This window comes from Sinorhizobium chiapasense (genome assembly GCF_036488675.1).
GTDB classification, from domain to species: Bacteria; Pseudomonadota; Alphaproteobacteria; order Rhizobiales; family Rhizobiaceae; genus Sinorhizobium; species Sinorhizobium chiapasense.
Window position 1 is genome coordinate 2,043,017 of sequence record NZ_CP133148.1, and the last position, 110,953, is coordinate 2,153,969.

At 61.8% G+C, this 110,953-nt stretch carries 116 protein-coding genes and 8 pseudogenes (2 of these 124 cut by a window edge); 66 read left to right on the forward strand and 58 right to left on the reverse strand.

The window, feature by feature from the left end; all coding sequences use genetic code 11:
* The 7 genes and pseudogenes from RB548_RS09825 to RB548_RS09855 form a co-directional block, all read left to right on the forward strand.
* Positions 1-843 carry the 3' portion of a LacI family DNA-binding transcriptional regulator gene (locus RB548_RS09825; RefSeq protein WP_331374738.1) on the forward strand. The gene continues 159 nt to the left of window position 1, outside the view, so the window shows 843 of its 1,002 coding nt (coding positions 160-1,002); its start codon lies beyond the left edge, outside the window; its stop codon occupies positions 841-843.
* Positions 844-1,005: 162 nt separating this feature from the next.
* The gene (locus RB548_RS09830) at positions 1,006-2,040 is read left to right on the forward strand and encodes a sterol desaturase family protein (protein WP_331374739.1); all 1,035 of its coding nucleotides are present in this window, start codon (positions 1,006-1,008) and stop codon (positions 2,038-2,040) included.
* A complete protein-coding gene (locus tag RB548_RS09835; RefSeq protein ID WP_331374740.1) occupies positions 2,037-2,348 on the forward strand; it encodes a MocE family 2Fe-2S type ferredoxin in 312 nt (103 codons plus the stop codon). The genes RB548_RS09830 and RB548_RS09835 overlap by 4 nt, the downstream gene beginning before the upstream one ends.
* A 180-nt stretch (positions 2,349-2,528) precedes the next feature.
* On the forward strand, positions 2,529-3,473 hold the full coding sequence (locus tag RB548_RS09840; protein WP_331374741.1) for a substrate-binding domain-containing protein: 945 nt from the start codon (positions 2,529-2,531) through the stop codon (positions 3,471-3,473).
* Between the two features lie 160 nt (positions 3,474-3,633).
* The gene (locus RB548_RS09845; RefSeq protein ID WP_331374742.1) at positions 3,634-4,839 is read left to right on the forward strand and encodes an NAD(P)/FAD-dependent oxidoreductase; all 1,206 of its coding nucleotides are present in this window, start codon (positions 3,634-3,636) and stop codon (positions 4,837-4,839) included.
* Positions 4,839-5,555 (forward strand): annotated as a pseudogene (locus tag RB548_RS09850) (sugar phosphate isomerase/epimerase family protein); the annotation flags it as partial. The gene RB548_RS09845 and the pseudogene RB548_RS09850, both read left to right, overlap by 1 nt.
* A 103-nt stretch (positions 5,556-5,658) precedes the next feature.
* Positions 5,659-5,778: pseudogene (locus RB548_RS09855) on the forward strand (sugar phosphate isomerase/epimerase); the annotation flags it as partial.
* Between the two features lie 84 nt (positions 5,779-5,862).
* Here RB548_RS09855 and RB548_RS09860 read toward each other — a convergent pair.
* Both RB548_RS09860 and RB548_RS09865 read right to left on the reverse strand, forming a co-directional pair.
* Positions 5,863-6,693, reverse strand: coding sequence for a DUF2182 domain-containing protein (locus RB548_RS09860; protein WP_331374743.1), 831 nt, complete (start codon positions 6,691-6,693; stop codon positions 5,863-5,865).
* Positions 6,694-6,717: 24 nt separating this feature from the next.
* Complete coding sequence (locus RB548_RS09865) at positions 6,718-7,305, reverse strand: DUF1326 domain-containing protein (protein ID WP_331374744.1); 588 nt, start codon at positions 7,303-7,305, stop codon at positions 6,718-6,720.
* Between the two features lie 350 nt (positions 7,306-7,655).
* Here RB548_RS09865 and RB548_RS09870 point away from each other — a divergent pair, with 350 nt between their 5' ends.
* The 3 genes from RB548_RS09870 to corA all read left to right on the forward strand — a co-directional run bounded on the left by RB548_RS09870 (position 7,656) and on the right by corA (position 11,672).
* Positions 7,656-8,357, forward strand: coding sequence for a winged helix-turn-helix transcriptional regulator (locus RB548_RS09870; RefSeq protein ID WP_331374745.1), 702 nt, complete (start codon positions 7,656-7,658; stop codon positions 8,355-8,357).
* Between the two features lie 241 nt (positions 8,358-8,598).
* Positions 8,599-10,329, forward strand: coding sequence for a Na/Pi cotransporter family protein (locus RB548_RS09875; protein WP_331374746.1), 1,731 nt, complete (start codon positions 8,599-8,601; stop codon positions 10,327-10,329).
* 377 nt (positions 10,330-10,706) lie between these two features.
* Positions 10,707-11,672: a magnesium/cobalt transporter CorA gene (gene corA, locus RB548_RS09880; RefSeq protein ID WP_331374747.1), complete on the forward strand. Its 966-nt coding sequence runs from the start codon at positions 10,707-10,709 to the stop codon at positions 11,670-11,672.
* Between the two features lie 138 nt (positions 11,673-11,810).
* Here corA and RB548_RS09885 read toward each other — a convergent pair whose 3' ends face one another.
* From RB548_RS09885 to RB548_RS09895, 3 genes are all read right to left on the reverse strand, one after another.
* Complete coding sequence (locus RB548_RS09885) at positions 11,811-12,596, reverse strand: DUF1194 domain-containing protein (protein WP_331374748.1); 786 nt, start codon at positions 12,594-12,596, stop codon at positions 11,811-11,813.
* 238 nt (positions 12,597-12,834) lie between these two features.
* Positions 12,835-14,079, reverse strand: a complete 1,245-nt coding sequence (locus tag RB548_RS09890) for an MFS transporter (RefSeq protein ID WP_331374749.1) — start codon at positions 14,077-14,079, stop codon at positions 12,835-12,837.
* A 52-nt stretch (positions 14,080-14,131) separates the two neighbouring features.
* Complete coding sequence (locus RB548_RS09895; protein WP_331374750.1) at positions 14,132-14,791, reverse strand: ArsR/SmtB family transcription factor; 660 nt, start codon at positions 14,789-14,791, stop codon at positions 14,132-14,134.
* A 222-nt stretch (positions 14,792-15,013) separates the two neighbouring features.
* Here RB548_RS09895 and RB548_RS09900 point away from each other — a divergent pair, with 222 nt between their 5' ends.
* The 14 genes from RB548_RS09900 (at position 15,014) to RB548_RS09965 (ending at position 27,368) form a co-directional block, all read left to right on the forward strand.
* Positions 15,014-15,763 (forward strand): DUF4336 domain-containing protein, encoded by a 750-nt coding sequence (locus RB548_RS09900; protein ID WP_331374751.1) that lies wholly within the window; start codon positions 15,014-15,016, stop codon positions 15,761-15,763.
* 195 nt (positions 15,764-15,958) lie between these two features.
* A complete protein-coding gene (locus tag RB548_RS09905) occupies positions 15,959-16,369 on the forward strand; it encodes a cupin domain-containing protein (RefSeq protein ID WP_331374752.1) in 411 nt (136 codons plus the stop codon).
* A 284-nt stretch (positions 16,370-16,653) separates the two neighbouring features.
* Positions 16,654-17,247, forward strand: a complete 594-nt coding sequence (gene petA / locus RB548_RS09910; protein ID WP_331374753.1) for a ubiquinol-cytochrome c reductase iron-sulfur subunit — start codon at positions 16,654-16,656, stop codon at positions 17,245-17,247.
* A gap of 82 nt (positions 17,248-17,329) precedes the next feature.
* Entirely contained in the window at positions 17,330-17,704 is a 375-nt protein-coding gene (locus RB548_RS09915) for a hypothetical protein (RefSeq protein ID WP_331374755.1), read from the forward strand.
* 145 nt (positions 17,705-17,849) lie between these two features.
* On the forward strand, positions 17,850-18,254 hold the full coding sequence (locus RB548_RS09920) for a FixH family protein (protein WP_331374756.1): 405 nt from the start codon (positions 17,850-17,852) through the stop codon (positions 18,252-18,254).
* Complete coding sequence (locus tag RB548_RS09925) at positions 18,251-19,678, forward strand: efflux RND transporter periplasmic adaptor subunit (RefSeq protein ID WP_331374757.1); 1,428 nt, start codon at positions 18,251-18,253, stop codon at positions 19,676-19,678. The genes RB548_RS09920 and RB548_RS09925 overlap by 4 nt, the downstream gene beginning before the upstream one ends.
* Positions 19,675-22,851 carry an efflux RND transporter permease subunit gene (locus tag RB548_RS09930; protein WP_331374758.1) on the forward strand — a complete coding sequence of 1,059 codons (3,177 nt, stop codon included), beginning with the start codon at positions 19,675-19,677 and terminating at the stop codon, positions 22,849-22,851. The genes RB548_RS09925 and RB548_RS09930 overlap by 4 nt, the downstream gene beginning before the upstream one ends.
* A 232-nt stretch (positions 22,852-23,083) precedes the next feature.
* On the forward strand, positions 23,084-23,440 hold the full coding sequence (locus RB548_RS09935) for a hypothetical protein (RefSeq protein ID WP_331374759.1): 357 nt from the start codon (positions 23,084-23,086) through the stop codon (positions 23,438-23,440).
* 96 nt (positions 23,441-23,536) lie between these two features.
* The gene (locus RB548_RS09940) at positions 23,537-25,009 is read left to right on the forward strand and encodes a multicopper oxidase family protein (RefSeq protein ID WP_331374760.1); all 1,473 of its coding nucleotides are present in this window, start codon (positions 23,537-23,539) and stop codon (positions 25,007-25,009) included.
* Between the two features lie 32 nt (positions 25,010-25,041).
* A complete protein-coding gene (locus tag RB548_RS09945; protein WP_331374761.1) occupies positions 25,042-25,482 on the forward strand; it encodes a DUF411 domain-containing protein in 441 nt (146 codons plus the stop codon).
* Positions 25,479-26,111, forward strand: a complete 633-nt coding sequence (locus tag RB548_RS09950) for a TlpA family protein disulfide reductase (RefSeq protein WP_331374762.1) — start codon at positions 25,479-25,481, stop codon at positions 26,109-26,111. The genes RB548_RS09945 and RB548_RS09950 overlap by 4 nt, the downstream gene beginning before the upstream one ends.
* A gap of 5 nt (positions 26,112-26,116) precedes the next feature.
* Entirely contained in the window at positions 26,117-26,482 is a 366-nt protein-coding gene (locus RB548_RS09955) for a hypothetical protein (protein WP_331374763.1), read from the forward strand.
* Positions 26,483-26,486: 4 nt separating this feature from the next.
* A complete protein-coding gene (locus RB548_RS09960; protein ID WP_331374764.1) occupies positions 26,487-27,179 on the forward strand; it encodes an SCO family protein in 693 nt (230 codons plus the stop codon).
* A gap of 42 nt (positions 27,180-27,221) precedes the next feature.
* A complete protein-coding gene (locus tag RB548_RS09965) occupies positions 27,222-27,368 on the forward strand; it encodes a GDCCVxC domain-containing (seleno)protein (protein ID WP_331374765.1) in 147 nt (48 codons plus the stop codon).
* 45 nt (positions 27,369-27,413) lie between these two features.
* Here the strand turns inward: RB548_RS09965 and RB548_RS09970 are convergent, their stop codons facing one another.
* From RB548_RS09970 to RB548_RS09985, 4 genes are all read right to left on the reverse strand, one after another.
* Positions 27,414-27,770, reverse strand: coding sequence for a hypothetical protein (locus RB548_RS09970; RefSeq protein ID WP_331374766.1), 357 nt, complete (start codon positions 27,768-27,770; stop codon positions 27,414-27,416).
* A 139-nt stretch (positions 27,771-27,909) separates the two neighbouring features.
* Complete coding sequence (locus RB548_RS09975) at positions 27,910-28,521, reverse strand: class I SAM-dependent methyltransferase (protein WP_331374767.1); 612 nt, start codon at positions 28,519-28,521, stop codon at positions 27,910-27,912.
* A gap of 142 nt (positions 28,522-28,663) precedes the next feature.
* Complete coding sequence (locus tag RB548_RS09980) at positions 28,664-29,989, reverse strand: MFS transporter (protein ID WP_331374768.1); 1,326 nt, start codon at positions 29,987-29,989, stop codon at positions 28,664-28,666.
* Positions 29,990-30,418: 429 nt separating this feature from the next.
* Entirely contained in the window at positions 30,419-31,624 is a 1,206-nt protein-coding gene (locus RB548_RS09985; protein ID WP_331374769.1) for an MFS transporter, read from the reverse strand.
* 48 nt (positions 31,625-31,672) lie between these two features.
* Between RB548_RS09985 and RB548_RS09990 the strand changes: the two genes are divergently transcribed.
* From RB548_RS09990 to RB548_RS10015, 6 genes and pseudogenes are all read left to right on the forward strand, one after another.
* Positions 31,673-32,224, forward strand: a complete 552-nt coding sequence (locus RB548_RS09990) for an Lrp/AsnC family transcriptional regulator (RefSeq protein ID WP_331374770.1) — start codon at positions 31,673-31,675, stop codon at positions 32,222-32,224.
* 150 nt (positions 32,225-32,374) lie between these two features.
* Positions 32,375-32,845 (forward strand): cupin domain-containing protein, encoded by a 471-nt coding sequence (locus RB548_RS09995; RefSeq protein ID WP_331374771.1) that lies wholly within the window; start codon positions 32,375-32,377, stop codon positions 32,843-32,845.
* 113 nt (positions 32,846-32,958) lie between these two features.
* Positions 32,959-33,663 carry an SOS response-associated peptidase gene (locus RB548_RS10000; protein WP_331374772.1) on the forward strand — a complete coding sequence of 235 codons (705 nt, stop codon included), beginning with the start codon at positions 32,959-32,961 and terminating at the stop codon, positions 33,661-33,663.
* Between the two features lie 68 nt (positions 33,664-33,731).
* Positions 33,732-33,962, forward strand: a pseudogene (locus RB548_RS10005) (ester cyclase); the annotation flags it as partial.
* Positions 33,963-34,191: 229 nt separating this feature from the next.
* Positions 34,192-34,326, forward strand: a complete 135-nt coding sequence (locus RB548_RS10010) for an ester cyclase (protein ID WP_408642408.1) — start codon at positions 34,192-34,194, stop codon at positions 34,324-34,326.
* Between the two features lie 37 nt (positions 34,327-34,363).
* A complete protein-coding gene (locus tag RB548_RS10015; RefSeq protein ID WP_331374773.1) occupies positions 34,364-34,780 on the forward strand; it encodes a DUF1801 domain-containing protein in 417 nt (138 codons plus the stop codon).
* Between the two features lie 47 nt (positions 34,781-34,827).
* Here RB548_RS10015 and RB548_RS10020 read toward each other — a convergent pair whose 3' ends face one another.
* Positions 34,828-35,430, reverse strand: coding sequence for a TetR/AcrR family transcriptional regulator (locus tag RB548_RS10020; RefSeq protein WP_331374774.1), 603 nt, complete (start codon positions 35,428-35,430; stop codon positions 34,828-34,830).
* Between the two features lie 108 nt (positions 35,431-35,538).
* Here RB548_RS10020 and RB548_RS10025 point away from each other — a divergent pair, with 108 nt between their 5' ends.
* Positions 35,539-36,177, forward strand: coding sequence for a glutathione S-transferase family protein (locus RB548_RS10025; RefSeq protein WP_331374775.1), 639 nt, complete (start codon positions 35,539-35,541; stop codon positions 36,175-36,177).
* Between the two features lie 19 nt (positions 36,178-36,196).
* A complete protein-coding gene (locus RB548_RS10030) occupies positions 36,197-36,634 on the forward strand; it encodes a nuclear transport factor 2 family protein (protein WP_331374776.1) in 438 nt (145 codons plus the stop codon).
* A gap of 477 nt (positions 36,635-37,111) precedes the next feature.
* Here RB548_RS10030 and RB548_RS10035 read toward each other — a convergent pair whose 3' ends face one another.
* Entirely contained in the window at positions 37,112-38,152 is a 1,041-nt protein-coding gene (locus RB548_RS10035; RefSeq protein ID WP_331374777.1) for a saccharopine dehydrogenase family protein, read from the reverse strand.
* 185 nt (positions 38,153-38,337) lie between these two features.
* Between RB548_RS10035 and RB548_RS10040 the strand changes: the two genes are divergently transcribed.
* Complete coding sequence (locus tag RB548_RS10040; protein ID WP_331374778.1) at positions 38,338-38,934, forward strand: TetR/AcrR family transcriptional regulator; 597 nt, start codon at positions 38,338-38,340, stop codon at positions 38,932-38,934.
* Positions 38,935-39,211: 277 nt separating this feature from the next.
* Here the strand turns inward: RB548_RS10040 and RB548_RS10045 are convergent, their stop codons facing one another.
* The gene (locus tag RB548_RS10045; protein WP_331374779.1) at positions 39,212-40,108 is read right to left on the reverse strand and encodes a LysR family transcriptional regulator; all 897 of its coding nucleotides are present in this window, start codon (positions 40,106-40,108) and stop codon (positions 39,212-39,214) included.
* A 156-nt stretch (positions 40,109-40,264) separates the two neighbouring features.
* Here RB548_RS10045 and RB548_RS10050 point away from each other — a divergent pair, with 156 nt between their 5' ends.
* Positions 40,265-40,918 carry a hydrolase gene (locus RB548_RS10050; protein WP_331374780.1) on the forward strand — a complete coding sequence of 218 codons (654 nt, stop codon included), beginning with the start codon at positions 40,265-40,267 and terminating at the stop codon, positions 40,916-40,918.
* A 302-nt stretch (positions 40,919-41,220) separates the two neighbouring features.
* Here RB548_RS10050 and RB548_RS10055 read toward each other — a convergent pair whose 3' ends face one another.
* Complete coding sequence (locus tag RB548_RS10055) at positions 41,221-41,829, reverse strand: LysE/ArgO family amino acid transporter (RefSeq protein WP_331374781.1); 609 nt, start codon at positions 41,827-41,829, stop codon at positions 41,221-41,223.
* Positions 41,830-41,928: 99 nt separating this feature from the next.
* Here RB548_RS10055 and RB548_RS10060 point away from each other — a divergent pair, with 99 nt between their 5' ends.
* Complete coding sequence (locus RB548_RS10060; RefSeq protein WP_331374782.1) at positions 41,929-42,828, forward strand: LysR family transcriptional regulator ArgP; 900 nt, start codon at positions 41,929-41,931, stop codon at positions 42,826-42,828.
* Between the two features lie 57 nt (positions 42,829-42,885).
* On the opposite strand, the gene RB548_RS10065 is transcribed toward RB548_RS10060, so the two are convergent.
* From RB548_RS10065 to RB548_RS10075, 3 genes are read right to left on the reverse strand one after another with little or no spacing between them, the layout of a single operon-like run.
* Positions 42,886-44,091 (reverse strand): MFS transporter, encoded by a 1,206-nt coding sequence (locus RB548_RS10065; protein ID WP_331374928.1) that lies wholly within the window; start codon positions 44,089-44,091, stop codon positions 42,886-42,888.
* A 42-nt stretch (positions 44,092-44,133) separates the two neighbouring features.
* Complete coding sequence (chrA, locus tag RB548_RS10070; RefSeq protein ID WP_331374783.1) at positions 44,134-45,549, reverse strand: chromate efflux transporter; 1,416 nt, start codon at positions 45,547-45,549, stop codon at positions 44,134-44,136.
* Positions 45,542-46,363, reverse strand: coding sequence for a sulfurtransferase/chromate resistance protein (locus RB548_RS10075; RefSeq protein WP_331374784.1), 822 nt, complete (start codon positions 46,361-46,363; stop codon positions 45,542-45,544). The genes chrA and RB548_RS10075 overlap by 8 nt, the downstream gene beginning before the upstream one ends.
* On the opposite strand from RB548_RS10075, the gene RB548_RS10080 reads away from it, so the two are divergent.
* On the forward strand, positions 46,362-46,586 hold the full coding sequence (locus tag RB548_RS10080; protein ID WP_331374785.1) for a hypothetical protein: 225 nt from the start codon (positions 46,362-46,364) through the stop codon (positions 46,584-46,586). The two genes, RB548_RS10075 and RB548_RS10080, sit on opposite strands and share 2 nt — an antisense overlap.
* Positions 46,587-46,670: 84 nt before the next feature.
* A complete protein-coding gene (locus tag RB548_RS10085; RefSeq protein ID WP_331374786.1) occupies positions 46,671-47,153 on the forward strand; it encodes a GNAT family N-acetyltransferase in 483 nt (160 codons plus the stop codon).
* Position 47,154: 1 nt separating this feature from the next.
* Here the strand turns inward: RB548_RS10085 and RB548_RS10090 are convergent.
* Positions 47,155-47,472: pseudogene (locus RB548_RS10090) on the reverse strand (TSUP family transporter); the annotation flags it as partial.
* Between the two features lie 112 nt (positions 47,473-47,584).
* Here RB548_RS10090 and RB548_RS10095 point away from each other — a divergent pair.
* The 6 genes from RB548_RS10095 to RB548_RS10120 all read left to right on the forward strand — a co-directional run bounded on the left by RB548_RS10095 (position 47,585) and on the right by RB548_RS10120 (position 53,827).
* The gene (locus RB548_RS10095; RefSeq protein ID WP_331374787.1) at positions 47,585-49,168 is read left to right on the forward strand and encodes a Na+/H+ antiporter; all 1,584 of its coding nucleotides are present in this window, start codon (positions 47,585-47,587) and stop codon (positions 49,166-49,168) included.
* Positions 49,169-49,324: 156 nt separating this feature from the next.
* Positions 49,325-49,525 carry a hypothetical protein gene (locus RB548_RS10100; RefSeq protein ID WP_331374788.1) on the forward strand — a complete coding sequence of 67 codons (201 nt, stop codon included), beginning with the start codon at positions 49,325-49,327 and terminating at the stop codon, positions 49,523-49,525.
* A gap of 374 nt (positions 49,526-49,899) precedes the next feature.
* Positions 49,900-50,865 (forward strand): ABC transporter substrate-binding protein, encoded by a 966-nt coding sequence (locus RB548_RS10105; protein WP_331374789.1) that lies wholly within the window; start codon positions 49,900-49,902, stop codon positions 50,863-50,865.
* A 126-nt stretch (positions 50,866-50,991) separates the two neighbouring features.
* Positions 50,992-51,996 carry a FecCD family ABC transporter permease gene (locus tag RB548_RS10110; RefSeq protein WP_331374790.1) on the forward strand — a complete coding sequence of 335 codons (1,005 nt, stop codon included), beginning with the start codon at positions 50,992-50,994 and terminating at the stop codon, positions 51,994-51,996.
* Positions 51,993-53,027, forward strand: coding sequence for a FecCD family ABC transporter permease (locus tag RB548_RS10115; RefSeq protein ID WP_331374791.1), 1,035 nt, complete (start codon positions 51,993-51,995; stop codon positions 53,025-53,027). Before RB548_RS10110 ends, RB548_RS10115 begins: the two co-directional genes overlap by 4 nt.
* An 8-nt stretch (positions 53,028-53,035) precedes the next feature.
* Entirely contained in the window at positions 53,036-53,827 is a 792-nt protein-coding gene (locus RB548_RS10120; RefSeq protein WP_331374929.1) for an ABC transporter ATP-binding protein, read from the forward strand.
* Here RB548_RS10120 and RB548_RS10125 read toward each other — a convergent pair.
* The 4 genes from RB548_RS10125 to RB548_RS10140 form a co-directional block, all read right to left on the reverse strand.
* The gene (locus RB548_RS10125) at positions 53,805-54,497 is read right to left on the reverse strand and encodes a class I SAM-dependent methyltransferase (RefSeq protein WP_331374792.1); all 693 of its coding nucleotides are present in this window, start codon (positions 54,495-54,497) and stop codon (positions 53,805-53,807) included. The genes RB548_RS10120 and RB548_RS10125 overlap by 23 nt on opposite strands.
* 109 nt (positions 54,498-54,606) lie before the next feature.
* The gene (locus RB548_RS10130; RefSeq protein WP_331374793.1) at positions 54,607-56,370 is read right to left on the reverse strand and encodes an adenylate/guanylate cyclase domain-containing protein; all 1,764 of its coding nucleotides are present in this window, start codon (positions 56,368-56,370) and stop codon (positions 54,607-54,609) included.
* 151 nt (positions 56,371-56,521) lie between these two features.
* On the reverse strand, positions 56,522-58,201 hold the full coding sequence (locus RB548_RS10135; protein WP_331374794.1) for an arylsulfatase: 1,680 nt from the start codon (positions 58,199-58,201) through the stop codon (positions 56,522-56,524).
* 373 nt (positions 58,202-58,574) lie between these two features.
* Positions 58,575-59,303: an NIPSNAP family protein gene (locus RB548_RS10140; protein ID WP_331374795.1), complete on the reverse strand. Its 729-nt coding sequence runs from the start codon at positions 59,301-59,303 to the stop codon at positions 58,575-58,577.
* Positions 59,304-59,402: 99 nt separating this feature from the next.
* Here RB548_RS10140 and RB548_RS10145 point away from each other — a divergent pair, with 99 nt between their 5' ends.
* The gene (locus RB548_RS10145) at positions 59,403-60,020 is read left to right on the forward strand and encodes a TetR/AcrR family transcriptional regulator (RefSeq protein WP_331374796.1); all 618 of its coding nucleotides are present in this window, start codon (positions 59,403-59,405) and stop codon (positions 60,018-60,020) included.
* A gap of 164 nt (positions 60,021-60,184) precedes the next feature.
* Here RB548_RS10145 and RB548_RS10150 read toward each other — a convergent pair whose 3' ends face one another.
* The 5 genes from RB548_RS10150 to RB548_RS10170 all read right to left on the reverse strand — a co-directional run bounded on the left by RB548_RS10150 (position 60,185) and on the right by RB548_RS10170 (position 64,454).
* Complete coding sequence (locus RB548_RS10150; RefSeq protein ID WP_331374797.1) at positions 60,185-60,916, reverse strand: TylF/MycF/NovP-related O-methyltransferase; 732 nt, start codon at positions 60,914-60,916, stop codon at positions 60,185-60,187.
* Between the two features lie 313 nt (positions 60,917-61,229).
* On the reverse strand, positions 61,230-62,024 hold the full coding sequence (locus RB548_RS10155) for a glutathione S-transferase family protein (RefSeq protein ID WP_331374798.1): 795 nt from the start codon (positions 62,022-62,024) through the stop codon (positions 61,230-61,232).
* 322 nt (positions 62,025-62,346) lie between these two features.
* Positions 62,347-62,973 (reverse strand): imm11 family protein, encoded by a 627-nt coding sequence (locus RB548_RS10160; protein WP_331374799.1) that lies wholly within the window; start codon positions 62,971-62,973, stop codon positions 62,347-62,349.
* A gap of 60 nt (positions 62,974-63,033) precedes the next feature.
* A complete protein-coding gene (locus RB548_RS10165; protein ID WP_331374800.1) occupies positions 63,034-63,771 on the reverse strand; it encodes an imm11 family protein in 738 nt (245 codons plus the stop codon).
* Positions 63,772-63,776: 5 nt separating this feature from the next.
* Positions 63,777-64,454 (reverse strand): hypothetical protein, encoded by a 678-nt coding sequence (locus RB548_RS10170; RefSeq protein WP_331374801.1) that lies wholly within the window; start codon positions 64,452-64,454, stop codon positions 63,777-63,779.
* A 235-nt stretch (positions 64,455-64,689) separates the two neighbouring features.
* Between RB548_RS10170 and RB548_RS10175 the strand changes: the two genes are divergently transcribed.
* A complete protein-coding gene (locus tag RB548_RS10175; protein ID WP_331373358.1) occupies positions 64,690-66,123 on the forward strand; it encodes an IS1182 family transposase in 1,434 nt (477 codons plus the stop codon).
* A 280-nt stretch (positions 66,124-66,403) separates the two neighbouring features.
* On the opposite strand, the gene RB548_RS10180 is transcribed toward RB548_RS10175, so the two are convergent.
* Positions 66,404-66,877: a VOC family protein gene (locus tag RB548_RS10180; RefSeq protein ID WP_331374802.1), complete on the reverse strand. Its 474-nt coding sequence runs from the start codon at positions 66,875-66,877 to the stop codon at positions 66,404-66,406.
* 211 nt (positions 66,878-67,088) lie between these two features.
* On the opposite strand from RB548_RS10180, the gene RB548_RS10185 reads away from it, so the two are divergent.
* Together RB548_RS10185 and RB548_RS10190 are read left to right on the forward strand one after the other, a co-directional pair.
* Positions 67,089-67,739 (forward strand): glutathione S-transferase family protein, encoded by a 651-nt coding sequence (locus RB548_RS10185; RefSeq protein ID WP_331374803.1) that lies wholly within the window; start codon positions 67,089-67,091, stop codon positions 67,737-67,739.
* A 527-nt stretch (positions 67,740-68,266) separates the two neighbouring features.
* The gene (locus RB548_RS10190) at positions 68,267-68,533 is read left to right on the forward strand and encodes a DUF2277 domain-containing protein (RefSeq protein ID WP_331374804.1); all 267 of its coding nucleotides are present in this window, start codon (positions 68,267-68,269) and stop codon (positions 68,531-68,533) included.
* Positions 68,534-68,625: 92 nt separating this feature from the next.
* On the opposite strand, the gene RB548_RS10195 is transcribed toward RB548_RS10190, so the two are convergent.
* The 3 genes from RB548_RS10195 to RB548_RS10205 form a co-directional block, all read right to left on the reverse strand.
* The gene (locus RB548_RS10195; RefSeq protein WP_331374805.1) at positions 68,626-68,817 is read right to left on the reverse strand and encodes a DUF6494 family protein; all 192 of its coding nucleotides are present in this window, start codon (positions 68,815-68,817) and stop codon (positions 68,626-68,628) included.
* Positions 68,818-69,131: 314 nt separating this feature from the next.
* Positions 69,132-69,932 carry an isochorismatase family cysteine hydrolase gene (locus RB548_RS10200; protein WP_331374806.1) on the reverse strand — a complete coding sequence of 267 codons (801 nt, stop codon included), beginning with the start codon at positions 69,930-69,932 and terminating at the stop codon, positions 69,132-69,134.
* Positions 69,933-70,010: 78 nt separating this feature from the next.
* On the reverse strand, positions 70,011-70,847 hold the full coding sequence (locus RB548_RS10205) for an alpha/beta fold hydrolase (protein WP_331374930.1): 837 nt from the start codon (positions 70,845-70,847) through the stop codon (positions 70,011-70,013).
* Between the two features lie 236 nt (positions 70,848-71,083).
* Here RB548_RS10205 and RB548_RS10210 point away from each other — a divergent pair, with 236 nt between their 5' ends.
* Positions 71,084-72,049, forward strand: a complete 966-nt coding sequence (locus tag RB548_RS10210; protein ID WP_331374807.1) for a GlxA family transcriptional regulator — start codon at positions 71,084-71,086, stop codon at positions 72,047-72,049.
* Positions 72,050-72,380: 331 nt separating this feature from the next.
* Here the strand turns inward: RB548_RS10210 and RB548_RS10215 are convergent, their stop codons facing one another.
* From RB548_RS10215 to RB548_RS10235, 5 genes are all read right to left on the reverse strand, one after another.
* Positions 72,381-73,076, reverse strand: a complete 696-nt coding sequence (locus RB548_RS10215; protein ID WP_331374808.1) for a glutathione S-transferase N-terminal domain-containing protein — start codon at positions 73,074-73,076, stop codon at positions 72,381-72,383.
* 148 nt (positions 73,077-73,224) lie between these two features.
* Complete coding sequence (locus RB548_RS10220; RefSeq protein WP_331374931.1) at positions 73,225-73,770, reverse strand: carboxymuconolactone decarboxylase family protein; 546 nt, start codon at positions 73,768-73,770, stop codon at positions 73,225-73,227.
* Positions 73,771-73,804: 34 nt separating this feature from the next.
* Positions 73,805-74,422, reverse strand: a complete 618-nt coding sequence (locus tag RB548_RS10225; protein ID WP_331374809.1) for a nitroreductase family protein — start codon at positions 74,420-74,422, stop codon at positions 73,805-73,807.
* Between the two features lie 293 nt (positions 74,423-74,715).
* Positions 74,716-75,672 carry an AraC family transcriptional regulator gene (locus RB548_RS10230; RefSeq protein WP_331374810.1) on the reverse strand — a complete coding sequence of 319 codons (957 nt, stop codon included), beginning with the start codon at positions 75,670-75,672 and terminating at the stop codon, positions 74,716-74,718.
* Between the two features lie 580 nt (positions 75,673-76,252).
* Complete coding sequence (locus RB548_RS10235) at positions 76,253-77,023, reverse strand: pyrroline-5-carboxylate reductase (protein ID WP_331374811.1); 771 nt, start codon at positions 77,021-77,023, stop codon at positions 76,253-76,255.
* Positions 77,024-77,407: 384 nt separating this feature from the next.
* Here RB548_RS10235 and RB548_RS10240 point away from each other — a divergent pair, with 384 nt between their 5' ends.
* Positions 77,408-77,875 carry a group III truncated hemoglobin gene (locus RB548_RS10240; protein WP_331374812.1) on the forward strand — a complete coding sequence of 156 codons (468 nt, stop codon included), beginning with the start codon at positions 77,408-77,410 and terminating at the stop codon, positions 77,873-77,875.
* A gap of 296 nt (positions 77,876-78,171) precedes the next feature.
* On the opposite strand, the gene RB548_RS10245 is transcribed toward RB548_RS10240, so the two are convergent.
* Positions 78,172-79,092 (reverse strand): alpha/beta hydrolase, encoded by a 921-nt coding sequence (locus RB548_RS10245; protein ID WP_331374813.1) that lies wholly within the window; start codon positions 79,090-79,092, stop codon positions 78,172-78,174.
* Between the two features lie 76 nt (positions 79,093-79,168).
* Here RB548_RS10245 and RB548_RS10250 point away from each other — a divergent pair, with 76 nt between their 5' ends.
* Positions 79,169-80,230, forward strand: coding sequence for a LysR substrate-binding domain-containing protein (locus RB548_RS10250; RefSeq protein WP_331374814.1), 1,062 nt, complete (start codon positions 79,169-79,171; stop codon positions 80,228-80,230).
* Positions 80,231-80,405: 175 nt separating this feature from the next.
* Here the strand turns inward: RB548_RS10250 and RB548_RS10255 are convergent, their stop codons facing one another.
* Entirely contained in the window at positions 80,406-81,362 is a 957-nt protein-coding gene (locus tag RB548_RS10255; protein ID WP_331374815.1) for an NAD-dependent epimerase/dehydratase family protein, read from the reverse strand.
* 99 nt (positions 81,363-81,461) lie between these two features.
* On the opposite strand from RB548_RS10255, the pseudogene RB548_RS10260 reads away from it, so the two are divergent.
* The 3 genes and pseudogenes from RB548_RS10260 to RB548_RS10270 all read left to right on the forward strand — a co-directional run.
* A pseudogene (locus RB548_RS10260) lies at positions 81,462-81,593 on the forward strand (LysR family transcriptional regulator); the annotation flags it as partial.
* Between the two features lie 90 nt (positions 81,594-81,683).
* Positions 81,684-82,373 (forward strand): LysR substrate-binding domain-containing protein, encoded by a 690-nt coding sequence (locus RB548_RS10265; RefSeq protein ID WP_331374932.1) that lies wholly within the window; start codon positions 81,684-81,686, stop codon positions 82,371-82,373.
* 169 nt (positions 82,374-82,542) lie between these two features.
* A complete protein-coding gene (locus tag RB548_RS10270; RefSeq protein WP_331374933.1) occupies positions 82,543-83,040 on the forward strand; it encodes an autotransporter domain-containing protein in 498 nt (165 codons plus the stop codon).
* Positions 83,041-83,208: 168 nt separating this feature from the next.
* Here RB548_RS10270 and RB548_RS10275 read toward each other — a convergent pair whose 3' ends face one another.
* On the reverse strand, positions 83,209-83,946 hold the full coding sequence (locus RB548_RS10275; RefSeq protein WP_331374816.1) for a class I SAM-dependent methyltransferase: 738 nt from the start codon (positions 83,944-83,946) through the stop codon (positions 83,209-83,211).
* 143 nt (positions 83,947-84,089) lie between these two features.
* On the reverse strand, positions 84,090-84,563 hold the full coding sequence (locus RB548_RS10280; protein ID WP_331374817.1) for a BA14K family protein: 474 nt from the start codon (positions 84,561-84,563) through the stop codon (positions 84,090-84,092).
* A gap of 390 nt (positions 84,564-84,953) precedes the next feature.
* Between RB548_RS10280 and RB548_RS10285 the strand changes: the two genes are divergently transcribed.
* The gene (locus tag RB548_RS10285) at positions 84,954-85,451 is read left to right on the forward strand and encodes a hypothetical protein (protein WP_331374819.1); all 498 of its coding nucleotides are present in this window, start codon (positions 84,954-84,956) and stop codon (positions 85,449-85,451) included.
* A 128-nt stretch (positions 85,452-85,579) separates the two neighbouring features.
* Here RB548_RS10285 and RB548_RS10290 read toward each other — a convergent pair whose 3' ends face one another.
* Complete coding sequence (locus tag RB548_RS10290; RefSeq protein ID WP_331374820.1) at positions 85,580-86,110, reverse strand: BA14K family protein; 531 nt, start codon at positions 86,108-86,110, stop codon at positions 85,580-85,582.
* 415 nt (positions 86,111-86,525) lie between these two features.
* Between RB548_RS10290 and RB548_RS10295 the strand changes: the two genes are divergently transcribed.
* The gene (locus tag RB548_RS10295) at positions 86,526-87,107 is read left to right on the forward strand and encodes a L,D-transpeptidase family protein (RefSeq protein ID WP_331374821.1); all 582 of its coding nucleotides are present in this window, start codon (positions 86,526-86,528) and stop codon (positions 87,105-87,107) included.
* Between the two features lie 520 nt (positions 87,108-87,627).
* Positions 87,628-87,978 (forward strand): hypothetical protein, encoded by a 351-nt coding sequence (locus RB548_RS10300; RefSeq protein ID WP_408642409.1) that lies wholly within the window; start codon positions 87,628-87,630, stop codon positions 87,976-87,978.
* A gap of 404 nt (positions 87,979-88,382) precedes the next feature.
* On the opposite strand, the gene RB548_RS10305 is transcribed toward RB548_RS10300, so the two are convergent.
* From RB548_RS10305 to RB548_RS10330, 6 genes are all read right to left on the reverse strand, one after another.
* Positions 88,383-89,132, reverse strand: a complete 750-nt coding sequence (locus RB548_RS10305) for a DUF1194 domain-containing protein (protein ID WP_331374823.1) — start codon at positions 89,130-89,132, stop codon at positions 88,383-88,385.
* Between the two features lie 30 nt (positions 89,133-89,162).
* The gene (locus RB548_RS10310; protein WP_331374824.1) at positions 89,163-89,327 is read right to left on the reverse strand and encodes a hypothetical protein; all 165 of its coding nucleotides are present in this window, start codon (positions 89,325-89,327) and stop codon (positions 89,163-89,165) included.
* 8 nt (positions 89,328-89,335) lie between these two features.
* Positions 89,336-90,436 (reverse strand): septal ring lytic transglycosylase RlpA family protein, encoded by a 1,101-nt coding sequence (locus RB548_RS10315; RefSeq protein ID WP_331374825.1) that lies wholly within the window; start codon positions 90,434-90,436, stop codon positions 89,336-89,338.
* Between the two features lie 410 nt (positions 90,437-90,846).
* Positions 90,847-91,209, reverse strand: a complete 363-nt coding sequence (locus RB548_RS10320) for a response regulator (protein ID WP_331374826.1) — start codon at positions 91,207-91,209, stop codon at positions 90,847-90,849.
* A 16-nt stretch (positions 91,210-91,225) separates the two neighbouring features.
* Positions 91,226-92,224, reverse strand: coding sequence for an HWE histidine kinase domain-containing protein (locus RB548_RS10325; protein WP_331374827.1), 999 nt, complete (start codon positions 92,222-92,224; stop codon positions 91,226-91,228).
* 239 nt (positions 92,225-92,463) lie between these two features.
* Positions 92,464-93,414 (reverse strand): AraC family transcriptional regulator, encoded by a 951-nt coding sequence (locus RB548_RS10330; RefSeq protein ID WP_331374828.1) that lies wholly within the window; start codon positions 93,412-93,414, stop codon positions 92,464-92,466.
* 238 nt (positions 93,415-93,652) lie between these two features.
* Here RB548_RS10330 and RB548_RS10335 point away from each other — a divergent pair, with 238 nt between their 5' ends.
* Positions 93,653-94,453 carry a methyltransferase domain-containing protein gene (locus RB548_RS10335; protein WP_331374829.1) on the forward strand — a complete coding sequence of 267 codons (801 nt, stop codon included), beginning with the start codon at positions 93,653-93,655 and terminating at the stop codon, positions 94,451-94,453.
* 271 nt (positions 94,454-94,724) lie between these two features.
* On the opposite strand, the gene RB548_RS10340 is transcribed toward RB548_RS10335, so the two are convergent.
* The 5 genes from RB548_RS10340 to RB548_RS10360 all read right to left on the reverse strand — a co-directional run bounded on the left by RB548_RS10340 (position 94,725) and on the right by RB548_RS10360 (position 98,187).
* The gene (locus tag RB548_RS10340) at positions 94,725-95,339 is read right to left on the reverse strand and encodes a hypothetical protein (protein ID WP_331374830.1); all 615 of its coding nucleotides are present in this window, start codon (positions 95,337-95,339) and stop codon (positions 94,725-94,727) included.
* 408 nt (positions 95,340-95,747) lie between these two features.
* Positions 95,748-96,263, reverse strand: a complete 516-nt coding sequence (locus RB548_RS10345; RefSeq protein ID WP_331374831.1) for a helix-turn-helix domain-containing protein — start codon at positions 96,261-96,263, stop codon at positions 95,748-95,750.
* Positions 96,264-96,707: 444 nt separating this feature from the next.
* The gene (locus tag RB548_RS10350; RefSeq protein WP_331374832.1) at positions 96,708-97,166 is read right to left on the reverse strand and encodes a hypothetical protein; all 459 of its coding nucleotides are present in this window, start codon (positions 97,164-97,166) and stop codon (positions 96,708-96,710) included.
* Positions 97,135-97,989, reverse strand: a complete 855-nt coding sequence (locus RB548_RS10355; RefSeq protein WP_331374833.1) for a hypothetical protein — start codon at positions 97,987-97,989, stop codon at positions 97,135-97,137. The genes RB548_RS10350 and RB548_RS10355 overlap by 32 nt, the downstream gene beginning before the upstream one ends.
* Positions 97,990-98,004: 15 nt before the next feature.
* A complete protein-coding gene (locus RB548_RS10360; protein ID WP_331374834.1) occupies positions 98,005-98,187 on the reverse strand; it encodes a hypothetical protein in 183 nt (60 codons plus the stop codon).
* Positions 98,188-98,881: 694 nt separating this feature from the next.
* Here RB548_RS10360 and RB548_RS10365 point away from each other — a divergent pair.
* Positions 98,882-99,562, forward strand: coding sequence for a LexA family transcriptional regulator (locus RB548_RS10365; RefSeq protein WP_331374835.1), 681 nt, complete (start codon positions 98,882-98,884; stop codon positions 99,560-99,562).
* 75 nt (positions 99,563-99,637) lie between these two features.
* Here the strand turns inward: RB548_RS10365 and merBA are convergent, their stop codons facing one another.
* The 3 genes from merBA to RB548_RS10380 form a co-directional block, all read right to left on the reverse strand.
* On the reverse strand, positions 99,638-101,872 hold the full coding sequence (merBA, locus tag RB548_RS10370) for a bifunctional organomercurial lyase/mercury(II) reductase MerBA (protein ID WP_331374836.1): 2,235 nt from the start codon (positions 101,870-101,872) through the stop codon (positions 99,638-99,640).
* A gap of 138 nt (positions 101,873-102,010) precedes the next feature.
* Positions 102,011-102,316 (reverse strand): heavy-metal-associated domain-containing protein, encoded by a 306-nt coding sequence (locus RB548_RS10375; protein WP_331374837.1) that lies wholly within the window; start codon positions 102,314-102,316, stop codon positions 102,011-102,013.
* Positions 102,317-102,337: 21 nt separating this feature from the next.
* On the reverse strand, positions 102,338-102,805 hold the full coding sequence (locus RB548_RS10380) for a mercuric transporter MerT family protein (protein ID WP_331374838.1): 468 nt from the start codon (positions 102,803-102,805) through the stop codon (positions 102,338-102,340).
* A 144-nt stretch (positions 102,806-102,949) separates the two neighbouring features.
* On the opposite strand from RB548_RS10380, the gene RB548_RS10385 reads away from it, so the two are divergent.
* The 5 genes and pseudogenes from RB548_RS10385 (at position 102,950) to RB548_RS10405 (ending at position 105,713) form a co-directional block, all read left to right on the forward strand.
* Positions 102,950-103,378: a MerR family transcriptional regulator gene (locus RB548_RS10385; RefSeq protein WP_331374839.1), complete on the forward strand. Its 429-nt coding sequence runs from the start codon at positions 102,950-102,952 to the stop codon at positions 103,376-103,378.
* Between the two features lie 171 nt (positions 103,379-103,549).
* Positions 103,550-103,864: a hypothetical protein gene (locus RB548_RS10390; RefSeq protein ID WP_331374840.1), complete on the forward strand. Its 315-nt coding sequence runs from the start codon at positions 103,550-103,552 to the stop codon at positions 103,862-103,864.
* Positions 103,865-103,873: 9 nt separating this feature from the next.
* Positions 103,874-104,179: pseudogene (locus RB548_RS32145) on the forward strand (hypothetical protein); the annotation flags it as partial.
* 324 nt (positions 104,180-104,503) lie between these two features.
* Positions 104,504-104,962 (forward strand): pyridoxamine 5'-phosphate oxidase family protein, encoded by a 459-nt coding sequence (locus RB548_RS10400; protein ID WP_331374841.1) that lies wholly within the window; start codon positions 104,504-104,506, stop codon positions 104,960-104,962.
* A gap of 346 nt (positions 104,963-105,308) precedes the next feature.
* The gene (locus RB548_RS10405; protein ID WP_331374842.1) at positions 105,309-105,713 is read left to right on the forward strand and encodes a VOC family protein; all 405 of its coding nucleotides are present in this window, start codon (positions 105,309-105,311) and stop codon (positions 105,711-105,713) included.
* 192 nt (positions 105,714-105,905) lie between these two features.
* Here the strand turns inward: RB548_RS10405 and greA are convergent, their stop codons facing one another.
* The gene (greA, locus tag RB548_RS10410; protein WP_331374843.1) at positions 105,906-106,403 is read right to left on the reverse strand and encodes a transcription elongation factor GreA; all 498 of its coding nucleotides are present in this window, start codon (positions 106,401-106,403) and stop codon (positions 105,906-105,908) included.
* 419 nt (positions 106,404-106,822) lie between these two features.
* Here greA and RB548_RS10415 point away from each other — a divergent pair, with 419 nt between their 5' ends.
* The 3 genes and pseudogenes from RB548_RS10415 to RB548_RS10425 form a co-directional block, all read left to right on the forward strand.
* Positions 106,823-108,427, forward strand: a complete 1,605-nt coding sequence (locus RB548_RS10415) for a PAS domain-containing sensor histidine kinase (RefSeq protein WP_331374844.1) — start codon at positions 106,823-106,825, stop codon at positions 108,425-108,427.
* 84 nt (positions 108,428-108,511) lie between these two features.
* Positions 108,512-108,670: pseudogene (locus RB548_RS10420) on the forward strand (leucine zipper domain-containing protein); the annotation flags it as partial.
* A pseudogene (locus tag RB548_RS10425) lies at positions 108,651-109,560 on the forward strand (IS630 family transposase); the annotation flags it as partial. The pseudogenes RB548_RS10420 and RB548_RS10425, both read left to right, overlap by 20 nt.
* On the opposite strand, the gene RB548_RS10430 reads toward RB548_RS10425, so the two are convergent.
* From RB548_RS10430 to RB548_RS10440, 3 genes are all read right to left on the reverse strand, one after another.
* Positions 109,549-110,148 carry an NAD(P)H-dependent oxidoreductase gene (locus RB548_RS10430; RefSeq protein ID WP_331374845.1) on the reverse strand — a complete coding sequence of 200 codons (600 nt, stop codon included), beginning with the start codon at positions 110,146-110,148 and terminating at the stop codon, positions 109,549-109,551. The pseudogene RB548_RS10425 and the gene RB548_RS10430 sit on opposite strands and share 12 nt — an antisense overlap.
* A 131-nt stretch (positions 110,149-110,279) precedes the next feature.
* Entirely contained in the window at positions 110,280-110,405 is a 126-nt protein-coding gene (locus RB548_RS10435; RefSeq protein ID WP_331374846.1) for a hypothetical protein, read from the reverse strand.
* Positions 110,406-110,462: 57 nt separating this feature from the next.
* Positions 110,463-110,953 carry the end of an MFS transporter gene (locus tag RB548_RS10440; protein WP_331374847.1) on the reverse strand. The gene runs 706 nt beyond the window's last position, so the window shows 491 of its 1,197 coding nt (coding positions 707-1,197); the start codon falls outside the window, past its right edge — the gene reads right to left on this strand; the stop codon is at positions 110,463-110,465.

The window sequence follows — 110,953 nt, forward strand, 5'->3', positions numbered from 1 at the left end:
GCCCATCGGGGCCTGCTGCGCATAGAAGTGCTTATGGTTCGCCCCGAAACGACGTTCTATCGGCGGCTCTCCAAGGCGTTCGAGAGGATCGCCGCGACCCTCGATCCTCTGGTGATCGTCCACCGTAGCTTCACCGAAGAGATGAAGCCGGACGAGATCGCAAGGCGCATCCAATCCACCGATCTGCCGCGTGCCGGCCTGATCCTTGCGGTCCCCAACAGCCCGTTGATCAGCGCGGCGGTGGAGACGGTGGTCGAGCGAGGGGTGCCGGTCGTCCATGTCGTAACCCGGGCGTCCGAGAGCAAGGGGGAATTCGTCGGAATAGACAATTACGCCGCCGGGCGGACCGCAGCTCACTTCATGGCGCGAATGGCGCGGGCAGAAGGTCCGGTCATCGCGCTGTGTCATCCGATCTATCAGGTGCATCGCGATCGCATCCGCGGGTTCTCGGACTACTTTCATGAGCACCCCGGCCCCATTGCCTTTGAATGGCTCGGCTTCAGCCGCGACGAAGAGCACTACAGCGCGGAATCATTGTCCTTCGCGCTTGAAATGTATCCGCATCTCGTCGGGCTTTATAACGCCGGAGGCGCAAACTCCGCCCTGATCCAGGTCCTGCGCCGTCACCCTCGGGGGCGGGACCTTTTGTTCATCGGGCACGAATTGACCGACTACACCAGCGCCGCCTTGCGAGAGGGCATCATGGATGTGGTGTTGGACCAGGCCCCTGAGGCACAGGCCCAGCGAGCGCTCGATTTGATGCTGCGCCGTATCGGCCTGACTGCGATCGAGCCGGATCACGCTCCCATTCGCTTCATCACCATCACCGCCGAGGCGCTTTGATCTAATTTGATCAAAGAAGGTTTCGGCGTTCGGAAAGCCTCCTGATATTTGTCAAGTCAGGGAGGAGAGACGGAGCCAAACCGGATCACGGCGCGAAAACGCACTCTCCTTTGATCGTGAAAATTTGTGCGGGCGCGAGTTATTCCGCCCAGGGAGAGCGCAATGGACGACCTGCAATATGGAACGCGCAACAAGCGCGGCGACTGGGCGCCGAACCAGCCGGCCGAAACCGCGCCGCTGTTCGCCCTCCCGCCCCGGCTGATGGCAATTCTGAAGTGGCTGCCGCACTATTTCTTTCCCTGGAACGTGATCTTTGCGGCATCGGCGGTGGCCTACTGGGCATGGGTGATTCCGCCGAAGGAAACGATGCAGACTTTCGCCATCGGCTGGATCGCTTGGCTTTACGCTGTCAATGCAATTTGCGTGCTTTTCTTCTACGGCGCTTTCGAGCTCCATCTCTATGTCCTGAAGCGGCAGGAGAACCGCTTCAAGTACAACGGAAAGTTCCCGGCCGAGCAGAAGAGCAAGGCATTCTGGTTCGAGAGCCAGAACCTCGACAATATGCTGCGGACATTCCTGTCGGGCGTGACCGTCTGGACCGCGGTCGAGGTCGCGATGCTGTGGGCCTATGCCAACGGCTATGCACCCTGGCTGAGCTTCACGGAAAATCCGTGGACGCTTGCCGTTGTCGCGCTGGTGGTGCCGATCATTCACGAGTTCCATTTCTTCTGTATTCACCGGCTCATCCACACGCCCTTCCTCTACAAGTGGGTGCATTCGGTCCACCACAATTCGGTGAACCCCTCGCCCTGGTCGTCGCTGTCGATGCATCCGGTCGAGCACCTGCTCTATTTCGGAACGGCGTTCTATCACCTGATCCTGCCGTCCAGCCCGATCCTGATGCTCTATCAGCTCCACTATGCGGGCTTCGGAGCCATTCCCGGCCATGTCGGCTTCGACAAGGTCGAGATCGGCGAGGACAAGCTGGTCAATAGCCATGCCTATGCTCACTACCTGCACCACAAGTACTTCGAGGTGAACTACGGCGACGCCCTGATCCCGCTCGATAAGTGGTTCGGCACCTGGCACGACGGCACGCCGGAAGGCGAGGCCCGCATGCAGGAGCGCTATCGCAAGCGCAAGGAAAAACTCGCAGCCCGCAAGGCTCGCGTCGAAGTCAGGAGGGCCGCCCAATGAGCTGGATCTCAGCCTGCAAGCTTGACGACATCGAACAGGAAGGCGCCATCCGCTTCGACCATGGCGGGCGCACCTACGCGATCTACCGTGGGCCGGACGACAGTGTCTACTGCACCGCCGGCCTCTGCACACACGAGGCGATCCATCTTGCGGACGGATTGGTCATGGACTTCGAGGTGGAGTGTCCCAAGCATTCCGGCGCCTTCGACTACCGCACCGGCGAAGCGCTCAGGCTTCCCGCCTGCGAGAACCTGAAAACCTATCCGGCGGAGGTGATCGACGGAGAAGTACGCGTAGCCCTCGGCTAGAGCATCCCGCTTTCAAGCGGAGCCGCTGAAAGCGGGGAAAGTGGCCTAAAATCAAATTGTTATAGCGTCATCCTGTGCGTCCGCGTGAACGCACGGCGCTTTTAGGCTGCGCGACATTGGCTAGGTCCGGTGGACCTCCGGGAAGCAACTGGGTGGTCCGGCACCCGCAGGGAGGATGACATGAAATCGACTTTTGCGGCGGCCGTTCTGGCTGCCTTGATGGCGGGCACCGCATCGGCCGAAACGATCGGCGTTTCGATGCAGAGCTTCGACAACAACTTCCAGACATTGCTGCGCCAGGGGCTCGACGCAAGGGCGTCCGAGGTGGATGGGGTCGCTCTCCAGATCGAGGATGCGCAGACCGACATCTCCAAGCAGATCAATCAGGTGAATAACTTCATCGCTGCGGGGGTGGATGCGATCATCATGACGCTGACGGACACCTCCGCCGCCCCCGGCATCAGCGAGGCGGCTCGCAAGGCAGGAATTCCCCTCGTCTACGTCAATCTCGAGCCGGAAAACATCGATCAGTTGCCCGAAAAGCAGGCCTATGTCGGCTCGAAGGAAATCGACTCGGGAAGGCTCGGTGCCGAGGCGGCCTGTGAGCTGCTGAAGGCAAAGGGCAAGGCAAACGATGCGCAGGCCTACATATTGATGGGAGATCTGGCCCACCAGGCCTCGCGCGACCGTACGTCGTCGGTCAAGGAAACGCTCGCGGCAGGTGATTGCAAGGGCGTGACTATTGCCGACGAGCAGTCCGCTGCCTGGACGCGCACGAACGCGATGGATCTGACAACGAACTGGGTCACAGCCGGACAGCCGATCGACGTGATCTTCGCCAACAATGACGAGATGGCGATCGGCGCGACCCAGGCGCTCAAGGCCGCGGGCATGTCGATGGATGACGTGATCGTCGTCGGCATCGATGCGACGCAGGATGGCCTTGCCGCCATGGCCGCCGGTGATCTCGACGTGACGGTGTTCCAGAACGCCAAGGGACAGTCGGCAAGCGCCGTGGACGCAGCCGTGGCGCTCGCACGCGGCAAGAGCGTCGACAAGGAGGTCTGGGTGCCTTTCGAGCTCGTCACGCCCAAGAACATGGCCGAATACGCCAAACAGAACTGATCCTCCTACAGCGCCGCGCGCCTTATCAGACGCGCAAAGGTCGCTGTAGCACTTTGAATTGCTGCATGTCTTTGTCCTTGAATCGAGGTCGATTTAAGGAGACATGCAGTAGCCGGCGCTCCCTTCCGGTTGCGCCGGCCTTCTTGCGATTGGAGAGCACATGGACGGTATCGTCATCATCGGTGCCGGGGAATGCGGCACCCGAGCAGCATTCGCCCTGCGCGAAACCGGCTATTCCGGATCTGTCACGCTGGTCGGAGCCGAGCCTCACCTGCCCTATGAGCGCCCGCCGCTATCGAAGCCGATGAACGGTGCGGTTGAGATGAAGTTGATCTGCGCGACAGAAGCGCTGGAGGCCGCCGGCATCGACTATCTTCCCGGATTGTCGGCCTCGAAGCTCCATGCCGACGCCGGAACCGTGACCCTAAGCGACGGGCGGGTGCTGAGGTATGAGAAGCTGCTTCTCGCCACGGGCGCACGTCCGAGACGGCTCACCTGCCCTGGTGGAGAGCTCGCGCTCGACTTCCGTACCCATGCCGATGCCGAGGCGATTTTCTCCAATGTTGAGGCAGGCCAGAGCATTGCGATCATCGGAGGCGGTTTGATCGGGATGGAACTTGCATCGGTGCTTCGAGGAAAAGGTGTCGCGGTCACTGTGATCGAAGCCGCGCCGAAACCTCTGGGCCGCGCCGTCCCCCAGCATTTTGCCGAAAAGCTGCACGCCAGACACGTCGCCGAAGGTGTGAGCTTCCACCTGGACCGCGGCGTTGTGGCAATCGGCGACGGTGGGGTGACCCTGACCGATGGCAGCATGGTGCCCGCTGATCTCGTCGTCAGCGCCATCGGCGTCTTGCCCGAAACTGCTTTGGCGGAAGCGGCCGGACTGGCCACCGGTAACGGCATCCTGACGGATGTCTGCCTTCGCACCAGTGCGCCAAACGTTTTCGCGGCCGGCGATTGCGCGGCGGCGACGCAGCCCGGCGGCGGGCACATTCGCTATGAAAGCTGGCGGAACGCGAGGACGCAGGCCGAAACCGCGGCGCGGAACATGGCCGGTGCAGCCGAGACTTTTACCGCCATCCCGTGGTTCTGGTCCGATCAGTACGATCTTGGCCTCCAGGTAGCGGGGTTGCCGCAGCCAGCGCATCAGCGCGTCGTGCGCCCTCTCGGCGAAGGCGAGTTGGAATTTTACCTGGACGATGGACGCCTCGTGGCTGCGGCGGGTCTCGGCATCGGCAACAGTCTGGCGAAGGACATCAAATTGGCTGAGATGCTGATTGCCGCCGGCGTCAGCCCCGATCCGGCCGCTTTGACCGATCCCGGCGTGAACCTCAAGACGCTTCTGAAGAGCGCGCGGGCCGCCTGATGCAAGAGCTGCTTGTCTTCCAGTCGCTGTGGGCCATGGAGCGCCGGCACACGGACGGGCACGAACGCAGCCTCGACGACAACATCGCCATGATCCTGGAGGCGGGATTCGATGGTATCAGTGCGCACTACACCAACCGGCGGGATGTCGTTCGCCTGAACGAAACCATCCAGGGCACCGGATTGAAGGTCGAAGGCGTCTGCTTCCCCCGCAGCGTCGAGGGCTTGCGCCTGCCGCTGGAGCTTGCCGCGGAATTTCCTGTCAGCCACATCAATCTGCAACCCGATATCCGCCCGCGCCGGATCGAGGATTGCCTGCCGCTCCTCGACGGATGGATGCGGCTTGCCGAAGACGCAGGCATTCCCGTGTTCATCGAAACGCATCGCGACCGGATGACCACGGATCTTTTCTTCACGCTCGACTTGCTGGAGCGGCGGCCCGAACTGCCGCTGTTGGCCGACCTCTCGCATTTTCTGGTCGGGCGGGAATTCGCTTATCCCGTCGACGAGGAGAACCATGCACTGATCCGGCGCATTCTCCGGAATGCACAGGCGTTTCACGGCCGCGTCGCCTCGCGCGAGCAGGTGCAGGTCGAGATCTCTTTCGCGCATCACCGCCCGTGGGTCGACCTGTTTCTTGAATGGTGGGAGTACGGCTTTCGCAACTGGCGGTCCCGCGCCGCCGCTGACGCCGAACTCATCTTCACCTGCGAACTACAGCGCCGCGCGTCTTATTAGACGCGCAAAGGACGCTGTAGCACTTTGAATTGCTGCATGTTTTTGTCCTTAAATCGGGTACGATTTAAGGAAACATGCAGTAGGTCCCAAGCCCTACGCGATCACGGGGAGAGACGGCAACGACTCGACGGACAGGTGGGCGGAGGCCCTGCTGCTTCGGCAGATGGTGCGCGAGCTCTGGGATGGCACAGCCGAGGGCTGACCACGGGCGGCCGCGGCGCAACAGGCAGTGAGCGCCGCAGCAGCCGTATGCTCCTTGAGGTTCTGAAGCACCTCAAGCGCAAGCTCAAACCAACTCCAGGAAACGAAGCGACATCTCCTCCACCAGCTTGGCCGCGCCCCATACGATTAGTGCTACGCCGACAAGGTTGCCCAGCCGGGAGCCCATCGGAAGAACCTTTTCCAGCAGAACGAATGTCGTGAGACCCACCATCCAGTAAAGATTCATGACGCCGCCGAAAAACAGGAGACCCATCAGGAACCAGCAGCAGGCGACGCACGAGGCGCCCTGCTCAATTCCCATGCGGAACGCTCCAATCGTTCCCCCGCGCCAATGGGTGAGGATGAATTGCAGCGGAGAGCGACACTGGCGCAGGCAGGCTCGCTTGAGCGGGGTCAGTTGGTAAATACCCGCCAACAACAACAGCGTGCCGTCGAGCGTCGCGCTTGCACTATCCAGCATCGGCGACAGCAGCGCCGAATGCTCCAGGCCCCACTGCAAGCCGACTGCCACAATGCTGAAGCCCGCCCAGGCAATCAGGTAGGCCGAGGCAAAGAGCGAGGTTGGGACAAATGGATTGCCTTTTTCCTTTTGCCGGCGGCTCATCGCGCCGAACAGAAGCACCGCGGGTGCCGCCGAGGGAAGCATCATGGCGATCATCATCACCCACCACATGATGAACATCAGTGCGGCGTGGCTCATGTCCCAGACGGCGGGCATCATCATCGGTATGCCTGCTCTGCCCGGGGTGGCGCAGATCGTCTCGAGGCCCGACACGTTCATGCCCGCCCCGGCCAGAACATATGTCCACGCGATCACGATAACGATGGAAAGTGCAGCGAGGAAAACAATCCTGTCGCGCTTCAAGGCGCTCTCGACAGCAGCATCGATCGACATCTCTTTAAGCCCTTTGACTCGACACTATCCGAGCCATGCCGTGAGCCTTGATCTTTCCCGGACCAGGCCATCCTGGTTGAAGTGGTGAATGCAAAAATCGGCCCATGAGTCTTCGAACGCCATTTCCATGTCACCGGTGACCGAGGTTGTACCGAGCCCAAGCTCGGCGTAGGTAAACTCGAAGCTGCCGCTCGGTCGCGCCAGCGCGATGTGGAACGGCTCGCCCGTGAACTCGTTGATCTTCGGGCTGGCGCTGCTCGTCAGGACACCGGGGATCGCGACGGTCGCGGTTCGAGCGTCGAAGTCCGCCTTGAGATCGATCGGAAGGAACAAGGTCTCGCAAAAATCGGAACAGGTGCTGGCGAAGACGGCGAAGAGATTGCTCAAGGGCGCGCAGGCCGCGCCCGAGATGATCGTTTCAAGCGCGGTCCGTTGAGCTTTGTCCGCACGCTCGTCGATGATGATCTGGCGCCGGCCGTTTCCGTCCTTGATTTCACCCGGCCACTTGTACAGAGCCGCCCAGTTCAGGCCCGCGAGCGGCGTGTCGTTGAACTGGCCATCAACGATGTTGCCGATGTAGGCGGACTGGCAAAAGCCATGAGTGCTTGGCAAATTGAACTGGCATCCGCAATTCATGGCGCAATTGCAGTTATCGTAGGTTTCGCTCTTAAATACCCATTGGTCTCCCATTCCCGGATCCTCCCATCCTTGCGCCGAGGTTGGCGCGACGATTACGGAGATCGCACAAGAGAGGTCGCGCGCTCTAGTTCAGGAACTGAAGCGCCCCGGTTTAGAATCTGAACTAGCCAGGACAGACCACCTGCCGTAGCGTATGGTGAACCGACTGCTGTTTCGCTGGATCGTAGCCGATCTAACGATAAAACATGCATCAAAGCAAAGACCTAAACTGCGTCGCATGGCTCCAATCGAATGCGGCGCGCTTTGGGGGGAGGAGGTTCATCATGGCACAGGCAAGCTATGGACAATTCTGTCCGGTGGCCTTGGCTGCCGAGGTGCTGTGCACGCGCTGGACGATGCTGCTCCTGCGTGAACTGATGGCCGGCTCGACGCGCTTCAACGATCTGCGCCGAGGCGTGCCGCGCATGTCGCCGGCCCTCGTGGTCAAGCGGCTGCGCGATCTCGAGGAGGCCGGCATCGTCCGTCGCGTTGCTTCGCGGACCGAGCCGGGAATTCTTGAGTATCATCTGACGCCTGCCGGACGGGACTTGAAGCCGGTGGTCGAGACAATGGGCATATGGGGCCAACGCTGGTTCGAGGCCGATGTTTCCCTGCAACATCTCGATCCGTCGCTGTTGATGTGGGACATACACCGCAATCTCGATCCCACGACGTTGCCGCCGCGGCGCTGCGTGATTCAATTCCTCTACCCCGAACTGCCTTCCGCTCGCCGGCGGTGGTGGCTTCTCGTCGAGCCTGGCGCTGAGGTGGATCTCTGCGCGGTCGATCCCGGCTTCGATATCGACCTCTACGTCACCACCGACCTGCGTACCATGACTGCTATCTGGATGGGACTAACGACTGTCCGCCAGGCGATGGGCGATGGAAAGCTTGTGCTCACGGGCGATCGTCAGGTGGCGAGCCAGATGCAGACTTGGCTTGGCCTGAGCCCCTTCGCGGCCGAAAAGAAGCTGGTCTCCGCATAGCGGTTTACAGAGCTTATCGCTATGGCGAGTTAGGGAAATGGCGCAGTGCCGACATCGACGGCGCTTGCGCGAACTCCGGTTTGCCCCCCAACCGCCATTCGCCAATACCGCTCGGAAGATTCCCGTGCTGACGCAATCGCAAATGGACGCGCACGTCAGTGCAACGGGAGGCTATCGGCGTTGGGTCGGCTGATGCTATGACTGCGAGCTAAAGGCCCAACCGTTACGGGACGAGGCGTGCATGTCGACAGCAATTGCCATTCTCGGCGGCATCGGGCTGTTCCTGCTCGGGATGACCGTCATGACCGACGGCCTGAAGGCGTTGGCGGGATCCGCGCTGCGCACCGTTCTCGGCAAGGCGGCGGCGACGCCGCTATCGGGTGCCCTCTGGGGCGCCGTCGTCACGTTGCTGGTGCAGTCGTCGAGTGCCGTGACGATGACGACGATCGGCCTCGTCAGCGCCGGGCTTCTGACCTTTCCGCAGGGGCTCGGCCTCGTGTTCGGCGCCAATGTCGGCACGACAGGAACAGGCTGGCTCGTGGCGCTGATCGGCGTGCGCGTCTCGCTTTCCGCCTATGCGCTGCCAATGATCTTCGCTGGCGCGCTGGCGAGGTTGCTGGGCGGCGGGCGGATTGCCGCGTCGGGCGGCGCGCTCGCGGGCTTTGCCCTGGTGCTCTACGGGCTGACGACCCTCCAGCAGGGCATGGGAGGCCTTGCTGAAAGCCTGCATCCGTCTGACCTGCCCGCGGTGCTCGGCATGCCAGGGGTCGGGTGGGCCGCAGGGTCGGTTGGCCTCATGACCCTGATTATCGTCGGCCTGGCGATGACCGCAGTCATGCAGTCGTCGACGGCCGCCATCGCGGTCACAATTTCGGCTTACTATGCCGGGGCGGTGGGCCTGGAACAGGGCGCGGCGCTGATCATCGGGCAGAATATCGGGACAGCGACGAGCTCCGCATTGGCGGCTATCGGTGCCAGTGCGACGGCCAAGCGCCTCGCGCTTGCCTATGTGCTGTTCAAGGTGATAGCGGCGCTCATCGCGGTCGTCGCATTTCCGCTCACGGGGTCGCTGATGCGGGCTGCACTCGCGTCGGTCGACGGGATGACACTTCTTGCCGCCTACCACACAGCCTATAACGTCGTGGGGGTGGCGGTGCTCCTTCCGGCGACGCAATCCTTCACCCGTATCGTGGAGCGGCTCCTGCCCTCCAGGCAGACGGCGCTTCAGCGCGCGCTCGATCCTAGCGCGCTTGCCAGTCCGGTGATCGCGGTCGAGACCGCCCGCCGAGTCGTTGCGGACGTCCTCACGACAACGACCGCCTCGGTTTCTGCAGCACTTTCGGGCGAGGCGCGCCCCCCGGCGCAGGGCATTGCGGCGGCCGCCGCGGCGCTCGAGGAGGTGCGCGACTTCCTGTCCGAATTGAAGGAGCCGCCCGAGACGGAGGCCGAGCGGCACCGCATGACAAGCACGCTGCACGCGCTTGATCACGTCTCGCGCCTCGTGGAGGCGCTGGCCGACGACGGGCTCCCGGGGCAGCCGGGCCGAACCCCCCATGACTTCCGCGCCACCGAACTGTGCACAAGGGCCATGAGCGCGACACAGGTGGTTGGCGGTTCGATAACCTCGGAAAGCGCGCTCAGCGCGCAGGCCGCACCCATCGGCTGGAGCGTTTCGTCCGAGGTCGCCACGGCGCTGGCCGCAGTGGAGGACGCAGCGGGGAAACTTGACTCGCTTCAGCGGGATTATCGCGCCGCGACCCTCTCCTCCGTCGCGCCGGGAAAGTTGACCGCCGCGGAAGCCTTGACGAGGATCGACACCGCGAGACGGCTCGACGGGATTGTGAATCATGCCTGGCGTTCGGCGGCGCATCTCCTCGGCCGCGGCACGCCTGACAACGTGCAAGACAATCTGCTCCCCTCGTCCCAACCGGAAAGCGCCACGGCCGGAAGGCACGAGGACGCGGCCAGTTGAGTCAGCCGGCAACCGTTCGCTTCCCGCCTACAGCACCTCGTTCCGCCATTTGGTAGCATCGGCTTCGCCGCTTACCCGATGCAGCGGCTGGGCAGGCACGACTCAAGGGTCCGAGCGGACCTGCGAGAAGAGGGCCACAACTTGCCGTGGGCAAGAGGGGATGCAACACGGAGAACGACCGCTTGTCGGACGCGATGGTGCGCGGGTTGCAACTATGGAGCTTGAACATCGGGCCGTCATTCACGATAACGCGGCAGGCATGCTGCGTGCCTACGATCGCTGTTGCAGTCGGCCCTCGCCATCTTGCGCGGGAACCGCGCCGCATTGGCGATTGGCGGCATCCCGGCGGATCCGCGGGAATGGAAAGAAGGAAAATCATGGCTGTCGTCGCCTCATTCACCTACCGGGATGGAAAGCGCGCGGGGGAACTGCCGCTCTCCGCCACGCCGATTTCCTTCAGTGACAATGAATTCGCCTGGATCGGCCTCTCTGCCCCGACCGCCGAAGAAATGGCGACCGTCCAGAAGGCCTTCGGGCTTCATCAACTCGCGGTCGAGGACGCGCTCAGCTCGCAGCAGCTGGCGAAGGTGGACATCTACGGCGAGCAATTGTTCGTCATTGCCAAGACCGCGCACCTCGAAGGCGACAAGATCGCCTACGGCCAGACGTCGCTGTTCGTCGGGCGAAACCACATCATCTCCGTCAGGCAGGGATCGGCGCGCGCGCATACCGAGTTGCGCTCGCAACTGGAGGCCTCGCCCCAGCTCTTGCAGAAGGGGCCGGACTACGTGCTGCATGCGATCCTCGACTTCATCGTCGATGGCTATCTCCCGATCGTGCAGACGATCGAGGACAAAGTGCTCGCAATGGAAAAGCATATGCTCGTGGCGTTTCTCGAGCGCGAGGAAATCCGTCGCATCTTCCGTCTGCGTCGACAGGTGATCCTGTTTCAGCGCATTCTCGGCCCGATGTCGGAGGTGGTCGGCAAGCTGACGAACCTGGATCTGCCGTGCATCGACGATCATGCCAAGCCTTATTTCCGCGACGTGCTCGACCACGTCAGGCGCACCGAGGCCATGGTCAGCGGCCTGCGCGAGGTCATCACCTCGGTGTTCGAGGCGAGCAACCTCCTGGAGCAGCAGCGCCAGGGCACGATCACGCGCCAACTGGCCGCCTGGGCGGCGATCCTCGCCGTCCCGACGGCCATTGCAGGGATCTACGGAATGAACTTCCAGAATATGCCGGAACTGGAAACCCGCTACGGCTACTTCGCGGTCCTTGCAGTGATCGCCGCGCTGTGTTCCGTCCTTTACGTCCGCTTCAAGCGAGCGGGCTGGATCTGACGTCGGCTACCCGGGTTCACTACTGCATGTTCCTTAAATCGTAGCCGATTTAAGTATAAAAACATGCAGTAATTCAAAGTGCTACAGCGTCCTTTGCGCGTCTGACAAGACGCGCGGCGCTGTAATGCGCGCCGATCCCTATCGGTTCAGCTCGGGCGAGACAGGTTCCAGGAAGGTCGGCCTCAGGATTTCGCCGCAGTCCGTGGCAGGCTCGCTCGCAGCGAGACGAAGATGCAAGGCCGGGGCGCGACCGCTCACCTCCAGGATCAGCTTCTGGCGGATAGCGACGGCAAAGTCCTCCGCCTCGTGCACGGCAAGCACGAAGGAGCCGGGCCCGCCGATAACGCAATCTCCATAATATCGGTCGAGGGAACCGACGGTTCCCGACGGGCGGATCATGATCGCAAGCCCATTGATGACGATGCCGCGAGAGAGCGCAGCGACGCGCGCGGGCCCGACCGGCGGCCCCGTGTTGTTCGGCCCGTCGCCGGAAATATCGAGAATTCGGCGCACCCCGGAGAAAGCATTCGAGTCGATAAGCGATGTACCGAACAGGATCGCACTGGAGATGGAGGTCCCCCGCCGTGTCCCGACAGGCCGGGCCTGGAGCCTGGCGGCAAAGGCTTCGGCATCCTCGGCATCGTCGATCACCTGCCAGGCGATCACGGAGTCCTCGTTCACCAGCCCCGCCCATTCAAAATAGCCGATGGCAATGCGCCCGAGATAGCCGCCCTTCACGGCGTTGACGAAATCCGGGTGCCTCAGCGCGTCCAGATAGCCGGAGCGCTGCACCCGCGCTTCCTCCATGTCCATCGAGCCGGACATGTCGACGGCAAGCACGAGTTCGACATCGACCTCTTCTTCTGCTGCCGCCTGTGTCGGGATCCCGCTGAACGCCAGGATCAATGCCAGCACTTTGAGCATTGCGCTGCCCCCACGTCGGAGGACCTGCATACGAGCAGGTCCGGTGAACAACGCCCCTTCCCCGAAGGGTATATTAGCGGCTCCGGTCACGATCGCAAAGCGGAGTCACGCATGGCCGCTCTGGACTTAAAAATGAGGCCGTTGCCGTGTGGACTGCTGCATGTCTCCTTAAATCGCATCCGATTTAAGGATAAAAACATGCAGCAATTCAAAGTGCTACGCGCTGCCGCGCTCATTCTCAGGACGGCTCGCGCATAAGGGCGGCGGCAACGACGCCGGAGAGGAATGTGAGGGCGGCGACCGCTGCGATCGCCGCGGCAAGGCCGAAACGGTCCGCGATCAGCCCCGCCATGAGCGCCCCGATCGCGTAGCCGAGGTCGCGCCAGAACCGGTAGACGCTGAGCGCGCGGGCGCGCCAGGCGGGATGCGCGGCATCCGAGACGGCGGCGATCAGGCTCGGATAGACCATGGCGGTGCCGAGGCCGATGAGGAGGCTGGCGACCAGCCACCATTCGAACTGGCGCGTCCATGCCGTCAGCAACAGGCCGACGGCCTGCACCCACATGCCGCAGGCGATCAGCCCCTTGCGCCCCCAGCGATCGCTCAACGGGCCGGTCGCGATCTGGAGGATGCCCCAGGTCGCCGGGTAGACAGCCTTGAGAATGCCGATCCGCTCGACGCCGAGGCCGAAAGAGGCGAAGAACAGCGGGAAGATGCCCCAACTCATGCCGTCATTGAGGTTGTTGACGAGCCCGGCCTGCGAGGCAGCGAAGAGGTTGCGGTCGCGGAAGGAGGTCAGCGTGAAGACCTCGCGGAACCCGATCGGCGATGGCTGCTCTGGATGTGACGAAGCCTCGAGACGCACGTGATCGCGCGTGTCGCGAACGGCGAGGATCGAGAGCAGCGTCCCGAGGACGGCGTAGCCGATGCCGAGATAGATCGGCGCCGGCCTGAGCCCATGTTCCGACGCGAGATAGCCCGTGACGAATGCCGTCAGCCCGACGGCGAGATAGCCCGCGAACTCGTTCAGCCCCACCGCAAGCCCGCGTGACCTCGGCCCGACCAGATCGACCTTCATGATCACCGTCATCGACCAGGCGAGCCCCTGGTTGATGCCGAGCAGCGCGTTGGCGGCGATGATCCACTCCCAGCTTGGTGCCGAGATGATCATGAATGGAACCGGCAGCCCGAAAAGCCATCCAAGCACGAGCACGCGCTTGCGCCCCCAGTGGTCGGCCAACTGGCCGGAAACGAGATTGGCAAGGGCCTTCACCACGCCGAAGCTGACGATGAAGGAAACGACGAGCGTCGTCGAGGCGATGTGGAACTCTTCCGCCCCGATCAGCGGCACGACGGTGCGCTCGATCCCGACCATGCCGCCGACAAAGGCGTTGATCAGCACGAGCAGCGCGAATTGCGGCCAGTTTTCCGCAAGCCCGAGCCGGATAGCGGGCGTCGTCGGCGCGCCGCTCTTCGTAGCCATCGTCACGCTCCGCGAGCGTCACCGAGAGACGAGAGCGTCGCCCGGCCGCCCCTCACGGCGAGACCTCGACCGCATATCCCGCCGCCTTCCATTCCGGAAAGCCATCCTCGAGGCGGCGGACGCGATATCCCCTCGCCCTCAGCGCCGCCACGGCCTCGAAGGACAGGATGCAGTAGGGTCCGCGGCAATAGGCGACGATCTCCTGGTCTTTCGGCAGCGCCGACAGGTGTTGTTCGAGCTCACCGAGCGGGACGTTCAAGGCTCCGGGCAGATGGCCGAGGTTGAATTCGTCCTCGGGACGGACGTCGAGAAGCGTCACGCCGCCCTCGTCGAGGCGACCGAGCAGGTCCTCGCGGCTCACCGGTTCCAGCTGATCGAGCTTTCCGAAGTAGTCGCCGACGATTTCCCTCACCTCGGCGCTGTTCTTTTCCGCATAGCCATGCAGCGACGCCACGAGGTCGAGGATCGGCCCGTCGCCAAGGCGGTAAAGCACGCGCTTGCCGTCCCGCCGGGAGCGCACATAGCCACCGCGGCGAAGCAATTGCAGATGCTGCGAGGTATTGGCGACCGTGAGCCCCGTCAGCTCCGCAAGCCGCTCCACCGAGCGCTCGCCCTGCGCCACGTATTCGATCAGTTCCAGACGATGGGCGCTGCCCAGCACCTTCGCCAGTTCGGCGAGCTGCTCGTAAATCCGGACCTTTGGACTTGTCATGGCAAATGATCCGAGGAGGAATAATCATTCAATTAATAACTTGAATGATTGCTCCTGTAAATGCGGAGGAGATGCGCGGAAGGTCCGGGATGCATCGCCGGGTATTCTTGCTCGCAAGCGGCGAGGCGCTGTTGGTTGCCCGTTCAGCGGCCTAATCGGATCCATTGCAGACGTCACGTGATCGGACATACTTCATGCTAAAAGCTGTCCGGGAGATGACCTGTGGGTGCCTCTCTCTATGAGCCAATCAACCTGTATAAGTCGATAGGGCCAGATATCGGGATAGTCGATGGACCATTCGAGTACCTGACCGTGGGTGGCGTCAGGTTACCGCTGCCTTTCACCACCCGGATGACCGTCGTGCGCCTCTCGAATGGTGATCTGTTCCTGCACTCGCCGATCAAATTTGATGAGGCGCTTGCACGCGAGCTACAGCGGTTGGGCGCAATCCGTCACCTCGTTTCGCCCAACCAATTTCACTACGCCCATATCGGGGAGTGGTCGCGGGCCTTTCCCGATGCGATCACATGGGCCTCGCCGCGTGTGCGCCAAAGGGCGCGCGCTCGCCGCATCGAGGTCACCTTCGCGCGGGACCTCGACCTCGATCCGCCCGAGGAATGGCGGCAAGACATCGACCAGACGCTCTTTCCCGGTGGATATTTCAAGGAGTTCATCTTCTACCACAAGAGATCGAAGACGCTTGTTCTCACGGATACGATCATCAACATCGAGTTGAACAAGATGCCCGAGCCTTGGCGAACGGCGACAAAGCTCAGCGGAATGTATCATCCACGCGGGCAAATCTTCTTTGGCATGCGGCTGCCGCTACTGCTGCAGCGGCGAACGGCTGAAGCAGCGTTCGCAAAGATCCGCTCCTGGCGGCCGGAGCGCATTGTGCTCAGCCACGGCCGGTGTTTCGAGTCCCGTGGCGATGACGTCATTCGGAGGATATTTGGCGGGCCGCCTCCTTGAAATCGGCCCTCACGCAAGCCCGATCTGAAACAGGAGCAGGTACTCGCTGCCGCGGCGATGCGTTGATCGTCGTTTGCGAAAAAGGTCGCACGCCGAGGCGCCGCAAACCAACGTATACCTAGTCTCCAGCCGCCTATTCCTTGATTAGATCGCAGCAGGAGCCCCCAGGTTCCGGCCATGTAGAGGAGACACCTGATGTTCAGGCCCATTGCTGCTGCCTTTTCCTTCGCATTGATTGCGGCCGCGCCCGCCTTCGCCGACGAACCGTACAACGCCAAGGTCACAACGATATTCGACCACAAGCTGCCCCATGTTCCGGGCAAGAGCATGCGGGGCGTCCTGGTGGAATACGGACCCGGTGGACACAACCCCTCGCACACGCATGCCAAGAGCGCCTTTATCTCTGCGACGGTGATCCAGGGGCGCATCAAAAGCCAGGTCAATGGTGGCGAGGTCAAGGTCTATAATACCGGCGAGAACTGGACTGAAGTTCCTGGCGATCACCATCAGGTCAGCGCCAATGCCAGTGATACCGAAGATGCCAAGATCCTCGCAGTCTTCGTCGTAGACACGGAAGAGACCGAACTTACGATCCCCGACGATTGATCGAAAATCGGCATTCCTGCCGCCGGCTCCGGGGTGCTTCCTGTGCTGCACAGCGACCCGGAGCGGGTTTATCTAAGCCGGAAGGACGGCATCTCCCCCCAATCCTCATTCCTGTGCTTGTCACAGGGATCCAGCCAGCCTACGCATGTTTCTTGTCCTTAAATCGGAGCCGATTTAGGGATAGAATATGCATCAATGAAACTGCGACAGCGACCTTTGCGCGTCCGAAGCGACGCACGGCGCTGTGGGCACGGCCCCTCTTCTGTAAACGGGGCGGTAGTGACATGGCTGTAGATCCGGCACCCGCGAACGACACGTCGGAACCGACCCGACGGGATTTTCTCTATCTGGTGACCGCAATGGCGGGCGTGGTCGGCGTCGGCGCTGCGAGCTGGCCATTCATCGACGCTATGCAACCGGACGCATCGACACTTGCGCTGGCCTCCATCGAGGTCGACATTTCCTCGCTCACCGAGGGCATGTCGCTGACGGTCAAGTGGCGCGGCCGGCCCGTGTTCATTCGCAACCGCACCGCCAAGGAGGTCGAATCGGCGAAAGCGACCGCAATCGAGGAACTCAAGGACCCGATCGCGCGAAATGCCAATCTTGACCATGATCAGGCCGCGACCGACCTCGCCCGCTCCGCCGGAGAGGGAAAGGAGAACTGGATCGTCATGATCGGCGTCTGCACGCATCTCGGCTGCGTGCCTCTTGGACAGGCGGGCGATTTCAGCGGCTGGTTCTGCCCATGCCACGGATCGCACTATGATACCGCCGGCCGCATTCGCAAGGGTCCGGCGCCGGAAAACCTCGCCATCCCGCCATTGGCCTTCATTTCCGATACCGTGGTGCGGATCGGACAAGCCGTTGCGGCATGAGCTTGGTTGGTGCTGCGGCGGTCCGTCGCAACTTTCCGTGAGCGTCTTCCAATGGCGATCGCGCTATGCCATCCATATACACATGTCTGTCGTCGTCGCGCTCCGGCGCTTCTTCTGTCTGTTGGCGTTGCTCGGGATCGTGCTCGGTCCGGTGAGCATCAGCACAACCGCAAGTGCGATGGCGCTTTCATCCGACATGCGGATGGAAGCCATGGCGGACATGCGCGATGCCGATGACATGTCCTGCTGCCCGGAGCAGCAGCCGGTTCAGAAGAACGAGTGCGGAAGCACCTGCCCTCTGGCGCTGGTCTGCTCCTCCACCATCCTGGCTCATGAAGACAGCGTGGCGGGCTGGCGCGTCGACCGTGCCTCGCTTTACCTGTCGCACGCCTTCCTGCAGGAAAGCCAACTGCCGTCGGCCATCGTAGAGCCGCCGGCCCGACCGCCCAAAGCCTGATCTCACCCGCGATTCACGGGACTCCCTGCCCGAAGCATCCTGCCTTCAACCGGAAAGTTGATGAAAGCAGACGCGGCGGCAGGTGCGTCCGACCATCGTTGTTTTTCAAGGACGCGGCCGAGAGCCCGTCCCAGGTGAGATTTACATGACAATCAGCCTTACTTTCCCCAAGGGCATCCTTGCCTCGCTCGCCATCGCGCTGGCCTCGACAACCACATCCTTTGCCGCTGCCACGGACTATGAGTTCCAGCTCGTTCAGCCCGAGGTCGCTCAGAGCCCCGAAGCAACCGTCGCCGTTCGCCTCGTTGACAGGCGAACAGCGAAACCCGTGCCCGATGCGGTGATCTTCACCACAAGGCTGGATATGGCTCCGGAAGGCATGGAAGCGATGACCACCTCGGTCGAGGCGATGCCGTCCGCCGAACCCGGCGTCTACCGGTTCAAGACGAACCTCAGCATGGAAGGCGGCTGGCGCTTCAAGCTGGCGGCCAAGGTCCAGGGCGAGGCCGAAACCGTCGAGGGCGAACTCATCCTCAAGGCAACGCCGTGAGGACCTCCAGCTTCGTGCTCCTCCTTGGCTCCCTCGCCGTCGCCGGCGGGGGAGGCTATCTGGCCGGCACGCGTGGTCTTGCCGGCAATGTCACCGATCTTTTCTCCGGGCCGGCGCTCGGGGAAACCATGTCGCCCGCGGCCATGCCGACGGGCGAGATCATCTACTACCGCCATCCCGACGGAACCCCGGAATATTCGGCGACACCGAAGGACACCGCCGACGGCCGCGCCTTCGTTGCCGTGCGGCAAAGCGAGGACGTGTCTTTCGAGCCGGTAAAGGCGGTCTCCGAGAAACCGGCACCCGCCTCGGCCGCGGGCGAGCGGAAGGTCCTCTATTACCGCAATCCCATGGGCCTGCCGGACACCTCCAAGGTGCCGAAGAAGGACTCGATGGGGATGGATTACATCCCGGTCTACGAGGGCGACGAGGCGGAGAGCAGCGTCGTCAAGGTCTCGCTGGGCAAGCTGCAGCGGACCGGGGTGAGGACCGCCACGGCAGAGCGTACCGTGGTTGCCCGCAAGGTGCGCGTCCCCGGCACGGTCACCTTCGACGAGCGGTTGGTCCGGATCGTCTCGATGCGGGCCGACGCCTTCATCGAGGGCGTCGCCAACGTCACGACCGGCGACCGGGTGAAGAAGGGAGACAGTCTCTTCCAGTTCTACTCGAAGGAGATCGCCAAGGCGGGCGCGGAATACGCGACGGAACTGCGCGGCGGCGGCAAAGCGGGCCTCGATATCGGAGGCGCGCTGCAACTGCGCAACCTCGGCGTGCCGGAGGATGCGATCAGGGCAATCGCTAGACACCGCACCGTGCCCCGCAACATGGCCTTTCTGTCGCCGAGCGACGGCGTCGTCCTTGAACGTGGCGCCACCGCCGGCATGATGGCGAAGGCGGGCGACGTCCTCTTCCGCATCGCCGACGCATCGAGGATATGGGTGATCGCGGACGTTCCGGAGTTCGATGCCGCAACGATCCGCAAGGGCTCGCCCGCAGCCGTCAGGGTGCGAAACCTCCCGGGCAAGGTCTTCAACGGCACCGTCGACCTGATCTATCCCGAACTTCAGGCGGAGACCCGGACGGCGAAGGTTCGCATCGAGCTTCCCAACCCGGAGGGGCTGCTTCTCGCCAACACCTACGCCGAAGTCGAGATCGCTTCCGCCGAGCCTGATCCGGTCGTCGCGGTGCCCAACAGCGCCGTCATCGACACGGGCGACCGCCAGCTTGTCTTCGTCGACAAGGGCGAAGGCCGTTTCGAGCCGCGCGACGTTGCTCTCGGTATCCGCGGCGACGACCGGACCGAGATCACCAGGGGGATCGAAGCCGGCGAGAAGATCGTGGTCTCCGCCAACTTCCTGCTCGACGCCGAAAGCAATCTCAACGCGGCGATCAGCGCGCTTGCCGCGAGCGAGGTGCAGCCATGATTTCCAGCGTCATCGCCTGGTCCGCCCGCAATCTGGTGCTGATCTTCGTGGGCGCCGCACTCTCGATCGCGGCGGGCATCTATGCCCTGCGCACGCTTCCGCTCGACGCCATTCCGGACCTTTCCGACGTGCAGGTCATCGTCTACACGGATTATCCCGGCCAGGCACCGCAGGTCGTCGAGGACCAGGTCACCTATCCGCTGACGACGTCGATGCTGACGGTGCCGCGATCGAGGGTCGTGCGCGGCTTCTCCTTCTTCGGCGTGTCCTTCGTCTACGTGATCTTCGAGGACGGGACCGATCCCTACTGGGCGCGCAGCCGTGTCCTCGAATACCTGAACGCCGCCTCGAGCCGTCTTCCGGACGGCGTATCACCGAGCCTCGGGCCAGACGCGACCGGTGTCGGCTGGGTCTACCAGTACGCCCTGGTCGCCAAGGAACTGTCGCTTGCGGAACTCCGCTCGCTGCAGGACTGGGTCGTGCGCTTCGCGGCCTCGAAGTCCGAGGGTGTCGCCGAGGTCGCGAGCGTCGGCGGTTTCGTCAAGCAATATTCGGTTGTGGTCGATCCGGCACGGCTGAGAGCCCAGAACGTGACGCTGAAACAGGTCGCCGACGCGATCCGCGCCAGCAACCGCGACGTGGGCGGGCGCACGGTCGAAATTTCCGAATTCGAGTTCATGGTCCGCGGCAAGGGCTATCTGCAAAGCACCGCGGACATCGAGAACATCGTCCTTTTGACCGAGGGCGGCGCGCCGCTCCGGCTCGGCGATGTCGCCCGCGTCGAGACGGTTCCGGACGAGCGACGCGGGATCACAGAGCTCAACGGCGAAGGCGAGGTTGCCAGCGGCATCGTGTTGCAGGGCTTCGGCGCCAACGCGCTTTCGGTGATCGACAGCGCCAAGAAGAGCCTTGCCGCGATCAAGGAGAGCCTTCCCGCAGGCGCGGAAATCCTGCCCGTCTACGACCGCTCCGAGCTGATCGAGGCGGCGATCGAGACGCTGAAGGGAACGCTCGTCGAGGAGTCCATCGTCGTCGCGCTCGTGACGATCGCCTTCCTGCTCCATGTCCGCAGCGCCCTCGTCGCCATCATCATGCTGCCGATCGGCATCCTGATTGCCTTCGTCGCGATGCGCGCGCTCGGCATCGGCGCCAACATCATGAGCCTTGGCGGCATCGCGATTGCCATCGGCGCGATGATCGACGCGGCGATCGTCATGATCGAGAACGCCCACAAGCACCTGGAGCGTGCCCCGCCCGATAAACCCCGCACCGAGGTCCTGATCAAGGCCGCGAGCGAGGTTGGTCCGGCGCTGTTCTTCAGCCTGCTGATCATCACCGTCTCGTTCCTGCCGATCTTCACGCTGGAGTCGCAGGAAGGCCGACTGTTCGGACCGCTTGCCTTCACCAAGACCTTCGCGATGGCGGCGGCAGCCCTTCTGTCGGTCACGCTCGTCCCTGCCCTGATGGTCGTATTCGTCCGCGGCCGGATCGTGCCGGAGCACAAAAACCCGCTCAACCGGTTCCTGATCTGGATCTACCGGCCGCTCATCTCGGGTGTCTTGAAGGCGAAGACGCTGACGATCCTGCTGGCGATTGCGGCCCTTGCCGCAACGGTCTGGCCGGCGCGCCAGATCGGCAGCGAATTCATGCCGAGCCTCAACGAAGGCACGCTGATGTACATGCCGACGACCTTGCCCGGTCTGTCTGTCACGAAGGCGGCCGAGCTGATGCAGACGCAGGACCGCATCATCAAGTCGTTCCCCGAGGTCGAGACGGTCTTCGGCAAGGCTGGAAGGGCGCTGACCGCCACCGACCCCGCACCGACGGAGATGTTCGAGACGATCATCACGCTCAAGCCGAAGTCCGAATGGCGGCCGGGCGTCACGATCGACAGCCTCAAGCAGGAGATGGACGCGGCACTGCAATTCCCCGGCGTCTCCAATGCCTGGACCATGCCGATCCGCGCCCGCATCGACATGCTGTCGACCGGTATCCGCACGCCCGTCGGCGTCAAGGTCTTCGGGACCGACTTCAAGGAAATGGAACGGATCGCCCGCGATGTCGAGACCGTGCTGAAGACGATCCCCGGCACGTCGAGCGCCTATGCCGAGCGCGTGATCGGCGGCTACTATCTCGATATCGTGCCGGACCGGCTGGCGCTCGGACGATACGGGCTTAGCGTCGATGACGTACAAGACGTGATCGGCACGGCGCTCGGGTCCGAGGTGGTCACATCGACGGTCGAGGGCCGCGAACGCTACGGCGTCGCCGTGCGCTATCCCCGGGCCTTCCGGAGCGATCCGCAATCGATCGCCCGCGACGTCCAGGTCTCGCTTCCGGGCGGCGGCAGCGTGCCGCTCGGCGAGGTGGCCGCGGTGAAGCTTTCGCGCGGTGCGACGACGATCCGCACCGAGAACGGGCAGCTCGTCGTCTACGTCTTCGTCGATATCGCCGGTCGCGATCTCGGCGGCTACGTCGCCGAAGCCAAGGAAGCCGTCGCCAAAAGCGTGGAGACGCCCGCCGGCTATTCGGTCGCCTGGAGCGGCCAGTACGAATATCTGGAACGGGCAAAGGCGCGGCTGGCGATCGTCGTGCCGCTGACGCTGGCGCTGATCTTCCTGCTGCTCTACCTGAACTTCAAGCGGCTCACCGAAACGCTGATCGTCATGCTGTCGCTGCCCTTCGCGCTGGTCGGCGGCATCTGGCTCATGTGGTGGCTTGGCTTCAATGCCTCGGTTGCCGTGGTCGTCGGCTTCATCGCCCTTGCCGGGGTCGCGGCCGAAACCGGCGTGATCATGCTGATCTATCTCGACCAGGCATTGAGAGAGCAGCGCGAGGCATGTGCGGCCGCGGGGCGCGCCTTCACGAGAGCCGACCTGCACGAAGCGATCATGGTCGGGGCGGTCGAGCGCGTCCGGCCCAAGATGATGACCGTCGTCGCGATCATGGCCGGCCTGGTCCCGATCCTCTGGAGCACGGGAACCGGATCGGAAATCATGCAGCGGATCGCGGTGCCGATGATCGGCGGCATGATCTCGTCGACCGTGCTTACGCTCGCGGTGATCCCCGCCATCTACGGGCTCGTCAAGGGCTGGCGGCTGTCGGAAAATTCCGGCAGCCAACCGGCCGCCACCGGGCTCGAACCGGCGCCTCTGAAGGAGGCGGCCGAATGAAGGGAGAATGCCATGATGAACGATATGATGGGCAGCGGCATGATGTGGGGCATGGGGGGCATCGGCATCCTCGCGCTTCTGGTCATCGCCCTCGTTATTGCCGCCCTGATCAAGTATCTGTTTTTCCGATGATACGTCACCGCGCGCAGGATAACGCACTGTTGACGGCGCGGGCCGCCGGATGGACGCATCCAGGCTTGTATTCGCGGACGTTCGGCGCGATTCTTTCGTCATGAAGCACAGGTCGGTCCGACAGCTTGTTCTTTTGCTCCTCGCGATCTTCGTCGCCGCGGGGATGGGCCTGTCGGTCGCCCAGGCGAGCGGCATGGCCGCCAGGATGGCGACGATGTCCGACATGGCCACGCCTGATCACGGTGACTGCCAGCACTGCCCTGACCAGCCCGAAAACAGTATGAAGGCTATGGCCTGCGGCAATGTCTGTGCCGCCCCCGTCTTGGCGCCGCTTCCCCTTGCGGCAGTGGTGCCGGACGGCGAGAAACCGGCTTCCGCCGTCGCCCGCGACCTGTTTCTCGACGGCACGCCCCCGCCCCCCGATCCAGACCCACCACGAACCTCCGACATCGGCTGATCTCCGGCTGTCGCGTCAAGCAAGCCGGGGAAGGAACATCCGCGCCGGTTTTTCACCGACGTGCTCTATCATCCACGATGATCGGAAGGAACGAATGTGAATAGCATCTTCAATAGCCGTGTGTCGCGGCGGGCCTTGCTTAAGGCCGGCACGGGCCTTCTGCTTGCGAGCGCGCTGCCGCCTTTCGCGGTGCGCGCCGCCGCGTCGGGCGAATATCGGATCGTCGCGACACCGGCCCGTGCGCGGCTTACCGGCGACGGTCGCCCGCAAACGGATGTCTGGACCTATGACGGCAAAGTGCCCGGCTCGCTCGTCAGGCTTCGCCAAGGCGAACCGGCGCGCCTCGTGGTCGAAAACCGCCTCGATCAGGAAACCACGGTCCATTGGCACGGCATAAGGCTTCCCATTGCCATGGACGGGGTGCCGGGCCTGACGCAGCCACCGATCAGGCCGGGTGAAAGCTTCGTCTACGAGTTCACGCCGCCTGACGCCGGCACCTTCTGGTATCACCCGCACGCCAACAGCCTGGAGCAGCTTGGCCGCGGCCTCGCTGGAGCGCTGATCGTCGAGGAACGCGAGCCTCCCGCGGTGGATCGTGACCTTCTCTGGGTGGTTTCCGACTGGCGATTGACCGACGGCGCCCGCATTGCTGCGGGCTTCGGGAACGGCATGGAGGCGGCGATGTCCGGCCGGGTCGGCAACACCGTGACCCTCAACGGCCGCGTTTCCGAGGCGGAGCCCTTCCGCGCCGGCGAACGCGTCCGCCTGCGCCTCGTCAACACCTCGCTTGCAAGGATCATGGCGCTGCGCTTCGAGGGACACCGCCCGGTGATCGTCGCCATCGACGGCCAGCCCTCGGATCCGCACGAGCCCGAGGGAGGCCGCATCCTTCTCGGCCCGGCCATGCGCGTCGATCTGATGCTCGACATGCGGGGCGAGCCCGGAAAGCGCTACGACGTCATCGACGATTTCTATGACGGCCTGTCCTACCGGCTGACTGAGCTCGCCTATGATGAGAAGGCTCCCATGCGCGAGCATCCTCTCGACGCGCTACTCGCCCTGCCCCGCAATCCCTTGCCGGAGCCCGACCTTGCCTCCGCCGAACGCCACGCGCTGAAGCTTCAGGGCGGCATGATGAGCATGGGCGGCACGTCGGACATGGGCGGCATGATGGGGGGCGGCATGATGGGCGGCGGCATGATGGGAACGGGCCAGATGGGCATGGAGACGCGAGCGGCGTGGGCGATCAACGGCCTGTCGATGACCGGCGACGGCCACGCCGGCATGGAGCCGGCACTGACGTTCAAGCGTGGACGCAGCATCACCCTGACGCTCAGCAACGCGACCGCCTGGTGGCATCCGATGCATTTCCACGGCCACAGCATGCGGGTGCTGACCCGCAACGGCAAGCCCGTGCCGCACCGTCAATGGCAGGACACCGTGCTGATGGCACCGAAGGATGTCGTCGAGGTCGCCTTCGTCGCCGACAATCCCGGCGACTGGATGCTGCACTGCCACGTCACCGATCACCAGATGGCCGGTCTGATGACCGTGCTGCGTGTCGCCTGATGCAAACAGAACTTACCCAAAGGAGAACTGAAATGAACCGCATGATCAGCCTCATGAGCCTCACCGCTCTCGTCGCCTTCGCCACGCCGGCGCTCGCCCAGTCGCTGGAGGCGACACTCTACAAGAACCCGCAATGCGGCTGCTGCGAGGGCTATGCCGCCTATCTGCGCGACAATGGCTTCAAGGTCGACGTGAAGCCGACAAATGACCTTCTCGAGATCAGCCACAAGGCAGGCGTGCCGGAAGGGATGGAGGGCTGCCACACGATGTTCATCGACGGTTACGTGGTCGACGGACACGTGCCTGTGAACGTCGTCCGCAAGCTCCTGAAGGATCGGCCCCCGATCGCCGGCATCACCCTGCCGGGCATGCCGATGGGTTCGCCGGGAATGGCCGGGACGAAAACCGAGAAGTTCGTCATCTACACCGTGCCCAAGGACGGCAAGGCACCGGAGGTCTACGCGACCGAATGACGATGATGGCCCGCATTTTCAACCGATCCGACGCGTCCGCCCCGCGCCGCCGGCTGCTGCTTCTGCTGGTGGCCGTCGGCTTCGGCGGTCTCGCGGGCACATTCATGTTCCGCGCCGCCCCCGTCGGCCCGGCGCTTGAGGGTGTTCCAAAGGGCTTCGTGCTCAGCGATGTCCCGAGACCCGTGCCGGAGGTCCAATTCACCGACGGCGAAGGACGGCCGCACACGCTTGCGGATTTCCGCGGCAAGGTCGTGTTGCTCAACGTGTGGGCAACCTGGTGCCTGCCATGCCGCAAGGAGATGCCGACGCTCGATCGGCTGCAGGCGGCGCTGGGCGGCCAAAACTTCGAGGTCGTGGCTCTCTCGATCGACCGCCAGGGAGCGGAGGCCGTGAGGACGTTCTATTCGGAGATCGGCGTGCGGAACCTCGCCTTGCACGTCGATGCCAGCGGTCGGGCGCTGTCCGCCCTCGCGGCGTTGGGCTTGCCGACGACGATACTGATCGACGCCGAGGGACGCGAGCTTCGCCGCCTGATGGGACCCGCCGAATGGGATGCGCCGGACATGGTCGCCTTCCTCAAATCGATCGTCGAAGCGCAGCGCCTGGCCGCGCCTCGCAAAAAGGAGTAATCGCCATGGACACACCCCATTCAACAGATGCATATTCCCGCGCACCCTCACTGCCTTTCGCCGACAGGCTGCCGCCGTGGCAGCGGGGCCGCCGAGGCCTCATCATGCTGGGCGCTCTCGTGCTGGGCCTCGGTGCGGTCCTCAACTGGAGCTGGCTAACCGCCGCCGGTGCCGCGCCGCTGCTGCTGAGCATCGCTGCCTGCGTCGCCATGTGCGCGCTCGGGCTTTGCATGAACCGCATGATGGGCTCTCCGAACAGTGCGTCATCGACCGTTCCTCCGGAGAGCGACGCAACCACCGGCGCGCTCGATATGCCGAGGTCGTGCTGTTCGTCCAGACAGTGCGACGAGACGACAGCCGTTCACAGGTGACCCCATGCGCGTCTTGCAGTTCGTAACGTTCGTTTTCACGATGCTCGCCGCGATCGCACCTGCGCTGGCGCACTCGCTCGAGGAGGTCGATCAGGACCTCCGCGACAAGGAGCAGTATTTCCAGCCCGTGGACAGCGGTGCGCCCGCCTTCACCTTGCAGGACGCGGCGGGCCGCACCGTCGGCCTCGGGGACCTCCGCGGCAAGGTCGTCGTCCTCAATTTCGTCTACACCAACTGTCCGGACGTCTGCCCGCTGCACGCCGAGCGGATCGCCGAGATTCAGAAGATGATCAACCAGACGCCGATGAAGGAGATAGTGGAGTTCGTCACCATCACCACCAACCCGAAGCATGATACGGGGGCCGTGCTCCGGGACTACGGCGAGGCGCACGGCCTCGATCCCGTAAACTGGGTCTTCCTGACCTCTTCGCCTGACAAGCCCGAGGACGCGACGCGCAGGATCGCCGAGGCCTACGGCCTCAAGTTCACCGGAGGCGAGGACGGCATGCAGATGCACGGGATCGTCACCCACGTGATCGACCAGGACGGCCGCCTCCGCGCCCGTTTTCACGGGCTGAAGTTCGAACCCGTCAACCTCGTCGTCTTCGTCAACGCCCTGACAAACCGGCCCCAGAAGCCGCACCCGCACGCGCAGCCCGGCTTCTGGGACAAGCTCAAAGGATCGCTGCCATGGTAGCTGCTGACCTGTCCCCATTGCGGTTTCGGCCGGCGGGAGACCATGCCGACCGATGCCTGCCAGTTCTACTATGAGTGTACCAACTGCAGGACACTGCTGCGTCCCCGCCCCGGGGACTGCTGCGTGTTCTGTTCGTTCGGTTCGGTGAAGTGTCCCCCGGCACAACAGCAGCTTCGATGCTGCGAGTAGGTTTTGCGGGGTCACCGCTGGACCAACTCCAGAGGAGAAGCCCTGCTACACCGCAAACCGAAGGAGTCTTCTGCTTCCATAGAGCGCCCATCCAAGGCAATGGCCGAGGAAGCAGATCGTCAGGACCATATAGGTGAGCATCACCACCGTGACCATCGTGCCGGCATCAAGCCTGTCGAAGGGTGACAGCTGATGAAGCAGGTTGGCCCACCAGCCAAAATTCAGGCTCCATCGGCAGGCAGCCTCGTCACATGCGTTTGCAATGAAAGGCAGGCTCACGGCCGACCAGGCGAGGAAAATGAAGCCGGAGCTTTTCCAGTTGTAGCTGCGGCTGCGTAGCAGCCTGTGCACCTGTCGTCCCTTGGCAATAGTCAGGACAATGAAGGCCAGTATATAAAGCAATATCCACATCTCACCGCTCAATGCTTACCTTTGAAAGCTTCATTGTTAGCAGAGAGATGTTGCTGCGGGGTTCAATCGATAAGTAAATAATTTATGACAAAGCTTGTTCGCATAGGCCCGAGACCGGTACGGGTCTCCGTCATCGCGGCCGGGCGCTGCCTTCATACATGAAGGTCATCGGCTTCGGCCCTTTCATATAGCCGGTCTCGACCCGGTCGACCCGAAAGCCGCCCTCCTCTATCAGCGACCGGATCGGACGGTTGAGATTGCAGCCGCCGCTGATGCGCCGCCAGATCGGGTTGAGGCAATCCTGGCACCAGCGCACACCGCGGTCGGGCGAAAGCCCGTGCTCGACGAAGAGCAGCCTGCCCCCGGACCTGAGCACGCGGCGCATTTCCGCAAGTGCTGTCGCCGCCCCGGGGATGGTGCACAGGGTCCAGGTCGTCACCACCGTGTCGACGCTCCCGTCATCGAGCGGGATCGCCTCGGCGGACGCTTCGATGAAGTTGACCGGGATCGCGGAATGCGGCACGCGGCGCGCCATGGCCGTCAGACTAGGCGAAGGCTCGAGCGCCAGGATTTCCCGGACCGCCGGGCGGTAGTGCGGCAGGTTGAGGCCGGATCCGCTGCCGATCTCCAGGACGCGCCCCTCCGCCGCACCGATCACCCGCTCGCGATAGGGAAGCAGTCGCTCGTTGCGCATGGAACAATCGCAGAGTTTCGGCAGGATGACGTCGCTGTAGATGCCCATCGTTTCCTCCCCGGCCACGGGCCGCGCGTCTCGATAGATTGGATCATGTTGCAACGGAGATAATTTGGAAAGTGGGTGGTGCCGCCTGTTAATCCGCCGTAGCGCCGCACGTCCGCAGACGCACGGCGCCATGCGGGCGCCTTCACCCGGCCCTTGGCTCCGCCGGCTGCCATATGCTGACCTGACGCGTCTCGGGCATCAGGATCAGTGCGAGCACGAAGCATATGGCGGGAACGACGATCGGATAGATCAGCGCGTAGCCGATGCTGTTCGTCGCGGCGAAAGCCGCCGAGGTGACGAAGGGCACGAGGCCGCCGCCCCAGCCGTTGCCGATGTGATAGGGCACCGACACCGAGGTGTAGCGGATCCTGCCGGGGAAATATTCCGCCAGGAACGCCCCGACCGGCCCATAGACCATGCCGACGTAGCACACGAGGATGAAGATGATGAAGATCGCGGTCGGATAGTTGATGTTGTCCGGCTGGGTCACCGTTCCGAGCCACAGATACAGCGGGTAGTAGGTGATCGCGGCGAGCAGCATGCCTCCGAGGATCACCGGCTTGCGGCCGACGATGTCGGAGAGCCACCCGAACAGGATCAGGCTCGGCGTTGCAAGGAGCAGCGCTGCGCCGACGATGTAGGACGAGCTCAGCGCATCCACCTTGGAAACCTGCTGCAGGAAATAGAGCGCCCAGAACTGGCCGCTGTACCAGACCACCCCCTGCCCGATCAGCACGATGGTGGCGATCCCGACATACTTCATGTTGGAGCTGAGGAACGCTTCCTTCCAGGGGTTTCGGGTCGTCTGCCCCCTGGCCTTGATCTCGGCGAAGATCGGCGTCTCCCGGAGCTGGAGCCGGATGTAGATGGCGATGGCAACCAGCAGGAACGACAGCAGGAATGGTACGCGCCACGCCCACGCCTCGAAGACCTCATTGCCGAAATAGGTGCGCGTGGCGATGACCACCGCCAGCGACACGACGATCCCGAGCGTCGGAGAGGTCTGGAGCCAGCCGGTGTAGTAGCCGCGGCTTTCATCGGGCACATGCTCGGCGACATAGGTGATGGCGCCGCCATACTCGCCGCCGAGGCACAGGCCCTGGATCATCCTGAGGCCGAAGAGCAGGAATGCGGCGGTGAGGCCGATCGCCTCATAGGTCGGGATCAGGCCGATCGCGCCGGTACCGAGTCCCATCCCGCTCAACGTGATCAGGAACGTGTATTTGCGGCCGACCCTGTCACCCATCCAGCCGAAGAGAAACGCTCCCAGCGGACGGATCAGGAAGCCTGCGGTAAACAGCGCAATGGTGCTCAAGAGTGCGGCGACCGGATGCGATGGTTCGAAAAACTTGACCGACAGCACCGCGGCCAGGCTGCCGAAAATATAGAAGTCATACCATTCGATGATGTTGCCCACCGACGCGGCGACAATCACGCGGCGGAAATCCGTCGGGGCCTGGATAGCCATGTTTCTTCCTCCGTTTCAACACATGGCCCCCAAAATTGTCGGGCATCCTAACACAAACCATGGGCAAGCAAAAACCGGTCTTGCTTCCGGAAAGCGGGAGAATCCAAAGTAACGGCTTGTTTCGACTTCCTGATTTCGCCGAACACAGTACCGTTACTATGAATAATTACTTCATCGATACCGGCCGGCACCGCGGCTGCCGCCGCAATTCTGGAGCGGGATGAGGAACGGTGTCGGCGCGGTTTTCCGCCCGCATCGCGCGTCTCAACTCATTAGAGCAATTCCAGGAAAAGTGTGTAACGGTTTTCCGTCCGGAATTGCGTAATTTCAAATAGTTAGATCATTTCACTGTTTCAGAGAAACAATGAAATGATCTAGAATCCATCACGTTTATGATCTCAGGTCGATTCGACCTCAAGTCATCGCGGTCTAGCGTGGCGCCCTTGCCGCGAACAAAGCCGCCGCGAGCATCAGCCCCGCCGCCGCCAGCGGCAGCATGAAGAAGCCGCTTCCGGCATAGGCCGCGCCGAAGCCGATCGTGCCGGCGAAGAGGGCGAGATAGGTGACGCCGCTGTTGAGCCCCATGATGGCGCCCCGTCTTGCGGCATCGAGCGCGGTCAGCCGCATGATGAGCACGTTGAGCCCGAAGTGGTTGGCGAGCCCCCAGAGAAATACCACCGCCAGGATGGCAACGTAGGAGCCGCTCGCCGCCGCCATCGCGACGTAGACACCGGCGACGGCGAGGAAAATGAGCGGCAGCAACCTGCCCGCACCGAAGCGATCGATCAGCCGGTCGAGAAAGGCCGCGCCGCCGAAGCCGAAGCCGTAGGAGACCGCAACGAGGCCGTTGGCGCTGACAGGCAGGCCGAGCGCGGCATGGAGGTGATCGCCGATATAGGCGTAGACACCATAGAAGGCCGCCATGAACACCGCGCAGGCGGAAAGAAGCGGCGCGACGCCGCGAACGCCGAGCGCCGCGAGCGGCGATGTCGCCCTCACCCCACCAACCTGCCTGCCCCCTGAATCGTCCGTGACTGCATCCTCCGTGCCGGCGACGAACCGGACAGCGGCGCAGGCGACAAGGGTTGCGGTGGCGACGACGATATAAACCGTCCGCCACCCGGCGAAATCGGCGATTGCCGCCGACAGCGGCACACCGGCCACCATGCTGAGCGTCCAGCCGGTCAGCACCAGGCCGATCGTCTCGCTCTCGCGCCCGGCCGGCGCGATGATCGAGGCGAGTGTATAGATGGAGGGAAGCGCGACGCCCGCGGCGATGCCGACGATGAGCTGGAAAGCGACCAGCAGCGGCAGCGCCGGCGCGGCCGCGCTGCCGCCAAGCCCGGCGGCAAGCAGGATGAGCGCCGCCGCCAGCATGCGGCGCGGGCCATGGCGGTCGATGAGGCGACCAAGGAAGACGGCGCTCGCCGCCGTGCCGAGACCGAAGGCGCCCGAAGCGGTCATCACGGCGGGCACATCCGCGCCGAGGCTCCGCGCCACTTCCGGCGCGATCGGACCGAGCGCCAGCGAGTTGGAGCCGATGACGCCAATGCATGTGGTCAGCACGAAGGCGAAGGGCGGGATGCGCGCCCTCTCCGCGGATAGGCCTGGAATGGATTGATTGAGGTTCGTCATTGCCGCATATTTGCAGAACTGCATTCGGCAACAAGAGGCGATTTCGGAATGGACCAAAATACAGATGACATTCGGCGGAAGCGTCGCGCCGACCGTGAACTCGACGCGATGGACCGAAAGCTGTTAGGCGTTCTGGTCGAGGACGCCACCACGAGCTACGCCGAACTCGGCGAACGCGTCGGCCTTTCGCCGCCGGCCGCGCACGAGCGCGTGAAGCGCCTCAGGCGCTCGGGCGCGATCCGGCGCGTGGCGGCTCTGGTCGATCCCGAGGCGGTGGGCAAGACGCTGCTTGCCTTCGTCCATGTCGACACGACCGGCTGGGGCAAGACGCCGGCGTTGCTTGCGATCGAGCAGCATCCTGAGGTCGAGGAGATCCACTCGGTCGCGGGCGACACCTGCATGCTGCTCAAGGTTCGGACCGAAAGCACCCACGCGCTCGAAGGGCTGCTGGCGCGCCTCTACGACACGCCCGGAGTCAAGGCGACACGCAGCTATGTGGTGCTTTCGACCTATCTGGAGCGGCCGGTGCAGCCGGGCACGACGAGCGAATGGCCGACCCTGGTGAAAGGCCAAGAACAAGGCGTGGCTCATCAGGATTAACCACCTTCCCGCGATATGCTATAGAGGCTGCAACCGACTACTGCACGTTTCCTTAAATCGTGCCGGTTCGAGGACAGAAACATGCAGCAACTCAAAGTGCTACGGCGTCCCTTGCACGTCTGACTGGACGCGCGGCGCCGGGAGGTAGCCATGTCGACTTTCCGAAATGCAGTTGTCTCGTTGCCTGGCAAAGAACGCATCGCAAGAACGCCTTTCGGCGCAAGGGTCGTGATCCATGTCACGGCTGCAGAGACCGGAGGCGCGTTCGCGATGTGGGAAACCTTCACGCCGCCCGGAGGGGGGCCCCACCCTCATACACACACACGCGAGACCGAGGTCTTTCGCGTCATACGCGGTCTCTATCGTTTCCAATGCGGCGACGACGAGTTCGACGCCCCTCCGGGTGCCGTCGTCGTTCTGCCACCGCATGTGCGACACGCCTGGCGAAACATAGGCGACGAGCCGGGCCAGATGTTCGGCACCGCCACGCCGGGTGGTTTCGAGCAACTGTTTATCGACATCGAGGCTTCTCGTGCAGATACCCCCGAGAAGATCGCGGTGATTGAAGCGCGTCTGGGGATCATCAACGAGATGACGCTGGCTCTCGGACTGGGAGCATGACCGCCTTCCCTCGCTCATCGATCTCACGGAAGCCGCGGCGTGCCGGCCGGTCCGGCGGTTGACGGCAGCAACCGCCGCGCTAACCTTTTCTGAGCCGGAGGGAGAAATAGCCGATGTGCGGACGCGTCTATATCAAGAGCACGCTGGAAGGCCTGTTTCGCGCCTTCTCCTTCGCCCAGCGCGAGGCCGGCGCCGAAGCGCTGGCGAACCAGTTTCCCCGCTACAATGGCGCACCGACGCTTTTCTACCCGATCATCATCCGCGACGTGGTCCGGGATCCGGACGTTTTCGGGCCAACCTTCGTCAGTGCGCGATGGGGCCTCGTTCCCGGCTGGATGAAGCAACAGCGACCCGGCCGGCCGCCGATCAACGCGCGGCGCGAAGGCATCTCGACCAATGGCATGTTCAAGTGGGCCTATGCGAACCGCCGCTGCCTCATTCCGATCGACGGCTTCTTCGAATGGAAGGACATCTACAGCACCGGCAAGAACAAGCAGCCATACGCGATTGCCATGCGTTCCGGCGAGCCCTTCGCGCTTGCCGGCATCTGGGAGACCTGGCGCGATCCCGAAACCGACGAGGATATTCGCACCTTCTGCGTGATCACCTGCCCGCCGAACGACATGATGGCGACGATCCATGACCGGATGCCCGTTATCCTGCACCCGGAAGACTATGCGCGTTGGCTGTCGCCGGAGCCGGACCCTTACGACCTGATGACGCCGTTCCCGGCCGAACTGATGACCATGTGGCCGATCGACAGAAAGGTCGGGTCGCCCAAGAACGACTCCGCGGACATCCTGGATCCGGTCGATTGACAGGAACCATTTGGATCAAGCCAGCCAATTGCCCGGCGAGCGAATGTAAGCGGGAATGAGCAGCGGTCATGACAACAGCCGAACTTTCCGACCTCTACCGAGGCTACATTCAGTGCCTGAACGACCAGGATTGGCCGAACCTCGGAAAGTTCGTTCATGACGACGTTCATTACAACGGCGAGCGGATCGGGCTCTCGGGCTATCGCAAGATGCTCGAAGGCGATTTCGACGCGATACCCGACCTCTATTTCGACATCGAGCTGCTGGTGTGCGAGCCGCCCTACAGCGCCGCGCGTCTTATCAGACGCGCAAAGGACGCTGTAGCACTTTGAATAGCTGCATGTTTTTTTCCTTAAATCGGCTGCGATTTAAGGAAACATGCAGTGATTGCGAGCCGCCTGCGTTTCGACTGCACGCCTACAGCGCCGCGCGTCTTATCAGACGCGCAAAGGACGCTGTAGCCCTTTGAGTTGCTGCATGTTTTTATCCTTAAATCGACTACGATTTAAGGAAACATGCAGTAGAGGCATGCTGTTTGGCCTCCCCGTCAACGGCCGGAAGGTCCGGTTCGCCGAAAATGTCTTCTACGAGCTTGTGGAGGGACGGATCGAAAGGGTCTGGTCGATCATAGACAAGGGTGCGATTGAAACTCAGCTGGGGTAGTTTCCAAAGCGACGCAACCATGAAGAAGAGTGATCCGATGGACGGAAAAGCAGAAGACTCTCCCTCTCGGCTGATCGATGCCAGAATCGACGAGCTTGGCGATTGGCGGGGCGAAACGCTCGCCCGGGTTCGAGCGCTCATCCGGGAGGCCGACCCCGAAGTCATCGAAGAGTGGAAATGGCGGGGCGTTCCGGTGTGGTCGCATGCCGGCATCATCTGCACCGGCGAGACTTACAAGCAGGTGGTGAAGTTGACCTTCGCCAAGGGCGCTTCGCTGGAGGACCCCGCAAGCCTCTTCAACTCCAGCCTCGAAGGCAACACCCGGCGTGCCATCGATATCCGCGAGGGTGAAAAGATCGATGAGGAAGCGATGAAGGCACTGATCCGCGCCGCCGTGGCGCTGAACACGTCGGCCAAAGCTGCCCGTTCGCAGAAGAAACCGAAGAGCGCCTGATCTGTCTGGGCAGCGCAGCGCGCCGATTCCGGACGTTCGCGGCGCATCTACCCGCAGATCAGGTCGATTGCCGCGCCGCTGAGCTTGTCGAGCGCATCCCGCGGCTCGCCGGCTCGCGCGCGAACGGCGAGCGAATGCATGATCGCCGAGGCCACGGATGTCAGCCCGGCGGCGTCTGCTTCCGGGTCGAGCTCGCCCTCGGCAACTGCCTTGCGAATACGCCCCTCCAGAACGGCATTGAAAGCGGCGAGGCTCTCCTGCAGCACGCGACGAACGGCCGGCCGGTGCACGGCCTCGACCGACGCGGTTCCGATAAGCAGGCACCCGCGCGCCGCGTCCGTCGACGCCATGTATACGTCCGCCGATTTGCGCAAGACCTCTGCCAGTTCCGTCCTCAGCGGCAGCTTGCCGCTCAGGGTTTCTCTCAAGGCATCCACACCGGCGTCGCGGTAACGCTCTAGCGCCGCAATATACAGGGCCTCCTTGTCGCCGAATGCTCCGGCGAGGCTCGGACGTGTCATCTGTGTTGCCGCGCTGAGGTCGTCAAGCGATGTCGCGGCGAAACCAGCCGACCAGAAGAGATCGCTCACGCGCTCAAGTGCCTGTTCCCGATCGTATTGCACCGGCCGCCCGCGTTTTGCATTGGTCATTTATATTCGAACTCGCATAAAAAGATTGACGTTACCTGAATTATATGCGAACTCGTATAAATGTCGAGCAGCAGTCAGGCCCGACCTATTTCGAGATCGGAGGAACCCATGAAGCTCTATATCCAGCAGGCGGCCTGTTCCCTGTCGCCTCACATCATCGCGCGGGAACTCGAACTTGATATCGAAATCATAGAGGTCGAGCGCGGAACGCAGAGGACCAGCGACGGAGAGGACTTTCTTGCCATCAACCCGAACGGATACGTGCCGGTGCTTGTGCTGGACGACGGCGAGATCCTTACGGAAGGCCCCGCAGTCGTCCAGCACTTGGCCGACATCAAGCCGTCTGGCGACCTCGCACCGCGCGATGTCCGTGAACGCCGGCGCATCCAGTCGCTGTTGAACTTCGTGTCGAGCGAGCTCCACAAGCCGATGGTTCAGATGTTCTATCCCGATTATGCCGCGGTGAAGGATGTGCTTCGAAAGCATGTCACGGCCCGTCTCGACTGGATATCGGCCCAGTTTGCCGGAGACTTCCTGACCGGCGACCGCTTAAGCGTCGCGGATGTCTATCTCTTCGTCTGCCTCAACTGGTCTCCGTGGCTGGACATCGATCTGTCGCGCTGGCCGGGGCTCGAAGCGTTCATGCGCCGGGTCGGCGCTCGTCCTGCGGTGCGTGAAGCGCTCCGCGCCGAACGGCTCGCCCATCGCGCCAATGGCGTGTTCTTCGCGCCGCACGCAACGGCGTGAGGCGAACAGGGAGGTCATGATGACAAGCGATAGCTTCAAAGACCCGGCCAGCTTCAAGGATCCTGCCAGCTTCAAGGATCCGGCCAGCTTCAAAGACCCGGAAAGCCTCCGGACCGCCGAAATTCTGGCGCGCTTCAACCAGGTGTTCCTCGACCACGACCCTGCGGCCCTGCAGGATCTCGTTGCCGATGATTGCGTCATCGAAAACACCCAGCCGGCACCGGACGGCTCCCGTCATGAAGGCAAGGCAGCCTGCCTGGAGCTTTGGACGAAGATCGCCACGATGCCCGCTGCGCACTTCGAAACCGAAAGCATCATCGCGCGCGGCGATCGCGGCGAAATCCGCTGGCGGCTGATCTGGGGGCCGGAGCACCGCGATTCCGTGCGTGGGGTAAATCTCATGCGTGTGCTGAACGGCCGGATCGTGGAGGCCCAGGGATATGTGAAGAGCGGCTGACCTCCACATAGCCAGCAGGGCTACTGCATGATTCCTGAAATCGGGATCGTTTTAAGGACAAAATCAGGCAGCAAATCAAAGTGCTACAGCGACCTTTGCGCGTCCCATCACAGTATATGACGGCAACTTAAGTGGCATTGGCGGATGCTTCTTTCGCCCTCATCCCTGTGCTCGTCACAGGGATCCAGCAGCGCCGCGTCTGCGGCGCGGAAGAGTCATTTCAGCCCAAGGACTTGGGCTGGCTGGATTCCTGTGACAAGCACAGGAATGAGGCTCGGAAGAGAAGCCTTGCCGTACCGCAACCGACGAGGCTGAAGCGGACTATGTCGTGTACTGTGGTTTCCGATTGGACGCTCGGCGCTGGAAAGTCAGCTTCGATCCCGCCTGTCAGGAGAGAGACAGGCAGGATTGCTGTTGGCCAGCCAGAGCAGTTCCAGGAAAAGTGTCTAACGGTTTTCCGTCCGGAATTGCGTAAGTTCAATGATCCGCGACCACGAATGACAGATTATGCGGCGCCAGTGCGTCGAGATAGTCGCGGGCATCGAAAACGGCACCCGGCGCCTGCGCCCCACTGCCTCGCGCCCTGCCGTCAAGAATGCGCTGGACGGCTTCACAGATGAGCGGCGCCGAGAAGGCGTAGATGTCTCGCCCCTCAACCGCGATCCGCCGTATCTGCTCGCCCTTTCGCAAGGTCGCCTCGACCAGGAAGACCTGCGCGGATCGGCCCTCTTCGTCGGCGGGCTTGGGCGGCGGCGTCGCCGGATCCCGAACGTCGCTCAGCGCGGTGCGATTGAGATAGGTGCGCAGCTCGGATGACCGCGTATGTCGCGAAATCACGACGATCTCGGAAAACGGGAGCTCGATGACCTTCTGGCGCGCAAACGGCGCCGGGAAATCCCAGTCCATTTCGGCGGCTGGCTGAACCACCGGCGCAAGCTCACCATTGGCAACGATCATGCGCCGCGCGGTGTTCTTCACGCCCGTTATGCGCGTGCCTTGCGTCGGATGCCAGCTGTCGAGCGCGATCCCTACCCTGATCTCGTCGGCGAACTCCCAGTCGCCCATGGCTGTCGTAACGAGCAGGTCGGCAAAGCCGCCATAAAAGCCCATGGCCGGAATGAAGAGCACGCCGGCATCGCGCGCCTGCTTGTCGAATTTGTCGTAGATCGCCTGCGCGCTCGGTTGCTCGGCCGTCACGTCGAGATAGTGGATCCCCGCACGAAGCGCCCCGGAAGCGACGGCATCTGCGGTATCGAGAAAGGGCCCGGCACAATTGATGATCGCGGCCGCACCCTTGAATGCCTGATCGAGCGAGTCCGGGTCGTCTGTCGAAGCACCCCTGACCTCGATGCCGCGATCCGCGAACTCCGCCAGTTTCGCCACGTCGCGTGCGACGGCGATCGGGGTGAAGCCGCGGCGCAAGAGTTCCGAGACGACGAAACGCCCCGTATGCCCGGCAGCCCCGAATACGGCCACAGTCCGATCCTGCTTCACAGCTCCTGATGAGTGAACAGTCATTGCCTTCCTCCACGCTACAGACCTGTTTGTTCGATATCGCTACAAACAAGTCTGTAGCATGTCAAGCATGACTGTGCTACCTGCTTAAATCGGAGCCGATTTAAGGAAGCATGCAGCAATTCAGGGTGCTACAGCGTCTGAAAAAGACCCACGGCGCTGTAGCTTGCCGGCATTGGAGGTAAGCGATGACGAAAAGCGCGGCCAAAGCGAACGACCACGATGCCGTCGACGTGCGGGACCGGATCCTCGAAACGGCGTCGACACTCTTTTACACACGGGGCGTGCGGGCCGTCGGAGTTGATCTGGTGGTCGAGCAGGCCGGCGTCGCCAAGACCAGCCTCTATCGGCATTTCGGCACGAAGGACGATCTCGTCGCCGCCTTCCTCGCACGCGAGGACCAGGATTTCTGGAGTACATGGGACCGCGTGGCTGAAAAGTACAAGGATGACGCGCGAGCGGAGCTCGACGCGCATCTGGAATGGATCGGCGAGCGGGTCGGGCGGCGGAACTATCGCGGTTGCCCGCAGATCAACGTTGCCGCGGAGTTCCCGGAAGCCGACCACCCGGCGCGCAAGGTCGCGGCAGCCCACAAGCGTGAAATGCGGCGTCGGCTGAAGGGGATCGCGGAGCGGCTTGGCGTCGGCCGCCCGGACGAGCTTGCCGGTCAGCTCGCATTGCTTGTCAACGGCGCATTCGTCAGTTCGCAGGTTCTTGAAGCGGGCGAAGCCATTCCGCTCCTGCGGCGAACCGCGCACGCGCTGACTGCCGCCGCCGGGCAATAGGAAGGTCGCAGCTGCAATTCCATAGCGGATGACGTGTTGTCCTGCTGATCACACGCGCTCGACACCACGCGACTTTGGGAAGTGGTGCGCGATACGCTTGAGCTGCGTCTCGGTCAGCCGGAATTGGTCAGACATTGGTAAATCCTCCTGCCGCACTGAGTCACGAAGGCGTGGCTGATGGAAGCTGGAAGATCCGCGACGCCCGCTTTGCGCCAAGAGCGGTCACCCGGTGCGGTGACATAGGGCGAGACGTTCCAGGCTTCGCGCCGGTAGTACCCTACCAGCCTGCGCCGCCTACAGGTGCCGGAGCTTGTTCGAAACACTCGATCAGCATTTCGGTAAGGACACGTACCTTCCTTGCGGGAAACTGCCCCGGCGGGCGGATGACATATATGCCTGCCGGAGGCGGGGGATAGCGTGTCATGACCGGAACCAGCGCGCCGGACGCTACATGATCATGGGTTACGCCATCGGGGATCCAAGCTATGCCAACCCCTGCCAATGCGGCGGCGGCGAGAGCCAGAGCGTTGTCGGCCTTGAAGCGTCCCCGTGGATGAACCGTAATGATCTCGTCGCCATCCATGAATTGCCAGGCTTCCGTCCCTTGCATCAGGGCCTGGTGGGCGACGAGTTCCTCCGGCGTCTCGGGGGAACCATGCGTTCTTATATAGTCCGGGCTTGCGACCAGCCTTCCGTAAAGCGGACCGACGCGTCTTGCGATCATGTTGGAGTCCTGCAGATAGCCAACCCGGATAGCGCAATCAAAGCCTTCCGAGACGAGATCAACGAAACGGTCGCTGTAGGACGCATGGATGTGGAGCTGGGGGTGCCGTCGCGCCATGTCCGCGAGCACGGGAGCGAAGTGGGTCGGGCCAAAGGAAAGCGGCACGGCAATTCTCAAGCGGCCGCAAAGGTCACCGGCGGGTAGGATCGTTTCCCTGGCCACGTCGATCTCGGCACAGACCCTTGCCGCATGGTCCCGAAATGTGATCCCGGCCTCTGTGAGAGCCGCGCCGCGGGTCGTTCGTGCAAGAAGCTGGACGCCAAGTTCCGCTTCAAGCCGGGCGAGCCGCCGACTGACCATTGACTTGGAGACGCCGAGCCGCCGCGCGGCGGGCGAAACACCCCCGGCATCGGCCACTTCCACGAATGTCCGCAGGTCCTCGATATCCAATTCGGCGTTCCCCATTCCGCGACACAGCTTGGCACAAAGCGAGGCTACCGTATTACAAACGGGAATGACAGTGTTCGTTTCGCAGGCGGCGCGCGCTGTCAGCGCATGTCTGCCGGTAAACCGATCTCACACAAAACGGCAGCAGAGGATTTATCCATGACCTTTCGTAACGGCCTTGCTTCGCTTCTCCGTCCCGAAGATTCGGTCCTCGTTTTGATCGACCATCAGCCCTACCAGCTCGCAAACCTCAACAGCCACGATCCGCACATGGTGGTCAACAACACGACCGCGCTGGCGAAGCTAGCAAAAGCTTTCAATGTTCCGACCATTCTCACCAGCGTGATCGCGGCGCGCGGTGGACTTCTCTTTAAGCAGATCACCGACGTATTTCCGGACCAGGAAGTCATCGATCGCACCTGGGTGAACACCTGGCAGGACGAGAATGTGGTGAACGTCGTCAAGGCGACCGGCCGCAAACAACTGATCATCGCCGGCCTGTGGACCGAGGTTTGCGTCGCAATGCCTGTGATCCAGGCCCTTGGCGAAGGCTGGGACGTGACCGTGATCACCGACGCGTCGGGCGGGATTTCGAAGGAGTCTCACGAAGTTGCCATCCAGCGAATGATCGCGGCTGGCGCGAACGTGATGACCGTGATGGCGCTCGCTGGCGAATGGCAACGCGATTGGGCGCGCACCGAGCATGTCGAGGAGCTGACCGAGATTCTCATCCAGCACTTCGGCGGTAGCGGCATCGCGTTCCTGTGGGAGCAGCAACTGCTCAACACACCGGTACCGAGCAACGCAGGCTGATCTGAGCGGGGATGACGAAGACCTTGGACGAGGCGATGCGAACAGTGCATCGCTTATCCATACTCGTCATCCCCATTCGCTGGATGCGAAGGCTCGATGTCTCGTTTGGGCCGAAAGCTGTCATCCAACACTTACGCTGTCGCTCATTTATGGGTCGTGACCCTGGATCGTTTTGGTGTTCCAGTGAAACACTGAAACGATATAACTCTTTGAAATGACGCAATTCCGGGCGGAAAACCATTACACGCTTTTCCTGAAACTGCTTCAGGATCTGAGGTCAACGGAACAGCGGACGTGCGGTACTACATCCCGCTCAACAGCCTGTAGGCGATCATCCACATGACGGCGGCGATGGCGGTATCCAGCACCCGCCATGCCGACGGCCGCGAGAAAATCGGGCGCAGCCACTTGGCACCGTAGCCAAGCGCGAAAAAGAACAGGAACGAAGCCGACATGGCACCGGCGGCGAACAGCATCTCCTCGCCCGGAAAGCGGGTCGCAATGGTGCCGAGAAGGACGACCGTATCCAGATAGACATGCGGATTGAGCCAGGTGAGCGCAAGGCAGGTCGCAAAAGTCGGCCAGAACCTTGAAGAGACCTCTTCCCCGACCGTCAGGGCTCCGGAAGATCGAACGGCGGAACGGAGGCTTTTCGCACCATACCAGATGAGAAAGGCGGCTCCGCCAAACCGCATGGCGGGGTCAAGCCAGGGCAGCATGGCCGCAATTTGCCGCAGGCTGGTAACGCCCAACAGGATCAGGATGGCATCGGAGACGCCGCAAGTAAGGCACACGGCGAACACATGCTCGCGCCGCAATCCCTGGCGCAGAACGAAGGCATTCTGCGCACCGATTGCGACGATCAGGCTCAGGCCCATCATCAGGCCGGTCATATAAATCGGAAGGTTCATGCTGGCGAATGCTCCGCGAACGAGTCGGCATTTCTCTAGCGGAGACCGGGGAGTTAGGATAATTAATTCAGATAATCCCGATTAAGAAGAGCTAATGGCATGCTCGATTACCCGGCGCTTCACGCCGTCGCGACCGTCGTCCAGACCGGCAGCTTCGAAAAGGCGGCAGCCGCATTGAACGTCACCCCCTCGGCCATCTCCCAGCGCGTGAAGCAGCTTGAAGAACGCCTCGGCGTAGTTCTGATCGTCCGGGGAAACCCGTGCACGGCCACCGAGAAGGGAGCCTGGCTCTGCCGCCACATGGAGAATGTCGGCATGCTGGAAGGCGAACTGATGGAGCATCTTCCGTCGCTTGCCGATCCTGACAAGCCGCGCGAGCACGTGACGTTTCACATTGCGACCAATGCCGATAGCCTTGGAACATGGTTCCTGCCCGCCATATCGAATTTCTCCAGGCGATCCCCCTATCTCCTGAACGTTGCCATCGATGACCAAGACCATACGGCCGAATGGCTCCAACGCGGCCGCGTGCTCGCCGCTGTCACCAGCCTCGAAAAGCCGATCGCGGGCTGCCGGCGCACGTCACTCGGAGCTCTGCGCTATCATGCAACGGCAAGCCCCGAATTCATGGCGAAATATTTCGCTGATGGCGTGACAGCCGAGGCGATCGGGCGCGCGCCCGCGCTGACCTTCAACCAGAAAGACAGGCTGCAAAGCCGCTGGATTCGTCAGGCCTTCGGACAGGACCTTGCCTATCCCACCCATTGGCTGCCGTCGACGCAGAGTTTTCTCGAGGCGAGCCTCCCCGGCATGGGCTGGTGCATGAACCCTGCCCTCCTCGCAGGAGAGCACCTGGCTTCCGGGCGGCTCGTCGAACTCATCCCCCATACCCCGCTCGACGTGCCGCTCTTCTGGCAGATCAACCGCCTCGCCGCCGACCGGCTGGTGGACCTGACGCGCGAGGTGGTCGCCACAGCGAAATCGCGGCTCCTCGGGTGATCCCGCAACGTCGCTCGTTCAGGCAAGCGAGTGCCACGGTATTGACCCTCGGACGGCCTACCGTTCCTCGGGTGGTTTGAGCTGCCGAAACTGCTGTAACAACAGAAGGTCGTAGGTGATCTTCAGCGCAGCACAGATGACGAGGGGCGAAGATCGATAGGATGCCGCAAAGAGCGCTCCCGCCAGGGCGGGGCTGGCTGCCGCGGCCAGACTGCGCGGCACGGATGTGAAGCTCGCGGCCGCGGCCCGCTCCGCCTCCGTGACAACGGCCATCACATAAGAGGAGCGCGTCGGCACATCCATCTGCGACAGCGCCGCCCGGACCAGCAGCAGGGCCAGCACAAGGGGCAAGGTGGGCGCAAAAGCCGCCAGCAGGAGGGCAATGCTCGACGGGATGTGGGTGAACACCATCGTGTTGATCAGGCCCACGCGCCGTGACAGCCATGCGGCGACAGGAAACGAGAACGCCGACAGCACGCCCGACCAGAAGAAGAACACCCCGGCTTGCGCGAGCGACAGATCGAACCGCTCGAACAGCCACAGCGCGAGCAGCGACTGGACGACGAAGCCGCCGGCGAAGGCATCGAGGCTGAACAGGGCTGCGAGCTTCAGAACGATGGCGCGAGAGGGACCGAGCGCGGCGGTCTTCGCAGATTCGTGGCTAACGATACGCTTTGGTATGCGGGCATAGAGAAGGCCGCCGGCAATGCCCAGGAATGCGTAGAGCACGAACATCAGTTTGATTGCGGTCAGTCGGTCGAGCCCCATGACGGTTGAGAAATCCGGCGACGCGCTCGCGAGCGCACCCGCGGCGCTCGCGAGCGCCCCGACGAGGCTGTAGCGCGCAAACATCCTCGTTCGCTCCGCATCGCTCACTTCGCGGGTAAGCGCCGCGTGCTCCAGCGGCACGAAGACACTGACGCTGCCGGCCGAGGGGTTGATCGTGCCGGCAAATGCGACGACCAGCAGCAGCCAGTAATCGTGTACCAGGGACATGGCGACGCCCGTCGACGTCATCAGGCTCGCGGCAGCCAGAAGCATCCGGCGAAGATCGTGGCGCGCGCCGAGGAACCCGACGGCACTCGTCAGGAGCGCGGAGCCGAAGAGCGATGCCGTCGCGATGATGCCGACCTGCAGCGGCGAAAATCCGAGAGCGAGCAGATAGACCGGCAACAGGATCGCGACGAAGCCGTCGCCGAAGTCACGTAGAGCGCGCGCTCCGAAAAGATATGTCGCCGGATGGGTGCTTTGCACTGATCTCACGATTTCCATCGCCCAGCGCCCTCCTGCGCTCAGCTTTGACGTCTACGACATCAAGAGCGTCCAGATCATACCGGCGACCGCGCAGGCGAGCAGCGTCGCGATGACCGACGCGCGGAACCGGAAGATCGCAACCCCTGCGGCCACCGTCAGCCCGAGCGACGGCAGAACCAGCGAACTCAGTACAGGCACATCGAGCGAGAACCGTCCGATGTTCCACGCCACGACCTCCGCAAACAGCGTGTGCAGGCCGAACCAGACGGCAAGGTTGAGGATCACCCCGACGACGGCGGCGGTGATCGCCGACATCGCGCCGGTGAGCGCCACGTTGTTGCGCAGCCGTTCGATGAACGGCGCTCCCAGAAAGATCCACAGGAAGCAGGGAACGAAGGTCACCCACGTCGTCAGGATCGCCGCGAGCGTCGCCGCCGTCATCGGGTTCAGCGATCCGGGATCGCGGTAGGCTCCCATGAAGCCGACGAACTGTACCACCATGATCAGCGGGCCAGGCGTCGTCTCGGCCATGCCGAGACCGTCGAGCATCTCGCCGGGTTCCAGCCAGCCGTAATGCTGGACCGCCTCCTGTGCGACATAGGCAAGCACCGCATAGGCTCCGCCGAAGGTGACGACCGCCATCTTGCTGAAAAACATGCCGATCTGGGTGAAGACGTCGTCGACGCCGAGAAAGGCCGTGATGAGCGCCAGCGGCACGAACCAGAGCGCAAGGAACACCGCCGACACCCGCAGCGACCAGGCGAGGTTCGGGCGGGCATGGGCCGGGGTCTCCTCGCCGAGAACCGAGTCCTCGTCCTTGAGGATCGGACCGGTCCCCGCCTTGTGACCGCCGCCGACCCTGAAAAGCGGCGAACCGGAACGGCCGCCGACATAGCCAATGATGCCTGCGGCGAGGATGATCAGCGGAAATGGCACGCGGAAGAAGAAGATGGCGATGAAGGCCGCCGCGGCGATTCCGATCATCAGCCGGTTCTTGAGCGCCCTGCCGCCGATCCGGAAGACGGCCTGGACGACGACGGCGAGCACCGCCGCCTTCAGGCCGAAGAACAGGCCCTCGACCACGGTGACATTGCCGAAGGCGGCGTAGATGTAGCTTAAGCCCAGGATCGCGAGAAAACCCGGCAGCACGAAGAGCGTCCCGGCGACGAGGCCGCCGGCGGTTCGGTGAAGCAGCCAGCCGATATAGACGGCGAGCTGCTGCGCTTCCGGTCCGGGCAGCAGCATGCAGTAGTTCAGGGCATGCAGGAAGCGGTGCTCGCCGATCCAGCGCTTCTCATCAACGAGGATGCGGTGCATCACTGCGATCTGCCCGGCCGGGCCGCCGAAGCTCAGGGCCGCCACCCTCAGCCAGACCCGGACGCCTTCGCTGAACGGGATGCCGTGGTTGTACGGCTGCCGCGCCGTATCCGGCGCGGCCTCGTCGGCGGTATCGGTCATCTCAGGCATCCTTTTTCGGCGACGGCCAGTTGTGCGTTTCGTCGGTCGCATCGCGGCACCAACGGTAGAAGGCGTCATAGAGCAGCATGCCTGCCTCGAGCTGCTCGAGGTCGTCGGCATACATCCGCGACAGGCCAAGCGATGCGGCAAGCAGGCCCGGGGCTTCCGGAGCGAGATCGAGGCGGGCTGTGTCCGCGCCGCGCACGATCGTCGCCAGCCGCAGCATCGGTTCCGTCGCAAGACCGAATTCCTCGACCATCACGTCGAAGGTGCAAAGCTCGCCCCTGTGGCTCCAGCGGATGGGCGCATCAATGTCGAAGGGGGTTGCGGCGAAACGTTCGCCGACCATCTCGACCTCGGAAGGCGACACGTACAGGAAAACCGCCCGCGGATCGACAAAACGGCGGATCAGCCAGGGGCAGGCAATGCGGTCGATCTTCGGCCGCGCCCGCGTCACCCAGACAGTGCGTCCGCCGGCATCCCGCTCCGGTATGGCGGATACCGGCACGGCCGGATGGCCGCCCGCTGCCCAGGCCTCGAAACCGCCCTCGAGCACCTCGGCGGCAATGCCATAGTTGCGAAGCCAGGCGGCAACGCCATAGCTGAGCTTCTTGCCGCGATGGCAGATGACGACGGCGGCGTCGCTATCGATCTCCGCAGCCCAGTCCTGCACGCTGCGATAGTCGCGCCGGACCGATCCCGGCACCAGGCGCGGGTCAACCTCGAAGTCCTCGTCGATGCGGACGTCGATGAGCGCAGGGCATTTCGGGGTGCCTATCAGGCGGGCGAGTTTGTCAGGAGAAATTTCAAGAAGTGACGACATGGCGCGTCCTCCGGGTGAGCGGTTGAATGGACGCGATACTTCGGCTGTCGCCTCGTGGGGTGATCGCGACCCCATGCGCGATCTTTTGCTCGCTTTGACCGGAGCTGTCAAGGCGGATCGACCGGTCCGTCAGCGCATGAATGACCAAGGCGGCGGCGCTGACCGGCATGTGGACCTGACGCGCGAAGTGGCCGCAGGGGCGAAGTCGCGACTTCTCGGGTGACCGCATTTTGGCACGCCATGCGGTCGCGTTTTGCTGTTGCCCTGAGCGTTGCCAGAAGTATTCATTCACCCTTATATTTGCAGGATGGAAATCCGTCGAGCGTCCGATCTGGATCAAGATGCCATTTGGCGGATCATTGGCCCCGTCATAAGGGCGGGAGAGACGTACGCACTGGACCGCAATTTGAGTAGGGATGAAGCGCTCGCCTACTGGCTCGGCAAGGATCGCGAGACATTTGTCGCCGAAGAGAATGGAGCGGTCGTCGGTACGTATTATATCAGGGCAAATCAGGCCGGTGGTGGCAGCCATGTTTGCAATTGTGGGTACATGACTGATCCGTCTGCCGTCGGGCGTGGTGTGGCGAGAGAGATGCATGCGCATTCGCTCAACCGCGCAAGAGAACGGGGTTTCCGTGCCATGCAGTTCAATTTTGTGATCAGTACAAATGAACGCGCTGTGCGTTTATGGAAATCACTCGGATTTGAGGAAGTGGGACACCTTCCGGGTGCATTCCTGCATCCCGCAAAGGGCTATGTCGACGCGTTGGTGATGTACCGAACGCTGTGACTCTACGCTTCAGACAGGCGGCAAGCCGCCAGCCAAGCCATACCCCGGTGGGAATGGCGATGCGGCAAGTCGCCATCAGTGTCCAGTCGTTGCCCGCCGGTTTCACCAGCTGCAGCCGCGGCAACGCCTTCGTTGCGTTTCCGACAGTGAAGAACAGACTCGTCGTTCCCGCATAGATTTCCTTGCTAAGGCCCAGTGGCAGCAAATACATCGCCAGCGGCGGTCCGCCCGAATGCGCGACCATGGTGGTGATTCCCGATGTGAGACCGGCGGCGATCGCCTTCGGTGACGAACGCGGACGGCTTGTCTCCTTCCCGCCTCCCGCTCGGCGCTGTAGTCTCTCGCCGCCCGAGCAATCTTTTGCAGGTTGCGTTTATGCGGGATGCGTCCTTTGATGCCGATTGCAAGCGAAGGTCTGCTTGGGGGCAAGCATGGACGGTACGCATTTCTTTGAACTGGTGATCGCGATGTTCCTCGCGATCATAGCGCTACACTACGCCGCTCACAGACTGGGGCTGCCGCCCGCGGTCGCACTGCTCGCCGGCGGTGCGCTACTTGCCTTCCTGCCGGGCCTACCCGCAATCACAGTCGACCCCGGGTTGGTTCTCGTCATCTTCTTGCCGCCGTTGCTGCTGGACGGTGCCTGGTCGATCGCCGTCCAGCGGCTCCGGCGCCACATCCTCGGCATTGCCTCCCTTGCTGTCGGTGCGGTCTTCTTTACCTGTGCCGTCGTAGCGGTCGTGGCGCATCTCATCTTTCCATCACTTCCCTGGGCCGCGTGCGCGGCGCTCGGGGCGATCGTATCGCCGCCCGACGCCGTCTCGGCACGCGCCGTGCTGGAACGGGTAAGGCTTCCACGCCGGCTTCAGATTCTGTTGGAAGGAGAAAGTCTGCTGAATGATGCAAGCGGTCTGGTACTCTTCCGTTTGGCCGTTGCCGCAGCCGCGACCGGAACCTTCAGTGCGGTCGAGGCAGCAGGTAACTTCTTCCTTCTTGCGGTCGGCGGGGCAATTGTAGGCGGCATAGTCGGAACAGTTTGGGTCAGGTTCGTCCGGCTGCTGGGTGATCAATATCTCATCATCGCTGCCACGACGCTCCTGGCCTGGATTTCCTATCTGATCGCAGAGCAGCTTCATGTTTCCGGTGTCATCGCCACGGTGACGACGGGCCTGATCGCGACATGGCATCAGCATACCGTGCTTTCGGCCGCAACGCGGATGCGGGGATCAGCTTTTTGGACGGTGGTAATCTTCCTCATGGAAGCTGCGGTTTTCATTTTGATTGGGCTGTCCTTACGGGACGTCGTTGAGCGCGGCGGCGGCTTCGGCACCGTGGTTGCAACCATGGGGCTGCCGATCCTCGCGATTCTGGCGACTCTGGTCGTCGCACGCTTCATCTGGGTGCTCGCCTCGGACCTCGTCATCAACCTATGCAACAGGCTGGGGTTTGCGCGAACACCGCCTCTTGGAGCTGGTGGCGCGATCGTCCTGAGTTGGGTGGGCGTCCGCGGCGTGGTCACCCTTGCCTTGGCACTTAGCTTGCCGGAAGGCTTTCCGGGTCGCGACTTCATTCTGGTCACGGCGTTTGCGGTCATTGTCGGAACGGTGCTCGTGCAGGGTACGACGCTCGGGCGTGTAATCGCTTGGGCAGGGTTGACGGAGCCGGATTCGGAACGCGCTCGCCTGACCATGAGCCAGGCAGAGGCCGCCATGGCGCAGGCCCAATTGGCCACCATTCAAAGCTTGGCATACGACGTTGACGGAAACCTTATTCATCCTCAATTGCTGGAAAGATATAAGCGCAGAGCGGTCGTAATCGTCGACTACGCGGAGCGCACCGAGGATTACGCTCCGACGCTTCATGCCCATTTCGACGTCGTCCTGGAGGCCGTGGCGACGGGACGCCGGGAACTTATCCGCCTCCATCGCGCCGGCGATATCGATGACGAGACTTTGCGTGAACTGGAGCGCGATCTCGACCTCGAAGAGTTGAGCGCGATATCGGCGAAAGCGTAAATTCGACCTGAGGGAACAAGCCTCGATGTCCGCTTCTGGCGCATTCGGACGAGCGCCGACGACGGGTCTCGGCCCGAAGCGGACTTCCGATTGCCCTAAATCCAGAAAGTGATATCCGAACTTACGCAACTTCAATGGCGTTGAACGGAGTAGGAAATGAGTGATTTCAGTTGCTGGTTTTGCAAGCAGACTATCGAAGAACACGACGTCAAAGCGGTGGCGATTGAGATTTCAAATCTTTGGTTTTCGGGAGAAAATCAACCTATCCAATCTTTTTGGGCTCATTCAAAGTGCGCACAGCAAAATCTTAGCGGCGGATACATTTTCGACCCTGACGACCTCATAAACCCACAGTAACTACACTTAGATCGAGCAATAGCGTAATGACCGCAATTGGCGACTTCCGGACGAGCGCAGACGACGGGTCTTGGCCCAAGGCGGTCGCCTTGCAGTCGAGCGCTTATTTCAGGAGCGAGCGGCACGCTCCGGCAAGCAATTTGCGCAGCAAGATCCGGTGAATCTTCAAGGTAGATGGCCGCTGCTGCATCACCCGCGGAGCGGACATTTCGGGAAATGGCGATCGAGTCCAGCATTCTATTTCAGACATTTCTGACCGTAGGCCCGAAACGGTCATGACCTCCTCACTTCTCCACCGGAAGGCTAAAAGTTGATTGCGATACTCCTCTTAACAGACTAAAGCGGAGGGCGAGATTCATCTGAGGGGGTATACCATGGAGAGTGCACGCAAAATCGCAACCGTATTCGGGTTTCTGGCCGTTCTGGCGGCCGGCACCGTTCATGCTGAGGACGCGAAGACGCTGACGATTACCGATGACCGGGGCGTCAAGGTCGAGGTTCCGGTCCAGCCGAAGCGGATTGCCTCGATTTCCTATTTCGCCGACGACGTCGCCTTGGCGCTCGGTATCAAGCCGGTTGCCAGCACCTACATGACGGCGGGCCGCGAGCCGGAATTCCTGCTCGGTCTGACCAGGGACATGAAGCAGATCGGCCAGCGTGCAAAGCCGAACCTTGAACTCCTGTCGGAAGCGAAACCCGATCTCATCGTCGCCATCCGGCGTTACACTGTCGGCAACGCACCGCAGCTCGAAAAGATCGCGCCCTATGTTGCCTACAACATGGAACTTCTGGATGGCAGCGACAGGGAGATCGCCGAGCTTTCCAAGATCCTCGGCAATCCCGAGCGCGGCGTTGAGCTGAACAAGGAATTCCGCGAGCACCTGGCCGAATTCGCGGCAAAGGCCCCGAAGAACGTGCATCCGCGTTTTGCAATCATGTGGGGCGGCGAGACGCCGTTTGCATTCCACAACGAAAATACCTCAGCCTCCATCGTCAACGCCATCGGCGGCGACAACATTGCCGGGGCCATGACACCGGGCGGCGAGTTCGGCGTCGATCTCAGCCTGGAAACCATGCTCGAGAAGGACCCGGAAGTCCTGTTCATCTATGACTCCGGACCGGACCGCCCGCATGAAAACAACCCGATCTGGCAGGAACTGACGGCAGTCAGGAACAAGCGGGTCTTCTATGTCGGCGACCAGTGGGTCGAGACGAATGGTCCGATCGCCCGCGAGATCGTTCTGCGCGAGGCCGCCCATTACCTCTATCCCGACGTATTCCCGGCGGTCGATGTCAAGGCGGAAGCCGCCAGGATCATTCCGGCTCAAGTCCAGAACTAGATCTCATTTCACAGTTTCATTGAAACAGTGAAATGATCTAACCCTTTGAATCTACGCAATTCCGGATGGAAAACCGTTACACACTTTTCCTGGAATTGCTCTAAGGAACAACCGGCCGCGACGACGATGGACGCACGGAAATCCTCTATAGCCATCGCTTTCGTCGTCGTCGCGACCTTGCTGGTCATGGTCGTCGGGCTGTTGCCCGGCGCCAAGACGCTCTCGATCGAGACCGCCTTGCGCGTCCTCTTCGCTCCGGACGGGAAGATCGACTCCATCCTCATCTGGACGCTGAGGCTTCCGCGCAGCCTCGCCGCTGCGGTCGCGGGGGCCGGCCTCGCCGTCTCGGGCTACCTGCTGCAGGCGTTGACCCGCAATCCGCTTGCCGATCCCGGCATCACGGGCGTTACCGCAGGAGCGATCGCGCCGATCGTCGCTTGCTTCGTTCTGCTGCCCTGGTTTTCCTCGCTCTACTACCCGTTTGTCGGCCTTGCCGGAGGGCTTGCCGCAGCGTCGGTGACCTTTTGGGTCGCGCGGGGCGGCAATGGCCGTCCGCTTCATCTGGCTCTTGGTGGTCTCAGCGTCTCCCTCTTCCTGGGCGCAATAACCATCTACGTCCTGCTTCTCGCGGGGCCGCAATCGACCGCCCTCATGTTCTGGATATCGGGCGGTTTCGCCGGCAGGAGCTGGTCGCACGTCCTCCACATATTGCCTTGGGTCGCCGTCGGCGTGGGCGGGGCTCTGTTGCTGCATCGGGTCGTGGCGATGTTTTCGCTGAGCGACCATGCTGCCGCCGGGATGGGTGTGCAGCTTAACCTGTGGAAACCGGTTCTGCTTGTGCTCGGCATCTGTCCCGTGGCCGGCGTCGCGCCGGTCTCCGGACCCGTCGCCTTCGTCGGGCTGGCGGCTCCGCATATTGCGCGCCTTCTGCGGCCCCGCGGAACGGCCTGGGAAATCGCGCTTTCGGCGGCCATCGGCTCATTGATCGTGACATCGGCGGACCTGATCGGCAGAACGATCGCCATCCCGAAGGAAATCCCTGTCGGCATCATGACCGCGCTCCTCGGCGGCCCGATCTTCGTCTACCTCATCCAGCGGGGGCGTCTCGACTTCAAGGGAGAAGGCGCATGACGTCGAATGTGCCTGCCGTTGCGCAGCCGAAGCCGTGGCTCCTGCCCGCCGCCTTTCTGCTGGTCCTGCTATCCTTCGTCGCCGCCGTTTTCCTGGGCGTCGTCGATATCCCGGCGGATGACGTCATGTCGGTCCTGACCGGAGGCGGATCGCCGGAAGCCCGGTCCATCATCCTCGATATCCGTCTGCCGCGGATCGTTACCGGCATCCTCGCCGGAATCCAGTTCGCCGTGGCCGGTCTTCTGCTTCAGACCATCACCCGCAATCCGCTGGCCGACCCGTCGCTCATGGGCGTCTCCCAGGGCGCGACGCTGACTGTCACCACCTTTCTTCTGTTCACCGTCTACATCTTCAATCCCGGCTCGAACACTCTGGCGGAGCTGCCCATCGGATGGCTGCCGACCGCCGGATTGGTGGGCGGAATGGCGGCGGGCGGCCTTATCTACCTGATGGCGTTCCGACTCGATCTCAGCCCGCTCAGGATTACGCTCTGCGGCATCGCGATCGGCGCGGTGCTGCACGCCCTGGCTATCGGTTTGATTGCTGGCTGGGGTTCGGCACGCATCGAAATCATCCTCGAATGGCTCTCCGGCAGCCTCTACGCGCGCACCTGGGACCACGCGATTTTCCTGCTGCCGTTCACGGTCGCGGGCCTCGCCGCCCTCCCCCTGATCTACCGGCCGCTGATCCTCCTGCAGTTCGATGCGGCCCTCGCCCGCTCTTTCGGTCTGTCCTACCGCAAGCAGTTCTCGCTCGTTCTTCTGGTGTCCTGCGCGCTTGCCGCAAGTGCCGTCGGCGCGATCGGCCCGATCGTGTTCGTCGGCCTCATCGTGCCGCACCTGGCGCGCTTCCTCGCCGGGCGGCATTTCCCGCTGGTGCTGCCGCTGACGACCGTCCTCGGGGCGGTGATCGTGACGCTTGGCGACCTCATCGGTCGCCTGGTCGGGCGCGCCGAGGAAGTGCCGATCGGCGTGGTCACAGCCATTGTCGGCGTGCCGATATTGATCGCGCTGCTCAGAAAGGTCCCTTGAGTTTGCCCATGCCCCTCTCCTGCTCGCCACTGACGGTTCTCTACGGTCGCCGGAAGGCGTTGAACGGCTTCACGCTCTCTCTGGAGAAGGGCGAGATACGCGCCCTGATCGGCCCGAACGGATCAGGCAAGAGCACGGCGCTGCAGGCGCTCGCGGGATTGATCACACCCGCTGCGGGGCAAACCTCCATCGAGGGCGTCGCCGTAGCCTCCATGTCGCGGCGCGCCATAGCGAAGAAGCTCGCCTTCCTGCCACAGCAACCCTCTGCGCCGGACGAGATGACCATCGCGCAACTCGTGCGGCAGGGGCGCTTCCCCCATGTCGGGCTGTTCCGCTCTTATGATCGCAAGGACGAAGAAGCCATAGAATGGGCGCTCGAAAGCACCGGCCTCACGAGCCTCGCAGATCGAACGCTGCAGGAGCTTTCCGGCGGTGAGCGGCAACGGGCATGGATATCCGCGGCGCTCGCCCAGGAGGCTGGCATCCTGTTGCTCGACGAGCCGACCTCCTTCCTCGATATCGGTTATCAGGTGGAGGTCCTGGACCTCGTGCACCGGCTCAGTCGGGAAAGGGGCGTGACGATCGTCATGGCGATCCACGACATAAATCAGGCGATCGCCGTCAGCGACCGCATATCGCTGCTCGAGAGGGGCGAGCTACGCTTCAATGGCGAGCCGAGGGCGCTCGCCGAAAGCGGACTGATCGAAAAAACCTTCCGGGTCAAGGGACGGTTCGTCGAAGTCGCCCCCGGCAAGCCGCCCCACTTCGACGTCGAGCTTACGAGGCATTCCGACGCTTGACGAGGCGGAACACGGTCTTGGTCCCAGTGTAGTATTCGAGCGCATCGGCAAAATCCGGCGTCCACCCGTCCTCGACGAACGGGATGAAGCCGCCGTACTCGAGTTTTCGGCCAGACACTTCGAAGCCCGCGTTGGCGAAGGCCCGCGCATAATCCGTAATCGAACGATCCTGGACGACGGTGTTCGTGCGCTTCGCGACGAGTTCGCGCCACTTCGGCCACAGCGGATTGTCCGTATGGCAACCGGTCACGGCATAATAGACGCCGCCGGGCTTCAGCGCCTTGAATATATCCGCGGCGTGGGCGTCGATGTCCTTGACCAGGTAGACGACCTCATGGCTGATCGCCAAATCGAACTCCTCGATCCAGCCTTCGAGCGATTGGCCGACCGTGTGCTGCACGGGAATATTGCCCTTGAAGGCTTCGGCCTTTGCGATCGACTGCTCCGCGATGTCGATGCCGAGCGCCTTGCGGAAAGGCCGGATGGCGTAGAGGTGGCGCAACAGACCGCCCTGATTGCAGCCGAAATCGAGAACGCTCTTTTCCGAAAGGTCGCGTTCGAGAATGAGGTCAATGAGATGTCGCCAGATCGGCGCATGCCCGTCCGACATGTGGTCCTCGGCATCCGGGTCGACATACCAGGTGGCGATGGTCTTGGCGTCTCGGCTCATATGATCCTCTCCGATGCGATTCACACCCGGCCAGTCTCATAGGCTCCCCGGAGCGATGTGGGTAGACCAAATTGAAGGATGCAAAGGTCGGCGTCCGGAGCATTCCATTTCATGCGTCCGGCATGCCTGCGAGCAGCAATCCTTCGAGGATGGGTTCGATACGGCCGGGAATCTTGGCGGCCTGGCCTGCGCGAATGCTGGCGACGGTGACCTCGGGCGAGATCGCGAGCAGGTTGGCGAGGTGCCGCCGGGCCTCCTCCATCCGGCCGAGCCGCGCATTCGCGGCGATCAGCATCCAGAAGCACGGGGCATATTCGGCATTCGCCGCCATGGATTTGCGCGCCCAGACCAAGGCCTCTTCATAGTTGCCGCGGACCATCTCGACATGAGCCAGGCCGGTAAGATTCCAATGAGCGCCCAACCCGTTGGGACTAAGCCGCTCGGCGCGAAGAAAATAGGTGACGGCGTCATCAAGGCTGCCGCAGTGCAGGTTCGCGACGCCCGCAAAATTGACCACGTCGAGGTTGTTGGGGTTGAAGGCAACTGCGTTGCGGACCAGCTCGAAGCCTCGATCGTATTCCTTGAGGTGCTGGATCAAGGCGTTGCCACAGATTCCGGTAACGGTCGCGTCGCCGTGACCATGCGAAAGGGCACGTTCGATGTAGTTCCGGCAGAGTGCTTGCGGATCCTCGACGCCGGACAGCTTCCAGCCCAGAGTGCCACGTTGCATAAGCAGGATGACTGCCGTTGCAAGATAGGTGGCGTTGTTCGGCTCGAGGGCAATCGCCTGGTTGATCAGAGTGAGGCCGGCTTGGTTCCGCTCCGGTGTGTCCACGTAGAAGTTCACCATAGTCTGAAGGTAGATGTCATACGCCTCGATGCTCTCAGGACGTTCCCTCCGTGAACGGGCGATCTCTGCGCTCTTGATCTGGGGTTCGACTATCGCCACGACGCTTTCGGTAATGCGATCCTGGAAGTCAAAAATATCCTCCGTCGATCCATCATAGTGCTCGGCCCAGAGATGTGCGCCGGTGGCACCCTCGACGAGCTGCGCCGTGATGCGCAGCCGAGTGGCAGCCCTTCGAATGCTGCCTTCCAGCACGTAGCGCACGCCAAGCTCACGCGCGACCTGGCGGACGTCGGTCGCCCGTCCCTTGTAGACGAACGAGGAATTGCGCGCGATCACGGCGAAGGAGCGGAAGCGGCTGAGTGCCGTTATCATGTCTTCCACGACGCCGTCTGCGAAATACTCCTGCTCGACGTCGCCGCTCATGTTCTCGAAGGGTAGAACGGCCAATGACGGACGCATACTGTCCACCTTCTCGAGCGGCAGGGCGGATTTCGCTGCCGTCGGCCGAGGCGGACGCCATTTCCAGATGTGGATGGGTCGGTCGATGTTCTTAAGCTGAACCTCGCCACTGTCCTCGAACAAGGCGTTGACGCGGCCAACAATACTTTCCTTTACGATCGAGGAGATGCAGATGCCGCCGGGCTCCGCCAAGGGCTCGAGTCGAGCTGCAACATTGACGCCGTCGCCGTAGATGTCTCCGTCCTCGAACCTGACATCGCCGAGGTTCATCCCGATCCGCAGGACGATTTCCGGAAGCGGGGCGTCGGAGACTCGGGCGTTCTGCAACGCCAGCGCGCAATTGACCGCATCAACAACACTGTCGAATTGGACGAGTGCTCCGTCGCCCATCAGCTTGACAAGGCGGCCGTTATGGCCCGCGACGGCGGGATTGAAGACGGACTGCCGATGATGTTTCAGGGCGGCCAGGGTGGCGGTTTCGTCGGTTGCCATCATGCGGGAATAACCGACGACGTCCGCCGCCAGGACCGCCGCCAGCCTTCGATCGACATGATCATCGCTCATCGTGCCCCTCTCCCGCGCGGAGATCATAGCGGCCACCCAAGCGCGATCCTAGAGCATCCCGATTTCAAGTGGAATCACTGAAAGCGGATAAGATGCACTAGAATCAAAGTGCTAGAGCGTCCTTTGTGCGTTCACTTGAACGCACGGCGCTCTAGTTACCCGGTTTATTCTTGATGGCGGCCTCGATCTGCCTCTTCACAGCATCAAGGTTGAACGACGCCGGATCTTGCATCGGCGGATAGTCGACGGCAGTAAGAGCGAGTTTGACGACTTCCTGCTGAACGCTCACGAACCGCCAGAATTCGCGAGCGAAGAAATCATTCATGTACCCGCCACCAAGATTATTGAGGCTTTCCTCGCTGATGGATGGGGTCCGCTCGAATGGGTCCTGCCGGATGTTGACCATTGTGGGCATGTCCGTCGTGACCTTTGCCCCAGGCCAACCCTGTGGCTGTTGGATAAACTGGAACTTGAAGTTGTCGATCCGAATCGCGCCCAGTGCCGGCCCGGCGAAGTAGAAAAATTCGTGACGCGCCGACGGTGTCGTTCCCTGCAACAAGGCCAACTGATTGTAGCCGTCAAGATGGTTCTTGTAGGTCCGATCACCGAGTTGCACGCCTTTTAGCAGCTGTTCGGTGATGTTGGGGTTGCCAGCGGCCGCGACGAGCGTCGGGAACCAGTCCAGAGCCGAGAAAATCCCGTTTTCAATAGTGCCCGGTTTAATCTTGCCCGGCCAACGAATGATCGCCGGAGCCCTAAACCCGCCCTCCATAACGGTGCCTTTGGTACCCTTGAACGGGGTCATCCCACCGTCAGGCCACGTAAATACCTCAGCGCCGTTGTCCGTTGTGAAAATGACAATGGTGTTGTTGGTTTCGCCTGCATCTTCCACGCATTTCATTATTGCCCCGACGCTGTCGTCCAGCTGTGCCATGCCAGCTTCCTCAAGGCCGTAGTTGCTGTCGCTGCCCATAAGCGCCTGGTACTTCGGCGACAGGAAGGTCCAGACGTGCATGCGCGTTGGGTTGTGCCAAACAAAGAAAGGTTTTCGGTCCGCCTTCGCTTTGTCCATGAAGTCGCAGGAGGCCTTGACCAGGACCTCGTCGAACGTCCCCATGTCGTGTTTGGCCTTGGGGATCACATCATGCATGTTCGGCACATTGGACATGTCGGGATATGGCGCGAGAGGCCCCTCGTCCATGATCCGCTGCTTGCCGACCTTTCCCCAGCGCGGCTGTTCGGCCGCATCGTCGGTTTCGGTTGCAAAGCTGTGGACCAAGTTACGAGGGCCAAACTTGTCGCGGTACGACTGATCGTTCGGAAACGAGTACCAGTATGGGTCCGACATGGCGTCGAGGTGATACAGGTACCCGAAGAACTCATCGAATCCGTGCACTGTCGGCAGATACTTGTTCAAGTCCCCGAGGTGGTTTTTGCCGAACTGACCTGTGGCATAGCCCTCGGCCTTCAGAGCGGTCGCGATCGTCGCTGCCTTGTCGGGCATCCCTACATCCGCGCCGGCCTGGCCAACCGTTGTCAGACCTGTGCGCAGTGGTATTTCGCCGGTTATGAAACTCGCGCGTCCTGCCGTGCAACTCGCCTCGGCATAGTAGTCGGTAAACATCATGCCCTCGGACGCCAACCTGTCGAGGTTTGGCGTCTTGCCTGACATGATTCCCCGGTGATAGGCGCCGATATTGAACCAGCCCACGTCGTCGCCCATGATGACAACGATGTTGGGTTTCGGTTCCTGCGCCTTGGCAGGCGTGTTCAGGGCCAACGCGAACGTGGATGATAGCAATCCAATACAGATGTTTCGCAATGTACTCATCGGGTCACCCTCCTCCAAAAGAGCGCACGCCAAGTTTGCTTGCGCACGCCAAAGAATGCGACATGAAGAGAACTTTAATGCTTATTCTGCCAATAGCGTCCCGCGAGGACTAGAGCGCCATGCGCTCAAGTAAACGCACAAAGGACGCTCTAGCACTTTGATTCTAGAGCATCTTATCCACTTTCAGTGATTCCACTTGAAAGCGGGATGCTCTAACGATGCTTCGAGCCTGAAAGTATTTATCACACAGTTGCGTCTTGTTCCACAATTCGGCAACGTCCGCGTGTCGGGCTACCTCCATTCACGACTGCTCTTGGCGCATTCCAGGCGATGATCGAGTTGCAAGCGCAAGGACGCATGAACGGCCAGCCGATTACCAGGCGCAAAGCGACCGCGACGTCGGCGTCAGGCGTGCCACCTCGATCCTCCGCCAGCACTGGCCGTCCATTCTCGGGTAGATCTCGTCCGCCCAATTGACGTTCCGGTGCAGGCGTTCCTGATAGCGGGCTGCACTTTCCTCGTCCTTGTGGCATTCGAACCAGACAAGCACCGTTTCCCCCTCGCGAACCGGGAGCCTCGGAAAGCCGTTGACGCCTCGCGCGGTCACAAACACTCCATCGATGCGTGCTCCGGCTTCCTGCATGACAGGAAGTGCCTTGTCGCTGAAGTACCTCGCAAAATCCTCTTCGGTTCTTGGTGCCAGCGAGCAGATATTTACGACAATCAGGCCCCTCGCCTCGGGCCGCTCGACCTCCTGGCTCCTTTTGAGATTATGTGCGAACGGTTGCACGCTGCCGGTCGACTTCAAGAGCAATACGTTGTCCGAATTGAGCATCGTCTCGTTGGCGGCTGGTCCATGTTCTTTCCAGACCGGGCCTGAATAAAAGGATGCGAGCGCTTCCGTTCGGGCTTCCATATCCCTGAAGGAGCGAACCCAGACAAAGGCGTCAGGATCGTCGAGGTCGCGGAACTCGCCTTCGATGCGCATCCCCTTCGCTTCCTGCGGTTCAACGAACTCCCTGTCAAACAGGCCGATCAATGCCTCTCTGCCATTTGGGAGAAGTCTGTAGCGGCGGAGTTCAAACACGGTATGGGGGGTCATGGCTTCTCCTGACAGGTCAATCATCCTGTTTTGCAACACAGGACAATTGACCTGTTTTGTCAAGATGCTATCGTCGATGGAAATCGAAAGACGGACTCCATGACTGAAAACAGAAGAACCAATGACCCTGAGGGCGTGCGTCGCCGGATCATCGACGCGGCCTACGACGCCTTTGTCAGCCAGGGTTACGTCGCGACGGGAATGCTGGAGCTGCGCGAAAAGGCATCGGTATCCGGCGGTGCGATGGCGCATCATTTCCCGGCCAAGCGTGATCTCGGACTGGCGGTAATCCGCGATCGCGTGGCCGATGCTGTTCGGCAGACGTGGATCGAGCCGCTACAGGCGTGTGCAGACGCGCCAACGGCCATCGATCTCATCTTTGGAAGCATTATCGACGAATTGATGCCCAAAGGTTCGGTCTCCGGCTGCCCGCTCAACAACATGGCGATGGAAGTCTCTCGGCATGACCCGGAAATGCGCGACGTTCTCAGCGGGATTTTCGATGCCTGGCACGATGCGCTGTCCGCAAGGTTTCAGGCGGACGTGGCATCGAAACGCGCACGCGACCTCAACCCGGGCAGCCTCGCAACGCTCACGATTGCCGCCTATTCCGGTGCGATGGCGATCGCAAAGGCACGCCAGGACGTCGGTCCGCTCGTCGACTGCCGGGCGGAACTGGCCGCGATGCTGGCAACGAAATATCACTTGGGAACGTAGGCTTGTCGGTCTTCAACCAGCTCAAGGCAGCCTTTGCGCTACTGTATGTTTCCTTAAATCGTATTCGATTTAAGGATAAAAACATCCAGCGATTCAAAGTGCTACAGCGACCTTTCTGCGTCTGAAAAGACGCACGGCGCTGTAAGCATTCGTCCCCCTGGCATTCAGCCATTCAGTCTGGTTCGGCGTAAGATGACGTTTTCTCCGTCCTCGAATGTGAAGTCAGGACGAGCCCGCAGGAACTCGTTTGTCGCCGCTCGGCATCCTTCGTAGTCATGGTAGTCATCGATCATGATGACGCCTCGCGGACTGACCCGGTCTGCCAGGCTATTGAGGCAATAGCTGACCGGATCATACCAGTCGCAGTCGATGTGGGCGAAGGCGATGTTTTTTATCCCTGCCGCCGGCAGGGTATTCTCGAATAGTCCCTTATGCAGGTTGACCATCGGTCCGTCGACGGCGAAGCCGTATTTCGTGAAGGAACGGCAGACTTCATCATAAAGATTGTCGCGATAGCCATAATAAAGCTCGCCGCCCAGCCCTTTTGATTTCCCGCTCGCGATCGTCTTGTAACGATCCTTTGCTTTCTGGCCGTCCTTCGCCGACTGAGGCGGGGGTATCATTCCGAAAACGTCGAAGCCGTGAAAGCGGCGTCCATGGCGGTTGGCTTTCTTGGACAGGATGATTGCGCTTCCACCCAGGGCAATGCCGAATTCGGCTATATCGCCAGGCACATTCTCCTTCAGAACTTCCTTCAGTGCTGTCTCGAGACGTCTCAGCTTGCGAGGCGAAAGGTAGGTAAGGCGCTCTCGCCGCACGGACCGCGCCGTGGCGCTCAATAGGGAAGTTTCAAGCACGCGGCGCGCACGCCAGGTAAAAGAGCTCAAATAGTGCACTTTTTCCTCCCGCTAGAGCATCCCGCTTTCAAGTGGAATCACTGAAAGCGGATAAGATGCTCTAGAATCAAAGTGCTAGAGCGTCCTTTGTGCGTTCACTTGAACGCACGGCGCTCTAGATCGGGATGAGGAAAAGTGTGTGCGGTTTTCCGCCCGCATCCCGCTCTAACTTATTAGAATAGATCACGATGATTTTAGGTCGATCCGACCTAAAATCATCGTGATCTAGGCTCCTCGCCCCCTCCTTTATCGATTTACCCGTCCTGATGTGCAACAGTCTGGCTAATCAAACCATTCACATTTCCCGAAATATCTATGATGCCCGGGCTTGATGGGCCGTTTCGGACAACTCGGGGAAAAAGTGCGAACGCATTCGCTCCACGTAGGCTACGCACGCGGGCTTGGATCTGAGGAAATCCCGGATCGGTGACTCGATCGGCGTCAGCACCGATGTCGCCAATGTGCCGAAGACTGTTGCGTCGACGGTGGTGGGCCTCCCGCCGAAGAAGAAGGGCCCCTCGGACATCACTGCCAGTACGGCGCGCCAATCAAGCACGCCGGATTCGATGATGTCGTTGTCAGTATGACGCAAGATGCCCTGCTGCCAGAGCAGGTTCTTGATCTGCTTCTGCACCATGCGAATGACCAACGGACGGACAACCGCCGGCACTGCATCGAATCTGGCGCGCGTATGCCTTACCCCTTCGTCGCGAACCAGATGGGTGTACGCCACGACGAAGGCGTAGTGCTCTTCCAGCGTGCGCTGCACGAGGAGCGCTGTCGCGCGCTGCGAGGAGTCAAGACTCGCATCGGGATCGACACCGCGCGTTCTTTTCAGATGATCGATGATGATCGATGTGTCGGCGATCCGCGCCCCCGAATCCTCGATGAACGGCAACTTCCCCTTCGGTCCCTTGCGAGGGTCAGGCGTCTCGACGATCTCGTAGGGGATTCCGGCAATGCGTAGCCATGTTTCGAGCTTGCAGCAAAAGGGGCTGAGATTCGGAATCGCAAACACGCGCGGAAACTGGAACAGCTTGATGGGAGGTTGCGCCGCGTTCCGCATGGGAGAAGGAACCGCGGCGATCGGGTCGCGCTTGGTGGCCATGGTCAGGTTCCTTGTCATTGGTACCGACCACATGACGAAACAGGATGGGCGGGTGTGACGTGCGCGAGCACAAAAAGGTTGACGGTCCGCGCCCGCACAGAAATGTCCGCTTCGGGCTCAATCAGGCATTCGTCCGCCCGACGACCACTCTTGGCCCCAAAGCGGGCCTCACACGTAAGGATGCCGAGGTCCGGAGGCCAAAGCGGCGATTCGCGCCGGACTACCGCTATCCACCCAAAGCGGACCTGAACAATCGCAGGGCTGCTCGGACTTTCATGAGTGAGTACTCAGCGGAGCGGCGTCTTCAGCCGGCCTCGTAGCCTCAGACGACACGGCAGCGTCGAAGTTTGAATGGCTTGTCACAGCCCGAGGCCCGCAAGGCCGTCGCCAGGCGATCGCTGACAAAAAACGCTCGAGACAAAGACGGGTCGATCCAGATGTCGGCTCGGCACAGCGCGGCCGAGTTCACGACAACATCTCCGTCCTCGGCAATCGGATAAAGTTGATAGAAACCCTTGGAATATGGGTTTTCGCGAACGTTCTTCGATGACGACGGAACGAAGGCAGTTTTCGTATTGCCGAAATTGAGGGCGTAGTATTGGCCGGGCACAGGTGTCTTTCGGTCCATTTGCCGAAAGTCCACCGGATAGAGAGCACCATTTCCAAGATCGCAAGACTGAAGAACCGAGGCGCACGCAGCCGACACGTACCAGTGATCGCCATGAAAGAGGTGACGGGTCTTGGTGAACACGTCTGGATGGTCGGTGTTGGGATCAATGTTTATCTGCTTGGGAAAGTGGGCGGCCGAAAGCGGCTCGCCTGCTCTATTGCGCCGTATGCTATCAAGGGCGAAAGCGTTGTTCACCCGCAGAATATCAGCTTCCAGTGCAACAACACTTTCGGTGGAAGCTGGAGCGACACTCACCCAGACGCCGTCGGATTTATTCATTTGATACCTAACCGCGTGTATTGAGCGCGCGGCGTGGGCCGCTTTGAGGCATTCCGGAAGCTAGTGCAGCCAGTGCGGCATGTAGGTTTTCACCCAGTCAGGATCACGTTCGAACATTGTCGCGGGCCGGTTTTTCTCCATCCAATCGACTATGTGCGGCACTTGCCCGCGATAATCAAAGGGCGTGTCGACTTCGTCAAAATGCTCGGCCCGCGGTTCCTTGAATTTCAAGCGCCGGATTTTCGCATCCATCAGCGCAGATCGTAGTTGATCGGAAACCATGATACCCCCACCTTCCCAAACCCAATAGTTCAGCCAGAGATGCCGGCCGGCAATCGTCGTTCTGCTGACGGGCAATGGCGGCTTGGTTCCCATGCGGGAAAGATAGGGCATCCCCTCCAGACCGCCTGCTACTCTCCTGCCCCATTCGAGACTGATGCCTTTGACCAGAATGGAATCGAAACGTTGGCAGACATTGATCAGGAAGTAGGGTTCTTCATGCGGAGCCCCCTTCCTCGACTTGAGCAGGATTGGAAAAAATTCATGGACGCCTGGTTCGAACGCTTCGACGATCGTCCGAAATCGCTCACTCACACAGGCAAATCCGGGCATCGGAAAGACGTCGACAAGAGTGTTGCTATCGGTCTGGGTCGCACTCGTCGGCACTGGGTGTCCAACGAGACTGCGACCCGCGCCCCAGCTCCAGCCAAAGCCCCACGGCTCTGTCCCGTTGTTGTGCTTGTCGATCGAAAAGTCCGGTTGCGCGGAAACATAGTCGAAGCCAATCTTCCAAGCCACCGGCGCTACCTCGACGTTCCGCCAACGATCCGCACCCGTGCGAACCGAAACTTGACCTTCACTTTTGCCGCCTGGATGGCGTCGTGGAGCCGCCCACTCATGAAGAGCCCTCTTTGAAGCTTGCGCTCGTGCCAGAGGTCTGCACCCTCGAACGCCGCCGTTGTCAGCGCAACATCGCCGTCCTCGGGATCATACGTTGCCCACAGTTCGTAACCGTCCCGCTCCACCGTCCGGCGGGAAAATAACTTGCTGCGGGTTTCGCTCGGTACGAAACTGTCCTTCACCGCGCCAAAATTGAGCAGATAGAAGGGGCCCGGAAGCCGGGTCGCCTTGTCGGCCGCGTAGATCGGAAATTCGATCAATCCTCCCTTGCCGAGGTCGAAATCTTTCAGCACATCGGCAAGTCTACCTTTCACAGCATAGAAGGGACCAGCGCAGAACAGATCACCCACCCGCTTCCAGTTGGTTTCGGCAAACACGTACATAGCCTCGGGAAAATCGGTGCGCTCGAGGGTGTCGCCGCTATTATGTCGCAGGTGCGCCTCAAGGACATGCTGCGGCTTAACACCAAGCTTAAAGGTCGGAGGTGCCCAATCCTCGCCATAGAACTTTTCGCGGATGCCTTGCCTGTTTCCGATCTTGTAATCGCTCATCACGCTGCTGACCCAGATGGTCTCCGGCATGCCGCACTCCCCATTCTTTGAGCCATCTGCCTCGACCGGGCAGCACAGGCACTCCGTGGCAGAATCGTTTCGCAAGCTACACCGGAAAGTTGAAGGAAGAGTTAGGCAAGCAACTCGCCTCAATTCGCAGACTTCAATGGAATGTGCCAGCCGTGCGCAATGTCTCCTTTTGGCGGAGGCTGTGTGAAAACACCCGCGCATGATAGCCTACCTCGAGTTGAGCGGGAGATTCGGCATGGCGGGTTTCATCGAGGGGAAGGACCGCCGAGAACAGTCGTTCTTGCCGGAATGCCTCGATGACTATGTCGCCGAAGACAACCCAGTCCGCGTTGTCGATGTCTTCATTGACGAACTGGACTGGAGCGGATTGGGCTTTGCAGCGCCAGCGGCGACAGGGCGGCCGGGCTATAACCCCGCGACGATGCTGAAGCTCTACCTCTATGGCTACCTCAACCAGGTGCAGTCGAGCCGACGACTGGAGCGCGAGGCGGGCCGCAACATCGAGCTGATGTGGCTGACGGGCAAGCTGGCTCCCGACTTCAAGACGATCGCTGATTTCCGGCGTGATAACGGTGAGGCGATCCGCGCCATCTGCCGCCAGTTCGTCGTGCTCTGCCGGCAGATCGGCCTCCTTGCCGGTGGCACAGTTGCGGTGGACGGCAGTCGCTTCAAGGCCGTGAACACGCGCGATAAGAACTTTACGTCCGGCGCGATCCGCCGCCGCATGGAGCAGATCGATGCCAGCATCGAGCGCTACCTGGCCCTGCTTGACACGGCCGATCGTCAGGAGGACGAGGTGGCGGAGATGCGCAGGGATCGCCTGACGGAGCGCCTCGAACGCCTGCGCCAGCAAATGCGCGATCTGAAAGCGATGGAGCGCGCCATCGAGGCAGCACCCGACCGCCAGGTCTCGCTGACCGATCCCGATGCTCGCGCCATGGCCACCAACGGCAAGGGCACCGGCCTTGTCGGCTACAACCTCCAGGCGGCGGTGGACACGAAGCATCATCTGGTCGTGGCGCATGAGGTCACCAATGTCGGTCACGACCGCACCCAACTCGCCAGCATGGGCCAGCAAGCGAAGGAGGCGACCGGCGCGGATGAGCTGACCGTGCTGGCCGATCGCGGCTACTTCTCGGGCGAGGAAGTGCTGGCCTGCGATGCGGCGGGCATAAAGGCCATCGTGCCGAAGTCGCTCACCTCAAGCGGCCTGAAGCGTGGCTTCTTCGGCAAGCAGGACTTCGTCTTCGACGCCGACCGGGATCTGTATGTTTGTCCGGCCGGACAGGAACTGACCAGAGGCAGGATCCGATCGGATCGCGAGTGCGACGTCATCTTCTATCGCCATCTGACCGCCTGTTCGAGCTGCGAACTGAAGTCCCGCTGTACGCCCGAGAAGCTTCGGCGCATCCGGCGCTGGGAGCATGAGCAGGTGATCGACGCCATGCAGGCCAGGCTCGACCGCATGCCCGATGCCATGCGGGTGCGGCGGCAAACGGTCGAGCATGTCTTCGGGACCATCAAGGACTGGATGGGCCGAGGCCACTTCCTCACCCGGCGGCTCCCCAACGTCGGAACCGAGATGAGCCTCCATGTCCTCGCCTACAACCTCAAACGGGCGATCGCCATTCTCGGAGTACCGATGTTGATGAAGGCAATGAGGGCGTGAGCCCCTCAGACCGTCTGCGCGCCACCCAGATCCACGGCAGCAGGCGTTTCCACACAGCCTCGGCGCATTCCGGACGAGCGCGACGACCGCTTGAAGTCGGTCGTCTCTGTTTGCAGTCGAGCGCCCGCTTTGGCAGGCGCGGGCGGACACGCTCTACGGCGCCACGCGTCCTACGCGCAAAGGACGCTGTAGCACCTTGATTTGCTGCATGTTTTTGTCCTTGATCGGCTGGACCTCAAGGAACATGCAGCAGCAAACCCGGGCGGTAACACGCGAAGCATCAGCCGCGCCGCGCCGCCTCGATCGCGGCGACGTCGATCTTCCCCATCTCCATCATCGCATCGAAGGCACGCTTTGCTTCGGCGCCGCCGGCCGCAAGCGCGTCCGTCAGCACGCGCGGCGTGATCTGCCAGGAAATCCCCCACTTGTCCTTGCACCAGCCGCACGCGCTCTCCTGGCCGCCATTGCCGACGATGGCGTTCCAGTAGCGGTCGGTCTCCTCCTGATCGTCGGTGGCGATCTGGAACGAGAAGGCTTCGTTGTGCTTGAACATGGGACCACCATTGAGGCCAAGGCAAGGAATGCCGGCAACCGTGAATTCGACCGTCAACACGTCGCCCTCCTTGCCGGACGGGTAGTCGCTCGGCGCGCGGAAGACGGCAGTCACCCTGCTGTCGGGAAAGACCTCCGAGTAGAAGCGGGCGGCATCCTCGGCGTCCTTGTCGAACCAGAGGCAAATCGTATTCTTCGACATTGCGTGTTCCTTTCGCTCTGAAGCCATGCGGTCTACCCTTCGACATAGGGAGCCAACCGTTTTTCTCCACCCCGGAAATGTCGCCTCGCCGGGGCAGTCGCCAACACCGGAAACTTTGACGTCGCCGTCCGCGAGGACTATCTCGAGCATTGGGTGTCGGAATCTCGTTTAGCCAGTCGTCTTCAAGACGGATAAGCTATGGAGAACAGCGATGACTATCACCATTACCGCCTTTGAACGGTCGCCCGACCGAGGCGCGGGTCTGGCGCGCGACATGCGCGTTCGCTGGGCGCTCGAAGAAGTGGGCCAGCCTTACGACGTTCGTCTTCTTTCGTTCAAGGCGATGAAGCAACCCGCGCATCTCGCCCTCCAGCCTTTCGGCCAGATCCCCACCTACGAAGAAGGCGATCTCGCCCTGTTCGAGTCCGGGGCGATCGTGTTCCACATCGCGGAGCGCCACGGCGGCCTGCTGCCGGACGATGCGAATGCCCGGGCGCGCGCGATCACATGGATGTTTGCCGCGCTCAACACGGTGGAGCCGCCGGTCTTCGACCGCGCCCTCTGTCGGATCCTCGAGCGCGACAAGCCTTGGTACGAACAGCGTCTGCGTGCCCTCGAGGACAGCATCCGGAACCGGCTGGGCGCCCTTTCCCGTCGCCTTGGCGATGCCGACTGGCTCGACGGTGCGTTCAGCGCCGGTGACCTGCTGATGGTGACCGTGCTGCTCAGGTTGAAAGGATCGGATATACTCAACGAATATCCGAACCTTTCCGCCTATGTCGCCCGCGGCGGAGCGCGGCCCGCATACAAGCGTGCTTTCGACGCCCAGCTTGCGGTTTTCGCGGCCGCATCGAGCGAGTGACAAAGGTCGGCTCCGGGCGCGATCGTCCCGTTCGTCCCCCGGCGCCACGGATAGCAACGGGTCGAGAGAACGGAAGCTGCGGCGCCGGGCGTCTTATCGGACGCCACAGTACACGACAGCAGCGTATTGGGTTCGGCGAATGCTCTTTTCGCCCTCAGCCCTGTGCTCGTCACAGGGATCCAGCAGCGCCGCGTCCGCGGTGCGGAAGAGTCATGTCAGCCCAAGGACTTGGGCTGGCTGGATTCCTGTGACGAGCACAGGAATGAGGGGAAGGAGAAGCCTTGCTGTACCGCAGCCGACGCTGTAGCGCTTTGAATTGCTGCATGTTTTGTCGTTGAATCGGCTAGATCACTTCATTGTTTATTTGAAACAATGAAGTGATCTAACTCTTTGAAATTACGCAATTCCGGACGGAAAACCGTTACTCACTTTTCCTGGAATTGCTCTAGGATCTAAGGAAACATGCCGTAGCCGTTCCATCGAGGCCCCATCACGCCGAGAACGAGAGAGATAACCGGGAGCAAGTCATGTGCAGAAACATCAAACCCCTGTTCAATTTCGATCCGCCGGCGACGGACGAGGAAATCCACGATGCGGCGTTGCAGTTCGTGCGCAAACTGAGCGGAACGACCAGACCGTCGAAGCGGAATGAAGCGGCGTTCGATCGCGCGGTGCGTTCTATCGCGCAATGCGCCCGCGAACTCATCGATTCGCTGGAGACGTCGCAACCGCCCCGCGACCGTGAAGAAGAAGCGGCGAAGGCGCGCGCGAGAAGCGCAGCCCGGTTCGCGTGAGCTGCTGGCGGTTCTGTGCCCGCCGAGCTTCGCCGGCCGACTGCATGTTTCCTTAAATCCTAGCCGATTCAAGGATAAAAATGCGACGCGCTTCAGGGAAGTTCGATCTCGCCGTCCACCACGTGGTTGAGACCGGTGCCTTCCGCCGTCAGCGTCATGCGGACCTTCAACTTCTTGCCGCCGGTCTGCCCTTCGCGCACGATCTCCTCGATCTTGCGCTGCGAGGTCACACCGACTTCCTTCAGGAACTTGCGGATCGACATGTTGAAGGCGTCTTCACTCATGGCGGAACTCCTTTGTATCCGGAAGAGATTGTAAGGGAAGGCAGGCGGTCAAGGAAGGAGGACGGTGACACACCGTGCCATAGAAAAAGACCCCGAGCCGGGAGGAGGCGTCGGGGTCTCTTGATCGGCCCCTTGGGAGGAGGAGCGGAACCGATCGGTTGGCTCGCGCGGCGGGAGGAGGTACCGCGCGTTGTTAAGGCGAAGATAGATCATGCCCCATCATCGAATAGTTCCCCAGGTAACATCGCGGCGCCGTGCGTCTGACAAGACGAAACAGAGGGCATACCCGTCTTCCGCGTCCGGAGGTGCTGCGCCTACGGCGCTATCATCTTAACCGCTTCATCGGTCGTCCAAAGTCCGTTTGCCATATATCGGAAGTTGATCAATGCCGCGAGGTTGCCGTCGCCTTCAGGCAACTTCGGCGCGGCTACGGCGTCTCGAATAACTGCGACTTCAAATCCTTCTTCGAGAAACTCGCGAAGATGCGATTCAACGCACATGTTGGCGAGCATCCCGGCAAGGACGATCTGAGTGACGCCCTGTTTGCGGAGCTGGAAGGAAAGATCGTTTTGCTGCGGCCCGTACAGCTTGTGAGGCGAGGCGATGATAGTCTTGCCATCCTCTATGTATTTCTTGAACTGCGGCAAGAAGTCTGCCCCCGAGCCCTCGAAACCCTCCAGTGTATAGGGGCCTTTTCTATCGAATATGCCAAGCTCATGTTGGAATATTTCGAGAGGCCCCTGCACCTTCCACGTGTGATCCCACTCGTAGTAATGATGAGGCGATAGTGCGACGACCATTCCTGCCTGCTTTGCTGCGGCGAAGAGCTGATCAAGATGGGGAATGACATTGCGTTCGGTGACGGCTTCGCCCAGGACCGGCCAGGCAGTCCCTTCAGGGCTCATGAAGTCGTTCTGCGCGTCGATAACAACGAGCGCCGCCTTCGAGACGTCAAGTTTCATGTTCCCCTTGGTTAGTGCCGGTTTGGCGGGGTCCTGGTAGAAATCGACAACCGGCTGCGCGGCCATGGAAGCGCCGGCCCCAGCGAGAATAACCGCGCCGGCGAGGATCGCTGTGCTCAATTTCTGAATGAATTTCATTTCACGACCTAACATTTCGATGTCTCCTATTGTTGATCGTCAATTTGGCATTGGGCGATGGTTGCCGGCGCGCTTACCGCGCCGGCTAAAATGCTATGCCTTCACAAAGGCGAGCAGGTCGGGGTTCACGACATCGGCATGGGTGGTGCACATGCCGTGTGGGAGATTTTTGTAGATCTTGAGGGTGCTGTTCTTGAGGAGTTTGGCGGAGAGCGGAGCGGAATCCGCTATCGGTACGATCTGATCGTCATCGCCGTGCATGACGAGCGTCGGCACGTCGATGATCTTGAGATCCTCAGTGAAATCGGTCTCGGAGAACGCCTTGATGCCGTCGTAATGCGCCTTGGCGCCACCCATCATGCCCTGGCGCCACCAGTTCTGGATCACCGCAGGAATCGGTGTCGCTCCCGGCCGGTTGAAGCTGTAGAAGGGACCTGTGGGCAAATCGACATAGAACTGCGAGCGGTTGGCAGCGAGCGCCTTGCGCAGACCATCGAACACCTCGATCGGCAGGCCGCCGGGATTGGCCGGCGTCTTGACCATGATCGGCGGCACGGCGCCGATCAGCACCAGCTTGGCGACGCGGCCCTGGGGCTGGCCGTAACGGGCCACGTAGTGCGTCGCCTCGCCGCCACCGGTGGAGTGGCCGATATGGACTGCATTTCTGAGGTCGAGATGCTCGACCACGGCGGCGACATCGGCCGCGTAGTGATCCATGTCGTGACCGTCGCTGACCTGGGCGGAGCGGCCGTGGCCGCGTCGATCATGGGCGACGACGCGATAGCCTTGCGCGAGGAAATAGAGCATCTGCGTATCCCAGTCGTCTGCGCTCAGCGGCCAGCCATGGTGAAAGACGATCGGCTGAGCGTCGCGGGGACCCCAGTCCTTGTAAAAAATCTCGACGTCGTCCTTGGTTTTAACAATGCCCATGGTGTTGATCCTTTCAGATGGCATGCTGTCTGGAATGGAGGGCTGGGAGGCAGCCGGCAGGATCGGCAGAGCCGACAAAGCCGTCGCGCTCAGGCCGAACAGTAGGAGGTCACGGCGGACCGGATCGAAAAACCTGGATGTTGTGCTCATTGGCGGCTCCATGCTCAAACGGGATTGACAGGACGATACGAGAAAGCACCAATGTCGCAAACGACATTAATCCCGGGATTTCGGCCATGGCCCGTCACGTGACATTTCTCGTCTATCCGGGATTCGTGCTGCTCGACCTCAGCGGCCCGCTTGAGGTGCTGTCCAATGCCGGCGAGATATCGGGGAAGCCCTACGGTCTCCGGGTTGCGTCCGTCACAGGAGGATTGGTGCGCAGCACCTGCGATCTGGAGGTTGCAACGGTACCGCTGAAGATCGAGGCGACCGACACGTTCATTGTCGTCGGCGGGCGGGAACCGCCGGAAGGGCCGTGGGTGAGCGAGATCGCGAATGCCGTTCGGGGCGCGTCCGCACAGGCCCGCCGCACCGCGAGCGTCTGCACGGGTGCTTTCCTGCTGGCCGAAAGCGGACTCCTGGACGGGCGCGCCGCGACGACCCATTGGTTCTACGCGCCGAAGCTGCAGGCCCGATATCCGGCACTCCAGGTCGATGGCGACCGCATCTTCACCAGCGATAATGGCGTGTGGACGTCGGCAGGCATGTCGGCAGGCATCGATATGACGCTCGCCCTCGTCGAGGAAGATCTCGGTAAGGAGACAGCGCAGGCGGTTGCGCGCATGCTTGTGGTCTACTACCGGCGACCGGGCGGTCAGTATCAGTTCTCGTCGTTGCTCGACTTCGATCCCGGCTCCGATCGCATCCGCAAGGCGCTGAGCTATGCGCGGGAAAATCTGGCCGAAAACCTTTCGGTGGAGCGTCTCGCCGAAGTCGCGCACCTGAGCGTCCGCCAGTTCGGGCGTGCCTTCTCCTCTTCCACCGGCATGACGCCGGCCAAGGCGGTCGAGCGGCTCCGCGTGGAGGCGGCGCGTCCCCTGATCGAGGAGGGCCGGCTGTCCTTCGACGAGATCGGCCGTCTCGTCGGGTTCACCGATCCGGATCGCATGGCCCAGAGCTTCATCCGGATCTTCGGCCATACGCCACAGGAGATGCGGCGTGTGGCCAGACAGGCTGCCGCTGCAGAGCGGACGGCATGATTAACTGAGGTGTCGCATTGTCCCAACGTCTCGATAAATCGGTGTGCGTTTCGTTCGGGAAACGGCCGGATGTCGCTCGGCAGATGGGATGGTTGCCGCCTTCCCGACGGCATCGAAAGTGCCATCCGTATGTGGTCAAACGAGCCACGAAGCGAAAAGGACGGTGGAATGAAGGCTACGGCCTGACGTCGGTGTCGGGTGGAGAGCGGAATTAGGTAGACAAGTGCTGAATGGCGGCGTTTGCAGACAGGAGCCGTCATAGCATGAGGCTCGTGAGGGAGTTCCACACAAGCCTTTGAATCCATTAAGACTCACAAGTCCAGAACAGCCTCTAGGCCGCCGTCACTTTCAGCCCGCGCTGCACCGCCGGACGCGCGAGGCCGCGGTCGAGCCACGCCTGCACATGAAGAAAGCGGTCAAAGCCGACGAGCTCGCGCGCTTCGTAAAAGCCGATCAGGTTGCGCACCCAGCCGAGCAGCGAAATATCGGCGATGCTGTAGTCAGCGCCCATCACCCAGTCGCGACCCGCGAGCCGTTCGTCGAGGACACCGAGCAACCGCGCTGATTCGGCTACGTAGCGGTCGCGCGGGCGCTTGTCGTCATAGGCCTTGCCGGCGAATTTGTTGAAGAAGCCGACCTGGCCGAACATCGGCCCGACTCCGCCCATCTGCCACATCACCCACTGGATCGTCTCGTAGCGGATGTTCGGATCGGCCGGGATAAATTGTCCCGTCTTGTCGGCGAGATAGAGGAGGATCGCGCCCGATTCGAATAGCGCAAGCGGCGTACTGCTCGGCCCGTCGGGGTCGTAGATTGCGGGAATCTTGCCGTTGGGGTTGAGGGCGAGAAAGGCCGGGTCGTGGTTTTCGTTCGCCATGATGTCGATCCGGTGCGGCTCGTAGGCGAGGCCCGTCTCTTCCAGCATGATGCCGACCTTCACCCCATTGGGCGTCGGGGCGGAAAAGAGTTGCAGCCGATCAGGGTACCGCGCCGGCCAGCGCGTGAAAATTGGATGATTGAGTGTCACTTTATGCTCCTATACTTGTCGGCACACACGAAAAGCCCAGACGCGTTTCCAAGCATCCTTCCTGGGTGCGTCTGGGCTTCGGCGTTACTCTCGCGTCACATGAAACCTCCAATTACCCTCGGAGATGGTCGATGCGACCGGTCAGAGTTCAGATCGAGCCGGCCGGTGTAACGGCCGGAAAGTCCTTCTCGGGATCGAACACGTTATTGAAGAAGTTCGTCAGGGAGTACATGGCCACCAGCGCGACGATCTCCATCACGTTCGCATCCGTGTAGCCGGCATCGCGGACGGCTTTCAGATCGGCGTCAGTGACCTGCCCTCGGGTTTCGATGACTTTGCGCGCGAACTGGACGGCGGCGTCCCGCTTCGGGTCGCTGGCATGGCCCTTCCGAGCGAGAATGATTTCATCGGCCGGCAGCTTGGCCATATGTTCGGCCGTAAAGCTGTGAACCGCCAGGCAGTAGTTGCAGCCATTCACTTCGGAGACAGCGAGGCCGATGCTGTCACGCGTCTTCACGTCGAGCGCCTTGCTCAAGGAGCCGAGCAGTGTGGCCCATGCGTTGAACGCGATCGGGCTCTGCGCGAAGGTCGCCATCATACTTGGGGTGAACCCGATGTTCCTGGTGAACGCATCGAGGGTCGGTTTCGATTCAGCCGGCACCTGTTCCGGCGTTAAGGCTATAGCTCTCGCCATGGTATTCTCCATAAGTTGTTGAATTGAAATAGGATTATGCGAAGTCCAGTACATCGGCCACCGGCAGGCGCGGCTTCTGCGGCCAGTTCCCGGTGCGCTCGGGCCCTACGGTCAGCAGCATGACCGGCACTTCGTCCTCGGCCAGGCCGAACTCGCGGTGCACCGCAACGTCGTCGAAACCGATCATCGGCGTCGAACCAAGGCCCAGCGAGCGGGCCGCATAGATTATCGCGGCGGCCCCAAAGGTGGCGGAGCGTACCGCCTCGTCGCGCTGGCGCTGCGGCTGCTCGAAATACAGACCGCGCGCGGGGAGTTCCCAATCCGGCACCAGGTGTGCCGGCATGATGCCCGCTTCCACGACCGGTGCCAGGCGCTGTGGTATTGTGCTGGCATCGGCTAGCTGGCCGACGATGATGAAAGTAACGGCCGCATCGCTGATCGCTGGCTGATTCCAGGCGATCGGCAGTAAGCGGGCTTTGGTTTCAGGCGTGCGTACGGCGATGAAGCGCCAGTTCTGCAAGTGAAAGGATGTCGGCGCGCTGGTGCCGATACGCACCAGCTCACGAATTTGATCGTCGCTCAGGGTAGCGGCAGAGTCATAATATTTGGCGGCACTGCGGCTCAAAATGGTTTCGATCACGGGGTTGGTCATGGCTCGTTCCTCATCAGGTGGTTACGAGCCTGAAATTAGAACCAGCAGATGCTATTTTCGAGACGGAATTAGCTCAATAAAGTGCTCGAAAGGATCAATTTGACGCGGTTCTCGTGAAGCAGTGGCTACCGCTATACAACGAACGATGCGCCTAAGCCCTCATTCAGACCGCACCGAAAGCCGAGCGCGTCTAGAGCGCCGTGCATTCAAGTGAACGCACAAAGGACGCTCTAGCACTTTGATTCTAGAGCATCTTATCCGCTTTCAGTGATTCCACTTGAAAGCGGGATGCTCTAGCCGCCCTCGTGTGCCAGCCGGCGCCATTCCCCCGGCGTCATCCCCATCCGCTCGGTGAACACACGCCGGAATGCCGACAGGGATTGATACCCGACCGACTCGGCCACGGCCTCGGTGGTCATCGCCGGCTTCTTCAGCTCGTTGGCGGCCAGGCTCATCCGGATATCCGTCAATAGATCGGCGGCCGAGCGTCCCAGCTTGTCCTGAAAGTGCCGCATGAAGGTGGCGCGCGACATGCTGCACAAGTCGGCCAGATCGGTCAGCTTCCAGGGCCGCGTCGGATCGGCGAACAAAGCTGAAATGGCCGGGGCCAGTCGTGGATGGCCGGCCAGCGCCAACAAGCCTGCCGGGGCTTGCTCGGATTCGCTTGCCGCGCGCAGTACCAGTGTGAACAGGGCCGAAGAAAGTGCGTTGAGAATGGCGCGTCCTCCCGCTTTGTCGCCAGCGGACTCCATCCGCATCAGTCCTACGAGACCGGCCAGATGGTTCGAAGCGGAGCCAGTACCCTCTTCACCATGGCTGTCCATGGCCCGTACCACCAGATTCGTGGGTAGGTAATTGCGGATCAGCCGATCATGAGGCGGCCCGATGAAAAATCGCCCACACAGCAGATCCAGAGGCTCGCCCTGTCCGTCATTCTCGCTGAGCGTCCATCCGGCGGAGCCCCGGCGTTCGTAGGTACGGCCCGGCGCCTCACCGCTGCCATCGTGCAGCACGTGCGCCGACCCGTGAGGCAACAGCACGATATCTCCGTCCACCAGCTCCTTGGCCGTCTCCGTCTCCGGATTCTCGATAATGGCTCGGCCCTTGAGCACGACGTGGTAGGGAATCTCGTGCGCCGCGGACCGGGGCCAGGCCACACGCCATGGCGCACCGTAGGCGCAGCGGACCTCCAGCTGGCCGGTGATGGTGATCATTTGCAAGAGATGGCTCAGCCAGTCGACTTCAGACATAGGACCTCGGGAGCTTGAAACGCTCAATCATCTTATCGTAGTTGCACACCGGTTGTACTTGTCGGCCACACCTCAAAACCCGGCGCGCCGACTTTTTTGCGTGGTCTTGTTCTCGAAAATCCAGCGGTCACAGAGCTAAGCGAGCGTCCCGACCAGGTCGTCACCGATACTTTCAAGAAAAAGGGCTTATCATTGAGCACCGAGTTGGTGTTGCCCTATGTCCGATCGCAGGCAATGGCAATGATCGCGTATGCGGGCCACTGCGTCCGGAGCCTCAATCACGTGACGCTCCGCAGCACGATTTTGAAGCCGCCCGTCGCGCTGGAAAGCACGCTGACAATATTCTCGGCCCTAAAGCTGTGCCGGCGACGTGGATAAGGATCAATGCAGGACAAGGAGCAAGGCCGCGACCAGCGCAATAACCGAACGACTATTTTGGGCAGCGGCCGTGAATTGACCCGGAGCGAACGAGCTTCCGCTTAGGTCGCGAGCAGTCCTTAATTCGTCTTTAGCAGACGCCCCAAAATGCGCCCCAGGAGCAGACGCTCCGGCGCTCGTTTGCAGTGTTCGCCGTCATCGTTCAGGATTTCGAAATGCGCCGATGCACACCGTCCAGGCTTTGCCCAAAAAGATCGAATACCTTGCGATCCGTCATTTCGCGCAAGACCTGTTCGTTGAGGCCGCCGCGCGTTGCATATTCTTCCGCCAGATGCATGAAGCCGGCATCCGGCGCCATTTCCGGTGCGTGCGCCAGGGCCTTGAACAGGGTGGCGATGTAGTCGCGCGCCCTCGCCTCGCCGACGCCGCGGTCTTTCAGCCATCCATGGATTGTATCGAGGTATTTGAAATAGGTGGCATAGGTCGCGGTAACGACGCTCAGTGCGTCGAATTCACCTGGCTCCTCGATCTCGATCGCCTTTCCCAGCTTGCCGAACAAAGCGGCCGTGCCCGGATCGGGCGGGTAGATGATTGTCGCACCCTGCCCGTAAGCGATCATCGGCATCGGGAGTGCTTTCGTCACCTTTTCCGCCGGCGCGGTCAAAACCGCGATTTCCTCGCGGGACAGCGTGGCGATCAGGCTGACGACGTGATGGTCACGGCGGAACCGCAATTCTGAAAGCACTTCATGCGCAACCTGCGGCCGAACCGCAAGCATGACCGTGTCGCAATCGTCGAGAACCGCCTGATTATCGGTTGCAACGCGCACGTCCGGATAGCGCGAAGACAGCCCGGCCGCGATTTCTGCATTGCGAGGCGACAAGAGAACGGACACGGAATCATCCGCGAGGGATTTTAGCCCGGTAACAATCGCGGATGTGAGCGCACCGGTGCCGATGAAGCCGAGTTTCATTTGGGGTCCTTTACCATCGGTTGCGGGTCGTCGGCCGACAAGAGCAGCGGTCGCATTGTCGGCAAGACCACTGCATCTTTCTTAGATCCTACTGCATGTTTCCTTAAATCGTACCCGATTTAAGGACAAAAACATGCAGCAAATCAAAGTGCTACAGCGTCCTTTGCGCGTCTGATAAGACGCGCGGCGCTGTAGCCGACTAAAGTGCTACCAGAGCGGCTGTTCAATCCGCTGGCTTGATTTCACTCAGACATGGCCTGGAATTCCCTCATTCCTGTGACGCGCACAGGAATGAGGGAGTCCGGAGGAGCGGCCTGCGGACAACCGCTCTTGGCGTGAGGTCCGCAAGGTCTATATAAGGCGGGCCACGAACTGGGTGATGGAATGAACGACGAATTGCAGGCGCGAGCTGCGCACTCCGCAGCGATCCGCGAACGCGCGGAAGCAGAGATGAAGGCGATCGGGATCGACGACGCGTTCATCGGTCGGCTGGTCGACACATTCTATGCCCGCGTGCTTGCGCATCCGGAGCTCGGACCCGTGTTCGACGCAAGGCTTTCGGGGCGCTGGCCGGAGCACATGGAGAAGATGAAAAGCTTCTGGTCTTCCGTTGCCTTCCGTAGCGGCGCCTATGGCGGAAAGCCGGTCCAGGCGCATCTCGGCATCGCCAACATGAAACCGGAGCTTTTCCCGAAATGGCTGGCGCTCTTTGCTACGACGCTTGACGACATCGCACCGAACAACGACGCGAAGGCCTGGTTCATGACCACGGCCGAGCGCATTGCGCGAAGCCTGACGCTGTCACTCTTCTACAATCCGGCGCTCGACGATCCGGCACTCAAGCGTTCCTGAAACTGCACTTTTGCCGATGACGGATGTACCCCTCCGCCGCTGAGCGGACCTTGAACCTGAGGATGCCGAGGTCCGCGTTGGTGGGGAAACGGCCATTCGGCGTCGTTCCGCCGAACGGCTTAACGGCGCCAAAGGCGGTCATCTCGAACATGGTTGGCGATGACCAAAATGGGGCCGACGGCCGACCGTCCGCTGCCAAGACACCCAACAGGAAAAGCGGACATCGAAGTTCTTGCCGCCAAGGGCTGAATGGCCCAAAGCCGTCATCGGACTTGCTTGTCGTGCTTGGCTGACCGTCAACCGAGCTTGCTGTGGAAGTGCGACGCAACCCGGTCAGCAGCCTGGCGCACTGTCTCGGCTTGGTCGTAAAAGTCGTAGTGTTTTCCCTCTGTCCAATGTAATTCTTTCGGACCCGCCAAAAGGCCATACATTTTGCGAGCCTGATCAGGGAACGCTGCGCCATCTGAGTGAACTACGAGAGCTGGTGCCGTAACATGCGGAGCCTGGGCCAAAGGATCAAACGCGAGCCAGGGCTCCCACGCCATAACTGCAAACTCGTTGCGCCAGGCGCGAACGCTCCCGCCGCGTGAATGATCCATATAGTATTCGTTGGGGCCGGAGCTCACCGCAGTTTTGTCGTTCGGCATATAGGCGAAGACCGTTTGGATTACCCCTTCGTCGTCATAGCGCTTACGCGCCTCTCGACTTGCCGCGATCCGGCTGTCGATACCCTCTTTGCCGCCGAACATCTTCGACACCAGTTCCGGGTCGGAGAAAAAACCTGCGACAGTGGCTAACGCGCCCACATTGGGGTCCTTCGCAGCCGTGTAAAGAGCCGTGCCGCCGGACGTGCAAATTCCGAGGATACCGGTCCCGGCGACGTCGCTACGTTTCTTCAGGTACCGCAAGGCGGCCGACAAGTCCTCTGCCTTTGAAGCTTGGTCCTCGAACTGGCGCATCGCACCGCTACTCTCGCCGTAATTGCGATAGTCAATTGCGAGCGCAATGATGCCGCGCCGGGCAAGCTCGCCGGCATAATTTCCGCCCATCTGCTCCTTCACCGAGGTTAGCGAACCGCCGACCGCCACGGCTGGATAGCGGCGCGATGGATCATGTCCCTCTGGAAGATAAAGATTGGCTACGACGAACCCGTCCCCGCTCTCGAAGCTGACTTTTTCAGGCACTGGTTGGGTTCGTTCGGTAAGTGTCAGTGCCATGGTGTTTTTCCCTGCGCTGAGGAGGACGGCAGTCGCACCAACAGCAAGACCGAGGTTCCGGCGGGTAATCGATGTAATGGGCATTGGCGGCGCTTCCTCATTATTCGCTCAAATAATATTTGGTGGAATACAGTTTGATAATCTGCAAAAATATGAAAGGGTTTTTAAGGTAGATTTGATAATGCGAGCGGACCTACTGGATGGAATAGTCGTCTTTACCCGTGTCGCGGAACGACGCAGTTTTACCGCTGCTGCGCTTGAACTCGGCGTGACGCCTGCTGCAATCAGTTGGACGGTCAAGCAATTGGAAGCGCGTGTGGGCGCGCCGCTTTTCACCCGCACAACACGATCTGTCGGCCTTACCCAAGCGGGACAACTTTTTTTGGAGCAGGCTACAGCGGGCATCGCCTACGTTGAAGCTGCATATGAGGCGGCTCAGCGCCTCAGTGATAACCCAAGAGGGCTGCTGCGCTTGAGCGTACCCTATGTGGCGCAGACGCTTATCGAGCCCATGCTCAAGGGATTTACTGACGCATACCCGGACATCGAACTCGAACTGGTCTTTGAGGACCGTTTTGTCGATGTCGCCGGAGAAGGCTATGATGCAGGCATCAGGGTCGGGGAAATGATCGCACAGGATATGGTGGCCGTACGGCTCACCCAAGCTTCTCCGAGGGTGGTTGTGGGGTCACCTGCTTACTTTGCAGATCGCGGGAAGCCTCTGCGGCCGGAAGAGCTTGAGCATCATGCCTGTATCAATATTCGCCTCGCCGGAGGCGCGGTCTACCGGTGGGATTTTGTGGAGCCCTCTGAGGAGAGCGACACCAGAGCCTTCTCGATGGATGTGAAGGGGCCTTTAACCGTTAACGGGCCTGGAACTTCTCTTGCTGCTGCGCAGGCGGGGACAGGCCTGGCCTATAACATCGGTGTTGTTGTCGAACCGCTGATACGGCAGGGACTGCTTGAAACGTGCCTTGAAACCTTCATGCCCACTAGTCCTGGCTTTTTCATCTTCTTTCCTAGCCGTAAACAGATGCTGCCGAAGCTCCGCGCATTCGTGGATTATTGGCAGCAGTCCACCAGCCTCATGCAAAACCATCTCACGCAGAAATCTGAGTCGCGTCTCCACGATCGCTAACTATGTTGAACGACCGCTTATGGCGCTAAGGGACGTAACCCCTGCCAAAACAATGTCCGCTTCAAGGCCGGCCCGACCACGGCATCTATGACCGACTTGGGGCGCAAAGCGGAAGTCATTTCCGCTATCTGCCAGGAAGAAGTCATTCGCCCCGAGATGCGGCAAGTGTGCTGAATCACGCCGACGCGACTTTGCCCTCGGTCACTAGTGCCCGCACCGATTCATGGATGGCTTCCAGACTTGTATAGTGGGGTTTGTATCCGAGGCGCTGGCGGCTCTTCTCGATTGAATGCGAGGAACTGCGAACGATATGGCCGCGAGAGTTTTCCGCGAACTCTCCGAGTTCCGCCAGCCATTCCTCGAAGGGCTTGAAGGAAATACGGGGCTCCCTTCCGAACCAACGATAAACCGCCTCCGCGTAGCCACGCAGGGTAATCGCCTGTTCGGACACGGTGTTGAAAATCTCACCGACCGACGCTGACCGGTTCTCGATTGCGCGAATAATCCACTGCGCGACATCGTCGGCATGGACGTGGTGCAATGTCTCATGCCCGAGGTTGGGAAGAACAAGTTCCTCGCCACGCGCGATCAAGGAGTAGACCTCGGGATTGGAGTTGCCCAGCGGGTTTGTCGGAACCCAGCCCTCACCAACGATGTGGCCGGGGCGGAAGCAGGTCGCAGGGAACCCATTCAGATGGGCTTCACGCATCAGCCAAGCCTCGCTCTCGGCCTTGCCTTTGCCGTAGGCATCGATGGGCGACGTGGGATCCGTCTCGGCCGAGGGAACAGCGACAAGGCGGCCATAGACCCAAATCGTACTGCAAAAAAGGTAGTGCCGGACTTTGCCACGCAGGGCTTCCACGATCTGCCGCGTGCTGGCGAGATCAAACGAGATCATGTCCACGACGATATCGCCGTTGAGCGCGGCGATCTTGGCTCCGAACTGGCCCGCCTTTTCCTCGACCGCGCGATCGAGCGTAACGCTCTCGATCAGGCCCCAGGCATAGTGGGGACGGTAAGGCTTGGCCGTGCCGCGACTGACGTTGACGACCTCGTGCCCGAGTTCCACAAACCTCGGAATGAGGAAACTACCAACGTGACCACTGCCTCCGATAACGACGATACGTGACATAACTTGGCTCCCCTTTGTGACCGGACGCCAAACTAGCATGCATTGCTTTAGCTTATTAGCGGGCGTAAAGTGCATGCGTTTGTGAAATAAGCTCATCAAATGCCAAGAGATCAGATCAGCGAGTTGACCGCGTTCATTGCCGTCGCGAGGGAGAGCAGCTTCACGAAAGCGGCGGCTGGATTGGGCGTGACGCCGTCCGCTCTCAGCCATACGATCAAGGGACTGGAGGAACGGCTCGGGTTGCGGCTTTTGTCGCGAACCACGCGAAATGTCGCGCCGACGGAAGCGGGTGCGCGACTGCAAAGACAAATCGCGCCGCTATTGGACCAGATCGACGCTGAACTTGAGAAGATCGGTTCCCTTCGCGACAATCCGGCGGGGGCAATTCGAATCACCTGCACAGACGTGGTCATCGAGACCGTGTTCCGGCCCAAGCTCGGCGCGTTCCTCAAGAAGTATCCAGCCATTCAAGTCGAACTCGACATGAATTACGCGCTTGTTGACATTGTCGCTGAGCGGTTCGACGCGGGCGTCCGCATTGGGGAAGCGCTCGAAAAGGACATGATCGCAACTCGGATTGGGCCGGACTGGCGATTTAGCGTTGTCGGCGCACCTTCATACTTCGCAGGACGGTCGCCGCCTACTACGCCTCATGATCTGCAAGACCACGATTGCATCAACATTCGGCTTGCTGGCTCCGGCGGCCATCTCCGATGGGAATTTCGCTCCCCGGACGGGCGCGATGTCAGTCTGCGTGTGGAGGGGCAATCCGCGTTCAATACCGCGGGAGCGGCGCTGAACGGGGCGGTTGATGGGCTGGGGCTGTGCTGGATATCGCAGGAGGTGGCTGCGCCCTTGATCGCGGAGGGCCGTCTCCAGGAAGTCCTTGTCGACTGGTGTCCCTTCTATGAAGGTTTTCACCTGTACTATCCGAGCCGAAAGCGAAACTCGGCCGCGTTTTCTGCGTTCGTTGACGAGATGCGATATCGCGGGCCAGCAAGACCCGCATAGATCGGATGGCGTTTTTGGCGCTTTCCGGATGCTATCACCCCCAAGCAGACCGTCGGCTTCCAGGAGCTCGATCCAATACTCCGAACGACGGAACTGAGGGCACAGACCTGCCGTCCCCGCGCAACGAATTGGCAGCCCGCTTCGGGCCGACAACGACGTCGACTTGAGCGTGCTCAGCGGCGACTACGATTCCGAGCGCCTTTCGGGCGAAGTCTCGCTGTACGGCCAATACAAGTTCGGCGCCTACTTCGTCCGCCCGGAGGTATCCGTCACCTATTCCCACGTGAAGAGCGATGATTACGATCTCTCGGGCAACATCCTCAACCTGCCGGTGAGCGTTTCCCTTCCCGGCGGCAGCTTCAACTACGGCGTCCTGGATCTGACGACCGAGGTCAGCCGCAACTTCCGCCTGTCGGACGGACAGCCGTTCCGGGTCTTCGCCGAGGTTGGCGCGCAATACGAATTCGAGCGGCCGAACGACGGCAAGATCCTGACCGGCGACCTTTCCGAGGTCACGCCGTCGCCCTGGGCGTTTTCGCTTCGCTCCGGCTTCAGAACGCTGCTGAACGATTTCATTCAGATCGAGGCGACGGCGGGATACTTGAGTTTCGGCCAGGATGACCTCGACGTATGGGAGGGCAAGCTTCACGTGTCCTGGAGTTTCTGAGACCGGCTCGGGGCGCGAGCGGGCGTGCCTGCAGCCGCCGTGCGTCGACAGCGCCGCGCGTCTTATCAGACGCGCAAGGAACGCTGTAGCACTTTGAAATGCTGCATGTTTGTATCCCTGAATCGGCTCCGATTTGGGGATACATGCAGTCGTGCCAGGAACGCGATGTCAGTTCCTGAACTGGAAGACTCTCCCTAAACGATTGGGCATCAGGAATATTTGTTCGGCATGGGAGAACCCGGCTTGACGGCCCATCGCCTTCCATGTGTCGGCCGACTCCGGGAAGTCGGCGAGGCTCATATGGGCCTCCATCGTTGCAAATTCTTCGTCGGTTATGGCGGCCCATACGCTGCGATATGCCGAGAACCTGTCAAGCCATTCGGCTCGGTTCTCCCCCTCGAGGAGGGTGGGTTCCCAGATCAGAAACAGGCCGCTGCGGCTCAAGGTATCGTGCACGTCTTTCATCAGCCGGACCTTTCCCTCCGGCTGCAGATGATGAAGCGACATTCCGATCCACACGACGTCTACGGCATCGGACCAGTCGGCCATTGCCTCGACGAAATCGCAACACCGCAAATCGACAGGACAGGGCAAGGCTTTCAGCGATTCTCTTGCGAGCTCCAGGGACTGCGCAGAGAGGTCGATCCCGTAATAGTGGTCGATGGCGCTCCCCTTCAGCGCAGCCGCTGAGGCGACCGCATCCCCACAGGCGATATCGAGAAACTTGAACGGCTTCAGCATCTCCTGGGAGAGCACGTTCTGAAGCAAGCCATAGACCTCACGATGAAACATGAGGTTCTCGCCGACGATCTTCCGGTACGTTGCCAGGTGTTTGTTGAACATGGCTTGAGCATCGTCGGTGCTGGCCAAAGATGTGCTTTCAGCCAAATTTTGCCCGGTTTCCATTGGTTTCCCTCCCCCATAAAACGGGCCCGCCTTGCCGTTGAGGCTCGGTGCCCGTTGCATACGAATGCAGTGCGCGACAGCGGCCGTATGTGCCGGAGTCGGTACGCCAGGCTCGCCGTAGCACGCCGAACCTCCCTGCCCGCTCAGTTATATGGCGAATTGCAGGCGCGGCGCGGACCCTCGTGCGGCTGGAAAGTATTGTCGGTCGAGCGGTAGGAGATGTAGCGCTCGCGGCACCAGCGCGCGTGGGCGTTGGCGTCGTAGCGGATCAGCTGCTGCTGCCGGCGAACGCGTCCCGGGTCGAGCGCGGGCGGCTTCGGGCCGCCGACGGTCGCGCCCGGGCCGATGCCGATGTCGTAGGGCTGGCCGCGATAGCGCGCGGCCGCACCCGAGTTCGGATAGCGATTGACCTGGAAGTCCCGGTATTCCCGCTCGATGAAGAGATCGTGGCGGGAGATGCCCCGATAGCCGGTCCCGTAGTTGTTGCCATAATTGCCCCTGAGGGGCACGCCGGTGCAGACGCCGATGCACGGCGTCTGGGCCTGAACCGGCGGCACGGCCGGAACGGCGGTCAGGAGCGCGAGTGCGATGGTCGCTGCAATCTTCACGGGCTTCACCTTTCCCTTCCTTCTTGAAGGAACGATTTTCGCGGCAGGATTGATCCCTCCGACGATTATACACCATCGGGCAATGAAAGACGCGCGTTTCCGCAACCCTCTCGCATATGCCGGCTGCCGCATGTTTCCTCGAGCCCTACTCAGATCATAAACGTGATCGATTCCAAATAAGTTGCGACGCGGGATGCGGGCGGAAAACCGAGCACACTTTTCCTCATCCGGCTTCAGCCCGTTTGGAAGTTTTGAGAACTATTTGGGCGGGCTTAATTACGACGCTGGTCGTATCCCCCAGAATTCAGCCTCTTTCAGGTCTACTGCATTTCCCCTGAATCGCATGCGACGCGCGGCGCTGCAGGGAGCGCAGGACCTTCGAACCATATGGAGGCTGTCATGGACGATACCACCACCCTTGCGCCGGCCCCGCATCAGGCGACGCGGCCGGGAACGCCCGTCGGACCGGAGAAAGCCTCGCGTCGGCACGACGGCCCGGCGAGCCTGCGAGCCGTTGTCGCGCCCCGGGACCAGCGGAAGCGCCTTCGCGGGAACCTTGAGCAAAAGTCGAAGGCCAATCTCCATCCGGTCGATGATGTCGGTCGGACAACGGTCGACTCAGAGGTCGCCAAGCCCTTGGCTGGACATACCAGCGGTCTCCTGCGGCTTCTCGCAAGGCTCAGCACCTTGGCCATCCGATGGAGAACGTGGGGAGGTAGCCCGGCAGTCGGGATCGACGATTTGAGCGACGCACAGTTGCGTGAACTGGGTATCAGCCGTGTTGCGCGCAGCGTGCGGTGGCTTGACGGCTGCGAGACGCAGCTCCCCATGGATTTCGAGTACAGCATCCATCCGGACGTCACACGTGGAGATGAACGCTACTGCATGTCTCCTTAAATCGACCTCGATTTGAGGAGACATGCGCGTCCGATAAGACGCGCGGCGCTGTAGGGACAAACTCGTGGCAATCCGCTGCCTCCGCGCGTTCGTTTGAACGCGCAGCACTCTCAGCACCCGATCACCCGTCAATAGTAAGGCGAGACGCACACCCGGCGCGGACCGTAATAGGGCTGGAACGTGTTGTCGTAAGCCCGATAGGACCGGTAGCGCGCATAGCACCAACTCGTATGCCCGTTGCCGTAGTAGGTCTGGCGGTAATAGCGCGGCGCGTAGTAGCGCGGGCGGTAAGGCGGGGCATAATAGCCGCCGTTGTAGTAGCCGCCGTTGTAGTAGCCGCCGTTGTAATAACCCCCGCCGTAATACGGCTGCGCCAGCAGTCCGCCGAGGATCGCACCGGCCGCGAGTCCGCCGAGCGCCCAGCCCAGCTCGTCGTCGTCATCATCGTCGTGGTGTCTATGCCCATAGTAGCCGCCACGATAGCCGCCCCTATATCCACGGTTGTAGCCGCCGCGATAACGCCTGTACTGGACCGGCTGCGCCTCCGGAACTTCTACCTTCGGCATCGCCGGCGCGGCAATCGTGGGAAACGCCATGGCCGGCGGAACGCTCGTCAGCGCCGTCGCCAGCGACAAGGCAATGATTGCTAGCCTCTTCATTGGCTTCACCTTTTCCTCTACAGCGCCGCGCGTCAAACGTGACGCACAAACGACGCCGCAGCACTTTAGTGCTGCCGCGTATTTTTGTCCTTAATCGTTTTCGATTCAAGGAATTACGCAGGCAGCGGGAAAGCATGCCTTTCAAATAGTGGCCGAATCGCGGTGCCGTGAGATCCGCCGCAAAAAAACACGATCTCTTGCCCGCGGGACGCCCTTTCACACCTTGCTTCGACACGCACTGATAGAAACGGCCATCCTGTTACGGAAGAACGTGGGACGCGGCACGCAAGTTGCGCGGGCTCTACGGCGCCGCGCGTCTTCAGGCGAGCAAGGGACGCCATGGCACTTCGAATTGCTGCATGTTTTACCCTTGAATCGGCCAGGATTTAAGGAAATATGCAGCAGGAAACCTGCGATGATCGACGTTCAAACGGGGCATGCGATGACGGCGTTACGGATCCTGAAGAAAGCACTCCTGGCGGCGGCGCTCGTCATCGCCGGCGCGGGCGGCTATACGCTTGCGGCAAGGCACGGTGGCTCCGGCACCCCGCCCGAAATGGCGGCGCCCGAACTGCAGGCAAAGGAGGTAGTGGTCGACAAGTCCGCGCGCACGCTCAAGCTCCTGCGCGACGGCACGGTGCTTGGCGAATACAGCGTGTCACTTGGCGGCAACCCGCTCGGCCACAAGGAGCGCGAGGGCGACCGGCGAACGCCGGAAGGCGACTACCTGATCGACTGGCACAACCCGAACTCCTCTTTTCACCTCAGCCTCCACATCTCCTACCCCGACGCCGCCGATAAGGCGCACGCCGCGGCCACCGGTGAAAACCCCGGCGGAGACATCATGATCCACGGCCTGCCGAACGGCTGGGGCTTCCTCGGCTCGCTCCACCTCCTCCTCGACTGGACCAACGGCTGCATCGCCGTCACCGACGAAGAAATGCGCAAAATCTGGTCGCTCGTCCCCGACGGCACCCCGATCCGCATCGAGGCGTGAGCGGCGGCACACGCGCAACTCCGGAGTCCCTCATTCCTGTACTTGGCACAGTTGCCAGCCACGGCGCGTCGGCGCCGTGAATGACTCCGTTCGCCGGCAACACAGGTGCTGAGAGAGCGGTGTACGTTGCGTGCAAGGGTCTCCCGCGCCCAAGGACTTGGGCGCGCTGGATTCCTGTGACAAGCACAAGAATGAGGGAATTCTCGGCAATGCCTGAGTGAAATCAGCCCAGCCGAGGAAGGCGACGCCGCGCTTTTGCCCTCGCCCGGCCGCGCCTCTACTGCATGTGTCCTTAAATCGACTTCGATTTAAGGACAAAGACATGCAGCAATTCAAAGCGTTACAGCGGCCTTTGCGCGTCTGATAGGACGCGCGGCGCTGTAGCGGGAACGCTCTCGCCGGTACCGCGTTATTGTTTCAACCGCAGCGTTCGTGCCTGCATGTTCCCTTAAACCGGGACCGTTTTAGGGGTAACATGCAGGAGGTGTTTTTTGTGCGTTTGACGCCGGAGAGAGGACGTATGCTGCATGGCATCCGTGCTGGGGCCGGATGCTGCAACGGACACAGGAGCAATGCCATGAGAGTTTCTCTGAAAACATTCGTCCTCACATCCGCCCTTGTCGGCGCAGCCGCACCGGCCTTTGCCGACATGTACTATGTCGATCGCACGCCGACAGGCAGCATCTACTACGCCGATCCGGCACCGGACGTGATCTACGTCGATCCGGCGCCTACCGGCAGCATCTATTACCAGCGGCGGATACCGCCGGCGAACCTGGGTGCGGCCCGCGACCGCTACACCAACGAATACCAGGGTAGCCACCAGGGCGACTACTATCTGGGTGTCACACCCCCGCCGACAGCTCCCTGAGCGGAATTGCGTGGTTTCAAGGAGTTAGATCATTTCAGTGTTTCAGTGAAACAATGAAATGATCTAGAGCGCCGTGCGTTCAAGTGAACGTACAAAGGACGCTCTAGCTCTTTGATTCTAGAGCATCTTATCCGCTTTCAGTGATTCCACTTGAAAGCGGGATGCTCTACCGCGTCGTGACAGCGCGCGTCCAATCGGACGCCACAGTACACGACAGTAGCCTGCTGCGCCTCGTTGGTTGCGGTACGGTACGGCTTCTCCTCCGATCCTCATTCCTGTGCTTGTCACAGGAATCCAGCCAGCCCTATGCATGTTTCCCTAAATCGGATCCGGCTTAGGTAATGAGGAGTGACGCGGCTTCCTTGAAGCGCAGCCGGTTCAAGCAAACCTGCCGGCAGGTTCTGTCACCGGCCCGAAAACGCCGGCCTTCCCGATGCAATCTCATAGCGGGACGCCGAACCGGTCGCCTTGCTGATTTCGTTCTGCAGCTTTTTGCGCAAGGCCACGGCGTAGTCGTCGGCGGTTACTGGCTCAAGAGCGAACGCGCCGCTGCCTCCTATGACATTGTCGATGAAATAGCCGAGCATACGGTAGGCGACCCCACCCCTCACCTGCGGTATGGCGATCGCGTTGATGATGTACCCGCTCCTCAGCGCATCGAGCCGGCTTGGCCCGATCGGCGGACCATCGTTGTTGGTTCCGCTGGCGGAAATGTCGATGACCTTCATCCGCGCGTGGCCCCCATATGCACCGAGAAGCGCGCTGCCGGCGGCGATCGCCGATGATATCGATGTCGCGCAATAAGTCGCGCAGCCGTCGCCGTCGGCTCCATCCCTTCGGATCGCCTCAGCCGCCATCAGGCCATCGGCGCGGTTGCATATCACCGTCCACGGCAGCACCAGCCGCGCCAGCCCCGGGCTCGACCATTCCAGGTAGGCGATGGCGACGCAGCCGTTCAATCCCGTGGAAATGGCGGCGATCACCCTCGGCTCGGAAAGCGCGCGCGCATGCCCGTCGCGTTGCAGTCTTGCGGTGGACCGATCGATCGAGGCCGACGCATCGACGGCAAACACGATTGCCGCGTCGACGTCGGCGGCAAGCACTGTCCCGCAAGACGTCGCGATCAGCAGCAGCAGGAAAAAGAGCGCCCGCATGGTGTCCCCCCGGGCCTGAGGCGTAATATTTTACGCCTGCCGGCCGCCGCCGCCAAGCGTAAGTGGATCTCTCTTCAACGCGCGGCCCCGGATCGCCCGCCGGACGGCCGACAGACCGGCGGCTGCGCACACCGCCCGCCGCTTCGACGGGTTGCCGAAGTCACCCACGGTGTCGACGCCCTGGCTCTGATACATGCAGTAGGTCAAGCCCGGGGATGACGATAGGAGGGAAGCACTGCGCTACCGGCAAGACTGATTGTTGTCCCTCGCAAGCGGTAGCCGCCTAAGCAAGCGCGGCGTCGCCAGACCACCCCGATCAGACGCCTGCCGCGATCGACACCCGGTAGAGGGAGAACCGGAAGCGCGCACATGTCGCTGACACCGTCGTCGCTCTGCTCTTCCAGGCAATATTTGACATCAGGCGTGACCACGTCGCGGACCGCTGCATCGCCGCCCGTGATCATGCCGTTGCGACGGCGAACCTCGCCCTCAGGCATGAAGCCAAAATTCTGATCCGCTGATGCGATCGCGGCGTTGGTACCCGTCCGGTAGGAGGCGCCCGGCGTATTCCCGGCAAGGTTCGCCTGCGTCGACCAGGGGGACTGACGGTCGCTCCGCAAGTGATCGCCGATCGAGGCCACCATCACGCCAGTTGCGATCCGAGGCTCCGGATTGACAGTCGGGAAGCGATCACCCTTCCTGGCGTAGGAGGCCATGAGATAAGGCATATCGTTTCCGCCCAGGCGGGCGCGACCCACATACTGCACCCGAACGGAGGCCGTGCCGCGGTGCTTCAGATCCAGCATGTCCGCGGCCTTTCTGGAAATGTCGATGATCCGACCCTTGTGATAGGGACCGCGATCGTTGACGCGCAGGATGAGCGAAGAACCGTTTTCAAGATTGGTCACCCGCACGTAGCTCGGCAAGGGAAGGGTCGGATGCGCGGCCGAAAGGCGATCGGGATAGTAAACCTCGCCGTTTGCGGTCCGGCGCCCTCGAAACGCCGAGCCGTACCAGGAAGCGACACCCTCCCTGTCGTAGTTCGGATCTTCCTTGGGATAATAGCGTTTGCCTTTCACCACATAGGGCTTGCCGACCACATAACGGCCGCCGCCCTTGGGGCTTTTCTTGCTGTAGGCGACCCGCGGGCTCGCCTTCACACGCAATAGCTTTTCGGAAACATATGCCTTGCCGCGGTTCGTGTTCGGCGCTTGCGTCGTCGTACAGGTGGCGCAGCAGGCGCCGACCATGATGATCGCCAACCATCGCACGCCTTTGACAGCCGTACTTACATCAATAACCATCTGCCCGACACTACAGCGCCGCGCGTCCTTTCAGACGCGCAAGGGACGCTGTAACACCTTGAATCGCTGCATGTTTTTGTCTTCAAATCGGCTCCGATTTGAGGAAACGCGCAGTGGGCGCTCGCAGTCTGCTGAGCATTGGGTCGAGAGACAGACGCAATAACAGTTGAAGCACTCGCCGATGCATTGCTGCATTCCGGCCGCGTGCCACCAGTTCGCTCCATCCGTGAGCCAAGTGTACAATCGGGCTTGATGCCAAAAGTTCCCCTGAAACACGCGATTTCTGGGGAACACGCGAATTTGCGCGGCCTTCATTGAGGCCACTGACCTGTTTCGATGAAACCGTGAAAAGCTCTTGAACTCACCTATAGCGCCGCGCGTCTTATGAGACGCGCAAAGGACGCTGGCAATTACGGGCCAGATCGGATCGCCTGCTCCAGCACCTTCAACAAGCGACGCTCCTCGGTCGGCTTGCCGACATTCGGCGCGCCGTTCAGGACCTCTCCGCCGATGAGCTCCGGATTGCTATAGGCGCTTGCCACGACGAACGGTACGTTTTGCGCGCGCAGCGCCTCCGCCACGAGCGTCACCTGGCCGTCCCTTAAGGTTACATCGAGGATCGCCACGGCAGGCAATTCGTCGCTCAACAGGTCGAGCGCCTCCCCCACCGTCGCCGCGGGTCCGAGTACGCACCAGCCGCGTTGCTCAAGCAAAAGCTTGAGATCCATCGCGATGAGGAACTCGTCCTCCACGATAAGCACGGTCTTTTGCACGGGACCAATCTCGATTTCATGAGACCGCTCCTATGGGGACGACGATCTCGACCACCAAACCCGTGGGCGCATAGTTAAGTTCCACACGTCCGCCGAGTTCGCGGCTCGCGGCGAATTCGATGAGCTGCGTGCCGAACCCGGAAGAGGCCGGTGGCGCAACCGGGGGGCCGCCGCTTTCCTGCCAGACCAGCCGCAGGCGCCCGGCGCTCGCCTGTTCCAACTCCCAGCGGAGGCGGATCTGTCCGGTGGGTATCGAAAGCGCGCCATGTTTGATCGCATTGACCGCGAGTTCGTGCAGGATGAGGCTCAGCGACATGATTTGCCTCGACTCCAGCCGCACGGCCGGCCCCGGCACGACGAGAACGCCTGTTGGCCCCTCCGAATAGGGCTCGAGCATTCGCTCCAGCATCGCCTGAAGGTCAATCTCGCCCTCCTGCGAGTAAGCCATGTCATGGGCCTGCACGAGCGCGTTGAACCTGCCAAGGAAGGCGTCGCGGTATTCCGCGCCGGAGCGGCCGGCGGCCGTGGTCTGTCGCGCCATCGCCTGAACCAACGCCAGCAGGTTCTTCATCCGATGCCGCAGTTCGCCGAGGAGAATGTCCTTCTCCGCCTCGCGTCGACGTCGCTCCGTGGCATCGACGACCGAGAGTAGCAAGGTGCGGCTGTTGTTGTCGGGATGGAACAGCCGGTGGGCACTGACGAGCATCGTCCGATGGCCGATGCTCGGAAATTCGTGCTCTACCTCGAAGTCCACCACCGCCGTGCTCTTCGGGATTACCTCTTCCAGCAGGCGCCGCAGCTCGGGGATGTCCCATTGCCGATTGCCGAGTGCGTAGAAGTGCTGCCCGATCGTCTCATCGCGGTCGACCTTGAATTTTTCAAAGAAGGCCCGGCTGGCGCTCAGTACGCACAACTTCTCGTCGAGGACGATCAAAGGATCGGGGACTGTGTCGATTATGCCTTGCGCCTGGACATGGCCCTTCCGCAGCAGGCGATAAAGATCCTCCAGATTCACCTTTATCTCCACAAGTTCAACGTCTCAGAAAATTACCACACGCCGCGTTCTTGATGAAGATGACCTCCCCCTTTGTGGGGTGGATCTCACGCTTTCCTTGCAACGCATTCGCATCGGCAGCGCAAATAGACTGCATCCGGGTCCCTACCCCACACCTCCCAGGCCGAGAGCGCTGTCTCGCTTCTGGCCCAAAGTCGCCGTTTCGCGCAGTGGCTCCGGAATGCGCTCTGCCAAGGCCATCAGGTGGCCTCGCGAATAGACCAAGCAGCGGGTGTGACCCCTGTGATCTTCTTGAAGGTCCGGCTGAACGCCGCCTCAGACTGATATCCAACTTCGTACGCGACGGCCGCCACCTTCATCGACCGCTCGGCAAGGAGATTCGCGGCGATCTGCATACGCCAGAGCGTCAGATACTGCATCGGCGGATATCCGACGAGATGGGCAAAGCGGTTCGCCAAAACTGCACGCGAGACGCCCGCCTGCCGCGCCAATTCAATCAACGTCCAAGGATAAGCGGGGCTGCGATGCAGGAGGGCGAGGGCACAGCCGACAGAAGCGTCCCGCAGTCCCGCCAGCCAGCCGGTTTCGCCCATGGGCTGGGTCTCGAGATGACGCCGCACCACCTCCACAAACATGAGCTCGCTCAGCCTCATGTGAATGGATTCGCGCCCGGGGCGGTCGCTCTGCGCCTCAGCCAGCGTAAGTTCGATCAACCGCTCGAGCAGGTCGGGTTGGCCCTTTGGGCGGCGCTTGACATGCAGAAGCCGCGGCATGCTCGCGAGCACCGGGTTGAACGGCCGCATGTCGCATGCGAGGAAGCCGCACAGGATGTCGGTCCGCTCTGGGCCGCCGCCGCCCTCCTGGATCACGAACGGGATTTTACCGGCCGCCATGTCGCGGAAGAATTGCAACGTCGCGGCGGCATCGAACTCCGGCGGCTGTCCTGGTGCGCTGAGCAGTGAATGGCGATCGCCATGCGGGAATACCAGTACGTCACCTGCCTCGAAGGACGTGGAAGCGACGCCCGGAATGCCGGCCCAGCCGGAACCTTTGAGGACGATGTGGTAGGAAAACACATGCCGCGCGCGTGGCAGGATAATCGGTGCGAAGGTCTCCGCCCGGGGTACTTCCGTCCCCCAGGGAGTCGACGCCTGCGAGATGAAGAACAAAGCACCGGTAAGCTTCACCACTCTCAGAACATCCGACAAGGCGTCGGTCCGCCCGTAACCTGGATGAGGCGACGTCTTCGCCTTTTCCGCTGGGCGCGATGGACTGTGCCGGAGCTCCACGACAGACGATCCAGCAAATGATTGAGACGCATGGGCATGGGACTTTGCCATGAGCAAGGATACATCTGCGTGGGCGAAGTATCCATCCTGGGTAACGCGGCCTGCGGAACGGCCGCGCGGTATAACTGGAGTGATCCTCATGGCCGAGCCTGAACGCTGGCAGGTCTCAACGGGCGCTGCCGAAGTCTACGAGTCCTGTTTCGTACCTGCGATCTTCGGCGCTTGGGCCGGACCGGTCGCCGACGCTGCTGGAATCAAGGTGGGTAACAAAGTTCTCGACGTTGGCTGCGGGACAGGCGTGCTTGCACGCGAGGCCCTCAGGCGGGTTGGGGAAGAAGGTCAGGTCGTTGGTCTCGATCTGAATCAGGAGATGCTGGCGGTCGCAGCGCGAACCGAGCCGAGAATAGAATGGCGACACGGCGATGCGGCGTCTCTTCCTTTCGAGGATGCGAGTTTTGACATCGTGGTCAGCCAGTTCGCGCTGATGTATTTTCCGGACCGCGTGACCTCCCTATGTGAGATGTGGCGCACTCTCGTGCCAGGAGGACGCCTTGCGGTCGCCGCTTGGGCACCGATCGGCCGCGCCCGTGGTTACCAGATACTCGTGGATATCGCGGCCCGAGGGTGCGAAGGTCGGGCAGCAGACGTGCTGGCAGCGCCTTTCGTCCTTGGCGATCAAGCCGAGCTCGCCAAGCTATTTGTCGACAGTGGCATTTCCCGGGCCAAAGTTACTCACCACAAGGGTTCGATCCGGTTCGCGTCTGTAAAGGAATTCGTACGTATCGAGGTTAAAGCCTCGCCCCTGGCCGACATGCTCAGCGACGATGCGATGGCAACTCTCGCTGCGGAATCTGAGAGTGCGCTTGCGGAGTTTGTCGTGCCTTCAGGCGAAATCATTATGCCGATGGATGCCCACATTGTAACGGCAAAGAAAGGCTAGACGCCTGAACACCTCATCTCCGCTTCTGGCACAAGCGGAGACCGATCACGACCACCGACTGGTGGCATTTGCTACACAATTCCGCCTCGCGACGCCTCCGCAGTTCACGCCTTCGCACAAGCAGAGGCCCCGCCGGAACGGGGCCTTGTCTCAAATAGTCTCTCTAGCGATCACCATCTCCACGATGATGAACTGACCAAGGAAGGTTCGCGCCAGGCAGGATCCAGGCTTTCGAACCGGCGTGCCTTGGTCAAGGATAATATTCCTATTGTCACTCAAACGAAGCACCGCCCTCCCCATATTCGCGCAAGCCCTTGTCGAAGATGAGCGCATTCAGCCCCCGCCTCAGCCAGGCGAGTTGCGGCTCCGGCATCAGCCGCAGACCCTCGTAGTCCATGACGCAGACGTTGAAGACCGTGGTTTTGACCTGCCGTCCTTCCGCGCATCCGGAAAGCACGCCGTCGAGCCGCATCATCCGGTCGGCGGCCTTCAGCGCCATCCGGGCGCGCTCCTCGGTCGTCTCGCCCGGATGCCCCGCCACGCGGTCGAGCGCCTGGGCGCGCACGCTCGGATAGGGAATGCCGTTCAGGTGATAGTAACGCGCCATCGCCACGGCATAGTCGTCGCCGGCCTCGCGCTGCTCGGCGGTGATGCGCCCGTCGAGGAAGAGGCGGCCGAGCGTGTAGCCGGCAAAGGCGCTCGTCGTCTCCAGCCCGTGCATGCGCTTGCGCGCGGCGAGCGCCACCGCGATCGCCTCCTTTTCGTTCTCCTTTTTCGACCATTCCGGCCGGATCTTGCCGCAGGCGAAGCGCTCGGCATTCACCTTGCGCGGGCGTCCAAGCTGGGCCTTGCGCTTTGCACGCAGCTTCTGGGCTTTGCTCGTCATTTTCGGGTCCTTTCAAAAAGCGGGGTAGGAAAAGTGTGTGCGGTTTTCCGTCCACCCCGCGCCAAACAAAGGAAGCGGGGTAGGAAAAGTGTGAAGCGGTTTTCCGTCCACCCCGCGCCAAACAAAGGAAGCGGGGTAGGAAAAGTGTGAAGCGGTTTTCCGTCCACCCCGCGCCAGCAAAGAAGCGGGGTGGGAAAAGTGTGTGCGGTCGTCGCCCGGTCGCGACCGGAGAACATGAATCGATTTCTCTGAAATCGCGCGCAAGCGCTTGAAACGCTTGAATCACTCGCCACTGCATTTGTCCTTAAATCGTAGCCGATTAAGGACAAAAACATGCAGCAATTCGAAGTGCTACAGCGTCCTTTGCGCGTCTGATGAGACGCGCGGCGCTGTAGCGCCACAGCCGGCTCAAGCATCCGCCGATCGCCGCTGTACGACGCCGAGCACGGTCGTGTGCTTGCGGCGGAAGATGCGGCCGATCAGCGGCAGCGAGAGGTCCTTGCGGGCGTCGTAGACCGCGCGCATGCAGGCGTGCCGGGGCTCGACCAGCCGGCGCTCGCGCCGCACGCTGATGATGTCTTCCCAGGTGACACCGGGGAAGCGTTCGAGCACGGCCGCGACGATCTCCTCGACCGGCGGCCGGTCGCCGTCCTCAGGCTCCTCGCCCGCATATCGCCCAAGAAGCGCCTGCGCCTGCGCGATCAGCCGCGCCCCGGCATCGGCAAGCTCCGTCTCCAGCGCCGCGATCCGCCGCGCCTTCGCTGTATTGTCGCTCGCAAGTGCTTGAAGCCGCCTTTCGAGCTCCGCCGCCGCGGCGACCGATACGACCGCGTTTGCCGGCCGCACCAGCCGTTCGCGCACGGCGCCGTAATGCCGGGTGAGGCGCGCCAGTTGCGACTGTGTCCCGTCCGAATGGTTCGTCATTGATATCTCCGGTTTCCCCTGCCGACGCGCTTCCGCCGGCCTCGTTTGGTGGCCTGATTTGCATCAATTCATTCGCCGGCTAAATTTCATCGAGCCAGCGGGAGGGCTTGCGACGGTTGATGCCGCCGTGCAGCCAACTACAGGGCTCCGTTTCCCTTGCGCTTGTCTTGCGCGATCAGCCCTGAGACTCCGTCGTCCTTGCCGTTGTCTTGTGCGGCCAACCCCAGGCTCCCTCATTCCTGTGCTTGTCACAGGAATCCAGCCACGGCGCGTCCGCGCCGTACATGACTCCGTCCGGCCCATACCGACGCTGCGAAAGCGGCGCCCCGCATCCGCCGTGCGCAAGATTCTCCCGCGTCAAAGGACTTGGGCGCGCTGGATTCCTGTGACAAGCACAGGGATGAAGTGCGCGTATTGATTGCGCCGCGACCGAGCGTGCCCGCGTCATCGGCCCCGCTCCTGCGAAGGCGGTGCGTCCGCCGCCGGCAGTTCGGCCTGCCCGCGATAGCGGGCGAGAAGCGCCCGCACACGCGCCTTGCTTTCCGGCGAAGGCTTGGGTCGCGACAGCGCCTGCAGGGTCTCCACCGTCGCCCGCGCCCGGGCCATGTCCTCCCGGACGCCCAGCGCCTCCTTTCGAGCGAGCGCGGCGAGCTCCGCCGGCAGCGGCATGAAGGCGGGATTGACCGTCGCATATTCGCCGCGCTTCAGCTTCAGGATCGCCGTCATCAGCCCGCATGCCGGCACGTTCGAAAGCGCCAGCGTGTATTCGCGCAGGAAATCGGCGGGCGCGATTGCAGCCGGCGCCGCCATGCCGCCGCGCTTCAGCGCGTCGAGGCACTCGGCCACGCGCTCCGGCGGCGCCGGCCTCAGCCTATCGGCGAGCCTGCCAATTTCTTCGTTCAAGTTCGAAAGTCGTGCCGGTAAAGTCGTCATCGCCTGCCCGTCCCAATGCCCTGTCGAGTTCGCGTTGCACCTCGTCCTGGTGCGCCCTGAAATTGCCCTTCCCGCTGGTCCCACCCGGCGGCGCCCGCCCGCCGAAGGCCCGCGGCCGGCCGGCGTTGCGGATCCAGTTGCGCCAGGTCGCCTGCCAGTCGAGCTTGGTCGCCTCGCGCCCGGCCTTGGCGCGCCAGTAGTCGCGGAATTTTTCGAACTCGGCCTCCGCCGCCGCCCGGCCGAAGCCCGCGCCCGCCGCGAAATCCCAGTCGGGCACGAAAGCATCGGGAAGCCGCGTCCCCCGCCGCCTGCCCCCGCTCCGATTGGCCTCACCGCGATTGGCTTCACCGCGATCGGCCTGTCGATACCTGGCTTGCCCGTGCGCCCGTTCCGGCTTTTCGCCGCCCCGAGGCAGAGCCTCTTCGACCCGGCCAGCGACCAGCCCAGCGGCGATTGGGTTCGGGGTTATCGGGTTCGGGGTTGGGTTAATTTCTTTAGGGGGTCCGGGGGACCTTTCTTTATCGGGAAGGGGGGCGTCACGCTCCGTCACGTGGCCGTCACCGGCCGTCGCGTGACGCGCCGCGCCATTCGTTTCGTCGGCTTCCGCCTCCTCGCGCGCCAGCCTCTGCCGGCGGCGCTGCTGGCGGGCGCGGTCGGACGCCCGGCGTCGTTCCAACGGGTCGAGCGCATGCGCCTCGGCGACCGAAACCGCCGAAAGGATCATCTCCGGCGTCGCCCCCGCCTCCACCAGCGCCTCCACGATCGCCGAGATCCGCAATGCCGCACCCCTCATCCTGCCTTCCGCCTTTCACGAGCAGCGCCGAACCTTGCCGGACGCCGCAACAATCTGAATCCCCTCGGCGCGCCGCTCCAGGTGATCAAGCAAGGGCTTGATCAAGCAAGGGCGCGCCGCATCCTGCCCCGCGCGGACTTTCCCCGTCGCGACGCCGACTTCGCTGCACATCCCATCGATGTTCTCGAATTCCCGCACGAGCCGAACCGGCCGGCGGGACCTCCCTCGCCGCCCGGCCACGGCCGGACGACATGCAGAGCGGATGCGAAGCCCTGTCGGTTGCAGCCGACAGGGCTTCGCGCTGATCGCCGGGGAGGAGAGCGGCGATCAGTTCCGCGGGGTGCAGGAAAAGTGCGAAGCGGTTTTCCGTCCGCACCCCGCGCCCCAAGAAACCCCGGGGTGCAGGAAAAGTGCGAAGCGGTTTTCCGTCCGCACCGCGCGCCCCAAGAAACCCCGGGGTGCAGGAAAAGTGCGAAGCGGTTTTCCGTCCGCACCCCGCAACCCATGCTCGGGGAACGTGCGAAGGCGCCTTCCGTTCACACCCCGCGCCCCAAGAAACTTGGGCGCGCAGATTTAGGAAGCGGACTTCCGCCTCCGCCCACACCTCAAAAACCGGGAAGATCGTGCGCGGCGCCCTTCTGCCGTCCCGCAATCCCCCTGGGCACCTTTCGCGGCAATGCCCACAAGGTTGATCTAGGGCACCGCCAACCGCTTGAAAGGCGCAAGCCGAATGAAGATCGGTAAAATCTTACGTTGCCGTCCCTTCATAGCCGCCCTCCGTGGTTCGTGTTTCCATGTCCTCATGAATGACATTATTCGTGTTGCCATGTCAACATGATTTGTGTTATTCGTGTCGCTATGTTCCGAGCCATGAGCGACTATGTTCCGAGCCATGAGCGACAAAGCTGAGAGATTGCGCGAGGCGCGCCAGAAGGCCGGCTATCGGTTTGCCTCCGATGCCGCCAACGCGCTTGGCGTCGTCGCCTCGACCTATCGCGCCCACGAAAACGGCCAGAACGACTTCGAGCTCGCCGAGGCAAAGATCTACGGCCGCCGCTTCAATGTCGATCCGTACTGGCTGATGGAAGGCGACCGGCGGGCGGGTAACGGCACCGCGCCCGCGCCCCCCGAGGTCGACAAGCCCAACGCTGAGGTTGGGGCCCGGATCGTCGGCAAAGGCAAGAAGATCCCCGTCTTCGGCCAGGCCGTCGGCGGGGTGGACGGTGAATTCATAATGAACGGCAATGTGTTGTACGAAGTCATGGCGCCGCCGATTCTCTCGGACATTTCGGGCGCCTACGCGGTCTCGGTTTCCGGCGATTCGATGTATCCGCGCTACGAGGACGGCGAGGTCTGCTTCGTCGACCCCAAACGCACGGTGAGGCGCGGCGACTATGTGATTGCCCAAATCCGGCTCGAAGAAAACGGCGCACTGCTCGCCTACGTCAAGAAGTTCGTCCGCCACAACACCGCCGAACTGGTGCTCGAGCAGTTCAACCCGCCGAAGGAGCTCCGCTTCGACGCCAACACCGTCCATTCGGTCCACTACATCGCGCTTGCCGGGAACGCGTGAAGGCGCAGGCGCTTGCCTGCAAACTCACATGGCACCGCTCGATCCCGTTGCGTACGACGGATTCCTGCGACAGCCTCACCCGGCGCAACAGGACAGCTTGGCGACGTCCTTGCCGAACGCCAGCGCCGCGAGCTTCAGTCCCTCTACAGTAGTGAGATACGGAAAGATCGTCTCCGCGAGATCGTCGACCGTGAGACCCTGCCGGATGGCAAGCGCGGCCGTCTGGATGCTGTCGGCGCCTTCCGGCGCCAGGATGTGCGCGCCGAGCAGCTTGCCGCTGCGAGCATCGGCGACGAGCTTGATGAGCCCGCGGGTGTCGCGGGCCGCAAGCGCACGTGGCACCTGGTCGAGACCGATTGTCGAGGTGCGAACCGCGTGTCCGGCGGCGCGCGCCGTGGCTTCGGTCATGCCGACACTCGCCACTTGCGGATCGGTGAACACGATCGCCGGCATGGCGCTGTCGTCGTAGCGCAGGCTGTCGCCGTTGAGCACGTTCCTCGCCGCGAGCTTGGCGCCATAGGCGGCCATATAGACGAACTGGTCGCGGCCGGTGACATCGCCGGCGGCATAGATGCCGGCGCGGGACGTGCGCATGCAGTCGTCGACGACGATGCCGCCATTTGGCGCAATGGCGATCCCATGCCCGGCGAGCCCCAGGCCTTCGATGTTGGGCGTGCGGCCGGTGGCGATCAGCACCCGATCGGCGTCGATCGTCGTTTCTTGGCCGTCGCGTGCCACGGTGAGGGAAATGCCGTTCCCGGTCTTGCGAATCGCGCGGTAGGCAATGCCGGAGACGACCGTGATCCCCTCGCCTGCGAAATACACGGTCAGCGCAGCGCCGATCTCGGGCTCGGCCCCGGGGAGCAGACGGGAGCGGCAGATGAGCGTTACCTCGACGCCGGCACGGGCGAACATCTGGGCGAGCTCCGCCCCGACATAGCCGCCGCCGATGACGAGCAGCGACCGGGGCAGTTCCTCGAGGTCTAGCGCGGTCGTGCTGGTGAGATAGGGCACGGTCTCGAGGCCGGGAATGACGGGCACCGCCGGCCGCGCACCGGTCGCGATGATGATCTTGCCGGCCGGGATGCGTGCGCCGTTGACGACGACACCATCGTCCACGAGGCGCGCCGGCCCTTCGCGATAGGCGATGCCGTTATAGGCCGGCAGCAGATCGACGTATTTGGCCTGGCGCAACTCGGAAACGAGGGCGTCCTTCTGCCGGACGGTTTCGCGCCAGTCGGTCAGCTCGGCCTCGGCCGAGATACCGGCAAACCGGGCCGCCGCGCGCGCATTGTGCAACGTCTCAGCGGCGCGGATCAGGGTCTTGGAGGGTACGCAACCGATATTGACGCAGGTGCCGCCGATCGTGCCGCTGCCGACGAGCGCCACCTCAGCGCCCTCGTCCGCCGCCGTGATCGCGGCCGAGAAGCCGGCAGAACCGGCGCCGATCACGACGAGGTCGTAGGCCCCGCCATTGCCGCGATTGGCGCGGAAGGAACGGTCGGTGGTCGCTGGGCTCTTCGATGGCATGTGGAGACCCGCAAGGCTCGGCCCGAACAGGGCGCGGCCCGCCTCCAGCCCTTCCTCGATCGACAGCCGAAACCCGGGCGCTTCCGCGGAACGCTGGCAGCGCCATGCGGAAAGATGGTCGTCCGAGCAGAAGAAGGCGGTCGTCGCACACAGCGAGCTTGCGGCGCACCCGCCTTCATAGCGAACGCTGAGCCATGCGACCGCTGATGCCGGCGCGATGTCAGCCAAAGCCCGGCCCTCATCCCGTGTGGCGATCCGGATCGGCGCGCCGCATTGGCGGCACCGCGAAGCGATCGCGGCGTCGCGGTTCGTCATGGCCCCGATGCCGAGCGCGTCGACCGCGCACATGGCACTGAGAACTCGTCCGTCGAGCGTGACCCGGTGCCCGGTGTCGCGATCGGTGAAGGGATAGGCGCCGACGATCCGCTCGCCGTCGAGCACGACCAGATCGCGGCGGCTGAGGTCTTCAAGCAGGGGCCGGATGGCCGGCGCGCTCAACCCCGCACGGTCGGCGAGCGCGCCGATGGCCGGCGCCCGCCCGTCTTCGGCGTAGAGCCGCAGCAGCGCAACGCGAACCCGATCCGCGGCGGGATCGTAGCCGCTCCACCGGTTAAGCACATGGTCGGAGCCGACCATCGCCTCAAGGGCTTCCTTGACCGCCGGCGATGTGACGACCGACCAGTCAGGAAACGTCACGCCCGGCCGCACGACAAAGCTCGGTGCGGCTGGGGAAGCCGAAGGCTTGCTCTGGGACGAGGAGGTTGCGCAGCAGTCGTTCATGGTTTCTTGCTTTCCTTGTGATTCTCTATCTTGCAGGCCGCGCCGATGATGGAGCCCATGAGCCCCGACGCCGATGGCTAGGGCCATGAGGAAAAGCGCCAGACCGCGCCCGCCAGCCCTGCGCGGTTCGCAGCAGGGTCAGCCATCCTGGCCGCCTTGCTTTTGCTTCGGATGGGCCGGGTAGCCGGCGTCCGTGCTGGCGGCTGCGATGGCCTCGGTGTTGGTCTTGGCATCGTCGAACGTCACCGTCGCGGTCTTCGCCTCGAACGAGACGGTCACGTTGCTGACGCCGGGCACCGCGGCAATCGTGGTCTTGACGATGTAGGGACACGAGGCACAGGTCATGTTGTCGACGGCAAAGGTGACGGTGCGCTCGGCGGCGAAGGCGGCCGGAACCGCGGCAATGGAGCCGATGACAGCGAGGGCACTGAAGAACGTCTTCATGGGGTGGATCTCCTCCCGGTGTCAGGCGGCAAGCAGCAGGGGCGCGACGAAATCGAAGGCGAAGGCGGCGATGACGAGCACGGTCGCGAGCCAGAGTGCGGCCTGAACGAAACGGCTGGGCTTGGCACGCGTGCAGGCAGCGTCGTCGGCGCAGGCTGGTCTGGGTTTCCAGTAGACAAGGTAATAGCCGTAGCCGAGGACGCCCGTCGTTCCGGCGACGAAGAACGGCTTGTAGGGCGCGAGCGCGGTCAGATTGCCGACCCAGGCGCCGCCTATGCCGAGGCTGAACAGGATCAGCGGAACGATGCAGCAGGACGAGGCGCCGAGCGCGCCGAGAATGCCGCCGGCGGCGATCAGGCGCTGTCGGCGGACTCGCTGCGGTCCGACGCCGTCCGGCTCACCGTGGCGGTTCCAATGTCTGCCGGTCCGTGTCGCGATGCGTTCATGTCCGAACTCGCTCTTCTTGCCGAAATCTTCATTGCGGCCCACAGCGCCGCGCGTCTGATCAGACGCGCAAAGGACGCTGTAGCGCTTTGAATTGCTGCATGTTTTTATCCTTAAATCGGTTCCGATTTAAGGAAACATGCAGTAGGATACGGTCTGTAGCAACTACAGAGTCAAGAGGGCTTGGCAATGCGCGATCACGCTGGTGTAAAAGGCCTGCAACGGGCCGAGCTCGCGCGGCGGACGGGCTGCAATCTGGAAACGGTGCGCTACTATGAGAAGGTTGGTCTTCTCCCCGAGCCGCCACGCACGGCGGCCGGCTATCGCAGTTACGACACCTGGCACGAGCGGCGGCTTCGCTTCGTCTTGCGGGCGCGCGAGCTCGGCTTCTCCCTCGATGAAATCCGCGAGCTCCTGCGTCTCGCCGACGAGCGCGACCGGCCTTGCGCCGAAGCACGAGACGTCGCCGCCGTCCACCTTGCCGACGTCCGGGCGAAGATCGCCGATCTCAAGCGCATGGAACGGGTACTGAAGGACGTGGTGGCTGAGTGCGGCAGCGGCACGCGGCCGGAATGCCCGCTGATCGAGACACTGTTCGGCGAATCGGCGGTCAATTGATCCTTGCACGGGCCTCCCCCGCCGCAACACACAAACCATTGTCGGCAACACCCAAACAACACGCTTCGTGTTGACTGGATCCGTGTCGCATGTGATGTTGCACTCAACACGAACAACACGACCGATGCCCGGCAGCCCGGCCCATCGGAGACCGGGAGGGTGCGCGGCCGCATGTCCATCGTCACGATAAAATCCGGCCTGCACGGCCATATCGACGAACTCTTTGCCGCCGATCTCCGCAGGTCGAGCGATGCCGAGAACCAGCAGGCGTTGAAGACCTTTCTGGCGAGCGTCTATTCCAGCCTCGCCTCGCTTGCCTGGCATCTCGGCGCCGATGGCAATGTCTTCCAGCGCGAGGCCCTGCCCGCCTCCGAGCTCACCGACGACGCCTTCTTCGCGCTCAACCGCGAGCGCGAGTTTTCCAGCGGCGGCACCGCCCGCGACCAGCGCCTCGTCGGCACCCACAATCATCGCCAGCAGTTTTAGGCATTGATCATGCGCGCCGAAACCTATGCCGTCGTCAATCTCGCCGCCTTGAACCTGATCGAGGCGATGAGCGCTGCCTATTACGCGACCGAGGCCAAGGCCGCCGCGCGGCATGCCTTTCGTGTCAGGGAAATGCTGAAGAGGATCGCCGCCGCGCTTGAACAGGAGCCCGGGCACGCGATTGTCGAGGCGGCACGCGTTGGCGCCACAATCGGCGAAGCGACAGGGGGCGAAGCGACAGCGGGCGAAGCGACAGGGGGCGAAGCGACAGTGGGCGAGGCAACAGCGGGCGCGGCGAAGCCCGCCGCGCCGCTTCCAACGGCAAGGGCCGCCTCCCCTTGCCTGACGCTCGTCTCGGACCGCTCGGCCACCCCCGCAAGCCTGGTTGAACAGTAGCCGGCTCATGGACAAGGCCAGCGATCAAGCGCCGCTGAAACCTTTGCGCGCTTGAACGAACACGGTCGGTGTCGCCTGGAGCGCTCTTCCCGGAAGAAGCCCTGCTCCCGCCTTCGGAGCTTCACACTTGATCAGTATCAAGGCGCAAGCCCGCGCGAGCGCCTAAATGTTCCTTCATGATGGTATTCAGGGCAGTTCTTTCGCGGCCTTCCGTCTGGAACTGCGTGCCTCCAGGAGGAAGTCATGTTTGTCAGGGAAATGACCGAGCAGGAATGCATCGCACTCGTCGCCTCGGGCCGCCTCGGCCGGCTCGCCTGCTGCCGGGACGGACGGCCCTATATCGTTCCGATCCACTACGCGCTCGCCGGCCGATGCCTCTACGGTTTTTCGATGCTCGGCCAGAAGATCGAGTGGATGCGCGACAATCCTTTGGTCTGCGTCGCGATCGACGAGCTTTCCAGCCAGAACCAGTGGAAGAGCGTTGTCATCTCGGGCCGCTACCTGGAATTGCCGGATACCGAGCAATGGCGCCGCGAGCGCCTGCATGCCTGGTCGCTGCTCGAAAAACACGTCAACTGGTGGGAGCCCGGCGGCCTGAAGCCCGGCCCGCAGGAGATCGCCGATGCCGCACCGCCTGTCTTCTATTGCATCGACATCGAGGAGATGACCGGACGCGCGGCGATGCCGGGCGATCCGGTATGAGCCGTTGCTTTCGCGTCACGACGATAGGCTTGCAGCAATTCAAAGTGCTAAAGCGTCCTTTGCGCATCTGATCACAGCACACGACAGTAGCGTACCGCTGCATCGTCGGTTGCGGCACTGCAGGGCCTCCCCTCAGATCCCTCATTCCTGTGCTTGTCACAGGAATCCAGCGCGCCCAAGTCCTTGGGCGCAAGAGACTCTGGCTCGCTTGGCACACTCGTGGCAGCCCTGTGACACCAATCGCGTTTCGCGGTGAGACAAGCGCCGATATCCTTCAGGTGGTGTTTCGTGGCCGCTGCTGCTATCTCTATAGTTGCCGATGGTGGCGGCTTTGGGGGGAACAACGATGTCTGTGCTTGCCCTGCATCACGTGTCGATCGTCACCGCTGATCTGGGAAAATCACTGCAGTTTTATTGTGATGTATTCGGCCTCACCGAAATTCCTCGCCCTGATTTTCCGGTAGCAGGCGCGTGGCTCGCCTGCGGTAGTCTGCAGATACATTTGGTCGTGCACCCCGAAGGAACTTTCCGCCAGAACCCCACGATCGACCGCAACGATTGGCACTTCGCGTTCCGCACCGATGATTTTGAGGGCGTTACTGAAAGGCTGGCGGCCCTCGGCTTCCGGGAGGATTTGCCTGAAGACGATCCAAAGTGTGTGCTGGTGTCCCGCTCCGGCCCAGCCGGCTTTCCACAGCTCTATCTCCGCGACCCCGACTCGAATGTCGTAGAGATCAACGGAGCGCCGTAAGGAACTGCTGGGAGCTCCTGCTCATTGTCCCCCGTCTGTCTACACTTTTGCGCCCGGCTGCTTCATTTCGGCTCTGGTGGCATTTGCTACCGAGCACAGGCATGAGGACGTGAGGTGGTGTGCGCCGCGGCTCAACTGCCTTATGAGGGGGAAAAAGATCCGCAAACCGGTTACGCTACTCTCATGTGCTGATCAGACGCGCGGCGCTGCAGAGATGGCGATGATCTCGAGCTCCTGATCGCCGACGCTGACGACATCGCCGACCACCTTGCCTCTCAGAATCCTTGCGACCGGAGATACGTAGGAAATCGATCCGGCCTTGGGATCGGCCTCGTCCTCTCCGACGATCCGATAGGTCTGCACCCGCCCATCGTCGCGGCTGAAGGTGACGGTGCTGCCGAAGGCAACCGTGTCGGTTGACGTCGGGTCAGGAACAAGCTCAGCCGTGCGGACGCGCTCGGCAAAGTAGCGCAGGTCACGCAAGGGGCCTGCGGCCTGTCTGCGTCGTTCGTTCACGTCCTCGATCGCGCTTGTCGCATCATAGGCCTCGCGCGCCTGCCTAAGCTGCATTTCAAGCGCCTTCAACCCCGCCTCCGTGACGAGGTTCGGATGGGGCGAAATCGGACGGTCGGGCAGCAGGGTTTCCGCAGCCGTTTCGGCACTTTCTTCCTTGACGAAGGCGACGCTCAAGATCGGACTCCATTTAGAGCAATTCCAGGAAAGGTGTGCAGCGGTATTCCAACCTCTCGGCGGCCGGCGCCAACCAGCCTTATACGATGTTTCCGATGGTCAGCGCGACTGGAATAACGCAGGCTCTGGACAAAGGAGTGCCGGGCATTGTCTCCGCCCGATGGTCGCTGTCCGCACGAGCGATGCGTGTCGCTTCCCGCAAGATTTTCACGAAACTAACCCCGAGTAATCCTCCCGTGCGTCCAGAAGACCTCCCATTCGATCTACCTCGGACTCCAGTACGTTTCATCGCCACCGCTCTGATTGAAGACGGATTCTACCTGAGTATAATGGCCGACCGTGTGAGGATCCCGTCAGAGGTTCTGGTCGGTCGCGAGGCGATGGAGTTGTCAGTTACCGCACGTGCGACATGATCGGAAATGCGTCGCTCGCAGTCCTCGTTCTCTGTTTTCATTGGTTTTGTCTCACCCGATTTCACCGGCGAGGATCTGATGTCGAACAATGAATCGCTGGCCCTGCAACTCGTCGAGAATATACCAGGTCACGTTTGGTCGACGGATCCCGGCGGTCGTTTCACCTATGTCAATCCGAGTATGCGGGCATTTTTCGGCGGCGCATCAGACGATGCCTTGAGTTCATGGAGTGTGGAGGAATGGTTGCAACATGTTCATCCCGAGGATCGCCACCGTGTTGCCGCCAAATGGCGGCATAGTCTTACGACGGGCGATCCGTTCGATAGCGAGCAGCGTATACGCGACGGAGGTGGTGCGTATCGCTGGTTTCGCGCGTCGAGCCGGTCCTTTCGGGACAGCAGTGGCGTAATCAATGCCTGGTATGGTCAGACGATCGACATTGAGGACCAGAGGAAAGCCGAGGACGAACTGCGCGACCGTTCGGTGGAACTGTCCGTGCTCATCGACATGGTTCCGAGCCACCTATGGCGGCTGACGCCAGACGGTACAACCACGCTTGTCAACAAGCGTATGGCTGACTATCTCGGCCGTGATTTGTCCGACAAGAGCAGTCTCGAGTCCGTGATGGAAACGATCTTCCATCCAGACGACGCAGACGCTGTGGACAAGGAGCTGGGCCGCTGCCTTGCCACGGGCGAAAGATTCTCGATGCGTTACCGGCTTCTCCGGGCTGATGGCATGTATCGCTGGATGTCCGGCCGCGCGGAGCCCATGCGGGATCAGGATGGAAACATTACTGAGTGGTTCGGACTCTGCCACGACATAGAAGACCAGGTGCAAGCGGCCGACGCGCTACGCCGCTCCGCTGACAAACTCGCGCGGGCAACTCAGACCGCAAACCTGGCGCAGCTTTCCGCCTCCATAGCACACGAAATCAGCCAGCCGCTGGCGGCGATCATCACCGATTCCGACACATGCCTCCGTTGGCTCTCGACCGATCCGCCGAATGTCGAGCGGGGAAAGTTCACTGCGAAACGCATCACCCAGGTCGCCTTGGCAGCCGTCGACGTCATTGGCCGGATTCGAGCGCTTTTCCAGCAAAAGCCGCAGGCGCGGGTGACCGAAGACGTAAATCAGCTCATCGTCGAGGTCCTTGACCTTATGTCCGACGAGATTACTGCAACGTCCACTCGTGTCGACACCGATCTTGGCATGAGCCTGCCACAGATTCCAATCGACCGCGTGCAAGTGCAACAGGTTCTCGTAAACCTGATCCGAAATGGTATCCAGGCCATGGACAGCACGAGCCCCCTGCGTTCACTCAGGATCAAGTCATGTCAAAATCGCTCGGATGACGTCCGTGTCGAGATTCAGGACGCCGGAAGCGGTTTCGCCGACCCCAATCGCGTCTTCGAGCCCTTCTTCACGACGAAGAGCAACGGAATGGGAATGGGGCTTTCCATCTGCCGTTCCATCGTCGAATCCCATGGAGGCCAACTCTGGGTGGCTAACAATGAGACGGTTGGCGCGACCGTCGCATTTACACTACCCGTCGCGTCGGCGGGTTCAACGCCGCCGGATATGGATTCACTTGAACGTCCGTTGCTCTAGCTGTGAGCTTTCAGGAGATTGTCCATTCGGACCGGACCGTGGATGCTGGAGTTACCAGGCTTCAGCACTCATCGGAGGGTCCGAATGAACATCCACAAGAATGCCCGTTTGACGCCTTTGCGTCGAGAGGAGATGGCGCGCGCCGTCGTTGAGGGCCGGCTTTCCAAAGCGAATGCGGCGCGGGTTTACGGTGTGACGGTGAAGATCGTCGGGCGCTGGGTTGCGCGGTTCCGGTGCGAGGGGCCGCCGCTATGTGGTCAAGGGGGTGGATGGGCTCTTGAGGGACGCAACCCGTCCCTCGCGCGTCAAGCCGCTCGCGCCCGAGAAGATCAAGCAGGTGGTGCACATGACGCTGCACGAGAAACCGCCGAACGCGACCCATTGGAGCACGCGCAGCATGGCGGCGGCGGCAGGCATCTCCTACAGTAGCGTCCAGCGGATCTGGCGGGCGCGCACGGGCTGAAGCCGCATCTTGTCAAGACGTTCAAAGTCTCGCGCGACAAGAACTTCGCCGCCAAGGTCGAGGATGTGGTCGGGCTCTATCTTGATCCGCCGGACAAGGCACTGGTGCTGTGTGTCGATGAAAAGAGCCAGATTCAAGCCCTCGACCGCACCCAGCCCGGCCTGCCGATGAAGAAGGGCCGCGCCGGCACCATGACCCACGACTACAAGCGCAACGGCACCACCACCCTGTTCGCGGCGCTCAACATGCTGGACGGCAAGGTCATCGGGACCTGCATGCCGCGCCATCGTCATCGCGAGTTCGTGCGCTTTCTCAAGCTGATCGATCAAAGGACCCCCACCGGTCTCGACCTTCACCTCATCGTTGACAACTATGCCACCCATAAGACCCCGGCCGTGAACCGCTGGCTCAAGGCGCATCCGCGCTTCCACTTGCACTTCACGCCCACCTCGGCATCTTGGCTCAACATGGTCGAACGCTTCTTTGCCGACATCACCCGAAACCGCATCCGCCGCGGAGCCTTCAAAAGTGTCGCACAGCTGAAAGACGCCATCATGCAATACCTCGAAACCCACAATGCCGACCCCAAACCCTTCGTCTGGACAAAGTCCGCCGCCCAACCCTCGAAAAGGTTGCAAGGGCGAAACAAGCGTTAGAGTCACAACGCTAGCTCCCACATTTCCCGCGCCATCTTTCCAGCCTGTTCCAACCACGCTCGTCGCTCGTCGCGGGAACTTGTGGCGACGACACCAAATAGCGCGCGGCTCACATGCTTCACGCCGCAAAATTCGAGAATGCACCGCCGCCAGATGTGGTCGAGCGGGTCGCCGAAGTGATTCTTCTCACGTTCGGCCGGAGTGTTGCCCGTGTTCAGGATCAAAGCAGCGCGCGTCCGCAACAGGCCGATCGGATCGTCCCCGTTGTCCACGCCTTTGGCGAATGTGTAGGCGGCCTCCGGGGCGAACACGCGATCGATCCAGCCCTTCATCATTGCCGGCGGTGCGCCCCAGCAATTGGGATGAATGACAGCGAGCAGATCACAGGCACGAAGCTCGGCAATATGCGCTGCGACTGTCTTGTCCGCGGTCGACGTGCCCCGAGCTTCGGACGCGGACAGAAGCGGATCAAAACCTTCTGCGTAAAGATCATGAAAGACGACATCACACCCCGCGGATGTCCAAGCCGCCCGCACCGCTTCCGCCAGCGCGTGATTGAAACTATCGGCAGCCGGATGGCAAACCACGACAAGCGCTTTCATAGGCCTCTCCCAAATGTGGTCTTCGTTTTAGGAGGGGTACCAAGCTTACCGCTTGGTCCCTAGGATTTCAGTCCCGCGACAATCGCACCGACGAGAGCCGCAAGGCGCCTCCCCATCCACTTCCGAGGAGCTCAAACCTTTGCGGCCCGCCCATTGTCGAATTCCTGTTGCGAATCGGCGATGTGCGTAATGCGCGTACCCAGCCACTGCATCACATTGGCGAGCAAGGGGGCGATCTCGCTCCCGATCGGGGTCAACGCGCAGCTCACCTGCGGCGGTGTCGCAAGGGCGAAACAAGCGTTAGAGTCACAACACTAGGTCGTCGTACCCGGATACCGATCCGTCAGGCGCTTCCCGTCGAAGCCTCGGCTGAGGACTGACATCGCAAGCCCCCAGGCGGACATCGTCATTGCCACGCAGAACGCTGCCAGACTTGCATATCCAGCGCCAGCGATCACGGCACCGGCAAACATGGGTCCGACAGCGAAACCAAGCAGGTACGCCGACCCGGCCGCCGCTGCCCAGCGCCCGCTACGGTCCAAGGCCGCGGCCAGACCGAACAGATACGGCAGTGAGAAATAGTACAGGACAGCCGACGCGACGACCGCGACCATGTAAGCAAGCGGCGCGCGCCATAGGCACAGCACAAGCACGACAAGCACGTAACCGAGGCAGAACGCCGAAATAGGTACCGCTCTCCCCCAGCGCACGTTCAGCGTGGTGGCCGCTCCCGCCCCGACGAGACCTACGAGGGTGGCAATCGTCAAGATGTATCCAACCGCACTGGTGTCAAGGCCGACCCGCT

Bases quoted from the DNA above. Each gene is read 5' to 3' on its own strand.
- RB548_RS09830 (WP_331374739.1), top strand. From the start codon at position 1,006: ATGGACGACCTGCAATATGGAACGCGCAACAAGCGCGGCGACTGGGCG.
- RB548_RS09835 (WP_331374740.1), top strand. From the start codon at position 2,037: ATGAGCTGGATCTCAGCCTGCAAGCTTGACGACATCGAACAGGAAGGC.
- RB548_RS09840 (WP_331374741.1), top strand. From the start codon at position 2,529: ATGAAATCGACTTTTGCGGCGGCCGTTCTGGCTGCCTTGATGGCGGGC.
- RB548_RS09845 (WP_331374742.1), top strand. From the start codon at position 3,634: ATGGACGGTATCGTCATCATCGGTGCCGGGGAATGCGGCACCCGAGCA.
- RB548_RS09860 (WP_331374743.1), bottom strand. From the start codon at position 6,693: ATGTCGATCGATGCTGCTGTCGAGAGCGCCTTGAAGCGCGACAGGATT.
- RB548_RS09870 (WP_331374745.1), top strand. From the start codon at position 7,656: ATGGCACAGGCAAGCTATGGACAATTCTGTCCGGTGGCCTTGGCTGCC.
- RB548_RS09875 (WP_331374746.1), top strand. From the start codon at position 8,599: ATGTCGACAGCAATTGCCATTCTCGGCGGCATCGGGCTGTTCCTGCTC.
- corA (WP_331374747.1), top strand. From the start codon at position 10,707: ATGGCTGTCGTCGCCTCATTCACCTACCGGGATGGAAAGCGCGCGGGG.
- RB548_RS09885 (WP_331374748.1), bottom strand. From the start codon at position 12,596: ATGCTCAAAGTGCTGGCATTGATCCTGGCGTTCAGCGGGATCCCGACA.
- RB548_RS09890 (WP_331374749.1), bottom strand. From the start codon at position 14,079: ATGGCTACGAAGAGCGGCGCGCCGACGACGCCCGCTATCCGGCTCGGG.
- RB548_RS09895 (WP_331374750.1), bottom strand. From the start codon at position 14,791: ATGACAAGTCCAAAGGTCCGGATTTACGAGCAGCTCGCCGAACTGGCG.
- RB548_RS09905 (WP_331374752.1), top strand. From the start codon at position 15,959: ATGTTCAGGCCCATTGCTGCTGCCTTTTCCTTCGCATTGATTGCGGCC.
- petA (WP_331374753.1), top strand. From the start codon at position 16,654: ATGGCTGTAGATCCGGCACCCGCGAACGACACGTCGGAACCGACCCGA.
- RB548_RS09915 (WP_331374755.1), top strand. From the start codon at position 17,330: ATGTCTGTCGTCGTCGCGCTCCGGCGCTTCTTCTGTCTGTTGGCGTTG.
- RB548_RS09920 (WP_331374756.1), top strand. From the start codon at position 17,850: ATGACAATCAGCCTTACTTTCCCCAAGGGCATCCTTGCCTCGCTCGCC.
- RB548_RS09930 (WP_331374758.1), top strand. From the start codon at position 19,675: ATGATTTCCAGCGTCATCGCCTGGTCCGCCCGCAATCTGGTGCTGATC.
- RB548_RS09935 (WP_331374759.1), top strand. From the start codon at position 23,084: ATGAAGCACAGGTCGGTCCGACAGCTTGTTCTTTTGCTCCTCGCGATC.
- RB548_RS09945 (WP_331374761.1), top strand. From the start codon at position 25,042: ATGAACCGCATGATCAGCCTCATGAGCCTCACCGCTCTCGTCGCCTTC.
- RB548_RS09950 (WP_331374762.1), top strand. From the start codon at position 25,479: ATGACGATGATGGCCCGCATTTTCAACCGATCCGACGCGTCCGCCCCG.
- RB548_RS09955 (WP_331374763.1), top strand. From the start codon at position 26,117: ATGGACACACCCCATTCAACAGATGCATATTCCCGCGCACCCTCACTG.
- RB548_RS09960 (WP_331374764.1), top strand. From the start codon at position 26,487: ATGCGCGTCTTGCAGTTCGTAACGTTCGTTTTCACGATGCTCGCCGCG.
- RB548_RS09965 (WP_331374765.1), top strand. From the start codon at position 27,222: ATGCCGACCGATGCCTGCCAGTTCTACTATGAGTGTACCAACTGCAGG.
- RB548_RS09975 (WP_331374767.1), bottom strand. From the start codon at position 28,521: ATGGGCATCTACAGCGACGTCATCCTGCCGAAACTCTGCGATTGTTCC.
- RB548_RS09980 (WP_331374768.1), bottom strand. From the start codon at position 29,989: ATGGCTATCCAGGCCCCGACGGATTTCCGCCGCGTGATTGTCGCCGCG.
- RB548_RS09985 (WP_331374769.1), bottom strand. From the start codon at position 31,624: ATGACGAACCTCAATCAATCCATTCCAGGCCTATCCGCGGAGAGGGCG.
- RB548_RS09990 (WP_331374770.1), top strand. From the start codon at position 31,673: ATGGACCAAAATACAGATGACATTCGGCGGAAGCGTCGCGCCGACCGT.
- RB548_RS09995 (WP_331374771.1), top strand. From the start codon at position 32,375: ATGTCGACTTTCCGAAATGCAGTTGTCTCGTTGCCTGGCAAAGAACGC.
- RB548_RS10000 (WP_331374772.1), top strand. From the start codon at position 32,959: ATGTGCGGACGCGTCTATATCAAGAGCACGCTGGAAGGCCTGTTTCGC.
- RB548_RS10010 (WP_408642408.1), top strand. From the start codon at position 34,192: ATGCTGTTTGGCCTCCCCGTCAACGGCCGGAAGGTCCGGTTCGCCGAA.
- RB548_RS10015 (WP_331374773.1), top strand. From the start codon at position 34,364: ATGGACGGAAAAGCAGAAGACTCTCCCTCTCGGCTGATCGATGCCAGA.
- RB548_RS10020 (WP_331374774.1), bottom strand. From the start codon at position 35,430: ATGACCAATGCAAAACGCGGGCGGCCGGTGCAATACGATCGGGAACAG.
- RB548_RS10025 (WP_331374775.1), top strand. From the start codon at position 35,539: ATGAAGCTCTATATCCAGCAGGCGGCCTGTTCCCTGTCGCCTCACATC.
- RB548_RS10030 (WP_331374776.1), top strand. From the start codon at position 36,197: ATGACAAGCGATAGCTTCAAAGACCCGGCCAGCTTCAAGGATCCTGCC.
- RB548_RS10035 (WP_331374777.1), bottom strand. From the start codon at position 38,152: ATGACTGTTCACTCATCAGGAGCTGTGAAGCAGGATCGGACTGTGGCC.
- RB548_RS10040 (WP_331374778.1), top strand. From the start codon at position 38,338: ATGACGAAAAGCGCGGCCAAAGCGAACGACCACGATGCCGTCGACGTG.
- RB548_RS10050 (WP_331374780.1), top strand. From the start codon at position 40,265: ATGACCTTTCGTAACGGCCTTGCTTCGCTTCTCCGTCCCGAAGATTCG.
- RB548_RS10055 (WP_331374781.1), bottom strand. From the start codon at position 41,829: ATGAACCTTCCGATTTATATGACCGGCCTGATGATGGGCCTGAGCCTG.
- RB548_RS10060 (WP_331374782.1), top strand. From the start codon at position 41,929: ATGCTCGATTACCCGGCGCTTCACGCCGTCGCGACCGTCGTCCAGACC.
- chrA (WP_331374783.1), bottom strand. From the start codon at position 45,549: ATGCCTGAGATGACCGATACCGCCGACGAGGCCGCGCCGGATACGGCG.
- RB548_RS10080 (WP_331374785.1), top strand. From the start codon at position 46,362: ATGGCGCGTCCTCCGGGTGAGCGGTTGAATGGACGCGATACTTCGGCT.
- RB548_RS10075 (WP_331374784.1), bottom strand. From the start codon at position 46,363: ATGTCGTCACTTCTTGAAATTTCTCCTGACAAACTCGCCCGCCTGATA.
- RB548_RS10085 (WP_331374786.1), top strand. From the start codon at position 46,671: ATGGAAATCCGTCGAGCGTCCGATCTGGATCAAGATGCCATTTGGCGG.
- RB548_RS10095 (WP_331374787.1), top strand. From the start codon at position 47,585: ATGGACGGTACGCATTTCTTTGAACTGGTGATCGCGATGTTCCTCGCG.
- RB548_RS10100 (WP_331374788.1), top strand. From the start codon at position 49,325: ATGAGTGATTTCAGTTGCTGGTTTTGCAAGCAGACTATCGAAGAACAC.
- RB548_RS10105 (WP_331374789.1), top strand. From the start codon at position 49,900: ATGGAGAGTGCACGCAAAATCGCAACCGTATTCGGGTTTCTGGCCGTT.
- RB548_RS10110 (WP_331374790.1), top strand. From the start codon at position 50,992: ATGGACGCACGGAAATCCTCTATAGCCATCGCTTTCGTCGTCGTCGCG.
- RB548_RS10115 (WP_331374791.1), top strand. From the start codon at position 51,993: ATGACGTCGAATGTGCCTGCCGTTGCGCAGCCGAAGCCGTGGCTCCTG.
- RB548_RS10120 (WP_331374929.1), top strand. From the start codon at position 53,036: ATGCCCCTCTCCTGCTCGCCACTGACGGTTCTCTACGGTCGCCGGAAG.
- RB548_RS10125 (WP_331374792.1), bottom strand. From the start codon at position 54,497: ATGAGCCGAGACGCCAAGACCATCGCCACCTGGTATGTCGACCCGGAT.
- RB548_RS10130 (WP_331374793.1), bottom strand. From the start codon at position 56,370: ATGAGCGATGATCATGTCGATCGAAGGCTGGCGGCGGTCCTGGCGGCG.
- RB548_RS10135 (WP_331374794.1), bottom strand. From the start codon at position 58,201: ATGAGTACATTGCGAAACATCTGTATTGGATTGCTATCATCCACGTTC.
- RB548_RS10140 (WP_331374795.1), bottom strand. From the start codon at position 59,303: ATGACCCCCCATACCGTGTTTGAACTCCGCCGCTACAGACTTCTCCCA.
- RB548_RS10145 (WP_331374796.1), top strand. From the start codon at position 59,403: ATGACTGAAAACAGAAGAACCAATGACCCTGAGGGCGTGCGTCGCCGG.
- RB548_RS10155 (WP_331374798.1), bottom strand. From the start codon at position 62,024: ATGGCCACCAAGCGCGACCCGATCGCCGCGGTTCCTTCTCCCATGCGG.
- RB548_RS10160 (WP_331374799.1), bottom strand. From the start codon at position 62,973: ATGAATAAATCCGACGGCGTCTGGGTGAGTGTCGCTCCAGCTTCCACC.
- RB548_RS10170 (WP_331374801.1), bottom strand. From the start codon at position 64,454: ATGCCGGAGACCATCTGGGTCAGCAGCGTGATGAGCGATTACAAGATC.
- RB548_RS10175 (WP_331373358.1), top strand. From the start codon at position 64,690: ATGGCGGGTTTCATCGAGGGGAAGGACCGCCGAGAACAGTCGTTCTTG.
- RB548_RS10180 (WP_331374802.1), bottom strand. From the start codon at position 66,877: ATGTCGAAGAATACGATTTGCCTCTGGTTCGACAAGGACGCCGAGGAT.
- RB548_RS10185 (WP_331374803.1), top strand. From the start codon at position 67,089: ATGACTATCACCATTACCGCCTTTGAACGGTCGCCCGACCGAGGCGCG.
- RB548_RS10190 (WP_331374804.1), top strand. From the start codon at position 68,267: ATGTGCAGAAACATCAAACCCCTGTTCAATTTCGATCCGCCGGCGACG.
- RB548_RS10195 (WP_331374805.1), bottom strand. From the start codon at position 68,817: ATGAGTGAAGACGCCTTCAACATGTCGATCCGCAAGTTCCTGAAGGAA.
- RB548_RS10200 (WP_331374806.1), bottom strand. From the start codon at position 69,932: ATGTTAGGTCGTGAAATGAAATTCATTCAGAAATTGAGCACAGCGATC.
- RB548_RS10205 (WP_331374930.1), bottom strand. From the start codon at position 70,847: ATGGGCATTGTTAAAACCAAGGACGACGTCGAGATTTTTTACAAGGAC.
- RB548_RS10210 (WP_331374807.1), top strand. From the start codon at position 71,084: ATGGCCCGTCACGTGACATTTCTCGTCTATCCGGGATTCGTGCTGCTC.
- RB548_RS10220 (WP_331374931.1), bottom strand. From the start codon at position 73,770: ATGGCGAGAGCTATAGCCTTAACGCCGGAACAGGTGCCGGCTGAATCG.
- RB548_RS10225 (WP_331374809.1), bottom strand. From the start codon at position 74,422: ATGACCAACCCCGTGATCGAAACCATTTTGAGCCGCAGTGCCGCCAAA.
- RB548_RS10230 (WP_331374810.1), bottom strand. From the start codon at position 75,672: ATGTCTGAAGTCGACTGGCTGAGCCATCTCTTGCAAATGATCACCATC.
- RB548_RS10235 (WP_331374811.1), bottom strand. From the start codon at position 77,023: ATGAAACTCGGCTTCATCGGCACCGGTGCGCTCACATCCGCGATTGTT.
- RB548_RS10240 (WP_331374812.1), top strand. From the start codon at position 77,408: ATGAACGACGAATTGCAGGCGCGAGCTGCGCACTCCGCAGCGATCCGC.
- RB548_RS10245 (WP_331374813.1), bottom strand. From the start codon at position 79,092: ATGGCACTGACACTTACCGAACGAACCCAACCAGTGCCTGAAAAAGTC.
- RB548_RS10250 (WP_331374814.1), top strand. From the start codon at position 79,169: ATGGGCATTGGCGGCGCTTCCTCATTATTCGCTCAAATAATATTTGGT.
- RB548_RS10255 (WP_331374815.1), bottom strand. From the start codon at position 81,362: ATGTCACGTATCGTCGTTATCGGAGGCAGTGGTCACGTTGGTAGTTTC.
- RB548_RS10275 (WP_331374816.1), bottom strand. From the start codon at position 83,946: ATGGAAACCGGGCAAAATTTGGCTGAAAGCACATCTTTGGCCAGCACC.
- RB548_RS10285 (WP_331374819.1), top strand. From the start codon at position 84,954: ATGGACGATACCACCACCCTTGCGCCGGCCCCGCATCAGGCGACGCGG.
- RB548_RS10290 (WP_331374820.1), bottom strand. From the start codon at position 86,110: ATGAAGAGGCTAGCAATCATTGCCTTGTCGCTGGCGACGGCGCTGACG.
- RB548_RS10295 (WP_331374821.1), top strand. From the start codon at position 86,526: ATGATCGACGTTCAAACGGGGCATGCGATGACGGCGTTACGGATCCTG.
- RB548_RS10300 (WP_408642409.1), top strand. From the start codon at position 87,628: ATGCTGCATGGCATCCGTGCTGGGGCCGGATGCTGCAACGGACACAGG.
- RB548_RS10305 (WP_331374823.1), bottom strand. From the start codon at position 89,132: ATGCGGGCGCTCTTTTTCCTGCTGCTGCTGATCGCGACGTCTTGCGGG.
- RB548_RS10310 (WP_331374824.1), bottom strand. From the start codon at position 89,327: ATGTATCAGAGCCAGGGCGTCGACACCGTGGGTGACTTCGGCAACCCG.
- RB548_RS10315 (WP_331374825.1), bottom strand. From the start codon at position 90,436: ATGGTTATTGATGTAAGTACGGCTGTCAAAGGCGTGCGATGGTTGGCG.
- RB548_RS10335 (WP_331374829.1), top strand. From the start codon at position 93,653: ATGGCCGAGCCTGAACGCTGGCAGGTCTCAACGGGCGCTGCCGAAGTC.
- RB548_RS10340 (WP_331374830.1), bottom strand. From the start codon at position 95,339: ATGACGAGCAAAGCCCAGAAGCTGCGTGCAAAGCGCAAGGCCCAGCTT.
- RB548_RS10345 (WP_331374831.1), bottom strand. From the start codon at position 96,263: ATGACGAACCATTCGGACGGGACACAGTCGCAACTGGCGCGCCTCACC.
- RB548_RS10355 (WP_331374833.1), bottom strand. From the start codon at position 97,989: ATGAGGGGTGCGGCATTGCGGATCTCGGCGATCGTGGAGGCGCTGGTG.
- RB548_RS10365 (WP_331374835.1), top strand. From the start codon at position 98,882: ATGAGCGACAAAGCTGAGAGATTGCGCGAGGCGCGCCAGAAGGCCGGC.
- merBA (WP_331374836.1), bottom strand. From the start codon at position 101,872: ATGAACGACTGCTGCGCAACCTCCTCGTCCCAGAGCAAGCCTTCGGCT.
- RB548_RS10375 (WP_331374837.1), bottom strand. From the start codon at position 102,316: ATGAAGACGTTCTTCAGTGCCCTCGCTGTCATCGGCTCCATTGCCGCG.
- RB548_RS10385 (WP_331374839.1), top strand. From the start codon at position 102,950: ATGCGCGATCACGCTGGTGTAAAAGGCCTGCAACGGGCCGAGCTCGCG.
- RB548_RS10390 (WP_331374840.1), top strand. From the start codon at position 103,550: ATGTCCATCGTCACGATAAAATCCGGCCTGCACGGCCATATCGACGAA.
- RB548_RS10400 (WP_331374841.1), top strand. From the start codon at position 104,504: ATGTTTGTCAGGGAAATGACCGAGCAGGAATGCATCGCACTCGTCGCC.
- RB548_RS10405 (WP_331374842.1), top strand. From the start codon at position 105,309: ATGTCTGTGCTTGCCCTGCATCACGTGTCGATCGTCACCGCTGATCTG.
- RB548_RS10415 (WP_331374844.1), top strand. From the start codon at position 106,823: ATGCGTCGCTCGCAGTCCTCGTTCTCTGTTTTCATTGGTTTTGTCTCA.
- RB548_RS10430 (WP_331374845.1), bottom strand. From the start codon at position 110,148: ATGAAAGCGCTTGTCGTGGTTTGCCATCCGGCTGCCGATAGTTTCAAT.